At 65.7% G+C, this 101,319-nt stretch carries 111 protein-coding genes and 3 pseudogenes; 65 read left to right on the top strand and 49 right to left on the bottom strand.

Features of this window, described 5'->3' with window-relative positions; all coding sequences use genetic code 11:
- Positions 1-573: 573 nt before the first annotated feature.
- A complete protein-coding gene (locus AB0H00_RS23990; RefSeq protein ID WP_357270040.1) occupies positions 574-975 on the bottom strand; it encodes a hypothetical protein in 402 nt (133 codons plus the stop codon).
- Between the two features lie 220 nt (positions 976-1,195).
- Between AB0H00_RS23990 and AB0H00_RS23985 the strand changes: the two genes are divergently transcribed.
- A complete protein-coding gene (locus AB0H00_RS23985; RefSeq protein ID WP_357270037.1) occupies positions 1,196-1,996 on the top strand; it encodes an alpha/beta fold hydrolase in 801 nt (266 codons plus the stop codon).
- Positions 1,997-2,393: 397 nt separating this feature from the next.
- Here the strand turns inward: AB0H00_RS23985 and AB0H00_RS23980 are convergent, their stop codons facing one another.
- Positions 2,394-2,861, bottom strand: coding sequence for a hypothetical protein (locus AB0H00_RS23980; protein ID WP_357270034.1), 468 nt, complete (start codon positions 2,859-2,861; stop codon positions 2,394-2,396).
- Between the two features lie 181 nt (positions 2,862-3,042).
- On the opposite strand from AB0H00_RS23980, the pseudogene AB0H00_RS23975 reads away from it, so the two are divergent.
- The 4 genes and pseudogenes from AB0H00_RS23975 to AB0H00_RS23960 form a co-directional block, all read left to right on the top strand.
- A pseudogene (locus AB0H00_RS23975) lies at positions 3,043-4,494 on the top strand (DDE-type integrase/transposase/recombinase); the annotation flags it as partial.
- A gap of 153 nt (positions 4,495-4,647) precedes the next feature.
- Positions 4,648-4,992 (top strand): annotated as a pseudogene (locus AB0H00_RS23970) (TniB family NTP-binding protein); the annotation flags it as partial.
- Positions 4,993-5,359: 367 nt separating this feature from the next.
- Positions 5,360-5,530, top strand: a complete 171-nt coding sequence (locus AB0H00_RS23965; protein ID WP_357270032.1) for a hypothetical protein — start codon at positions 5,360-5,362, stop codon at positions 5,528-5,530.
- A gap of 400 nt (positions 5,531-5,930) precedes the next feature.
- Positions 5,931-6,092, top strand: coding sequence for a hypothetical protein (locus tag AB0H00_RS23960; RefSeq protein WP_357270029.1), 162 nt, complete (start codon positions 5,931-5,933; stop codon positions 6,090-6,092).
- A 17-nt stretch (positions 6,093-6,109) separates the two neighbouring features.
- Here AB0H00_RS23960 and AB0H00_RS23955 read toward each other — a convergent pair whose 3' ends face one another.
- The 6 genes from AB0H00_RS23955 to AB0H00_RS23930 all read right to left on the bottom strand — a co-directional run bounded on the left by AB0H00_RS23955 (position 6,110) and on the right by AB0H00_RS23930 (position 10,539).
- A complete protein-coding gene (locus AB0H00_RS23955; RefSeq protein WP_357270026.1) occupies positions 6,110-6,904 on the bottom strand; it encodes a hypothetical protein in 795 nt (264 codons plus the stop codon).
- A 676-nt stretch (positions 6,905-7,580) separates the two neighbouring features.
- Complete coding sequence (locus AB0H00_RS23950) at positions 7,581-7,916, bottom strand: calmodulin (protein WP_357270023.1); 336 nt, start codon at positions 7,914-7,916, stop codon at positions 7,581-7,583.
- Positions 7,917-8,070: 154 nt separating this feature from the next.
- The gene (locus AB0H00_RS23945) at positions 8,071-9,132 is read right to left on the bottom strand and encodes a MauE/DoxX family redox-associated membrane protein (RefSeq protein ID WP_357270020.1); all 1,062 of its coding nucleotides are present in this window, start codon (positions 9,130-9,132) and stop codon (positions 8,071-8,073) included.
- 147 nt (positions 9,133-9,279) lie between these two features.
- Positions 9,280-9,471: a DUF6011 domain-containing protein gene (locus AB0H00_RS23940; protein WP_357270017.1), complete on the bottom strand. Its 192-nt coding sequence runs from the start codon at positions 9,469-9,471 to the stop codon at positions 9,280-9,282.
- A 601-nt stretch (positions 9,472-10,072) separates the two neighbouring features.
- Positions 10,073-10,300 (bottom strand): hypothetical protein, encoded by a 228-nt coding sequence (locus AB0H00_RS23935; protein ID WP_357270014.1) that lies wholly within the window; start codon positions 10,298-10,300, stop codon positions 10,073-10,075.
- A 68-nt stretch (positions 10,301-10,368) separates the two neighbouring features.
- The gene (locus AB0H00_RS23930; RefSeq protein ID WP_357270011.1) at positions 10,369-10,539 is read right to left on the bottom strand and encodes a hypothetical protein; all 171 of its coding nucleotides are present in this window, start codon (positions 10,537-10,539) and stop codon (positions 10,369-10,371) included.
- Positions 10,540-10,867: 328 nt separating this feature from the next.
- On the opposite strand from AB0H00_RS23930, the pseudogene AB0H00_RS23925 reads away from it, so the two are divergent.
- From AB0H00_RS23925 to AB0H00_RS23875, 11 genes and pseudogenes are all read left to right on the top strand, one after another.
- Positions 10,868-11,115: pseudogene (locus AB0H00_RS23925) on the top strand (AMP-binding protein); the annotation flags it as partial.
- A 313-nt stretch (positions 11,116-11,428) separates the two neighbouring features.
- Complete coding sequence (locus tag AB0H00_RS23920; protein WP_357270008.1) at positions 11,429-13,768, top strand: Tex family protein; 2,340 nt, start codon at positions 11,429-11,431, stop codon at positions 13,766-13,768.
- Between the two features lie 27 nt (positions 13,769-13,795).
- Positions 13,796-14,719: a hypothetical protein gene (locus AB0H00_RS23915; RefSeq protein ID WP_357270005.1), complete on the top strand. Its 924-nt coding sequence runs from the start codon at positions 13,796-13,798 to the stop codon at positions 14,717-14,719.
- A gap of 237 nt (positions 14,720-14,956) precedes the next feature.
- Complete coding sequence (rplS, locus tag AB0H00_RS23910; protein WP_011210681.1) at positions 14,957-15,298, top strand: 50S ribosomal protein L19; 342 nt, start codon at positions 14,957-14,959, stop codon at positions 15,296-15,298.
- A 104-nt stretch (positions 15,299-15,402) separates the two neighbouring features.
- On the top strand, positions 15,403-16,152 hold the full coding sequence (gene lepB / locus AB0H00_RS23905; RefSeq protein WP_357270051.1) for a signal peptidase I: 750 nt from the start codon (positions 15,403-15,405) through the stop codon (positions 16,150-16,152).
- A gap of 50 nt (positions 16,153-16,202) precedes the next feature.
- Positions 16,203-16,988, top strand: coding sequence for a ribonuclease HII (locus AB0H00_RS23900; protein ID WP_357270049.1), 786 nt, complete (start codon positions 16,203-16,205; stop codon positions 16,986-16,988).
- Positions 16,989-17,034: 46 nt separating this feature from the next.
- A complete protein-coding gene (locus AB0H00_RS23895; RefSeq protein ID WP_067514125.1) occupies positions 17,035-17,340 on the top strand; it encodes a DUF2469 domain-containing protein in 306 nt (101 codons plus the stop codon).
- A 99-nt stretch (positions 17,341-17,439) separates the two neighbouring features.
- Entirely contained in the window at positions 17,440-17,796 is a 357-nt protein-coding gene (locus AB0H00_RS23890; protein ID WP_357270002.1) for a YraN family protein, read from the top strand.
- On the top strand, positions 17,797-19,305 hold the full coding sequence (locus tag AB0H00_RS23885) for a YifB family Mg chelatase-like AAA ATPase (RefSeq protein ID WP_357269999.1): 1,509 nt from the start codon (positions 17,797-17,799) through the stop codon (positions 19,303-19,305).
- 119 nt (positions 19,306-19,424) lie between these two features.
- Positions 19,425-20,534: a DNA-processing protein DprA gene (gene dprA / locus AB0H00_RS23880; protein ID WP_357269996.1), complete on the top strand. Its 1,110-nt coding sequence runs from the start codon at positions 19,425-19,427 to the stop codon at positions 20,532-20,534.
- 53 nt (positions 20,535-20,587) lie between these two features.
- Entirely contained in the window at positions 20,588-21,511 is a 924-nt protein-coding gene (locus tag AB0H00_RS23875) for a tyrosine recombinase XerC (RefSeq protein ID WP_357269993.1), read from the top strand.
- Positions 21,512-21,602: 91 nt separating this feature from the next.
- Here the strand turns inward: AB0H00_RS23875 and AB0H00_RS23870 are convergent, their stop codons facing one another.
- Positions 21,603-21,956, bottom strand: a complete 354-nt coding sequence (locus AB0H00_RS23870) for a hypothetical protein (RefSeq protein ID WP_357269990.1) — start codon at positions 21,954-21,956, stop codon at positions 21,603-21,605.
- Between the two features lie 378 nt (positions 21,957-22,334).
- On the opposite strand from AB0H00_RS23870, the gene AB0H00_RS23865 reads away from it, so the two are divergent.
- Positions 22,335-22,976: an FHA domain-containing protein gene (locus AB0H00_RS23865; RefSeq protein ID WP_357269988.1), complete on the top strand. Its 642-nt coding sequence runs from the start codon at positions 22,335-22,337 to the stop codon at positions 22,974-22,976.
- On the opposite strand, the gene AB0H00_RS23860 is transcribed toward AB0H00_RS23865, so the two are convergent.
- Entirely contained in the window at positions 22,964-23,134 is a 171-nt protein-coding gene (locus tag AB0H00_RS23860; RefSeq protein ID WP_357269985.1) for a hypothetical protein, read from the bottom strand. The genes AB0H00_RS23865 and AB0H00_RS23860 overlap by 13 nt on opposite strands.
- A 493-nt stretch (positions 23,135-23,627) precedes the next feature.
- Here AB0H00_RS23860 and rox point away from each other — a divergent pair, with 493 nt between their 5' ends.
- A complete protein-coding gene (rox, locus tag AB0H00_RS23855) occupies positions 23,628-25,058 on the top strand; it encodes a rifampin monooxygenase (RefSeq protein WP_357269983.1) in 1,431 nt (476 codons plus the stop codon).
- A gap of 181 nt (positions 25,059-25,239) precedes the next feature.
- On the opposite strand, the gene AB0H00_RS23850 is transcribed toward rox, so the two are convergent.
- Positions 25,240-25,902 (bottom strand): serine protease, encoded by a 663-nt coding sequence (locus AB0H00_RS23850; RefSeq protein ID WP_357269980.1) that lies wholly within the window; start codon positions 25,900-25,902, stop codon positions 25,240-25,242.
- A gap of 264 nt (positions 25,903-26,166) precedes the next feature.
- Positions 26,167-27,630, bottom strand: coding sequence for an MFS transporter (locus AB0H00_RS23845; protein WP_357269977.1), 1,464 nt, complete (start codon positions 27,628-27,630; stop codon positions 26,167-26,169).
- Between the two features lie 54 nt (positions 27,631-27,684).
- On the opposite strand from AB0H00_RS23845, the gene AB0H00_RS23840 reads away from it, so the two are divergent.
- From AB0H00_RS23840 to AB0H00_RS23820, 5 genes are all read left to right on the top strand, one after another.
- Positions 27,685-28,398, top strand: coding sequence for a TetR/AcrR family transcriptional regulator (locus tag AB0H00_RS23840; RefSeq protein WP_357269974.1), 714 nt, complete (start codon positions 27,685-27,687; stop codon positions 28,396-28,398).
- 221 nt (positions 28,399-28,619) lie between these two features.
- The gene (locus AB0H00_RS23835) at positions 28,620-29,351 is read left to right on the top strand and encodes an acetoacetate decarboxylase family protein (protein ID WP_357269971.1); all 732 of its coding nucleotides are present in this window, start codon (positions 28,620-28,622) and stop codon (positions 29,349-29,351) included.
- A gap of 297 nt (positions 29,352-29,648) precedes the next feature.
- On the top strand, positions 29,649-30,014 hold the full coding sequence (locus tag AB0H00_RS23830; protein ID WP_357269968.1) for a DUF202 domain-containing protein: 366 nt from the start codon (positions 29,649-29,651) through the stop codon (positions 30,012-30,014).
- Positions 30,011-30,319 (top strand): DUF202 domain-containing protein, encoded by a 309-nt coding sequence (locus AB0H00_RS23825; RefSeq protein ID WP_357269965.1) that lies wholly within the window; start codon positions 30,011-30,013, stop codon positions 30,317-30,319. The genes AB0H00_RS23830 and AB0H00_RS23825 overlap by 4 nt, the downstream gene beginning before the upstream one ends.
- 40 nt (positions 30,320-30,359) lie before the next feature.
- Entirely contained in the window at positions 30,360-32,261 is a 1,902-nt protein-coding gene (locus AB0H00_RS23820; protein WP_357269962.1) for an alkyl sulfatase dimerization domain-containing protein, read from the top strand.
- 416 nt (positions 32,262-32,677) lie between these two features.
- Here AB0H00_RS23820 and AB0H00_RS23815 read toward each other — a convergent pair whose 3' ends face one another.
- The 3 genes from AB0H00_RS23815 to AB0H00_RS23805 form a co-directional block, all read right to left on the bottom strand.
- Complete coding sequence (locus tag AB0H00_RS23815) at positions 32,678-33,196, bottom strand: DUF1990 domain-containing protein (RefSeq protein ID WP_357269959.1); 519 nt, start codon at positions 33,194-33,196, stop codon at positions 32,678-32,680.
- 309 nt (positions 33,197-33,505) lie between these two features.
- A complete protein-coding gene (locus AB0H00_RS23810; RefSeq protein ID WP_357269956.1) occupies positions 33,506-34,042 on the bottom strand; it encodes a M23 family metallopeptidase in 537 nt (178 codons plus the stop codon).
- The gene (locus tag AB0H00_RS23805; protein ID WP_357269954.1) at positions 34,039-34,353 is read right to left on the bottom strand and encodes a hypothetical protein; all 315 of its coding nucleotides are present in this window, start codon (positions 34,351-34,353) and stop codon (positions 34,039-34,041) included. The genes AB0H00_RS23810 and AB0H00_RS23805 overlap by 4 nt, the downstream gene beginning before the upstream one ends.
- Positions 34,354-34,728: 375 nt before the next feature.
- Between AB0H00_RS23805 and rpsB the strand changes: the two genes are divergently transcribed.
- The 5 genes from rpsB to AB0H00_RS23780 all read left to right on the top strand — a co-directional run bounded on the left by rpsB (position 34,729) and on the right by AB0H00_RS23780 (position 39,258).
- On the top strand, positions 34,729-35,595 hold the full coding sequence (gene rpsB / locus AB0H00_RS23800) for a 30S ribosomal protein S2 (protein WP_357269951.1): 867 nt from the start codon (positions 34,729-34,731) through the stop codon (positions 35,593-35,595).
- Between the two features lie 97 nt (positions 35,596-35,692).
- Complete coding sequence (gene tsf, locus AB0H00_RS23795; protein WP_357269948.1) at positions 35,693-36,517, top strand: translation elongation factor Ts; 825 nt, start codon at positions 35,693-35,695, stop codon at positions 36,515-36,517.
- 191 nt (positions 36,518-36,708) lie between these two features.
- Positions 36,709-37,437, top strand: a complete 729-nt coding sequence (gene pyrH / locus AB0H00_RS23790) for a UMP kinase (RefSeq protein WP_327119906.1) — start codon at positions 36,709-36,711, stop codon at positions 37,435-37,437.
- Between the two features lie 41 nt (positions 37,438-37,478).
- Positions 37,479-38,036 carry a ribosome recycling factor gene (gene frr, locus AB0H00_RS23785; RefSeq protein WP_357269944.1) on the top strand — a complete coding sequence of 186 codons (558 nt, stop codon included), beginning with the start codon at positions 37,479-37,481 and terminating at the stop codon, positions 38,034-38,036.
- A 394-nt stretch (positions 38,037-38,430) separates the two neighbouring features.
- The gene (locus tag AB0H00_RS23780) at positions 38,431-39,258 is read left to right on the top strand and encodes a phosphatidate cytidylyltransferase (protein WP_357270046.1); all 828 of its coding nucleotides are present in this window, start codon (positions 38,431-38,433) and stop codon (positions 39,256-39,258) included.
- 6 nt (positions 39,259-39,264) lie between these two features.
- Here AB0H00_RS23780 and AB0H00_RS23775 read toward each other — a convergent pair whose 3' ends face one another.
- Positions 39,265-39,615 (bottom strand): lipopolysaccharide assembly protein LapA domain-containing protein, encoded by a 351-nt coding sequence (locus AB0H00_RS23775; protein ID WP_357269942.1) that lies wholly within the window; start codon positions 39,613-39,615, stop codon positions 39,265-39,267.
- A gap of 124 nt (positions 39,616-39,739) precedes the next feature.
- Here AB0H00_RS23775 and rlmN point away from each other — a divergent pair, with 124 nt between their 5' ends.
- Positions 39,740-40,849, top strand: coding sequence for a 23S rRNA (adenine(2503)-C(2))-methyltransferase RlmN (gene rlmN, locus AB0H00_RS23770; RefSeq protein WP_357269940.1), 1,110 nt, complete (start codon positions 39,740-39,742; stop codon positions 40,847-40,849).
- 185 nt (positions 40,850-41,034) lie between these two features.
- Here the strand turns inward: rlmN and AB0H00_RS23765 are convergent, their stop codons facing one another.
- Positions 41,035-41,448, bottom strand: coding sequence for a DUF5997 family protein (locus AB0H00_RS23765; RefSeq protein ID WP_357269937.1), 414 nt, complete (start codon positions 41,446-41,448; stop codon positions 41,035-41,037).
- A 131-nt stretch (positions 41,449-41,579) separates the two neighbouring features.
- Here AB0H00_RS23765 and AB0H00_RS23760 point away from each other — a divergent pair, with 131 nt between their 5' ends.
- Positions 41,580-42,500 (top strand): LysR substrate-binding domain-containing protein, encoded by a 921-nt coding sequence (locus tag AB0H00_RS23760; protein ID WP_357269934.1) that lies wholly within the window; start codon positions 41,580-41,582, stop codon positions 42,498-42,500.
- Between the two features lie 294 nt (positions 42,501-42,794).
- Here the strand turns inward: AB0H00_RS23760 and AB0H00_RS23755 are convergent, their stop codons facing one another.
- The gene (locus tag AB0H00_RS23755) at positions 42,795-43,109 is read right to left on the bottom strand and encodes a hypothetical protein (protein ID WP_357269932.1); all 315 of its coding nucleotides are present in this window, start codon (positions 43,107-43,109) and stop codon (positions 42,795-42,797) included.
- Positions 43,110-43,246: 137 nt separating this feature from the next.
- On the bottom strand, positions 43,247-43,516 hold the full coding sequence (locus AB0H00_RS23750) for a DUF2631 domain-containing protein (protein ID WP_357269930.1): 270 nt from the start codon (positions 43,514-43,516) through the stop codon (positions 43,247-43,249).
- A 145-nt stretch (positions 43,517-43,661) separates the two neighbouring features.
- Between AB0H00_RS23750 and dxr the strand changes: the two genes are divergently transcribed.
- The 5 genes from dxr (at position 43,662) to AB0H00_RS23725 (ending at position 50,285) form a co-directional block, all read left to right on the top strand.
- A complete protein-coding gene (gene dxr / locus AB0H00_RS23745) occupies positions 43,662-44,801 on the top strand; it encodes a 1-deoxy-D-xylulose-5-phosphate reductoisomerase (protein ID WP_357269929.1) in 1,140 nt (379 codons plus the stop codon).
- Positions 44,802-44,989: 188 nt separating this feature from the next.
- A complete protein-coding gene (locus tag AB0H00_RS23740; RefSeq protein WP_357269927.1) occupies positions 44,990-46,192 on the top strand; it encodes a M50 family metallopeptidase in 1,203 nt (400 codons plus the stop codon).
- A gap of 140 nt (positions 46,193-46,332) precedes the next feature.
- A complete protein-coding gene (gene ispG / locus AB0H00_RS23735) occupies positions 46,333-47,490 on the top strand; it encodes a flavodoxin-dependent (E)-4-hydroxy-3-methylbut-2-enyl-diphosphate synthase (RefSeq protein ID WP_357269924.1) in 1,158 nt (385 codons plus the stop codon).
- A 66-nt stretch (positions 47,491-47,556) separates the two neighbouring features.
- Positions 47,557-48,420, top strand: a complete 864-nt coding sequence (locus AB0H00_RS23730; RefSeq protein ID WP_357269921.1) for a GNAT family N-acetyltransferase — start codon at positions 47,557-47,559, stop codon at positions 48,418-48,420.
- A 77-nt stretch (positions 48,421-48,497) separates the two neighbouring features.
- Entirely contained in the window at positions 48,498-50,285 is a 1,788-nt protein-coding gene (locus AB0H00_RS23725; protein ID WP_357269918.1) for a penicillin-binding transpeptidase domain-containing protein, read from the top strand.
- 148 nt (positions 50,286-50,433) lie between these two features.
- On the opposite strand, the gene AB0H00_RS23720 is transcribed toward AB0H00_RS23725, so the two are convergent.
- Positions 50,434-51,225, bottom strand: a complete 792-nt coding sequence (locus AB0H00_RS23720) for an alpha/beta hydrolase (RefSeq protein ID WP_357269915.1) — start codon at positions 51,223-51,225, stop codon at positions 50,434-50,436.
- A 125-nt stretch (positions 51,226-51,350) separates the two neighbouring features.
- A complete protein-coding gene (locus AB0H00_RS23715; protein WP_357269912.1) occupies positions 51,351-51,689 on the bottom strand; it encodes an MmcQ/YjbR family DNA-binding protein in 339 nt (112 codons plus the stop codon).
- Positions 51,690-51,942: 253 nt separating this feature from the next.
- Here AB0H00_RS23715 and AB0H00_RS23710 point away from each other — a divergent pair, with 253 nt between their 5' ends.
- Positions 51,943-52,371 (top strand): hypothetical protein, encoded by a 429-nt coding sequence (locus AB0H00_RS23710; protein WP_357269909.1) that lies wholly within the window; start codon positions 51,943-51,945, stop codon positions 52,369-52,371.
- A 93-nt stretch (positions 52,372-52,464) separates the two neighbouring features.
- Here the strand turns inward: AB0H00_RS23710 and AB0H00_RS23705 are convergent, their stop codons facing one another.
- Positions 52,465-53,859, bottom strand: a complete 1,395-nt coding sequence (locus AB0H00_RS23705) for a glycosyltransferase 87 family protein (protein WP_357269906.1) — start codon at positions 53,857-53,859, stop codon at positions 52,465-52,467.
- A 227-nt stretch (positions 53,860-54,086) separates the two neighbouring features.
- On the opposite strand from AB0H00_RS23705, the gene msrB reads away from it, so the two are divergent.
- The 3 genes from msrB to AB0H00_RS23690 all read left to right on the top strand — a co-directional run bounded on the left by msrB (position 54,087) and on the right by AB0H00_RS23690 (position 55,573).
- Positions 54,087-54,542, top strand: coding sequence for a peptide-methionine (R)-S-oxide reductase MsrB (gene msrB, locus AB0H00_RS23700; protein ID WP_357269903.1), 456 nt, complete (start codon positions 54,087-54,089; stop codon positions 54,540-54,542).
- Positions 54,539-55,054 (top strand): peptide-methionine (S)-S-oxide reductase MsrA, encoded by a 516-nt coding sequence (msrA, locus tag AB0H00_RS23695; RefSeq protein WP_357269900.1) that lies wholly within the window; start codon positions 54,539-54,541, stop codon positions 55,052-55,054. The genes msrB and msrA overlap by 4 nt, the downstream gene beginning before the upstream one ends.
- A gap of 243 nt (positions 55,055-55,297) precedes the next feature.
- The gene (locus AB0H00_RS23690; RefSeq protein WP_357269897.1) at positions 55,298-55,573 is read left to right on the top strand and encodes a YggT family protein; all 276 of its coding nucleotides are present in this window, start codon (positions 55,298-55,300) and stop codon (positions 55,571-55,573) included.
- Positions 55,574-55,687: 114 nt separating this feature from the next.
- Here AB0H00_RS23690 and AB0H00_RS23685 read toward each other — a convergent pair whose 3' ends face one another.
- From AB0H00_RS23685 to AB0H00_RS23665, 5 genes are all read right to left on the bottom strand, one after another.
- Complete coding sequence (locus AB0H00_RS23685) at positions 55,688-56,869, bottom strand: hypothetical protein (RefSeq protein WP_357269894.1); 1,182 nt, start codon at positions 56,867-56,869, stop codon at positions 55,688-55,690.
- A 31-nt stretch (positions 56,870-56,900) separates the two neighbouring features.
- Entirely contained in the window at positions 56,901-57,593 is a 693-nt protein-coding gene (locus AB0H00_RS23680) for an alpha/beta hydrolase (RefSeq protein ID WP_357269891.1), read from the bottom strand.
- Positions 57,478-58,443, bottom strand: coding sequence for an alpha/beta hydrolase (locus AB0H00_RS23675; protein ID WP_357269888.1), 966 nt, complete (start codon positions 58,441-58,443; stop codon positions 57,478-57,480). The genes AB0H00_RS23680 and AB0H00_RS23675 overlap by 116 nt, the downstream gene beginning before the upstream one ends.
- Positions 58,444-58,497: 54 nt before the next feature.
- Positions 58,498-58,668 (bottom strand): hypothetical protein, encoded by a 171-nt coding sequence (locus AB0H00_RS23670; protein WP_357269885.1) that lies wholly within the window; start codon positions 58,666-58,668, stop codon positions 58,498-58,500.
- 109 nt (positions 58,669-58,777) lie between these two features.
- Positions 58,778-58,996 carry a helix-turn-helix domain-containing protein gene (locus AB0H00_RS23665; RefSeq protein ID WP_357270043.1) on the bottom strand — a complete coding sequence of 73 codons (219 nt, stop codon included), beginning with the start codon at positions 58,994-58,996 and terminating at the stop codon, positions 58,778-58,780.
- A gap of 50 nt (positions 58,997-59,046) precedes the next feature.
- Here AB0H00_RS23665 and AB0H00_RS23660 point away from each other — a divergent pair, with 50 nt between their 5' ends.
- Together AB0H00_RS23660 and AB0H00_RS23655 are read left to right on the top strand one after the other, a co-directional pair.
- Positions 59,047-59,439: a hypothetical protein gene (locus AB0H00_RS23660; protein WP_357269882.1), complete on the top strand. Its 393-nt coding sequence runs from the start codon at positions 59,047-59,049 to the stop codon at positions 59,437-59,439.
- Positions 59,440-59,702: 263 nt separating this feature from the next.
- Positions 59,703-60,245, top strand: a complete 543-nt coding sequence (locus AB0H00_RS23655) for a dihydrofolate reductase family protein (RefSeq protein ID WP_357269879.1) — start codon at positions 59,703-59,705, stop codon at positions 60,243-60,245.
- 142 nt (positions 60,246-60,387) lie between these two features.
- On the opposite strand, the gene AB0H00_RS23650 is transcribed toward AB0H00_RS23655, so the two are convergent.
- Both AB0H00_RS23650 and AB0H00_RS23645 read right to left on the bottom strand, forming a co-directional pair.
- Entirely contained in the window at positions 60,388-61,908 is a 1,521-nt protein-coding gene (locus AB0H00_RS23650) for an amino acid permease (protein WP_357269876.1), read from the bottom strand.
- A gap of 280 nt (positions 61,909-62,188) precedes the next feature.
- Positions 62,189-63,208, bottom strand: a complete 1,020-nt coding sequence (locus tag AB0H00_RS23645; RefSeq protein ID WP_357269873.1) for a hypothetical protein — start codon at positions 63,206-63,208, stop codon at positions 62,189-62,191.
- A 130-nt stretch (positions 63,209-63,338) separates the two neighbouring features.
- Between AB0H00_RS23645 and AB0H00_RS23640 the strand changes: the two genes are divergently transcribed.
- The gene (locus tag AB0H00_RS23640; protein ID WP_357269870.1) at positions 63,339-63,941 is read left to right on the top strand and encodes a TetR/AcrR family transcriptional regulator; all 603 of its coding nucleotides are present in this window, start codon (positions 63,339-63,341) and stop codon (positions 63,939-63,941) included.
- A 175-nt stretch (positions 63,942-64,116) separates the two neighbouring features.
- On the opposite strand, the gene AB0H00_RS23635 is transcribed toward AB0H00_RS23640, so the two are convergent.
- The 6 genes from AB0H00_RS23635 to AB0H00_RS23610 form a co-directional block, all read right to left on the bottom strand.
- On the bottom strand, positions 64,117-64,983 hold the full coding sequence (locus AB0H00_RS23635) for a TauD/TfdA family dioxygenase (protein ID WP_357269867.1): 867 nt from the start codon (positions 64,981-64,983) through the stop codon (positions 64,117-64,119).
- Positions 64,980-65,801 (bottom strand): ABC transporter ATP-binding protein, encoded by an 822-nt coding sequence (locus AB0H00_RS23630; protein ID WP_357269864.1) that lies wholly within the window; start codon positions 65,799-65,801, stop codon positions 64,980-64,982. Before AB0H00_RS23630 ends, AB0H00_RS23635 begins: the two co-directional genes overlap by 4 nt.
- Positions 65,788-66,822: an ABC transporter substrate-binding protein gene (locus AB0H00_RS23625; protein ID WP_357269861.1), complete on the bottom strand. Its 1,035-nt coding sequence runs from the start codon at positions 66,820-66,822 to the stop codon at positions 65,788-65,790. The genes AB0H00_RS23630 and AB0H00_RS23625 overlap by 14 nt, the downstream gene beginning before the upstream one ends.
- A complete protein-coding gene (locus AB0H00_RS23620) occupies positions 66,819-67,679 on the bottom strand; it encodes an ABC transporter permease (RefSeq protein WP_357269858.1) in 861 nt (286 codons plus the stop codon). Before AB0H00_RS23620 ends, AB0H00_RS23625 begins: the two co-directional genes overlap by 4 nt.
- Positions 67,680-67,825: 146 nt before the next feature.
- Positions 67,826-68,779 (bottom strand): alpha/beta hydrolase, encoded by a 954-nt coding sequence (locus tag AB0H00_RS23615; RefSeq protein ID WP_357269855.1) that lies wholly within the window; start codon positions 68,777-68,779, stop codon positions 67,826-67,828.
- Positions 68,780-68,860: 81 nt separating this feature from the next.
- On the bottom strand, positions 68,861-69,034 hold the full coding sequence (locus AB0H00_RS23610) for a hypothetical protein (RefSeq protein WP_357269852.1): 174 nt from the start codon (positions 69,032-69,034) through the stop codon (positions 68,861-68,863).
- A gap of 225 nt (positions 69,035-69,259) precedes the next feature.
- Between AB0H00_RS23610 and AB0H00_RS23605 the strand changes: the two genes are divergently transcribed.
- Positions 69,260-69,658 carry a hypothetical protein gene (locus tag AB0H00_RS23605; protein WP_357269849.1) on the top strand — a complete coding sequence of 133 codons (399 nt, stop codon included), beginning with the start codon at positions 69,260-69,262 and terminating at the stop codon, positions 69,656-69,658.
- Between the two features lie 136 nt (positions 69,659-69,794).
- Here the strand turns inward: AB0H00_RS23605 and AB0H00_RS23600 are convergent, their stop codons facing one another.
- Entirely contained in the window at positions 69,795-70,280 is a 486-nt protein-coding gene (locus tag AB0H00_RS23600) for a carboxymuconolactone decarboxylase family protein (RefSeq protein WP_357269846.1), read from the bottom strand.
- A gap of 237 nt (positions 70,281-70,517) precedes the next feature.
- Here AB0H00_RS23600 and AB0H00_RS23595 point away from each other — a divergent pair, with 237 nt between their 5' ends.
- From AB0H00_RS23595 to AB0H00_RS23585, 3 genes are all read left to right on the top strand, one after another.
- Positions 70,518-71,453, top strand: coding sequence for an RNA polymerase sigma-70 factor (locus tag AB0H00_RS23595; protein WP_357269843.1), 936 nt, complete (start codon positions 70,518-70,520; stop codon positions 71,451-71,453).
- A gap of 91 nt (positions 71,454-71,544) precedes the next feature.
- Positions 71,545-71,847: a hypothetical protein gene (locus AB0H00_RS23590; RefSeq protein WP_357269840.1), complete on the top strand. Its 303-nt coding sequence runs from the start codon at positions 71,545-71,547 to the stop codon at positions 71,845-71,847.
- Between the two features lie 35 nt (positions 71,848-71,882).
- Positions 71,883-72,503, top strand: coding sequence for a LysE family translocator (locus AB0H00_RS23585; protein WP_357269837.1), 621 nt, complete (start codon positions 71,883-71,885; stop codon positions 72,501-72,503).
- A 67-nt stretch (positions 72,504-72,570) separates the two neighbouring features.
- Here AB0H00_RS23585 and AB0H00_RS23580 read toward each other — a convergent pair whose 3' ends face one another.
- Positions 72,571-72,885, bottom strand: coding sequence for a DUF1330 domain-containing protein (locus AB0H00_RS23580; RefSeq protein ID WP_357269834.1), 315 nt, complete (start codon positions 72,883-72,885; stop codon positions 72,571-72,573).
- Positions 72,886-72,959: 74 nt separating this feature from the next.
- On the opposite strand from AB0H00_RS23580, the gene AB0H00_RS23575 reads away from it, so the two are divergent.
- The 3 genes from AB0H00_RS23575 to AB0H00_RS23565 all read left to right on the top strand — a co-directional run bounded on the left by AB0H00_RS23575 (position 72,960) and on the right by AB0H00_RS23565 (position 75,565).
- Positions 72,960-73,682, top strand: coding sequence for a TetR/AcrR family transcriptional regulator (locus tag AB0H00_RS23575; protein ID WP_357269831.1), 723 nt, complete (start codon positions 72,960-72,962; stop codon positions 73,680-73,682).
- A 164-nt stretch (positions 73,683-73,846) separates the two neighbouring features.
- Positions 73,847-75,109, top strand: a complete 1,263-nt coding sequence (locus tag AB0H00_RS23570) for a hypothetical protein (protein ID WP_357269828.1) — start codon at positions 73,847-73,849, stop codon at positions 75,107-75,109.
- A gap of 72 nt (positions 75,110-75,181) precedes the next feature.
- Positions 75,182-75,565, top strand: coding sequence for a hypothetical protein (locus tag AB0H00_RS23565; protein WP_357269825.1), 384 nt, complete (start codon positions 75,182-75,184; stop codon positions 75,563-75,565).
- Between the two features lie 373 nt (positions 75,566-75,938).
- Here AB0H00_RS23565 and AB0H00_RS23560 read toward each other — a convergent pair whose 3' ends face one another.
- From AB0H00_RS23560 to AB0H00_RS23545, 4 genes are all read right to left on the bottom strand, one after another.
- Complete coding sequence (locus tag AB0H00_RS23560; RefSeq protein ID WP_357269821.1) at positions 75,939-76,475, bottom strand: hypothetical protein; 537 nt, start codon at positions 76,473-76,475, stop codon at positions 75,939-75,941.
- Positions 76,476-76,598: 123 nt separating this feature from the next.
- Positions 76,599-77,867 (bottom strand): GNAT family N-acetyltransferase, encoded by a 1,269-nt coding sequence (locus AB0H00_RS23555; RefSeq protein ID WP_357269818.1) that lies wholly within the window; start codon positions 77,865-77,867, stop codon positions 76,599-76,601.
- A 514-nt stretch (positions 77,868-78,381) separates the two neighbouring features.
- Positions 78,382-78,603, bottom strand: a complete 222-nt coding sequence (locus tag AB0H00_RS23550) for a hypothetical protein (RefSeq protein ID WP_357269815.1) — start codon at positions 78,601-78,603, stop codon at positions 78,382-78,384.
- A 151-nt stretch (positions 78,604-78,754) separates the two neighbouring features.
- Positions 78,755-79,660 (bottom strand): phosphatidylinositol mannoside acyltransferase, encoded by a 906-nt coding sequence (locus tag AB0H00_RS23545; RefSeq protein WP_357269812.1) that lies wholly within the window; start codon positions 79,658-79,660, stop codon positions 78,755-78,757.
- Between the two features lie 362 nt (positions 79,661-80,022).
- On the opposite strand from AB0H00_RS23545, the gene AB0H00_RS23540 reads away from it, so the two are divergent.
- Together AB0H00_RS23540 and AB0H00_RS23535 are read left to right on the top strand one after the other, a co-directional pair.
- Positions 80,023-80,625, top strand: coding sequence for a DUF5994 family protein (locus tag AB0H00_RS23540; protein ID WP_357269809.1), 603 nt, complete (start codon positions 80,023-80,025; stop codon positions 80,623-80,625).
- Positions 80,622-81,101 carry a DUF5994 family protein gene (locus AB0H00_RS23535; protein WP_357269806.1) on the top strand — a complete coding sequence of 160 codons (480 nt, stop codon included), beginning with the start codon at positions 80,622-80,624 and terminating at the stop codon, positions 81,099-81,101. The genes AB0H00_RS23540 and AB0H00_RS23535 overlap by 4 nt, the downstream gene beginning before the upstream one ends.
- A 185-nt stretch (positions 81,102-81,286) precedes the next feature.
- Here the strand turns inward: AB0H00_RS23535 and AB0H00_RS23530 are convergent, their stop codons facing one another.
- Together AB0H00_RS23530 and AB0H00_RS23525 are read right to left on the bottom strand one after the other, a co-directional pair.
- On the bottom strand, positions 81,287-82,909 hold the full coding sequence (locus AB0H00_RS23530; RefSeq protein ID WP_357269802.1) for an ice-binding family protein: 1,623 nt from the start codon (positions 82,907-82,909) through the stop codon (positions 81,287-81,289).
- 808 nt (positions 82,910-83,717) lie between these two features.
- Positions 83,718-84,059, bottom strand: coding sequence for a recombinase family protein (locus tag AB0H00_RS23525; protein ID WP_357269798.1), 342 nt, complete (start codon positions 84,057-84,059; stop codon positions 83,718-83,720).
- Positions 84,060-84,253: 194 nt separating this feature from the next.
- Between AB0H00_RS23525 and AB0H00_RS23520 the strand changes: the two genes are divergently transcribed.
- Positions 84,254-84,481: a hypothetical protein gene (locus tag AB0H00_RS23520; protein ID WP_357269795.1), complete on the top strand. Its 228-nt coding sequence runs from the start codon at positions 84,254-84,256 to the stop codon at positions 84,479-84,481.
- Positions 84,482-84,839: 358 nt separating this feature from the next.
- On the opposite strand, the gene AB0H00_RS23515 is transcribed toward AB0H00_RS23520, so the two are convergent.
- Positions 84,840-85,145: a hypothetical protein gene (locus AB0H00_RS23515; RefSeq protein ID WP_357269792.1), complete on the bottom strand. Its 306-nt coding sequence runs from the start codon at positions 85,143-85,145 to the stop codon at positions 84,840-84,842.
- Between the two features lie 550 nt (positions 85,146-85,695).
- The gene (locus AB0H00_RS23510) at positions 85,696-86,061 is read right to left on the bottom strand and encodes an HPF/RaiA family ribosome-associated protein (protein WP_357269789.1); all 366 of its coding nucleotides are present in this window, start codon (positions 86,059-86,061) and stop codon (positions 85,696-85,698) included.
- 215 nt (positions 86,062-86,276) lie between these two features.
- On the opposite strand from AB0H00_RS23510, the gene AB0H00_RS23505 reads away from it, so the two are divergent.
- The 3 genes from AB0H00_RS23505 (at position 86,277) to AB0H00_RS23495 (ending at position 87,421) form a co-directional block, all read left to right on the top strand.
- A complete protein-coding gene (locus AB0H00_RS23505; protein WP_357269786.1) occupies positions 86,277-86,564 on the top strand; it encodes a helix-turn-helix domain-containing protein in 288 nt (95 codons plus the stop codon).
- A 210-nt stretch (positions 86,565-86,774) separates the two neighbouring features.
- The gene (locus AB0H00_RS23500) at positions 86,775-86,993 is read left to right on the top strand and encodes a ribbon-helix-helix protein, CopG family (RefSeq protein WP_357269783.1); all 219 of its coding nucleotides are present in this window, start codon (positions 86,775-86,777) and stop codon (positions 86,991-86,993) included.
- Positions 86,984-87,421, top strand: coding sequence for a PIN domain nuclease (locus AB0H00_RS23495; RefSeq protein WP_357269780.1), 438 nt, complete (start codon positions 86,984-86,986; stop codon positions 87,419-87,421). The genes AB0H00_RS23500 and AB0H00_RS23495 overlap by 10 nt, the downstream gene beginning before the upstream one ends.
- 26 nt (positions 87,422-87,447) lie before the next feature.
- Here the strand turns inward: AB0H00_RS23495 and AB0H00_RS23490 are convergent, their stop codons facing one another.
- Entirely contained in the window at positions 87,448-89,235 is a 1,788-nt protein-coding gene (locus tag AB0H00_RS23490) for a hypothetical protein (RefSeq protein WP_357269777.1), read from the bottom strand.
- A gap of 228 nt (positions 89,236-89,463) precedes the next feature.
- Between AB0H00_RS23490 and AB0H00_RS23485 the strand changes: the two genes are divergently transcribed.
- The 7 genes from AB0H00_RS23485 to AB0H00_RS23455 all read left to right on the top strand — a co-directional run bounded on the left by AB0H00_RS23485 (position 89,464) and on the right by AB0H00_RS23455 (position 95,227).
- Entirely contained in the window at positions 89,464-89,940 is a 477-nt protein-coding gene (locus tag AB0H00_RS23485) for a helix-turn-helix domain-containing protein (protein WP_357269774.1), read from the top strand.
- Between the two features lie 244 nt (positions 89,941-90,184).
- Positions 90,185-91,495, top strand: coding sequence for a preprotein translocase subunit SecY (gene secY / locus AB0H00_RS23480; protein ID WP_357269771.1), 1,311 nt, complete (start codon positions 90,185-90,187; stop codon positions 91,493-91,495).
- Between the two features lie 76 nt (positions 91,496-91,571).
- The gene (locus tag AB0H00_RS23475) at positions 91,572-92,420 is read left to right on the top strand and encodes a response regulator transcription factor (RefSeq protein WP_357269768.1); all 849 of its coding nucleotides are present in this window, start codon (positions 91,572-91,574) and stop codon (positions 92,418-92,420) included.
- A gap of 177 nt (positions 92,421-92,597) precedes the next feature.
- A complete protein-coding gene (locus tag AB0H00_RS23470) occupies positions 92,598-92,915 on the top strand; it encodes a hypothetical protein (RefSeq protein ID WP_357269765.1) in 318 nt (105 codons plus the stop codon).
- Complete coding sequence (locus tag AB0H00_RS23465) at positions 92,872-93,693, top strand: HEAT repeat domain-containing protein (protein WP_357269762.1); 822 nt, start codon at positions 92,872-92,874, stop codon at positions 93,691-93,693. Before AB0H00_RS23470 ends, AB0H00_RS23465 begins: the two co-directional genes overlap by 44 nt.
- Complete coding sequence (locus AB0H00_RS23460) at positions 93,665-94,138, top strand: hypothetical protein (protein WP_357269759.1); 474 nt, start codon at positions 93,665-93,667, stop codon at positions 94,136-94,138. The genes AB0H00_RS23465 and AB0H00_RS23460 overlap by 29 nt, the downstream gene beginning before the upstream one ends.
- Positions 94,139-94,351: 213 nt before the next feature.
- Entirely contained in the window at positions 94,352-95,227 is an 876-nt protein-coding gene (locus AB0H00_RS23455) for a TIGR03621 family F420-dependent LLM class oxidoreductase (protein ID WP_357269756.1), read from the top strand.
- A 115-nt stretch (positions 95,228-95,342) separates the two neighbouring features.
- Here the strand turns inward: AB0H00_RS23455 and AB0H00_RS23450 are convergent, their stop codons facing one another.
- On the bottom strand, positions 95,343-95,726 hold the full coding sequence (locus tag AB0H00_RS23450; protein ID WP_357269753.1) for a hypothetical protein: 384 nt from the start codon (positions 95,724-95,726) through the stop codon (positions 95,343-95,345).
- Between the two features lie 637 nt (positions 95,727-96,363).
- Between AB0H00_RS23450 and AB0H00_RS23445 the strand changes: the two genes are divergently transcribed.
- The 3 genes from AB0H00_RS23445 to AB0H00_RS23435 all read left to right on the top strand — a co-directional run bounded on the left by AB0H00_RS23445 (position 96,364) and on the right by AB0H00_RS23435 (position 98,362).
- Complete coding sequence (locus AB0H00_RS23445; RefSeq protein ID WP_357269750.1) at positions 96,364-96,498, top strand: hypothetical protein; 135 nt, start codon at positions 96,364-96,366, stop codon at positions 96,496-96,498.
- Entirely contained in the window at positions 96,447-96,788 is a 342-nt protein-coding gene (locus AB0H00_RS23440; protein ID WP_357269747.1) for a Tn3 family transposase, read from the top strand. Before AB0H00_RS23445 ends, AB0H00_RS23440 begins: the two co-directional genes overlap by 52 nt.
- A 104-nt stretch (positions 96,789-96,892) precedes the next feature.
- The gene (locus AB0H00_RS23435; RefSeq protein WP_357269744.1) at positions 96,893-98,362 is read left to right on the top strand and encodes a hypothetical protein; all 1,470 of its coding nucleotides are present in this window, start codon (positions 96,893-96,895) and stop codon (positions 98,360-98,362) included.
- 371 nt (positions 98,363-98,733) lie between these two features.
- On the opposite strand, the gene AB0H00_RS23430 is transcribed toward AB0H00_RS23435, so the two are convergent.
- Together AB0H00_RS23430 and AB0H00_RS23425 are read right to left on the bottom strand one after the other, a co-directional pair.
- A complete protein-coding gene (locus AB0H00_RS23430) occupies positions 98,734-99,510 on the bottom strand; it encodes an ESX secretion-associated protein EspG (protein ID WP_357269741.1) in 777 nt (258 codons plus the stop codon).
- 115 nt (positions 99,511-99,625) lie between these two features.
- Positions 99,626-100,252, bottom strand: coding sequence for a hypothetical protein (locus AB0H00_RS23425; protein ID WP_357269738.1), 627 nt, complete (start codon positions 100,250-100,252; stop codon positions 99,626-99,628).
- Between the last annotated feature and the right edge of the window lie 1,067 nt (positions 100,253-101,319).

Below are 101,319 nucleotides of genomic sequence, written 5' to 3'. Positions count from 1 at the left end.
CCGACGAACTCAACGGGCGCCCTCGACAAACTCTCGGATTCCGCACACCATCAGAAGCACTCGAAGAGGTGTTGCGTTGACCGCCTGAGCCCGCACCGCTGGGCGGGCGTTCGCCGCAGCCCGCCAGGCGATGTCGTTGTTCGTGAATACTGCCTTCTGCCGACTGACGGTGCCGTCGAGATTCGTGAACAACTGCCGTCAGAGATGGCGGACAAAACCACCGGCCGCTCCGCCTTGCGCCTCTCCAGCCTTCGTCACGATGCCGGTTGCGCCGGAACCGGACGAGGTTTCACAGCTGGAAGGCCGAAATACCTTGGGTTCCCCGTGAACAACCTTCAGCCACAGTGAACCAACTGCCTTTACGGGGCAAGTTATGGACTTAGCACGACTAAGTGAGGGACACCCCCAATCGGTGCGTCCGGACCGGAGGCAAGCTCTCCCCCGCTGACGGAGAGCGCGGCAGCACCTCGAGACTCGACCGCCACCCCACGCGCAGGCCTCATTTTCGTGCGCGAAACCGGACTCTGCCCTTCTCAGGTCATGCGGTACTTCGCTGTAGCGAGCACCCGGTGGTCACGAGCTTGCCTGACGGCGCTGGCTGAAGAACGGTCGAGCGTCCGGCTTGTCGGCGACGAGCAGGAACAAGTGCAAGTAGAAACTAGTGCCGAGCAGGCTGAACACCGCCCACATGACCAGCAGGGCGATCAGCAGCACGTTCTGGGCGACTGAGCCCTCATCGATCCCCGGCACGGCAGGAATCATCATCACGGCACCCAAGCCGGAGAAAGGGAAGGCGAAGAGGAACACCGCAGCCGACCGTCGTGACCGCCCCACCGTCGAGAATCGGGCGCCCACCAGGAATGCGGCGAAGCTGGAGAACCAGAGCACCATCCCGAGCACGAACAGCGTCATCATGTGCCGAGTATCGAGCACACCACCGACATCGGCGTTCGAATCGGAGTTCTTGTCGCCCAAGCGTTTTCGATCCGACCAACTTCGTGGGCGACCGACAACCCGGGAACCCGTCTCATTACCAAGGTTTCGAGACGCTGCCCGGCATGCCCGCCGCTGTATGCGCCGTGGCCCAGTTCGGGTCCACCGGGTATAGGTCGCTGCGAGCGCGTCACACCCTGTGTCAGGTGGTGTGTCAGGTCGGTGTCAGACCGATATCAGCCGTGCCGGCGAAGGTATTCCCATGAGCAACGCAGCAACTACCACCACCTCGACCACCTCGGCTTGGAGCGGCATGGTGCCGGTCGAGGACACCGCACTGGCAGTGAGCGACACCGGCGGCTCCGGCCGGCCGGTGGTCTACCTCAACGGCGCCTACGCCGACCGGTCGCACTGGAAGAAAGTGATCGCCGACCTCGGCCCCGGCTACCGGCACATCACCTTCGACGAGCGGGCCCGCGGCAAATCCCAGCAATCGGCGGACTACTCCTTCGAAGCATGCCTGCGAGACATCGACGCCGTGCTCGCCGCCAGAGGAGTGGAGGGGCCGATTGTCCTGGTGGGCTGGTCCTACGGCGGGGTGCTGAGCTGGCACTGGGCCGACCGGAATCCGGACCGCGTCCTGGGGGTGGTGACCGTGGATGCCTTCCCGTACGGCCTGACCGGCGAGGAAGGCGCCGAGCGGATCCGCAAGCTGTTCCACAAGATGCGGTTCCTGCTGCCGCTGGCGCGCCCCTTCGGTATGGCCGCGCGGATGAGCGCCGCCCAGCATGCCGAGTCCAATATCGAACTCAACGAGATCGCCGCAGCCAGCGTCCCGGTCCTCGAGCGTGCGACCCGCCCGGTGCGGTTCGTTCTGGCCACCGGAGAAAGCCTCGGCAGTGAGAAGGACGAGATGGAAAAGTGCCGGGCCGTGCTCGACCCGATCATCGCGCACAACCCGAACGTCACGATCAGCGCCAAGGTCGCCAGTAACCACTCCAAGATCCTGCGCAAGGATTCCCCCGCGGTCGCCGACGCTGTCCGCGAGACCGCAGCGATCTGACCACGATCCACCGCCGCCTCGGCACACCCGCCGGACTCGCCCCACAGAATTCTCTCGAGCTTCTGTGGGGTGGCCTGACCTCTGCCCAACAAACGATGCGTTTTTGAACAGAAGAGCCAATAATCATTGCTGGTCAACGATGGTTACCGCGAAGCGTTGTTTGCAAAACACCTTTTTGTGAACATCTGTGCCGGGGTCGTGCGGTGGCCGGGCGTGGCAGTCCGGTCGGGTTGCGGCGACGCCGAGGGTGACGCTGATGAATGCGCAGTGGCGCTCGGCAGACCGGTGTCTCGCCGTCCTTCCGCGGCGCTGCGAGATCTGAGGACCGATCTGTTTCACAGCAGGCCGCTGACAGAATGTGTCGTGTGAGCCGGTTCCGATCTTTGAGCTGAGCCGGTCAGTCCTGCTCGAACAAGTGGTCGTAGCCGATTGCGAAGGCGTAGTCGGAGGGATCGACTACCACCTGGAGCCGGTCACCGATCCGCGGAAGCGGGAGAACGGCCGGTACCTCGCAGTCCGCCTTGAACGCATCGAAACCCGGCCCACTGATACGGACCCGAAGTTCGGCAACGTCCGGATTCTCGCCCCCCTTACGTATTCGGACCGCGACGATCTCCGCCGTCGAAATAACCCCGGCGGCCCGGAACCGCTTCGCGTCCCATCTCTGCCCGTAGGTGGTCACCGCAATGGCGACGCCGATCGGGAAAGTGATGATCGCCGGGCACAACCCATTCCACAGTGAATCACTGGTCAACGCGAGAACAGGCCCCGACAACATCAGACCGGCCGCGATCGAGTAGGTGAACACCTGGGCAACAGGTCCGATGAGTTCGACTTGCCTCGGCTCTCTGTCGCTACCGGACACTTCAACATCATAGTGACGGAAACGCGCCCGGATGGAAGGAGTCCGCCCCGCACCGCACCGTCGTCCCACCAGCGCCTGTACCGCCGGCGGCTATCGCGATCGCGATCGCTTTACTGGTGTTCGTCAATTGATCGTTTCTTGAACACTCCGCCCGAAACGGGCTCCGGCGCGGGAACTGTGAATGTTCGAACTCCTCTGCACTGTTGTCATGGGGATTCGGCTCTGTGTGCAGCTGACTTCGAACATCGGCGTGTCGCGGACTCGGCTGCACTACCGTGCTTTTCGTTCGAACTCGTGTGCACAAGAGGGCTGCGGTATGTCCGAGAATAGGGCCACGGCTGTGGACCGCGGTGTGGTCACCGCGGATGAGTCGCACTGGCAGTCGGCGGTGCGGCGGGCGGAGGTGATCGGTCGCCTCGCGCGCCAGGATCGTGTGAGTGCCGCGGCTGCCGATGAGGCCGGTGCGGAGCTGGGGTTGAAGCGTCGGCAGGTGTTTGCGCTGGTGAAGCGGTGGCGGGCTGGGGATGGTCTGGTCTCGGATCTGCTGCCGGGCATGTCGAGTGGCGGTCGTGGTCGTGAGCGGCCGGCCGATGAGGTGGAAGCGGTCGTGCGGAAGGTGCTGCGGGCGAGGTATCTGACGCGGCAGCGTCGGTCGGTGGCGGTGATCTGTCGCGAGATCACCCACGAGTGCCGGGCCAAGGGCCTGCGCCCGCCGTCACGGTCGGCGGTGGTGCGGCGGATCGGCCGGCTGGACCAGGTGAAGGCGGTCACCGCGCGGGAAGGCTCCGACGCGGCCCGCTCACGGCGGGCGGCGGGTGGTTCCACCCCGCGGGTGGAAGGGCTGCTGGAACGGGTGCAGATAGATCACACCCCGGCGGATGTGATCGTGGTCGATGAGCTGCACCGGATGCCGATCGGCCGGCCGTATGTGACCGCGGCGATCGATGAGGCATCGAAATGTGTTCCGGGACTAGTGATCACCCTGGAGGCGCCGTCGGCGACCTCGGTCGGTTTGTGCCTGGCGCAGATGGCGATCGACAAGCGGGCCTGGCTCGAACGCCTGGGCTTGGATGCGGTGTGGCCGATGAGCGGCAAACCGGTCCAGTTGTATGTCGACAATGCCACCGAGTTCAAGAGTGAGGCCCTGCGCCGCGGCTGCGATCAGCACGGCATCGGCATCGACTACCGGCCGCCGGGCGCCCCGCACTACGGCGGCATCATCGAACGCCTGGTCGGCACCATGATGCGGCTGACCCATGAGCTGCCGGGCACCACGTTCTCCAACCCGCGTGAGCGCCGCGACTACGACAGCGACGCGAAAGCTGCTCTCACGATGACCGAACTACAGCAGTGGATGGCCCTGGCGGTGGCCTGCTATCACGGCGAACCGCACGACGGCCTTGGTGGGCGCACCCCGGCGGGGGTGTGGGCGGACAAGGCCGCCGAGCAGGGAACCCCACCGACGGTGACCAACGAGACCGCGTTCCTGGTCGATTTCCTGCCCGTCATCCGGCGGTCGCTGACCCGCAGTGGATTTCGGCTCGACCACGTCCAATACTATTGCGACGCGCTGAAGCCGCTGATCGCGCGCCGGGAACCTCTCGACAAGTTCGTGTTACGCCGCGACCCGCGCGATATCTCCCGCGCGGCGGGGCGCGGATCCGGTTGTGCCGCCGCCACCCGACGATTCGGTGGCCGGTCCGGTGGCCCCGTTCGAGGTGATCGAGCAGTGGTGAGCGGTGATCCGGCTCTGTCGCATCTGCATCCGTCAGCGCGGGAGATCGCGATGCTGCCGGGCCTGGACCGGTTGCGGTACGTGCCCGGAGACCGGTGGATCGGCTACACCCGTGCCACCGACGCCCTAACCAGGCTGGAAACGCTGCTGGACACGCCCCGCAAGCAGCGGATGCCGAACCTGCTGATCGTCGGCCCGACGAACAACGGCAAGTCGATGATCATCGAGAAGTTCTGCCGCACTCATCCGCCGGTGTCACATCCGGATCGCGAACAGATCCCGGTGCTGACGGTGCAGATGCCTTCCGAGCCGTCGGTGACCTGGTTCTACACCGCGCTACTGGCCACCCTGGGCGCGCCGATGCGAACCCGCGCGCCACGGCTGGCCGATCTCGAGTCTGACGTTTATGACGACGTATTGGAACAGCATGCCGCGGTGTGCTGGATGCGGGCAGTTGGACGACGATGCGAGCAGTGGCCGGCGCTGGTTACGGCAACGGGTTCGGCTGTGCGGTCGCTGCGCCGACCAACAACAGCGGTATCCGAACGACTCATCGGCGTTGCCGATTACCGCCTTCCTCGCCGACATCGCCGCGCTCGATGATGACGACGATTGGGTGCCCGGCTACTCCAGATCCGCACTGGAGAAGGTGTAGTCCGGTGCGACCACCCTCCCGCACCGCAGCCTCACCGAGCTGGCCCGGTTTGTCGCCGGCTTCCATGGCTGGCGTCTGCACGGAGACGAGTTGTGCACGGCGGACGGCTTGATCATCGCCGACCAGCTCGAAATCGCCGCCGACGCCATGGAGGCCATGGACTGGTTCACGCCGGACCGTTCCGGCATCTTCTGGCGCGTGTTCACCGGCGGCCGTCCGTCCGAGACGTGCACCTATCCCAACGCCTTCGCCCTCCGCCGCCAGATCGCGAAGAACTGAGCTGCGGTGCCCGGCGGACGGGTTGGGCGGTTGTCGGCGCCGGCGTTGGTAACAACCGCTCCACGAACACCGCTAGAGTGTCCAGTTTCCTGAACGGCCCGTGGGGTCCAAGTCCGCCGGATTCGGCGCTAGCGTGATCAGCAACGTCCTGAACAGCAGGTTTCCCGGTGGCCAGCCCATTTCTGCGAAAACCGGCGCTAAGCGGTTACCGCGCATAGGTTCCGACTATGTGCGGTTGCTCTTATGCCGACCTGAGGAAACGACCCTTCCCGGGGTGTGACGACTCCGGAAACTATGTGCGGTAGGGCTTACCGCCAGATCTGACGGACTTGGACCCCACGGGCCGGAAAGTCCGCGGCGCGTGCGATAGTCGCCGCCATGGGCGAGGAGATCGCGGTGGGTGACCGCATCGAGTGGTGCAGCGACATCGACGGCCGCCCCGTCGATCCCGAGGCACGGGACGTACACCGGCACCGTCGACAGCGTGCAACGGCATCCGGACGACGCTACCCGGGTGGTGGCGTACACCATCTGCTCGTCCTGGGAGTCCAGTGGATTGTAGAAAGGGTCTTGAACCGACTACTGGTTCCAGGCGGGGCATTGGTTGGGGGAGTACGAGGCGCTGGCCGTCCCGCCCTCCCACTCAGTCATGTCCACGGGATCCCACTGGAGCAGCACGCTGGCGTTGCGAATGCAATTGTCGAAGTCGAGCACGCCGTAGCAACGGCAGATGGAGAGGTCCTGCTGCAGTTGCTCGTACCCTTTGCCTGCCTTGTACATCATCGTCACCTCAGTCCGGACGACGCCGAGGTAGAGATTGCCGCGATAGCGCGACAGGAGCCCGACCTGCTGGTGGCTTTGTTTCTCTGCCTCCCCTTGGTTCTCGAGCGCCAGCTGGCCTATTTTCTTGATGGTCTCCATGACGGCGTTGAAGTTCTCCGGAGTCATGAAGCTCTGGGCCAGGTCCTCCACCGCGTCGACGCCCTTCTCCAGGGACAGCGGGGAGATGAACGTAGAGCGGGTGTCATTTCGGTAGCCTGAGAAAGCCGGCATCGTGGAAAACTTATTGATGTAGTTGTTCCAAGCGACCGGGTCGAAGGCCGTGCTCTCCGGGTTGAAGCCGCTGATGCTCGCGGCCTTGCGCATGAGGGTGGCGGCGACGGACTCCCACGTGCTGAATTTCCTCAGAGGCCCCAGGTCGGGCAGCGAGCTGCCGTCTTCCACCGCTATGTGGCCCACCGCCAGTTCGTCTCTCTCAGAGTCGAACTGCGAAAGCTCGGACATCGTGGCGGCGTCCGGCTTGTGGGAAGGCGTCTGCCACAGCGTGATCTCCACGGCCTCTCGGCGCAGCTGGGATTGACTGATCTCGGTCATGACTCTGCTCCTTGTCTACGGGTGAGGTGCTACACAGCGAGATGAGACGACGTTTGAAGGACTCAGCTGGTCCAGGCAAGGTGGCGAAACGATGTAGCTGTCCGTGGTGGCGACCCGGGCATTCGCGCCCTGGGGACCCTACGCGAGCATCGTGCTGGCGTAGGGAAACAGTTGTTGAGGTCGAGCGCGCCGTAGCCACGGCAGATGGAGAGGTCCTGCTGCAATGCAGCCTAGCCAAGTGTAATCATGCTGGCCGGGACTATCTCTAATTCGGTCGGCTTTACTCTACTTGGAGTCAGTAAGTTCGGGTTCTGATTTCAGCCTGATTCCACCGATTTGGTTTCTGGATGGTCCGCGCGCTTGTGGTGCGGTGATTTCCGACGTCGGTCCGGGATGATCGGGCGCATTCGTGAACGGTGAAAATGGCGTCAGTGGATCGAGGCTTTGCTCGTGGCTGGACCGGCCAGTGGCTGCTGCGGTATCCGGCCAGGGTGTCGATGGAGGTTACGAATGCCCCCGGTCACCACACCTCGATTCCGGTCACCCGACGGTTGGAACCGTCGACAACCCGCGATAGTTGAATGCGCGAGCTCACAACTAGGCGGGTAGCCGGTTGACGGATTCGGCCGGCACCGCGCGGGCCGGCCGAATCTCAAATCGTCGCTCGCTGGTGCCGCTAGGTGACCTCGCGAGTGAGCCGCGACGACCACGGACACCAGAAGCAACCGGGCAGGAAGGCACCACATGCCTCGTCGAGATGATCCTCGACGTAGGAGATGCTGGCGTCGCAGACCTCGATCGCCATGGTGAAGAAGGTGATCGTGTCGGAGTCGAGGTGGAAACTCCAGCCTGGGTTGTAATCGGCCTGCTGTTTCCGGAGACGGCCCATGACGTGGACCGACATCTGCTCCTCGCCGGACAGGATCCGACGAGCTTCCGCAATTCGCTGCTCGTTCGTGAGCCGGATGACGAATTCCTTGCCGGAGTAATCGGTGAATGCGAAGTCCGCCACGGTACTCCCCTCTCGGTAGATTCCGGATGTGGGTGGCTCGCTCCTCTATGGTATGCCTCGCAATTTGCGTCTGTGTCGAAATTCTTTGTGCAACAAAGGAATTTGAGTCATCACCCTGGTTTTCTGACGAGAAAAAGACTCACAGCGAGAGCGACTAGCGACGGTCCAGGACCGGTGACCCGTTTCGGCGCCCGTTTCGATGCCGACCAGCGGTTTTAGCGACCATCAGCAGATCACGGACAGCCATCGCGCCCCGTGCGACGGGCGCCGCCACCTTCCCCTCCGCATCGATCAACACCGCCGACGGGGTACCTCGCACCCGGTACCGCAACGCCGCCTCATTGCCCTGCTGTACCAGGACCGGAATATCAACCAACCCCTGTTCCCGACCCCACGCGGCATGTTCGACGACATCCCCGTTCCCGACCATCACAATGCTCAGTACCTCGGCGGTACGGGCATGCCAACGCGGCAGTTCCCGCGCCAGCGCGGCACAGAGTTCACAGCCGGGGTGTACGAACACCATCAGGAGCTGGCGACCGGAGTCCAGCAGCGCCTCCAGACTCGTCCGGCCGCCCGCTATGTCCGGAAGCTCGAACTCTGGCGCCACCGCGCCCACCGGAAGCCCCTCAGCGCCGAGTGTCGACAATGCCTGCTCGTCCAACCGCCGACGCAGTACCCCCAGCTGTCCGGCCAGCCACCCCAGCGCCGCGGACAACACCATCACGACCGACAGCGCGACCGCATGATCCGCGGGCAGGTCAGCGGGCACCTGCGGATGGGCGAGGCCACCCCATCCGACGAATACCGCGATCAGCGCAATCACTCCATTGCGCACAATCGACCGCACCCCGATCGGTGCCGAGTTCGACGCGCCGAAACAAGAGCAGGCGGGCCGTTTCCCTTGACGGAGCAGCCGGATCATCGCCAGTGTGAAAACCACCAGCAATGCCAGCGCCAGCACGGCGGCGGCAACCGCGGTCCACGGCGGCAACACCGCCACGGCCACAACCATCTCCACCGCCGGTAGACCCCACGCCATCACCGGCACCCACCAGATCGGAAGACCGAACTCACCCAGCGCCGTCCGCGTCCCGGACCGATCCGTCAACTTCCCCCACGCCGACAGCCCGAAGACAACCGCAACTACCAGCCTCGACAACCACACCCCATAATCGATCAGCATGCCCGCACCATCCCACACCGGCGCCGACATGGCTGACCAAACTACGGCCGTGTCCAGAAGCTCACCCGCCAGCGAACCCCACGGCCCCGGAATCTCCCTGGCGAGTTCCGGGTCCGTCGACTATCCCAGATCAGTCCTCACCGGATGCCGGGCCACTGCTGCGGATTCGCGGTCGTTTCATGCTGCGATGTCGAACAAGGTCAGCTCTCGGGGCTGTTGTGAAGCGGTGGCTCGCAGTTCGGCGCGCTCGCGGATCGCGCAGGTAGGTCCGATGCCTTGGGTGACCGATGTAGGTGATACCAGCCAGCCGCGACAGCGGCGGCAATGCACGACAAGTCTCACCACGGGCTGGTCGTCGGTCTCGGCCATGTCCTTCTCCTCCGGCCGGGGCAGGTATGTCAGAAGCGTGACACGACCTACCGACAACGAATCGAGGCCCAGGAGCCGTTCAGCGAGTCCGCGGCTTCAGCAGCCGCCGCCACCGGGGAACCGACCGAACCGCAGTCGCGACCGGATCGCTGACTGTCTCGGCGCGGGTTTCGGTGACCGGCCGTTGGGCCCAGGGCCCGGTCTTGGTGGCGCGGATGGACCCTTCGCCTAGGACACGAGTCGCGATCGTCCAGACCGCCGGCGGATCCTCCAGTGCGGTCTCGTCGACGAGACCTGATCAACCTTCGCAACGAAGCACTCACGAAAGTCCGCAACGCTCTCCACCGCGCGAAGGTCGACCGCGACGTCACCGAACACGCCGCCGCGCGGCAACGTTGGGAAGACGAGCGCAACGACCGACTGCAGGACATAGACCGGGAGCTGCAAGCTGCCGAACATGAGCGAGAAGCCCGAAACCAGCAACCATCCCGGCCCATACCTGGTCACGCCTTCGAGGGGCTGACCAGGTCACAGCGCGAGCGAAACCGGGATATCGGCTACGAGCGATGGCCGCTACTGCGCGGCTGTCTCGGGTGGGCGGTCATGGGTTCTTGCCTTCGCTGACTGGTTGACCGTCTTTGTCGAACCAGTGGCCCGTTTTCGGGTCTCGGGTCCAGCCCTCGAATTCGGTGCCCTCCAGGTCGTCGGAGAACCGGCCACCGAAACCAGGCGATGTCCCTTCGGGTGCTGGTCCGGCCTTGCGGATGGTTTCGTCGAATTGATCGAGGCGCGCGGCCCGCCGTGCGATCTCCTCCGGGGAGATCGTCAACCCAGCTGTTCGGCTTCTTCGGCGGTGTAGAAGAGCTTGCCTCCGACTTTTTCTGGCATGAGTTCCTCCTAGATCTCGAACATCCGGATGATGATTCGGCCCGTCGCCGGATCGGGGGTTTTGCTGTGGACATAGAAGTTCGTCCCCGACGAAAACAGGACCTCGTCCGGAGTCCCATATTGGCTGTAGTCACGGCCGGTCTTGCTGTCGATCCGGAACTCGACCTTCGAGTTGTCCACAATGAAGTCGTTCGCGCCTCGCGGGTTGGTGCTCGCGGAGGTGAACCCGAGTTCTGTGGTGGGCTTTCCCTCGACATAGCGGCCAGCTGTTCGTCGGTGAGGTTGGTGTGCCGGACCAGCGGCCCTTCGTGGGCGGGTAGCTTGCTCAGCGCCTGGTTGAGGGCGTCTATCTGGCGTGCTGCTCGGGGGTCACAGTGCCTTCCCGTAAGACGGCGGTCAGAGACTCGGAGCGGGAAGTGCTCGGGCCTTACCTCAGTATTGCCGCGTCCTCAGCGCTCAGCGATGGTCGCGGTGGGTCCGCTTTCGGTTTGAGTCGCCCGCCGACACCATAGGCGGCGATCTCGATCGCGCGGTCGCTGCGTTCCGGAGCGAGAAGCGCTGGTGGACAGTCCGGCTGGGCGCCGATGGGCCCATGGTGAACTCGGCGCCGCGATCGACGCCCTGGCCTTGCGGCCTGGTCGCGAAGGGCATCGGCAAGGCGGATCGGGTCGGCATCTGGGCGCCGAACTGCGCGGAATGTTCCTCGTGCAGTACGCGACGGCGAAGATCGGCGCGATCCTGGTCAACATCAACCCGGTCAGCGATCCTCGCGTCATCGGACAAGCACACGTCGCATTCGGCAAGCGACAACGGATTTCCCGCACAACATCGGTAACTCATCGGGTGCGCCCCAGAAGTCAGCCGGTCACGGCACCGCCGGACCGCAGCGGAATGTTTGCTGTACCCACGACTGGCAAGAGAGGCGGAGAGGCGGAGGAGCGGTAGTGTCTCGGGCGTGACGACAGCGCCCGAGACCGCCAGTGCAGTGTCGAACCCCGCCCTGCTCCCTCCCTCGTCCGACTCACCTCCTCCCGCGACGCTCCGCGTCGAAACCGCGAGCACAGCCAGCGTGAACCATCGCATCGCCGACGAGCTGGCGGTACGCGAGACCCAGGTGCGTGCCGCCGTCGAGCTGCTCGACGGCGGCTCGACCGTGCCGTTCATCGCGCGGTACCGGAAAGAGGTCACCGGCGGTCTCGACGACGCGCAGCTGCGCCTGCTCGATGAGCGCCTGCATTATCTTCGTGAACTCGACGAGCGCAGGGCCGCCATCCTCGAATCGATCCGCGGCCAAGGCAAACTCGATGACGCGCTGCACCAGCAGATCATGCTGGCCGAGACCAAGGCCCGGCTCGAGGACATCTATCTGCCGTACAAGCCGAAGCGTCGCACCAAGGCTCAGATCGCGCGCGAGGCGGGGCACGAGCCGGTGGCCGACGCTCTGATCAACGACCCGGCCACCGATCCGGCGCAGTACACCACCGAGCAGCTGGACGGCGCGCGCGCGATCCTGGTCGAGCGTTTCGCCGAGGACGCCGACCTGGTCGGCGAGCTGCGTGAGCTGATGTGGAACCGCGGCCAGGTCACCTCGACCGTGCGCCCGGGCAAGGAGGAGGTGGGTGCGAAGTTCGCCGACTACTTCGAGTTCAGCGAGCCGTTCACCAAGCTGCCCTCGCACCGCATCCTCGCACTGCTGCGCGGTGAGAAAGAGGAGGTGCTCACCCTGCACCTCGAGCCGGAGACCGAGGAGCCCGAGCCGGGTGAACGTACCGTCTATGAAGGCCGCATCGCGGTTCGCTTCGGCATCGCCGACAGGAGCCGCCCTGCCGACTCCTGGCTGCTGGACACTGTGCGCTGGGCCTGGCGTACGAAACTCCAAGTGAGTCTTGGCATCGACACCAGGATGCGGTTGCGGCAAGCGGCGGAGAAGGATGCGGTCGACGTGTTCGCCGCGAACCTGCGCGACTTGCTGCTCGCCGCACCCGCGGGCACCCGCACGACCATGGGCCTCGATCCCGGCTACCGCACGGGCGTGAAGGTCGCGGTGGTCGACGCCACCGGCAAGGTGGTTGCCACCGAGGTGATCTATCCGCACAAGCCGCAGGGCCAGACCGAGAAGTCGCTCGCGGTGCTCGGCGCGCTGGTCGCCAGGTTCGGTGTCGAGCTCATCGCCATCGGAAATGGCACCGCCTCGCGTGAAACGGATGCCCTTGCCATCGAACTGATCTCCCGTATTCCGGAGAACAAGCCGACCAAGATCGTGGTGTCCGAGGCGGGCGCCTCGGTGTACTCCGCCTCGGCCTACGCCTCACAGGAGCTGCCCGACCTGGACGTGTCGCTGCGCGGTGCGGTGTCGATCGCACGGCGCCTGCAGGACCCGCTGGCCGAGCTGGTGAAGATCGACCCGAAGTCCATCGGTGTCGGCCAGTACCAGCACGACGTGTCCGAGACCCTGCTGGCCCGCTCGCTGGGTGCGGTGGTCGAGGACGCGGTGAACGCGGTCGGCGTCGACGTGAACACAGCCTCGGTGCCGCTGCTGTCCCGGGTGTCCGGCATCGGCGGTTCGGTGGCGGAGAGCATTGTGGCGCACCGGGATCAGAACGGACCCTTCCACAGCCGGACCGCGCTGCTGGACGTGCCCCGCCTCGGTCCCAAGGCGTTCGAGCAGTGCGCGGGCTTCCTGCGCATCCGCGGCGGTGACGACCCGCTGGACACCTCCGCGGTGCACCCCGAGGCGTATCCGGTGGTGCGGCGCATCCTCGAGTCGACCGGCCGCGGTGTCGCGGAGGTCATCGGCAACACCACCGTGCTGCGCTCGTTGCGCGCCGGCGACTTCACCGACGAACGCTTCGGTGTCCCCACCGTCACCGATATCATCGCCGAGCTGGAGAAGCCGGGCCGCGACCCGCGTCCGGAATTCAAGACCGCGGAGTTCGCCGCCGGAGTGGAGAAGGTTGCCGACCTGAAGCCGGGCATGGTGCTCGAGGGTGTGGTCACGAACGTGGCCGCGTTCGGCGCGTTCGTCGACGTCGGCGTGCACCAGGACGGGCTCGTGCACGTCTCCGCGATGTCGCACAACTTCGTGAAGGACCCGCGCGAGGTGGTCAAGTCCGGCGACGTGGTCAAGGTGAAGGTGCTCGAGGTCGATGTCGCGCGGCAGCGAATCGGCCTGACGCTGCGCTTGGACGACGAGCCCGGCGCGCCCGCGAAGGGTGGCGACAACCGTCAGCGCGGCCAGGGCGGCCGACCCGCCGGCGGCGAGCCGCGGCAGCGGCAGAATGGTCAGAACAAGCAGCAAGGCCAAGATCGCAATCAGGGGCAGGGACGCGGCGGCAATCAGCGTCGTAGCGCTCCCGCGCCCAGCGGTGCGATGGCGGACGCGTTGCGTAGGGCAGGTTTCGGCCAGTAGTCGGTGATCGGGAGGAAGTAGGCGGCCATGCGACGGTGGCTCGATGAGGATGTGATCGACCAAGGCCGGTTGCCCCTGCTGTGCTTGCTCCTCGGGTTCATCGTCGGCTTCCTGGTCATCCGCCTCAGCGTGCGGCTGATCCGCGCGCGGGTGCGCTGGTGGCCGGGGAACCTCCGGGCGGGTGACACCCACATCCACCACATGGTGTTCGGGGTGATCCTGGTGCTGGCGTCCGGCATCGGCATGGTCACCGTGTACCAGAGTGCGAACACGGCGACGGCCGGGTTGCTGGCCGCCGCCTTCGGCGTCGGTGCCGCGCTGGTCCTCGACGAGTTCGCGCTGATCTTCTACCTGCGCGACGTGTACTGGGAGAAACAGGGGCGCACCTCAGTGGACGCGGTGTTCGTCGCGCTCGCGGTGACAGGGTTGCTCTTGCTGGGTTTTCACCCGCTCTGGCTGCTGGATATCAACGACTTCCGGCACGATGCCGGCATCGAGGCTCGGACCTTCGTCGTCGTGTTCGCGGTGGTGAACTTGGCGCTGGCCGCCATCGTCATCGTCAAGGGCAAGATCTGGACCGGCCTGTTCGGCATGTTCTTCCTGCCGCTGCTGTTCGTCGGCGCGCTGCGACTGAGCCGCCCTGGCGCACCGTGGGCGCGCTGGCGCTACACCGACCGCAGACGCCTGATGTACCGGTCCATCGTCCGGGAACGCCGCTACCGCCGTCCGGTGATCCGCGCCAAGATCTTCGTGCAGGACATGATCGCGGGGAAACCGGACGTAGAGCACGTCCGCACGGCCGCGGAGGCGGAACTCGCCCGGACGGTGGTGTCCGCGCCACCGGCTCCACATCATCACCACCACTCGCTCTGGCACGCCGACCACGGCACGCTCGACTCGTCGTCCGCACCGCACACGCAGGACGCGGTGTCCGGTGAACCGAACCGCTGACCGGGCCTGGTGCGACCGAGCGCGAACGACTCGCCGCACGCGAAGCGCTGGGCGTAGCCTGACGTAGGTGAGCCCGACCTCGGTGGGCCGATTTTTCCGTGCCCGTGCCGATCTGGCACAATGAGCAGGCTGCCCTGGGTTTTTCGTCCCGGCGCACCCCTTAATCGGAGCATGAACCGGCCGAGCACACCCAGTGCCGCCAGGTTCCTCTGTTCGCGCGAAACCAGAAGGATGGAAATGAACACCCTTGACTTCGTCGACGAGAAGTCGCTGCGCAGCGACGTCCCCGACTTCCGACCGGGCGACACGCTGAATGTGCACGTGAAGGTCATCGAAGGCTCGAAGGAGCGCATCCAGGTCTTCAAGGGCGTCGTGATCCGCCGCCAGGGTGGTGGCATCCGCGAGACCTTCACGGTCCGTAAGGTGTCGTTCGGTGTCGGCGTGGAGCGCACCTTCCCGGTGCACAGCCCGAACATCGACCACATCGATGTCGTGACCCGCGGTGACGTCCGCCGTGCCAAGCTGTACTACCTGCGCGACCTTCGTGGTAAGGCCGCCAAGATCAAAGAAAAGCGCTGAGCTAGCTTTTCGGCACGACAGATCTTCTTTAGCCCGGCACCGGACCTCTGTCAGGATGCCGGGCTAATCTGTTCGGCGTGGCAGACGAAAGTGGGTCGGTATCGGTGTCCGAATCGGGCGAAGCGGGGGGACGCCGCACCAAGCGGCGAGTGAAGAAGAAGCAGCGGCCGTTCTGGCAGGAGTTGCCGATCCTCGTCGTGATCGCCGCGGTGATCGCCGCGCTGATGGTCACCTTCGTCGGCAGGCCGTACGTGATTCCGTCGGAGTCGATGGAAACCACCCTGCACGGGTGCGCCGGATGCACCGGTGACCGCATCTACGTGCAGAAACTGAGCTACTACTGGGGCGACCCGAAGCCCGGTGACGTGGTCGTGTTCGTCGGCCCGTCCTCGTGGAACAACCTTTACAAGTCGATCCGCTCGGACAACCCGGCCATCCGCGGCGTGCAGAACTTCTTCTCCTTCTTCGGCCTGGTGCCGCCGGACGAGAACGATCTGGTCAAGCGTGTGATCGCGGTCGGAGGCCAGACCGTGCAGTGCTGTGACGCACAGGGGCGGGTCATGGTCGACGGCAAACCGCTGGACGAGCCGTACGCCCGCTACATCTACCCGTACGTGCCGGGCCAGCCCTACAGCTCCGGCGGCGGGCGCGAGTTCAAGACCGTGAAGGTCCCCGAGGGGCATCTGTGGGTGATGGGCGACAACCGCAACCAGTCCGCCGACTCCCGCGCCCACATCACCGACGAACTGCAGGGCACCGTCCCCGTCGACAACGTCCGGGGCAAGGCTGTGTTCAAGATCTGGCCGCCCGGCCGGATCGGACCGGTGCGCTCGCAGGATCCCCAGACGAATTGATCCGCCTGCGTGCGCAGCATAATTGGACGGTGGGGCAAGTTCGAGTGCCGATAGGGAACGGGTGGCCGCCGCGCGTGGTGATGCGCAGGGCAGGTGGCTTGCGCACGCTGGAGGCCGCATTGATTCGCAGCGGTCTGGGGCCCGTCGCAGGGGTGGACGAGGCGGGCCGTGGACCCTGCGCGGGACCGCTGGTGGTGGCCGCGTGCCTGCTCGCCCCGAAGGCTTATGACAAGCTGGCCGGGCTCGACGACTCCAAGAAACTCACCGAGGCCACCCGCGAGGAGTTGTACCCGGTGATCACGCGGCTGGCGCTGGCCTACGAGGTCGTTGTCGTCCCAGCCTGGGAGATCGACTCGATCGGCATCCACGTCGCCAATATCGAGGGCATGCGCCGCGCCGTCGCCGGGCTCGGCAGGCCCCCAGGCTACGTGCTCACCGACGGGTTCCGGGTGCCCGGCCTCCCAGTGCCCTCGCTGCCGGTGATCGGCGGCGACGCGACAGCGGCCTGTATCGCAGCGGCCAGCATCCTGGCGAAGGTCACCAGGGACCGCATGATGGTCGATCTCGACGAGCGGATGCCCGGCTACGGGTTCGCGGTGCACAAGGGGTACAACACGCCCGAGCATATCGCCGCGCTGAACCGCCTCGGACCGTGCAGCGAGCACCGCCGGTCCTGGCGCAACGTACGCGAGGCAGCGGGGTTGCGGCCGGTCGCGGCGGCCGCCGTCGACGCCGATGCGGTGCTCGGGGGTGGCCTCGACGAGGCGCTGTCCGAAGAGTTCCAGAACGGGCGTACGGGTAGCCGAGTGGCTACCGACGCCGCCCATGCGAGATGATGTCAACACACGACGCAGTGCGGCGAGAAGGAGGACGTCCCACCCGATGAGTGCCGAGGACCTCGAGAAGTACGAAACCGAGATGGAACTCTCGCTGTATCGCGAGTACAAAGACATCGTCGGTCAGTTTTCGTACGTGGTGGAGACCGAGCGCCGCTTCTACCTGGCCAATACCGTCGAGCTGCGGCCACAGAACGCGGACGGCGAGGTGTATTTCGAGGTGCGGATGAGCGACGCGTGGGTGTGGGACATGTATCGGCCGGCCCGCTTCGTCAAGCACGTCCGGGTGATCACCTTCAAGGACGTCAACATCGAGGAGCTGGAGAAGCCGGACCTGCGGCTGCCGGAGTGACGATCGATAGTTCCGCACAGGCGGGCAGTTATCAACAGGTTTTGTGTTTACACAGGTCGGCGCCCCTGACCTGATTTCTTCCCGGAGCAGTCTGGCGGGGTGACAGACAAACAGATGCTCGGCGCGCATGGGGAAGAGTTGGCGGCAGAGTTTCTCCGCGCCGCGGGGATGGAGATCGTCGCCAGGAACTGGCGGTGCCGGTACGGCGAGCTGGATCTGATCGTACGCGACCGGGACGTGACCGCGTTCGTGGAAGTAAAGACCCGTTCCGGCCTCGGCTTCGGTACCCCGGCCGAGTCGGTCACCTTCACCAAGCGGCAGCGCATTCGACGGCTCGCCTTGCTGTGGCTGGCGGAGCAGGGCGGTCCCTGGCGGCGTATCCGGTTCGACGTGGTATCCGTGCTGGTGACGCGCGGGCACCAGCCGGTGATCGACCACCTGGAGGCGGTGTTCTGAATGGCACTCGGTCGAGCGCATTCCGTCGCGGTCGCCGGCGTCGACGGCCTGCTGGTCGAGATCGAGGCTGATATCGGGCAGGGTCTGCCATCCGTACACCTGGTTGGTCTGCCGGATACCGCATTGCAAGAATCCCGCGACCGAGTGCGGTCCGCGGTGGCGAACTCGGGAGAGAAGTGGCCGGACGGCAGGGTGATCCTCGCCCTCTCACCGGCCACCTTGCCGAAGATCGGCAGCGTGTACGACTTGGCGCTGGCGGTCGCGGTGCTCGACGCGTCCGGCGCCGTCCCCGCCGAGCGGCTCGCGAAGACGGTGCTACTCGGCGAACTCGCGCTGGACGGTCGGGTGCGGCGAGTGCGTGGCATTCTCCCTGCCGTGATCGCTGCGCGGCGGGCGGGTTGGTCGGCCGTCGTGGTCCCGGAACCGGCCATGGCCGAGGCCGGGCTGGTCGCCGGCATCGAGGTCTTCGGGGCGAGCAGCCTGCGCGCGGTGGTGGCCTGGCTGCGCGGTGAAGCGATGCTCGCCGAACCGAACGGCGCCCCGCCCGACACCGTTCGTCATGGCGGCGACCTCAGCGAGGTGGTGGGGCAAGACGAGGCGCGCTGGGCGCTGGAGGTGGCCGCGGCGGGCGGGCACCACCTGTTGCTGACCGGCCCGCCCGGAATCGGAAAAACCATGTTGGCACAACGCCTTCCCGGCCTGTTGCCGCCGCTCACGGAGACCGAGGCGCTGGAGGTGACCGCGATCCATTCGATGGCGGGCATGCTCTCCGGCGAGCATCCGCTGGTCACGGCGCCACCGTTCGTCGCTCCGCACCACTCGACGTCGGTGACCGCGATGATCGGCGGTGGTTCGGGGACCGCCCGTCCCGGCGCGGTGAGCCGAGCCCACCGAGGTGTGCTGTTCCTCGACGAATGCGCCGAGATCGGCACAAAGGTGCTCGAGGCCATGCGAACACCGTTGGAGGAAGGGGAAGTACGGATCGCTCGGCGCGACGGCGTGGCGCGGTACCCGGCCCGATTCCAGCTCGTCCTCGCCGCGAATCCGTGCCCGTGCGCCCCTGCCCGCGAGGTCGACTGCATCTGCGCGCCGCTCGCTCGCCGCCGCTACCTCGGCAAGCTGTCCGGCCCGCTGATGGACCGGATCGACATCTGGGTGCAGATGCACGGGCAGTCCGGAGCCGCGTTCAGCACCGAGGAGGCCGAGAGCAGCGAGGTGGTCCGCGGCAGGGTAGCGGTCGCCCGCCGCGCCGCCGCCGAGCGCTGGCGCGATTACGGATGGCTCACGAACGCCGAAGTCCCGGGCCATATCCTGCGTCAACGATTCCGCCTGCCGCGGGAATCGCTCGTTCCGGTCGAGGGTGCCTTGCGTCTCGGTCGGATGTCGGCTCGTGGCGCCGACCGCGCGATCCGTGTCGCGTGGACCATCTGCGACCTGCGTGGCGGTGAGCGTCCGTCGGCGCAGGATGTGCTGGCTGCATTGAACTTCCGACAGCGGGGTGCGCAATGAGTGCGGCACCGTTGGATGGGAAGGGCACTGCGGTTGACGCGACGGCCGGAGGGATTCGAATATCGGGAGGCTGTTCTCGCCCGGCCTCTGGCGAAGCGGATGCGCGGAGGTTGGCGTGGGTGTATCTGTCGCGGGTGGTGCAAGGGCCGTCTGCGCCGCTGTCGGCGTTGATCGAGTCGGCCGGGGTGGTCGAGGCGGCACGCGCCGTGCGGGAGTGTGCGTTGCCCGAGTCGTTGCGCGGGCCGACGGCGCAGCGGCGTGAGATCGATGTCGCCGCGCGGGATCTGGAGTCGATCGAGCGTATCGGTGGACGAGTGGTCACGCCGGACGACCCGGAGTGGCCGGCGTGGCGCATGCTCGGTCTCGGGCAGCTCGAACCGGGCCGGGATCGTGACGGGGCCGTGCCGCTCGTGCTGTGGGCGCGGGGCCCACGCTCGCTGTTGGAGTCGAGCGAACACGCTCTGGCGGTGGTGGGCGCGCGGTGCAGCACCGGCTACGGCAACCGGGTCACTGGGGAAATCGCCGGCGATCTCGCCGCGCAAGGCTGGACCATCGTGTCGGGGGCGGCCTTCGGAATCGACAGCATGGCACATCGGGCGGCGCTCGCGGTCGAGGGCTCGACGATTGCGGTGCTGGCGTGCGGCATCGACCGTCCCTACCCGGCCCAGCACGAGCGGCTTCTGGCCGATATCGCGGAGTCCGGCCTGGTGGTCAGCGAGTATCCGCCCGGGGTCACCGCGCACAAGCATCAATTCCTGGCTCGCAACCGCCTGATCGCAGCCCTCGCCGACGGCGTGCTGGTCGTCGAGGCGGGCCTGCGCAGCGGCGCCCGCAACACCGTCAAATGGGCACGCCGACTGAGCCGCCCGGCTTTGGCGGTGCCCGGCCCGGTCACTTCCGTCGCCTCCGTGGGCTGTCACCGCATGATTCGCGATGGTGAAGCCCTCCTGGTCACCTGCGCCGAGGAGGTCGTCGACGAGGCGGGTCCGCTCCGACTACCTCTCCCCGGTGCTGCGGGGCCGACCGACAACCCGGAGGACGGTCTCACCGGGGATGAGGCCCTGGTCTTCGCCGCACTTCCCGGGGTGGGCTCTCGGGTGCCGCTCGAGCTGGCCCAGCAGTGCGGGTTGCCTCTTCCCGCGGTCCGTGCAGCCCTGCCCGCCCTCGAACTGGCGGGCCTGGTCACCGTCGACGAAAGCGGTTGGCGCCGAGCGGGGCACCGGAGATGACTTTTCGGCGTGGTGGCTTGCCAAATCGGGGTGGTCGTCGGGACGGTGGAGAGATGGAGCAACTGCCCGACGATTTGGAAGCCCTCGTGGTGGAGTACGGCAGACATCTGCGGCTCGGGCAGAATCGCTCGGAGCATACGGCGCGGGCGTATCTGGGGGATGCGCGGTCGCTGCTGGGCCACTTGTATCTGCGGTCGGCGGATTCAGCGATTCGCGAACTCGATTTGCAGCTGCTGCGCTCGTGGTTGGCGCAGCAGGCTGCGGCGGGTGCGGCGCGGACGACGATGGCGCGGCGGGCCTCCTCGGCGCGCACCTTTACCGCCTGGCTCACCCGGACCGGGCGATTGTCCGTCGATCCAGGCCTGCGACTGGGTTCGCCGAAAGCCCATCGCGTTCTTCCCGCCGTACTCGGTCGCCAGCAGGCCATCGGCGCCATGAACGCCGCGGAATCCGGTGCCGCCCAGCATGATCCGATGGCACTGCGGGACCGCTTGATCGTCGAGCTGCTGTACGCGACTGGTATCCGGGTCAGCGAGTTGTGCGGGCTGGATATCGATGACGTCGACCGCGAGCGACACGTGGTCCGAGTACTCGGCAAAGGCAACAAGGAGCGATCGGCGCCGTTCGGCCTACCTGCCGACGAGGCTGTCGGAACCTGGCTTCAGCACGGGCGTCCCGTCTTCGTCACCGCCGAGTCCGGCCGCGCGCTCTTACTCGGCCGTCGCGGCAGGCGCCTTGATCAGCGTCAGGCAAGAACCGTTGTGCACGAGGTGCTCTCGGCCATCCCGGGCGCTCCCGACATGGGCCCGCACGGCCTGCGCCACACCGCCGCGACCCACCTGCTCGAAGGGGGCGCCGACCTCCGCGTAGTCCAAGAACTCCTCGGCCACGCCAGCATGGCCACCACCCAGCTGTACACCCACGTCTCCATCGAGCGCCTCAAGAAGGTGCACGACCAAGCCCACCCCCGCGCCTGACGCGGCAGTACCACTCGCATGGGGTTTTACCGAGGCAGCGAAACGGCCCCGGTGAATCGGTGCTCGTCATTCTGCTATCGAACTGGAACATTCACGGGCTGACGTAGTAGTGCACCCACGCTTCTCGTCCACCGGCGGTGCGCCACCCGCTCGGCCCACTGTGCACGCGCCGCCACCCGTGTCGTTCGTCCAAAGCGATCGCCGCCGCACCCTCGGATTCCACCGTGAGCGCAGCCCGTTGCCCGCGCATTTCGGCCATCCGCACGCCCGCCGAGAGCAGGCGTGATCCACTCCCTCGCGGCGAGGCGATTTCCGCTGTGCCCGCCATGTCCAGCACGGCTGGCGGCATTTCCCCGCTACCGCCGATTCCGATGTGCCCGACCACCGCCCCGCTCTGCTCGGCGACGCGGGCCGCGATGAGCTTCGACGGGGCCAACCAGGCCATGGGGTCGCGGGCCACTGTGCCGGGTACCCGTCGACTTCGTGTACCTTCCGCAAAACCATGGCACATCCGTCGAGGTCGGCGGTGATTCGTGGTCGGATGGTGACCCTCATCCGTTCATCGTGGCCCGTTTGTCGGCTCATTTAACCATTCACGATCGCGCTGTGTTCCGGTTGTTCTGACGGGTCCGCAGCGGCGTCCCGGCGACGAGCAGACCCGCTCGCGCACCGAAGTAGTCGATTTCTCGTGTGATCATCGCCGGGAAGGCGCACCCTGAGAGATAAGAATCAGTTCCCGCAGTTCACGACGTACTCCGATGTGGAGAGAAAAGCGATGGCTACGTCAATCGGATCACAGACCCTGCATCGCGGACTGTACTCCTTGGCAGGCCAGCCCGCGTGGCAGCAGTCAGCCGCTGGTTCCACGCTGGCCCAGCAGATCGGCCATGGAACGTGGCGCGAGATTCCACTGGATCGCGACGTGCCCAGTGTGACGATCGGGCGGTCGGGTGCAGCCGACATCATCGTGACCGCCGACGCGACGGCTTCGCGTGTGCACGCCATCGTCGAGCGGGTGTGCGACTGCTGGGTCATTGTCGACGACGGGCTGTCGAAGAATGGGACCTTCGTCAACGGCGAACGCGTCGGCGGGCGGCGTAAACTCCGCTCCGGCGATACGATTCGGGTCGGGCAATCGGTGTTCATTTTCCGGGACGACCACCCGGCCGAGGATGAAATAACGATCGGCCAGGCCCCCCTCCCTACCCGGAATTCGCTGACCGACGCGCAGTATTCGATTCTCGAGGCACTTTGTCGGCCGTACGACGCTCGGACGCCATACTCCTACCCCGCGTCGAACTGCCAGATTGCCCATGATCTGTGCCTGAGCGTCTCCACCGTCAAGACGCATATGCGAGCACTATTCCAAATATTCCAGGTGGAAGCTTTGCCACCGAACCAAAAGCGCGTGTTTCTGGTCGAACGCGCCCTCCAAAGCGGCGTCATTGCCGATCACGAGCGGTAGGACTCCGTTCGGCCCGTCACAGCGGCGTCAGGAAAACTCTCCTCGGCCTGCGTGGTGACCACCTCGGCCGTGTTGATCAAGCTGGTGCGTAGCCAGATCAGCGTGGTGGCAAGGCAGATCGCGGCGTGGTAGTGGCGGGCGAATTTGTCGGTGCGCATGGCGATCCCGCGCCAGTGCTACTTCCACACCATCCCCTCGACCGCGGTCCGGTGCTCAGTCCACGGCCGCCCAGCCGTCTTCACCTCAGGCAGCAGTGGCTCCAGCACAGCCCACACCTCGTCAGAGACCTCGCGACGCGTCACCCATCAAGCTCGCCGACAACCACCCCGAGCCCCTTCATCAACACGACCTCGAACGACAGCATGCAACCGGTGCGCACGGTGTGTGCTCGGCGTGGCAGCGAGACTCCGCCTATCGATCGGCCGCGGCCGGCGCACCGAGGGAAAGCTTGAGTTGGGCCATACATGCGAAAGGCAAGGAGAATCGCACCTCCTTGCCAGCTTCAGGATATAGCTCACCCGGGGGCTTGCCGCAAGACCCGTGATGGGCGGCAGACTGGTCAGCTGCGGCCCGATCCCGCCGGAATTCGGCACTATTGTGCGCGATCTGGGGTCGTCCGCCGGAATGCATGTTTCTGGAATCGGAGGTTTCATGTTCGATGTGATCATCAGCGGGGGCGGTCCGACCGGGATGATGCTGGCGAGCGAGCTGCGGCTCCACGACGTGGACGTGCTGGTGCTGGAGAAGGATGCGGAGCCCAGCCAGCTGGTCCGCTCGCTGGGCTTGCATCCGCGCAGCATCGAGATCATGGATCAGCGCGGTCTGCTGGACCGGTTTCTCGCGCACGGGCAGCAGTATGCTGGCGCCCGCCGCTTCGCCGGGATCGACAAGCCGTCGTCGGCGACCCTGGACACCGCGCACGATTACATACTCGGCATTCCGCAGCCGGTTACCGACCGCCTGTTGGCCGAGCGTGCCGTCGAGCTCGGCGCTCAGACCCGCCGCGGCCACGAGGTGATAGGCGCCGAGCAGGACGACGACGGAGTCACGGTCGAACTGGCCGACGGCGCACGGCTGCGCTCGCGCTGGCTGGTCGGCTGCGACGGCGGCCGTAGCCTGGTTCGCAGGCTGCTGGGCGTCAGATTTCCCGGCGAGCCCGCCCAGACGGAATGGCTTCTCGGAGAGATGGAGGTGACGACGCCGCCCGACGAGTTGGCCGCGGTGGTGGACAAGGTTCGCAAGACTCACAAGGGTTTCGGTATCGGCCCCGCCGGGAACGGATTGCACCGTGCCGTCGTGCCCGCCGCGACCGTCGCCGAGGACCGCACCACGCCGCCGACTCTGGAGGAGTTCCAGACGCAGCTGCGGGCCTACGCGGGCACGGACTTCGGCGTCCACTCACCGCGCCGGCTGTCCCGTTTCACCGACGCGACCCGGCTGGCCGAGCGATACCGCACTGGCCGGGTGTTCCTCGCCGGCGACGCGGCGCACGTCCACCCGCCCTTGGGGGGACAAGGACTCAACCTCGGCATCCAGGACGCGTCCAACCTCGGCTGGAAGCTCGCCGCCGAGGTGAACGGCTGGGCACCGGAAGGGTTGCTGGACAGCTACCACACCGAGCGTCACCCGGTCGCCGACGACGTGCTGAACACCACCCGCGCCCAGTCGGAACTGATCTCCCCCGAACCCGGCCCCCAGGCGATACGCCGGCTGCTGACCGAGCTGATGGACTTCGAGGACGTGAGCCGGTTCCTGATCGAGAAGGTCACCGGGATCGGGGTCTGCTACGACTTCGGTGAAGGTCACGAGCTGATCGGCAAGCGGCTTCGCGACATCCGCCTGTCGCGGGGTCGTCTCTACGAGCTGACACGCGAAGGCCGCGGGCTGCTGCTCGACCAGACGGGTGAGTTCTCCGTGGCGGGATGGGCGAACCGGGTCGACCACGTCATCGACGTCAGTGACGAGCTGGACGTGCCCGCCGTGCTGCTGCGACCGGACGGCTACGTGGCCTGGGCAGGCGAAGACCAACGCGATCTGCAAAGCAATCTGCCGCGATGGTTCGGTGTCGCCACCGCGCCGTGATCCGAGTGCAGGACCGCGGGCGCAACGTCGTGGAGCTGTGCTTCAACCAGCTCGAGCCAACGGCACGTGGGACACGAAGACCTCCGATTGGTGAATGCGTTCCTAGACAGCTCGCACTTCACCCGGAGGTCTTCGCCATGTCAACCCGACACGCCGTCACCAACGTCTGTGGTCAGTACACCTAGATCGGGTGGAAATCCGCTCCGACACCACCACGCGCGGTGGCGTCGTTGACGATGGTCATTATGTTCGCGCCGACCTGCGGTCCCAGGCACGGCACGGTCAGGTATGCATTGACCATGCCGACGAGCGTTGTTCCCACCACGACCGGCCCGCCGGAATCCCCTGGAAGGACACACGCCTGCGTCCAGGTCCAGGTGTCGGACGGGAACAATTCGCCGTAGGCCAGCCCGCAGGTCCGGCCTGTGGTCCGACCTTCTTTGCAGGCGATGTCCGGGAACCGCGCAGGCGCGCCCAGCCCGGTAATGATGGTGTCGCCTACACGGTTCACGGGCATGACTTTGTCCGGATCGAACACGATCATGGCGTAGTCCATGTCCTTGTTGGTGTAGGCCAAGGTGCCGACGACGCCGGTGTCACGATTGGCATCGGCAACGACCGTGGCCCCCGCTTCACCGCAATGAGCTGCGGTGAGCCCGACGAGCCGACCTCCGGCGTCGTGCCCGATCGTGGTGAGCGTGCATATGCCCTGGTCGTTGACAATGATGCCGGAGCCGCCGCCCAATACGGAGGGACCAGACGCGTGCGCGGCACCTACTTGAGCCCCCAATAGCGCTGCGGCTGCTGTCAGTGTGGCGGCCGCCTCCGCGATTTTCCTGAACATGTCCGATCCAATCGGTTGAATTCCAACTGGTCTGTGCGGCACGGAAAGGTTTGCGCGTTCCCGACCCGGCTCGTCGGTGAGGACGGCGATACAGGGCCAGGCGACTAGTGGCGTGGAGCCCGGTTGCGGTTGTTTCGGTACCGACGACACTGCCACAGTCACGACGCGATCTGAAGTGTGACGCGTGGTGTCTTCAGAGGCAGCGGCGGATCGTGGTCGGATTGTCACGCGCATCCGTTCACCGTGACCCGCCGCCGCCTCGATTCACCCGTTCGCGATCGCGGTCGTTACTGGTTGCTCGGTCGACGAAGGCCGACGGGTGCGCAGCAGTACCGCACCGAGCAGCGCCGCGGCGATGCTGAAGCCCGCGCTGATCCACGCGCCGGTGGACATGGCGGCGGTGAAGGCATCCTTGGCGGGTTCGACATAGCCGAGCTGGAAGGCGGCGCCGATGGATTCGCGCGCCGCGTCGGGGGCGTCCCCGGGCATGTTGGAGGTGAATACGCCGGCGAGCACACTGCCGAGGATCGCGATGCTGATCGCCATGCCGACTTGCTGCAGCGTGTCGTTCATCGCGGAGCCGACGCCCGCGTGTTCGAGTGGGATGGCGCTCATGATCGCGGCGTACGCGGCCGGACCCGCCAGGCCGCCGCCCACACCCATGACCAGCATGCTGATCAGCACCCACAGGTACCCGCTGCCCATGGCGAGGATGGCGAAGGCCGCGCCCATGACGAGCAGCCCCGAGACGATGAGTGTCTTGTTGCTGAGCGCCTTGCCGAGTGTTGCGCCGAGCCCGTTGCAGACGGCTGCGGCCACGGCGTACGGCAGCAGCGCCAAACCCGCCTTCATCGGACCGTAGCCGAGCACGAACTGCAGGTACTGAGTGAGCATCAGCATGATCGCGCCCATGCCGAACACCATCAGCAGCAGAGTGAAGCAGGTTCCGGTGAAGTCGCGGCTGCGGAACACCGCCAGCGGCAGCATCGGATGCTCCGACCGGCGCTCCCATCCGAGGAACGCGATCGCCGTCGCGGCCGCCAGCACGATCATGCCGATGTTCCATTCACGCTCGATGATCACGTAGACCGTCGAACCGAGCGCCACGATGGACAGTCCGACTCCGACGGGGTCTACTGGCCGCTGTTCACCGGTGGTCTCCGGCATCAGCACCGAGGCCGCGATGATGGCGAGCACCGCGACCGGGATGTTGAGCAGGAACACCGAACCCCACCAATAGTGCTGTAGCAGAAAGCCACCCAGCGTGGGCCCGGCGACGATGCCGACCATCGAGACGGTGGACCACGCGGCCATCGCCGTCCGCCGCTCGTCCTCGGCGAAGGTGGTCATCAGGATCGACAGGGTCGAGGGCATCAGCAGCGACCCGCCGACACCCATCGCGGCGCGGGCGGCGACGATCTGCCACGGTTCGGTCGCCAGCACGGCTGCCAGGGAAGCCACGCCGAACACGGCTAGGCCGGTGATCAGCATCCGTCGCCGGCCGAAGCGGTCGGACAGGCTGCCCGCGGTGAGCAGGAGTCCGGCGAAGACCAGTACGTTGGCGTCCAGGATCCACTGGATGTCCGACGGAGTGGCGTCCAGTTCCCGAATCAGCGAGGGGATCGCGAGATTGAGCACGGTGCTGTCGATCATCAGCACCAGCAAGGACAGACAGAGGACCCCCAGAATCCACCAGCGGCGAGGGTCTCGTACAACGTTCGATTCCACTCGCACAGCGTACGAGAAACTCGAACGATGTGCGAGTGAATATAAGATCGACATGTGACCAAGCAGTTCGCCTCGGTATGGACCAGGGAACCTCGCCAGCCCAAAGCCTCCGGGCTGCGTCGCGAGCAGATCATCGCCGCGGCGGTCGAGATTCTCGACGCCGAAGGTCTGGAGTCGCTGAGCATGCGCAAACTCGGCGCGAAGCTCGGCGCGGGCGCGACCAGCCTGTACTGGTACGTCGCGAACAAGGAGGAGTTGCTGGAGCTGGTGCTCGACGAGTTCTGGGGCATGGTGCAGACGCCGGAGCCGGAGCAGGCGTCCTGGCGGGAGCTGCTGACCACCTTCGCCTACAGCCTCCGTGCGACGATCAGGGCGCACCCGTGGATGGCGTCGCTGGTCGGGCAGTTGCCTAGCATGGGGCCGAACTCGTTGCGGCTCAGCGACCGGCTGCGTCGCGCGTTCGTCCGGGCGGGTTTTCAGGGCGTGGATATCTACCTTGCGAGTGGAACAGTGATGTCGTTCGTACTCGGTCAGGTGATTCCCGAGACCGCATGGGAGAAGGCGTACAGCGGCTCCGACATCGACCTCGATAGCATGAGGCGGGCTATGGAGGGACTCGCGGTCGACTATCCCGAGATGCTCGAAGACTATCGGGCGACGGCGCCGATCGACCCCGAAGTCGGCCGAGCCATGGCCTTCGACTTCGGTCTGCTCTGCGTCATGGACGGTCTCGAGGCGCGTCTGCGCCACGCGCAGGGATTCGGATAGGCGGTCGCCCACCGTTCGCGCCCAGCGGCGATAGTGCGAAGGGGCTGCCGAGCAGTCTGAGCACGCGGTCCTGAATTGTAACGAGTTCTCCTTGGGTAATCAGTCAGCGGAGAAGGGTATTGCCACCAATTTACTGATACGTGTTCTATATTGATTCGGCGGACTCGGCTCCGCATGTCAACTCGGCGTCCAGTAGCGCCGGTTCGCGGAAAGGCGTCCACGTGAGCATGCACACCGTCCTCGGCCGGGAAGTGCGGATGCCCGTGCGCATCCGGCTCGCCCACGCATTCATGGCCACCTATACGGTGCCTGCCGCGGCGGCGCAGCAGCTCGTCGACTACTCCGGTCTGCGCCTCCTGCGGCTGCCGGGCGGGCGGGCGATGTGCACGCTGGTGTTCGTCGACTATGTCGACGGCGACCTCGGCCCTTACAACGAGTTCGGTGTCTCGTTCATGGTCCGCCACCACACGGCGGGAGGCGGTACCGGACTCGGTGACCTCGCGGCACTGGCGAACGGGAAGGCGGGCGTGCTCATCCATCGGCTCCCGGTCGACGGCGACTTCACTCTCGCCGCAGGCCGTGGCATTTGGGGATTCCCCAAGGAACTCGCCGACTTCGTTGTCGACCACGGCGAAGGAACCCGCAGCGGAACACTGCACCAGAACGGGCAGCTCATCGCGGACCTGACCGTCCGGCCCGGACTTCCGACCCCGAGCAGGCGCAACACCGCGTCCTCGTTCGACGCCTACTCGCACATCGATGGCGTCACCCGATGCACCCGATGGCAGATGCGGCCCTCCGGCTTGCGAACTCGCTTCGGCGGTGCGGACCTCACTCTCGGCGATCACGTCATCGCGGAGGAATTGCGCGCGATCGGCTTGCCGCGCCGCGCGGTGATGGCGTCGGCCGTCTCGCGGCTGGCGATGACATTCGAGGACGCGACCGTGGTCTGAACGTCGCGCTCGACCTCGCATCACCACCAGGTCACGGTTGCGCGAGAGCCGTGGACGACCCCCGTTGCTCTGGTTAAGCTGGCGTAGCTGATCGTTTGCCATGTAGCGGAACAAGCTCGGCGATGGAGAGGTGCCCGTGATCTTCGACGACCTGCTCCGCGCCGTGTACCAGTGTTGTGGCCTAGGCCGACACGCGATTCGCTGCTTCACCCGGTATGAATCGACGAATCCCGTGGCCAGGCGTCGTCGCCGAGTCCGTGCGAACACTCGGCATCTCGTGATCGGCGCCGGGGCGGCGTGACGCTCCCGAATCCCGATGCCGAATCGGAAGAGGGCGAAGAGGAACTCGACTATCGCTTCACCCTCGCGAACGAGCGCACCTTCCTGGCCTGGATGCGCACCTCGCTGGGTCTGCTCGCCGGCGGCGTCGCGGTGCACACGCTGGTGCAGCCCTTCCGGATGGCCGGAATCCGGCGTGCGATCGCGTTGAGCAGTCTGGTGCTCGCGGTGGTCGTCGCGATAGGCGCGTACGTGCATTGGCGCCGGGTCGGTGTGGCCATGCGGCGTGGCGGTCCGTTGCCGGATACGGTTCTGGTGCCGATCCTGTCTGCGGGCATCGCGATCGTGTCGTTGTTGGCGTGTATGGCGGTGCTGCTGCGATGAACAGCCCTGGTCTGTCCGCCGAACGCACCGCGCTGGCGTGGCGGCGGACCGCGGTGGCGGTGACGGTCGTCGGCGCACTGTTCCTCAACGCTGCCGTCAGCAGCGGATGGCGGCCGGCCGCGATCGCGCCCGTCGGCGCGGCGATCGCGAGTGCGGTGCTGGCCGGAGTGTCCTACCTACGCAACCGCGGTTTGCGCGCGGGCCGCTACAGCTGCAGTAGCCGGATCGTTGCCGTGACAGCTGTGGCGGTGGTCGCCATCGCGGTCGTGGCGGCCGCGATCGGTTTCACGGATCCCCTGCCCTGACGGGCACAGCGCCGTTGGTCGACACGACAGGAGGACGACAATGAGCACAGCAAGCGAGCCGAGTGAGTTCATAGTCACGGCGCAGCAGCGTGCGGCCGCCGCGCTGCCTTTCACCGACGACGCCGATCTGGCCGATGCCGAACGTGGGTTCATCGCCGCGCTGCAGCCCGGCGTGGTCACATCAGAGGACGGAACCGTCGTATGGGACAACGACTCCTATGCCTTCCTGTCCGAGCCCTGCCCGGCGTCGGTCCATCCGAGCCTCTGGCGGCAGTCCGGGTTGGTCATACGGCAGGGACTGTTTCAAGTCGCCGAGGGGATCTACCAGATCCGTGGCCTGGACTTGTCCAACATGACCTTGATCGAGGGGAAAACCGGTGTCGTCGTCATCGACCCGCTGATTTCCGCCGAAACCGCGGCGGCGGGTCTGGCGCTCTACCGTGCGCACCGGGGAGACCGTCCGGTGACCGGCCTCATCTACACCCATTCACATGTCGACCATTTCGGTGGCGCGATAGGGGTGACCACAACCGACGATGTCAGAGCAGGCCGATGCCCGGTTCTGGCGCCCGCCGGGTTCCTGGAGCACGCGGTAGCCGAGAACATCTACGCGGGCACCGCGATGTCGCGACGGGCGGGCTACATGTACGGCGCGGTGCTGCCGCGCGGCCCGCTCGGCGCGGTGGGCGCCGGACTGGGTCCGACGACGTCGGTCGGGACGATCACGCTGATCGCCCCGACCGTCGACATCACCACGACCGGCCAGGAAGAGACAATCGACGGTATACGGATGGTCTTTCAGCTCACCCCTGGTACCGAAGCACCTGCGGAGATGAACTTATACTTCCCTGACCGCCGCGCGCTGTGCATGGCGGAAAACGCGACCCATACCCTGCACAACCTGATTACGCTGCGCGGCGCGCTGGTACGCGACCCGCATGTGTGGGCGAAGTACTTGACCGAGGCGATCAACCTGTTCGCTCGTGACTCCGACGTGGTGTTCGCCTCCCATCACTGGCCTACCTGGGATACCGCGCGCCTGGTGGAATTCCTTGCGCTGCAAAGGGACCTATATGGGTACCTGAACGATCAGACGCTGCGGCTGTTGAACCAGGGCTACGTCGGCGCCGAGATCGCCGAGATGCTCACGCTCCCACCGGCCATCGCGGACACTTGGCACGCGCGCGGGTACTACGGCTCGGTCAGTCATAACGTCAAGGCGGTCTATCAGCGCTACATGGGCTGGTTCGACGGAAACCCGGCGCACCTGTGGGAGCATCCGCCGGTCGAATCCGCCCTACGGCACGTGGAATTCATGGGCGGTGCGGCCGAGGTGCTACGCAAGGCACGGACCTCCTATGACGCAGGTGACTACCGGTGGGTCGCGCAGGTGCTCAACTACCTGATTTTCGCCGAGCCCGGCAACGATGCCGCGAAAGCACTGCAGGCCAGCACTTTCGAGCAGCTCGGCTACGGCGCGGAGAACGCGACCTGGCGCAACTTCTATCTCAGCGGCGCCTACGAGCTGCGCTACGGCTCGTTCGGCACGCCGACGAGAGGCGACTCGCCGACCATGCTCGCAGCGCTGACAGTCGAGCAGATCTTCGACGCCATGGCGTTGCGCGTCGATGGCCCCAAGGCGTGGGACCAGCGGGTGGTGGCGGACTGGATCCTCACCGACGAGGACCGCACACACCGGCTCGAGCTGCGCAACGGACGCCTGACCCACTTCGATGTCGCCGAGAACATGAGGCTTCCGAAACCCGATGCCGTGTTCACGCTCACCAAGGGCACGTTGATCCGAGTCCTTGTGGCCGGGGAAGATTTCGGCGTCGCGGCCGCGTCGGGCGAGATCACCATCGACGGGGATGTCACCAAGCTGGTCGAACTGGTCGGCATCTTCGACGCCCCGGACCCCGATTTCGCCATCGTCACGCCGTGACGGCCAGGCCGGTCCTCGGTGGGGCCGGATCTCGCCCGGCTCGACTTCGGTGCCTCACCTTGCGGGGCCGGTCATCGCCAGTCAGGCCATTGCATGCCTGGCCCTCGCGATCGGTGCCGGCCCGAACATCCGTGGGCCGGACCGGCCGACCATCTGGGGAGTGCCACCGCGGAAATCCGCTCGACCTGTCACGCGCCGTTGCCCACGGCATACTCGTGCCCACCGAGGCGTCGATCGACGGGCCTGCATTGCGCGAGCGGATGCGCGCCGCGTTGTCCACCGCAACGAAATCCCGTAACCGCCCGGGCCGTTATGGCGCTGTGCTCGGTACTCGGCGCCGTCGACAATGCTGAACTTCATTCGTCGCGTCGGGCCGGAATCATTGTGATCCCAGCGAGATCGCTCGGCTTCCGTGGTCAGACAGACGTCGCCAATGCCGCGAGGTATCGGCCCGCGACGAAACGTTGGAGGAGCTCGACCACAGGTCCGCCTAGACGTGCGTACCAGGTCGCGCCGCGTGAAAACGCGATGACCAGTCCGTACACCGTGTCGTCGGCGGGGTCGTATTCGACGGCGAACAGTTCCTCGCCGGACTCCGGATGCCCGGGCAAGGTTCCGTACGCGAACCCGCGCCGGTTCGGTTCGTCGAGCAGGTACACCACCCGGCAAGGGGCGGTGATCCCGAGCGGCCCGACACCCAGCCGCACGGTGACGTTGGTGCCGGGTTCGGCGGTCGGGGTGTCGGCGTGTTGAAAGATCCTGGTGCCCTTTTGCATTCGGTAGGCAAGGATCTCCGCGCCCGCGCGCTCGAACAGGCCGCGACCGCGGCCGATCGGGCGGCGCAGCCGGAACCGGTGATACCCCTCCGGCAGCGCACCCCTTGTCGCGCCGACTTCCGGGTAGGTGAACGGCGGCTTGCGGGCTACATGCTCCATATGCCGATCTTCGCCGCGACGGCCGCGCATGGGAAGAGCGACCGCCGCCCCTGCGAACCGGATAACCCTGCCGTACGCCAGCAGCGTCGCTCGATCCCCATGATCTGTTCCTCGAAGTGGACATTCCCGCCAAGTCTCCGATTGACCCGGCGAAATCGTTCGCCGACGCCTCGCGAAGATCGGCGCCCCGATTCGGGCTCGGGCGGGCAGGCCGGCTGGACTCTCCGACGGTCGCCCCTACCTGAAGGCACCTCAACGACCTCGAACTGCGCATGGGCGGTTCGGAAACGCGGCCGTTGTGGACAACGCTTACGGCCGAACCGGCTTGAGCCGCAGAGGGGTGAGGTGCAATAGGCCCAGCGGATCCAGATATTCATGCCTGCGGCGCCCGTCGCCCTCGGCGCGTGCACCCCAGTGCAGGCACGTCGTTGCGCATCCCGGATGTCCGGCCTCCAGCGATCCGATTCGGGTGCCGCGCGCGACCCGCCTGCCCACCGGCACTTCGGCCCGTACCGGCTCGTAAGTTGTGCGCAGCCCGCCGGCGTGATCGATGGAAACGACCGGCTTGTCGGCCACCGTTCCCGCGAACACGACAATCCCGTCACCGGCGGCGAGCACCGCCTGTCCCTCGGCTCCTGTGAGATCGACCCCGCGATGCCCTGGCAGCCAGTCCTGCGCAGGTTTGTCGAAACGTCGCACTACCGTTGGGCGCGGTTGCAGTGGCCAGCCGAATCGTCCCTCGGGGGCTGCCGCCGCGATCGGTTCCGTAGCAATAGCCGCGATGAGGCCCAGCCCCAGAATCGAGGAAAGGAGTCCGCGTGTCCGTACCCCGGTAGCGGGAGTCATTCGAGCCTGGGCGGGATATATGCCGTCGAGGAGATGGCTGTGAACGGTCCGGGATCCGTGGAATTCAGCGTGCGTAGTTCCGAGCAGCCGACATCACCGATGCTCTGGTCGGACGGACGCGTCGGCATCGGCGCACGGTGCAGCAGCTCGGCGAGCGGCGGCACGCACACGGAACCCGTGCACACCCCGAGCACGGGTTCTGACTGCGAGACAAGCGGGTCGGCGGCGGTCGGCGGCGCGGAGGCGACGCCGAGTACGAACAACAGTGGGATGAGCAGTGTCATCGCGGCGGAGAGGGACTTGGAGGTCATGCCTCCACCTTCGTTCGGCGACCCCGTCTCCGACACCCCGATGCACTGAATGTGGATAACCTTCTCGCATGTGGAAATCTGCCGTTCCAGCTGGTCAAAGGCTTCCTACCGGTCTGATTTAGGTCTGGGTGCCGAGAAGCCGTAGACTGGGTGAGCGGTTTGTGCCTGCACAGACCGACTTCGCGCGCCACCGTGCTTGTCACGGCGCTGTTCGAAACGAACTCGACATTTCTCGAATTCGCGGCAGCGTCTTCAAAACAGGGAATCGCCGGCTGGTCCTCACCCTCACGGTGGGGTCCGACGATTCGGTGGCGCCAGGGCAGCGGATCGCCGATTCGCTGCGTCAACCGGCAAGGAAAGAGAGATACGGGAGCTATGGCTGTCGTAACTATGAAGCAGCTGCTCGATAGCGGCGCGCACTTCGGACACCAGACGCGGCGTTGGAACCCGAAGATGAAGCGGTTCATCTTCACCGACCGCAATGGCATCTACATCATCGACCTGCAGCAGACGCTGACCTACATCGACAAGGCCTACGAGTTCGTCAAGGAGACCGTCGCCCACGGTGGCACCGTTCTCTTCGTCGGCACCAAGAAGCAGGCCCAGGAGTCGATCGCGGCCGAGGCGACTCGCGTCGGGATGCCCTACGTGAACCAGCGCTGGCTGGGTGGCATGCTCACCAACTTCTCCACCGTGCACAAGCGCCTGCAGCGCCTCAAGGAGCTCGAGGCCATGGAGCAGACCGGTGGCTTCGAGGGTCGCACCAAGAAGGAAATCCTCATGCTGACGCGTGAGATGAACAAGCTGGACCGCACCCTCGGCGGTATCCGCGACATGCAGAAGGTGCCCTCGGCCATCTGGGTCGTCGACACGAACAAGGAGCACATCGCCGTCGGCGAGGCCCGCAAGTTGAACATCCCGGTCATCGCGATCCTGGACACCAACTGCGACCCCGACCTGGTCGACTACCCGATCCCGGGCAACGACGACGCCATTCGTTCCGCGGCCCTGCTGACCAAGGTCGTCGCCTCCGCGGTGGCCGAGGGCGTGCAGGCGCGTGCGGGTCTGTCGTCGGGCGACGCCAAGCCGGAAGCGGGTGCGGGCGAGCCGCTGGCCGAATGGGAGCAGGAGCTGCTCGCGCAGGCCGCCCCGGCCCCCGATGCTGTCCCCGCCGAGACCCCGGCAGAGGCGCCCACCGAGACCCCGGCCGAGACTCCCGCGGAGACCCCGGCCGAGGCCTGAGACTCGTAACCAGCTGTTTCAGCGGTGATCACGAGCGAGTGCCATCGTGATCACCGCTGCCCAGTACTCACACTTCTCCAAAGGAGGCTCGCCTAGAATGGCGAACTACACCGCTGCCGATGTGAAGCGGCTCCGGGAGCTGACCGGCTCCGGCATGATGGACTGCAAGAACGCGCTGGCCGAGACCGACGGTGACTTCGACAAGGCCGTCGAGCTGCTGCGTATCAAGGGCGCGAAGGATGTCGGCAAGCGTGCCGAGCGCACCACTGCCGAAGGCCTCGTCGTCGCCAAGGACGGCGTCATGGTCGAGATCAACTCCGAGACCGACTTCGTCGCGAAGAACGCGGAGTTCCAGCAGCTGGCCGAGCAGGTCGTGGCGGTGGCCGCGTCCGCAAAGCCCGCCGACCTGGAGTCGCTGAAGGCGCTGGACCTGGATGGCAAGACCGTTGACGAGGCTGTGCAAGCTCTCGCCGCGAAGATCGGCGAGAAGCTCGAGCTGCGCCGCGTGATCTCGCTGGACGGCCCGGTCGCCACCTACCTGCACAAGCGTGCTTCGGATCTGCCGCCCGCCGTCGGCGTGCTGGTCGAGTACACCGGTGAGGGCGATGCCGCGGCCGATGCCGCTCGCGCCGCCGCCATGCAGGTCGCCGCGCTCAAGGCCAAGTACGTGACCCGCGACGAGGTTCCGGCCGACATCGTGGAGAACGAGCGCCGCATTGCCGAGCAGACCGCTCGCGAGGAAGGTAAACCAGAGGCCGCCCTGGCGAAGATCACCGAGGGGCGCGTCAACGGTTTCTTCAAGGACGTCGTGTTGCTGGAGCAGCCGTCGGTCACCGATTCGAAGAAGACGGTCAAGGCGCTGCTGGATGAGGCCGGTGTCACCGTGACCCGCTTCGCCCGCTTCGAGGTCGGCGCGAACTAACTCCGCCACACCTACAACGGGCAGGCCCCCCGTCGACCGAACGAACACCGGTTGACGGGGGGCCTTCTGCTGCCGCCCGAACTGGATAAGGCAGGATGGGTGCCGCTCTGCGTTGCCTAGGCCACGAACGCCTGCCATGAGCACAACTCGCCGGAAGAACGACAATCCACCGCCGAAGGAGACTCTGACCGATGACGGACCCGGGGACCGATCGCCCAGGATATCGCCGGGTGCTCCTCAAACTGGGTGGGGAGATGTTCGGCGGCGGCAAGGTCGGGCTCGACCCGGACGTCGTGCAGACGGTCGCCGAACAGATCGCCGAGGTGGTCGCCACCGGTGTCCAGGTGGCCGTGGTGATCGGCGGCGGGAACTTCTTCCGCGGCGCTGAGCTCGAGGAGCGCGGCATGGAGCGCGCTCGCTCGGACTACATGGGAATGCTCGGGACCGTGATGAACAGCCTTGCGCTGCAAGACTTTCTGCAGAAGCAGGGCATCGACACCCGAGTACAGACCGCGATCACCATGGGGCAGGTCGCCGAGCCCTATCTCCCGCTGCGCGCCAAGCGGCACCTGGAGAAGGGGCGTGTGGTCATCTTCGGCGCGGGCATGGGGATGCCGTACTTCTCTACCGACACCACCGCCGCGCAGCGCGCCTTGGAGATCGGCGCGGATGTGGTCCTGATGGCCAAGGCGGTCGATGGCGTGTTCACCGCGGATCCGCGGGTCGACGAGACCGCGACGATGTATTCCGAGATCACCCATAAGGAGGTCATCGAGCGCGACCTCAAAGTCGCGGACGCCACTGCCTTCAGCTTGTGTATGGACAACCAGATGCCGATTCTGGTGTTCAATTTGTTGACCAAGGGCAATATCGCCCGCGCGGTCGCCGGTGCGAAGATCGGCACGTTGGTTCGGTCCTGACACCGCTGACCGCGGATGACGACGCTGTGGAGGAAACGGTCGTGATTGAAGAAGCGCTCTTCGACGCCGAGGAGAAGATGGAGAAGGCCGTCTCGGTCGCGAAGGATGATCTCGGAATTATTCGCACCGGTCGGGCGAATCCGGGCATGTTCTCCCGGGTCGTCATCGACTACTACGGGTCGCCTACCCCGATCACCCAGATGTCCAGCATCACGGTGCCGGAGCCGCGCATGGTCGTGATCAAGCCGTACGAGCAGGCACAGCTAGGCGCCATCGAGACCGCGATCCGCAATTCGGATCTGGGTGTCAATCCCACCAACAACGGTGACATCATTCGGATCTCGGTGCCGCAGCTGACCGAGGAGCGCCGCCGCGAGCTGGCCAAGCAGGCCAGGGGCAAGGGGGAGGACGCCAAGGTCGCCATCCGCAATGTCCGCCGCAAGACGATGGATGAACTGTCGCGCATCCAGAAAGATGGCGAAGCGGGCGAGGACGAGGTCGGACGTGCCGAAAAGGAACTCGACAAGACCACCGCGAAGTATGTCGGCCAGATCGATGAACTGGTCAAGCACAAGGAAGCCGAACTACTCGAGGTCTGACGCTAGCGGCGGCGTGAGCGCAGGGCCCGGAGGCGGTAGCTTGCGTAACCACGAAGGGCACCGGGAATGCCGCCAATTGAACACGGCGGCGTGAGCGCAGGGCCTGGAGGCGGTAGCTTGCGTAACCACGAAGGGCACCGGGAATGCCGCCAGTTGAAAACAGCCGAGGGCCCGCCCAGGCGGGGATGAACGGAACGACGAGTTGAGCGACGGGACAATCGTGGCCGAGAACGCCGCCGCGACCGGTGCGGCTGAGGAGCCGACGTCGGTGAACGGTACAGCCGATGCCAGACAGGAGCATGCGAGCAATGCCGGCGCGTCCGAATCGCTGGTCAACGCCGCGGTGCCCGATACCGGCGTCCCGGCCTCCGCTCCCCAGTCCTCCGCCCAGCCGGTGCCGAGCGGTTCACGCGCGGGCCGTAATCTGCCCGCCGCGCTGGCCGTCGGTTTCGGCCTCGGGCTCTCGCTGATCGTGATCCTGCTGTTTGTGCCGAAGGTATTCATCGGCGTTGCTGCGGTCAGTGTCGGCGTGGCGACCTGGGAGGTAGCCAAGCGGCTGCGTGAGGCCGACGTGCTGGTCCCGCGGATTCCGCTCATCCTCGGCGGCCAGGCGGTGTTCTGGCTCGGCTGGCCGTACGGTGCGAGCGGTGTCGCGGGCGCCTTCGCCGCCACCACGCTGATCTGCATGGTGTGGCGTCTGTTCGACCACGGCCTGCACACCGCGCCGCGAAACTTCTTGCGCGACACTGCTATTACCGTCTTCACGCTGGCCTGGATTCCGCTGCTCGCCTCGTTCGCCACGCTGCTGCTGCTCGAGCCGAACGGTAACCTGCGGGTGCTGACCTTCATGATTCTGGTGGTTTGCTCCGACGTCGGCGGCTACGTGGCCGGTGTGCTGTTCGGCAGGCACCCGATGGTGCCCTCGATCAGCCCGAAGAAGTCGTGGGAGGGTTTCTGCGGCTCGCTGGTGTTCAGCGTGATCGGCGGCCTACTTACGGTGACGCTGCTGCTGGAAGCCAATTCCATGATCGGCGTTGTCCTTGGTGTCGGCCTGGTCATCGTGGCCACCTGCGGCGATCTCATCGAATCGCAGATCAAGCGCGAACTCGGCATCAAGGACATGGGCACCTTGCTGCCAGGCCACGGCGGCATCATGGACCGCCTCGATTCCATGCTGCCCTCGGCGTTCGTCTCCTGGCTGGTGCTTTCCACCCTGCTCTGAGTCTCGTCAGGCTTTCTTGGCGACGCGCCGCAACTGCAGGATGCGCGCGCCGCCGACCAGCGCCATCACCAGCGCTCCACCGATCACCGACAGCAGCACCGCGACGCCGAGCGGGAGCGAGAAGTGCCAGAAGAACAGGCTCACCTCGACCGTCTCGAGGTTCTGCAGGATGAAGATCAGCAGAATTACCAGGATCAGCGCGCCCGCGATCAGACCGGTCCAGGTGTGGCCGGTGCGGGAGGACAGCGACTTCGTCGTGGCCCGGGGAGCGGATTCAGCAGCGACCGGCGGCACGACGGGGCGGTTGTGCGAGAAGTCCGGGTCCGGGTCCGGTGTGTGTTCGGCATGGGTGGACATATGTCGATCATTGCTGACCGCTATCATGCTCGCACGCATTTTCCCAACGAATCGGGCACGTGGGGCAAGGGCGAGTGCGGGGGAGTGCGCGGCCAGTTCGCACGGATGGGAGAATGGACCGATTATGACCGTCTCCTTGCCCCTTGTGTTCGATGCTCCGCGCCGTGGCATGCCGCCGAGGCACCTCGCCGACCTCGATGCAGAGGGCAGGCGCGCGGCCGTCGAGGAGCTGGGCCTGCCGAAGTTCCGTGCCGATCAGATCGCCCGCCAGTACTTCGCGCGGTTGCAGGCCGATCCGGACCAGATGACCGATCTTCCCGCCGCTGTGCGGGACAAGGTCGGCGCGGCGCTGTTCCCTCCGCTGCTGAGCGTGGTCAAGCACGTGGCGTGTGATGGCGGCGAGACTCGGAAGACGCTGTGGCGTGCGGGTGATGGCACGCTGCTGGAGAGCGTGCTCATGCGCTATCCCGACCGCGCGACGCTGTGCATCTCCAGCCAAGCGGGTTGCGGCATGGCCTGCCCGTTCTGCGCTACCGGACAGGGCGGGCTGAACCGGAACCTGTCCACCGCCGAGATCGTCGACCAGGTGCGGGCCGCGGCGGCTGCCCTGCGGGACGGGGAAGTGTCGGGCGGCCCCGGCCGACTCTCCAACATCGTCTTCATGGGTATGGGGGAACCGCTGGCCAACTACAAGCGTGTGGTCGCCGCGGTGCGCCGGATTACCTCCCCCGCTCCCGACGGTCTCGGCATCTCCCAACGCAACGTGGTGGTCTCCACCGTCGGGTTGGCTCCGGCCATCCGCAAGCTGGCCGATGAGGGGCTGTCGGTCACTCTGGCGGTCTCCCTGCACACCCCCGACGACGAACTGCGCGACACTCTCGTCCCGGTGAACAATCGCTGGCCGGTCGGCGAGGTTCTGGACGCGGCCCGCTACTACGCCGACAAGACCGGGCGCCGCATCTCGGTCGAGTACGCGCTTATCCGCGACATCAACGATCATCCGTGGCGCGCGGACATGCTCGGCGAGAAGCTGCACAAGGCGCTTGGTTCCAGGGTGCACGTCAACGTCATTCCGCTGAATCCGACCCCGGGCAGCAAGTGGGACGCCAGCCCCAAGCCGGTCGAGCAGGAGTTCGTCCGCCGTGTGAACGCCAAGGGCGTTCCGTGCACGGTTCGCGATACTCGCGGCCAGGAGATCGCGGCCGCCTGCGGGCAATTGGCCGCCGAAGGGTAACCGCACCACGCCCAGCAATTGCTCACACTGTGTCCGCAGTGCCTTCCTCGCCCCTCGCTGAACGGCTTGCCGCTTGCGCTCAGCGCGAGTCACCTCGCCGATCGTCCGCGGCGGTCCTGCCTTGACGGACATCGCACGGCATCCGGCGCGGGAAGCCCACGCGTCGCTCGCCGCGAGCAGATGCGCTATCCGCGGTTCTTCGCCGGGCGATTGGTGGCGGCGCGGCGTTCGGCTTCTTTCGCCTTGACGCGCTCGTTCTCGGCGCGGACGGCAGCGTAGTTCTCGCGTTCGCGGATCAACCACTCCGGCGGGTCGGCGAGGAGGGCACCGATCTCGTCGGCGGTCAGCGCGTCGGAGACCTGGGCGCGGGAAAGGCCTGCGTGAGAGACGCCGAGCTTGCGGGCTACGACATCGCGGGGGAACGGGCCGGTGCGGCGCAGTTCGGTGAGCCACTCAGGCGGGTCGTTGCGCAGTTCGTCGAGCCGGGCGCGGGAAATCGACGCGTTGCGGAACTCCTCGGGCGCGGCCGGAAGGTAGATGCCGAGCTTGTTCGCCGCCGTGAGCGGCTTCATCGTCTGCGGTTTCTTGTCCGGGCTCACTGGGACAGCTTAAAGGGCGCCGCCGGGCGAAGTCCGACCGCAGCCCTGCGCTGGGTCGAGCGAAGGTTTGAGGCAGCCGCGGATCCGGCGCACGAACGGTTCCGACCACGTAGTGGCATACGCTTCCATGAATGAGCTGGTTCGAGTCGATCGATGTCGTGCGCCTGCGCTGGTTCGTCGCTGTCGCGGAGGAACTGCACTTCGCGCGGGCGGCGAAGGCGCTGAACATCTCGCGCCAGAAGCTGAGTCACACGGTGATCGACTTGGAAAACGAGTTCGGGACAAAGCTTTTCGTGCCCGGCGTGCAGCCGACCCAGCTGACCGACGACGGACGGGAGTTGCTGGAGCGAGCGCGGGAGATCATCGCGCGGGCCGAGTCGGCGGGCGACGACACGCCTCAGGTCAAGGCTGCCCTGCGGGTGGGCTTCGTCCCCGGGGTCACCGTGTCCAAGTGGAGCCGGATCTGGGGTGAGCGGTTTCCGGATGTTCCGCTCGAGATTGTCGCGCTTCCGCAGGCCGACCAGGAGGCCGCAGTGCGCGATGGCCGCGTCGACATATGCTTCGTCCGTCTGCCGATCGATCGCTCAGGTATGAGCGCCATTCCGCTCTACCGGGAGGTGCCGGTTGTCGTGGTGCGGAAGGACCATCCGCTCTCGGTGTTCGACGAGGTGAGCATGGCCGACCTCGCGGATGAACGCCTCCAGGACACCGCGGACGTCGACGTGGTGGGCGGCGCGCTGGAACTCGTCGCCGCGGCGGGCGGGGCAGCCATCGTGCCGCATTCGCTTGCCCGCCTGCACCATCGCCGCGATCTCGTCTACCGGACGATGACCGGTGTCCCGGACACGGAGATCGCGCTGGTCTGGCCCGCCGACCGCACGACCGACCTGGTCGAGGAATTCGTCGGTGTCGTCCGCGGCCGATCCGAGCGCAGCTCGCGCGCTCCGGCTCGTGCGAAGAACACCGAACCGCTGAAGAAGTCCCCGGCGAAGCGGACCGGCGGCCGGCAAAGCCCCGCCCAAAAGAAGCCCGCCCGGCGACGCGGGCGTTAGTCGGTCAGTCGCTCGGCCCGGCCGGTGGTCGACGCCGGAACCGTTGAGGGAGTTCCGCACCGCGTCGCGCTCATTTCTGCACGCGCCCCTGGCCGGACGCGATTGCGCGTCGCCGCGCGGTTTGCGCCACTACCTTTGGCCGACAGGACCGGATGTGTCAAACGCCTCGACCGAGCCGGGCCTACGGAGCGTCGGTCGCCGGATTCGGTTCAGAACGTGTGAATCCCCTTCGCGTGCGGCAGGGCTGGACCGCGAGGGCGCGAACCCGGCCGACGGGTTCGCGCCGACCGGCGATCAGCTCCCGCAGGTCCGGTTGAACTCGGCGGTCGCCGCGTCCATGTCGGTGACGTTTTCGTCGGTGAGCGCGTGAGCGTAAGCGTCGATGGCGTCCTTGTCCGCGCCTGTGGCGTCGATGGCCGCGAGCTTGGCGGTCAGGGACTGCTGCACGGCCGGGTCCAGGTTCCCCCCGGACTCGGCGATAGCCGCGTTGATAACGTCAGTGGCCGCGCTGCACGCTGCGGACTGGGCATGCGCGGGGCCTGCGGGCAGGAGCAGCAGGGAGCCGATTGCGCTTGCGGCGAGCAGGGTGGCGGAGAAGGTCTTGGTCATTGCGTCCTCGGTGTCGTGGGAACAGAAACCGAGGTCCGTGCCCAGGCTGGGCGCGGACCTCGGACGACACGGTACCCGACGTAGCCGTCGGCACAGGACGAATGGAATTGTGCGAGAAGAATTTTCGTATCGCCGAACTAGCGCGGCTTACGCCGCAGCAGCGAGTCGCGAATCAGGATTCCCGCGATCAGGACGGCGAAGCCGACGAGGAACACATCCTCGATCCTGCCCTTGTGGTTGCCGACCAGCATGGCGAGCAGGATCAGCGCGACGATCCAGCCCGCGACGCGGAAGGTGCGACGCGACTCGCCGCTCCAGCCCCAGGCGGCGGAGGGTACTTCGGCGGTGTCCACGTGAGTGACGATGCCGCGCTCGGTGTCGGCGTGTTCGAGTTCCGTGGCGGCCACGATCGCTCCTTAGCTGGTTCGGGTACCGCTGTTCCGGTACACACTCGATGAGCTACTGCCGCATATCGTGGCATACGACGGTGTGTCGTTGTCGGCCGGCCCGCGCCTGCGGAACGTGTTCCGGGCGGTAGGACAGAATGAAGGCGTGTCCGACATCGTGAGAGTTCTGGTCCTGGGCAGTACCGGCTCCATCGGTACCCAAGCGCTCGAAGTGATCGCCGCCAATCCTGACCGTTTCGAGGTGGTCGGCCTGGCCGCGCGTGGCGGCAACACCGGGCTGCTCGCCGCCCAGATCGCCGCTACCGGGACCCGCAATGTCGCCGTCGCCGATCCGACCGCCGCCCAGCGTCTGGACCTGCCTCTGGGCGGGCCTGGCGCGGTGACCGAGCTGGTGCGTCGTACCGAGGCCGACGTCGTGCTCAACGCCCTGGTCGGCTCGCTTGGTCTGGAGCCGACCCTGGCCACCCTGCAGTCGGGCACCCGACTCGCGCTGGCCAACAAGGAATCGCTGGTCGCGGGCGGTTCCCTGGTCACTCGCGCCGCGGCCCCCGGCCAGATCGTTCCGGTCGACTCGGAGCATTCCGCGCTGGCGCAGTGCCTGCGCGGCGGTCGCGCCGAAGAGGTCGACCGGCTGGTGCTCACGGCCTCCGGCGGCCCTTTCCGCGGCTGGACCACGCAGATGCTGGAATCGGTCGATCCCGCTGCGGCCAAAGCGCATCCGACCTGGTCGATGGGATTGATGAACACGCTGAACTCCGCCTCGCTGGTGAACAAAGGACTCGAGCTGATCGAGACGCACCTGCTGTTCGGCATCGCCTATGACCGCATCGACGTCACCGTGCACCCGCAGTCGATCGTGCACTCGATGGTCACCTTCACCGACGGCTCCACGCTGGCCCAAGCCAGCCCGCCGGACATGAAACTGCCCATCGCGCTGGCCCTCGCCTGGCCGGACCGGGTGCCCGGCGCCGCGGCGGCGTGCGACTTCGGCACCGCCGCCACTTGGACCTTCGAGCCGGTCGACAACGAGGTCTTCCCAGCTGTGGAGCTGGCCCGCCGGGCCGGGCAGGCGGGCGGCAGCGTGACCGCGGTGTACAACGCCGCGAACGAGGTCGCAGTGCAGGCGTTCCTCGATGGAGCGATCCGCTTCCCCGACATCGTGCGAACCGTGGCGGCCGCGGTCGAGGCGGCCGAGCAGTGGCGTCCCGAGCCGAACTCGCTCGACGAGGTCATCGCCGCCGACACGTGGGCGCGCGAATTCGCCGCCGCCCGCGTACGGGCCTGAAGCACTCGGAGTCGGCGCGGGTGGGGTAGTGGAGACGAATCGGACTCGCGCGGCGACCGCGTCCTGGCACACTGGACACGCAGGGTCGGCCGCTGTCCGGTTAGGGTGTTGAGGGTGCTCGCGGCCAGGAGCGGACGCGTGCGTGCGGGATATTCGAGCTGCGCAAACGCAGGAGGGCTGTAGAGCAAATGGTGTTCGCGTTGGGATTCGTGCTGTTCGCGCTCGGCATCACGCTATCGATCGCACTGCACGAATGTGGGCACATGTGGACCGCCCAGGCGACGGGCATGAAGGTGCGGAGGTACTTCATCGGCTTCGGGCCGAAGGTGTTCTCGTTCCGGCGCGGAGAGACCGAGTACGGACTCAAGGCGCTTCCGCTCGGCGGCTTCTGCGACATCGTCGGCATGACAGCCCTCGACGAACTGCGCCCCGAAGAACTCGACCGCGCCATGTACCGCCAAGCCACGTGGAAGCGGCTCGTGGTCATGTCCGGCGGCATCGCGATGAATTTCGTGCTCGGCTTCCTCCTGGTGGTCGTGCTCGCGGTCGGCTGGGGGCTGCCGAGCTTGCAACAGCCGCCCGCCACTGCACTGGGCACCATGAGCTGCGTACCGCAGCAGAATCCGGATGGTTCGACCCAGACGTGTACCGGCACCGGTCCGGCGCAGCGCGCCGGATTGCAGCGTGGCGACGTCGTCAAGGAAGTCAACGGCGTCAAGGTGGACACCTGGAAGGAGTTCCAGGCCGAAACCCAGAAGCAGAACGGTCCCTTCACCTACCTTGTCGAACGCGACGGCCGGACGCTCACCATTCCGGTCACCCCGGAGCGGGTCATGCGCTACCCGGAGGGCGGCGGCGCGGGCCGCGAGGTCGGCGCGGTCGGCGTCGGCTCGGAGTACTACGAGCCGGTCAAGTACAACCTCTTCGCCGCGATTCCGGCGGCGAGCGGGTTCACCGGCGAGATGTTCGTCCGCACGTTCCAGTCGCTGGCCCAGATGCCGGAGAAGGTGTCGGCGCTGTGGACGGCGGTGACCGGAGGCGAGCGCGACCCCGAGACCCCGGTCAGCGTGTACGGCGCCAGCAAAATAGGCGGCGAGACCGCGGAGCGTGGGCTGTGGGGCGTGTTCATTCTGGTGCTGGCCAGCTTGAACTTTTTTCTCGGTGCGTTCAACATTCTCCCGCTGCTTCCACTCGACGGCGGGCACATCGCCGTGGTGCTCTACGAGAAGATTCGCAACATCATCCGCGGCTGGAAGGGACTCGCGCCCGGCGCACCGGTGGACTACCTGAAGTTACTGCCGGTGACTTACGTCGCCGTGGTGATCGGCGGCGCCTACATGGTTCTCACCTTGGTGGCCGACATCGTCAATCCCATTCGCTTGTTCCCCTGAGTTGGCCCACAGGAGGTAGCCTGTCGCGGGCGTCGGGGACAGCACGTTGTCACAGGCGTCACAAGGTGGCCGTCGGTCGCACGACTAAGCTCGATAGACGGACGGCCCGGAATAGAACGTACGAAAGTAGGCAGCCGAAGGTGACCAGCACAATCGGATTGGGTATGCCGACCGCACCCGCGGCCGTTCTCGCTCCCCGGCGTAGGACTCGCCAGCTGATGGTAGGCAATGTCGGAGTGGGCAGCGATCACCCGATCTCAGTGCAGTCGATGACCACGACCAAGACGCATGATGTGAATGCGACTCTGCAGCAGATCGCGGAGTTGACCGCGTCGGGGTGCGACATCGTGCGAGTGGCCTGCCCGCGTCAGGAGGACGCGGACGCGCTGGCGACGATCGCGCGGAAGTCCCAGATTCCGGTAATCGCCGACATTCATTTCCAGCCGCGCTACATCTTCTCGGCGATCGACGCCGGGTGTGCCGCGGTGCGCGTGAACCCCGGCAACATCAAGGAGTTCGACGGCCGGGTCAAAGAGGTCGCCAAGGCGGCGGGCGCGGCGGGGATTCCTATTCGCATCGGTGTGAACGCCGGTTCGCTGGACAAGCGGATGCTGGAGAAGTACGGCAAGGCGACGCCGGAGGCGCTGGTGGAGTCGGCGCTGTGGGAGGCGAGCCTGTTCGAAGAGCACGGGTTCGGCGACATCAAGATCTCGGTCAAGCACAACGACCCGGTGATCATGGTCGAGGCCTACCGGCAGCTGGCCGCCAAGTCCGACTACCCGCTGCACTTGGGCGTCACCGAAGCGGGTCCGGCGTTCCAAGGAACGATCAAGTCGGCGGTAGCGTTCGGCGCCCTGCTGTCGGAGGGGATCGGCGACACGATCCGAGTGTCGTTGTCGGCGCCGCCTGCCGAGGAGGTCAAGGTCGGCGGGCAGATCCTGCAGTCGCTGAATCTACGTCCGCGCAAGCTGGAGATTGTGTCGTGTCCGTCCTGTGGGCGTGCGCAGGTCGACGTGTACACGCTGGCCAACGAGGTGACCGCCGGCTTGGAGGGCATGGAGGTGCCGCTGCGGGTGGCCGTCATGGGCTGCGTCGTGAACGGACCGGGTGAGGCGCGTGAGGCCGACCTCGGCGTGGCGTCCGGCAACGGCAAGGGCCAGATCTTCGTCAAGGGGCAGGTCATCAAGACCGTCCCGGAGGCGAAGATCGTCGAGACCCTCATCGAAGAAGCGATGCGTATCGCCGAGGAGTTGGGCGAGGACGGGGCCACTGGCGAACCGGTCGTCACCGTCAGCTGAACCCCGCCTACCTGGGCCTACGACATAGTCATACCGCATCACGGCGGATCGTGGCAGGCTGTCATCGTGCGGAGTCTGCTGGAGCCGACGCGTAGGGCCAAATACGCCCCTGCGCGCCAGCTCGCGAAACGAGACCTGGCACAGGTCTTGCGTGTGCTGGATGCCGATCCGGTGGCTTCCTGCATGGTCGCCGCCCGGCTACAGGAGTTCGGCCTGGACACCCGTTGTGGCCAAGGCGAACTGTGGAGCCGTGGAGGTCCCTCGGAATCGCTGTGCTTCTCGGGTGCGAACCTGGTGCCGCTGCTCGGCGACCGTGACGCGCTGCGTGCGTTCGCCGACCGGGCGATCCGCTGGCCCCGGATATGTTCCTCGGTGGTAGGACGCAGGGAGCTGGCACTGCCGCTGTGGGAGATGCTGGCCGACCGCTGGGGTCCGGAACGCGAGCTGCGCGGGGAACAGCCGCTGCTCGCCCTCGCTCAGCCTCCGCTGGTCACGCCCGATTCGGAGGTCCGCCGGGTGCGTCCCGACGAACTCGACCGCTACCTCTCGGCCGCGATCGCGATGTTCATCGAGGAGGTCGGTGTCGATCCCAGAGCGGGCGACGGCGGCCGCGGCTACCGGCGGCGGATTCAGAGCCTGATCGAATCCGGCCGAGCGTGGGCGCGCTTCGAGGACGGCGAAGTCGTCTTCAAGGCCGAAGTCGGCTCGCTGTCCCGGCGCACCGGCCAGATCCAAGGGGTCTGGGTGCATCCGGAGCATCGCGGGAAGGGCTGTGGCACCACGGGCACCGCGTCGATCGCGAACGCGGTGGTCGCCTCCGGCCGCACCGCGAGTCTGTACGTGAACGACTACAACGAGATCGCTCGCCGCGCCTACAGCCGGGTCGGTTTCCGGCAGATCGCGACCTTCGCCACCATCCTGGTCGACTGAGCCCGGTGACGTTCGCCCGTCCGAATTCCAGAGCGCCGCAGACATGTGCCCGCCCATGGCGATTACCATCGGTGCCGATGTCGACTCGGATGTTCGTCTCGCTCACCGTCGTCGCGCTTGCGGTCGCCGCGGTCGGTTGCGCGAGCGAATCGCAAGGGCCCGTCCCCGCTGCCGACGCATTCGTCGCGGCCTTCGCCGGGCGTGATGTGGACGCCGCGGCCGAGTTCACCAATCTTCCGGAAAAGGCAAGCGGCGCACTGCGTTCCGCGTGGGAGAAGCTTCAGGCCGAACAGCTGACCGCGCACACCGGTCCGGCGCGCGTGAGCGGTGACACGGCCACCGTCGACTACACCTACGAGTGGCGGCTGCCCAAGAACCGGACCTGGAAATACTCCGGGCAGTTGCAGATGGGCCGCAGCGACGGACGCTGGATGGTCCGCTGGACCTCCGCCGATATCCATCCCAAACTCGGCGCCACCCAAACCTTGGCGTTGCGGTCCACTCCGGCGCCCCGTGCCAGGGTCAACGAGCAGTCCGGCAGCGACGTACTGGTTCCCGGCAAAGTGTCCCGGGTGGCCTTCACCATGGCGGAGACCACCGACGCCGCCGCGGTGGCCACTTCCTTGGCTGCCGCGCTGAACCGCTTCGACAAGTCGCTGACGCCCGGGTCGATCCTCGCCGCGGCGAAGGCCGGCACCGGCGCCTATACCGTCGCTCTGCTCAATGAGAACGAATCCGACCAGGTGGGCAAGGATCTCATCGGGCTGCCCGGTGTCACGCTGACCCAGCAGTGGGACCTGGTCGCCATCGACCGTGATTTCGCACCCGACCTGCTCGCCCAGGTGCGGAAAACGGTAATCGCGGAGGTGGACGGCAAGGCAGGGTGGAGCGTGGTCACCATGAACGCCAACGGCGTCGACACCGACGTGCTCACCGAGGTGCCCGCTCAACCCGCGCCGTCATTCTCGCTGAGCATCGACCGTAACGTGCAGAATGCCGCGCAGCGGGCCGTGGAACCGCACACCGAGCAGACCATGATGGTGGTGCTGCGCCCGTCCACCGGCGCGATTCTGGCGGTCGCGCAGAACAAGGCCGCCGACCGGGAAGGCCCGATCGCGACGATCGGCCAATACCCGCCCGGTTCGGTGTTCAAGACGGTGACCGCGGCCGCCGCGATATCGAACGGCCTCGCCACCCCGGCCACGGTGCTGCCGTGCCCGAGCCGGATCATCATCGGCGAGCGGACCATCCCCAACTACAACCTGTTCACCGACGGTGACGTCCCGATGGCCAGAGCCTACGAACGCTCCTGCAACACCTCGTTCGCCAAGCTCGCCAGCGAGCTCCCTGGCTCTGCGCTGCACGATACCGCCGCGAAACTCGGTGTGGGGCCTCGCTATTCGGTCGTCGGACTGCCTACGGTATCCGGCTCGGTCCCAGTTGCCGACGGCCTGATCCAGCGGACCGAGGACGGCATCGGCCAAGGCCGGGTGGTGGTCAGCCCATTCGGCATGGCGCTGATGGCGGCGACCGTCGCACACGGCTCCGCGCCGGTGCCCTACCTGATCGCGGGGCGTCCCACCGAGATCGACGGTGACCGCCCTGCTCTCGCACCTGAGGCGGTCGACGGGCTGCGCGCGATGATGCGCCTGGTGGTCACCGGTGGCACGGCCGAGCGAATCGCGGATCAGGGCGAGGTGTACGGCAAGACCGGTGAGGCCGAGGTCGAGGGTGGGTCGCATTCGTGGTTCGTCGGCTACCGCGGTGACATCGCGTTCGCGACGCTGTTGGTCAAAGGGGGCAGTTCCGACAATGCCGTCGCGGTCACACGGGACATGATCGCGGCGCTGCCCGGCGGGTACTGACCCGGCCGGCTCGCGGGCCGATTCTCCCGCCGCTCGCGGCGTCAGCGGGTCCGTTCACACCGACCGCCACTCGTGTCGGTTTCGCCCCGCCGCTGGGGCGGGGCGGTGTACACGGATAGCGAGGATGGATTTCGGCTAGTGCACGACGCTATGCGAGCCCCGACCTGCCGAGAAATGCCCGCAGGTGTGGGTTGACGGCGCCGGCGTCGGTGAGGCTCAGGAAGTGCGCGCCGCCGTCGACGATCACCGGCGACTCGGCGTTCGGCAGCGCCTCGGCCAGCTCGCGGGCCCGGTCGACCGGGTAGGCGGCGTCGGTCGAGCCGTGCAGGACCAGGGCAGGGCAGCGGATCTCCGGCGCGCGGTCGAGCACGCCGTCCCGCTCGACCAGTGGGGTGAGTACGCGGTCGAAGTGTTCTCCGGACAGCCTCCGCCACTTGGCCTGCCACTCGGTCGAATCGTACTGGCCCAGGCAGATCGTAGCGTTGAGGTCGAGCAGTTCCTGGGTCGGACCATGCTCCCGCCAGGCGGCGGCCAGCTGCCGGTAGCCGGCGGCCACCTCCGGATTCTCCGCGGTGGCCGAGGTGCCGAGCAGCGCGAGCGCGGCCACGCGGTCGGGCGCCAGTAGCGCCATCCGCATGGCGATGAACCCGCCCTGGCTCGTGCCCACCACGGCGCACCGGGGCACCTCGAGCGCGTCGAGCAGGCCGAGCGCGTCGCGGGCCACATCCCAGTAGGTGAACGGGCGGTCGGCCGGAGTGCCGCCGTGGCCGCGCTCGTCCATCGCGATCAGCCGGAACGTGTCGCCGAGCGACTCCACCTGTGGGGCGAACATGTCGGCGTCCATCAGGAAGCTGTGCAGGAGCAGCACCGCGGGCCCGGTGCCGCCGTAGTCGATATAGCTCACTAGTTGGCCGTCATTGACCTTCGCCGTTGTTCGCATGGGTAACAGTGTTTCAGACCAGCGTTACTTTCCATGGCCTGACATCGTTTCCGATATGCGCACATGCCCAGATGCGTGCCGCGGCGTGGATGTGAAGCCGAGCCCGCTACCAACCGGCAGCCTTGTCACCCGGCGTCGTCGAGTAGCTGGCGGGGTGCGGCCTGCCGCCATGAGTCCAGAACGATGGCTTCCAGCTCGTTTCGGTCGTCGAGAGCAGCGAGGCGCACTCGGACCCACGCGTTGCCGGCTTCATGGGCGGCGACCCAGAACTTGCTCGGCTCGGCGACGACCAGTTCGTCGCGGTCGACGATAGGACAACGGACCGCCATCGAGGTTTCGGCTTCCGGGAGCGTGAGAAACAGCCTGCGCGCGACACGGAAAGTCGGCATTCCCCATGTGAACTCCTCAGATGTCTCCGGCAACGACAAGGCATAGGCGCGGACATCATCCCCAGTGACACTCATGCACCGAATCCTTCCAGGCGCCCGTCTCGGATCGCGGAACGTCTGCCTGTCGTCGGCAGGCGACCGGGTGCACGTCGGATCCCGCCGCGAACTCGCTTCTTCCTCGACAGCCGTCTCTCGGCGTACCGGGCTCTGCGACGAGAGCCCACGGTATGGATGCCTGCCTCGACAACTAATAAGCAAATGTATACTATCTACTTATGCTTACGATATTTTCATTCGGCCGAATTCCTTCGAACAGACGAGTGAAGGCATGACGAGCGCCCAGCCGTTTTCGGAGGGCACTGTGCTCACGCCGTGGAAAGCCGGTCCCCGCCAAGGCCTCTCCGGATCGGTGTTCGTCAGCGTGACGGACTTCCTGGCCACCTCCGAGGAGGACGTTCAGCTCATCTACAAGATCGGGATGGAGCTGGGCCGGACCTGGCCGGTGATGCACGGCGCCGTCGGCCTGTGGCTGTGGGGTCGACCCTCCGAGTCACGCGGCGGCTCGATCTCGGTGTGGGAAACCGAGCAGGATATGCGGCGTTTCGTGCGATGGCCGGTGCACACCGACATCATTCGGACGTGGCGCGGGCGTGTCGGTGTCGCCGCCGACTCATGGCAGGCCCCCCAGTTCGAGGAGGAGGAGGTATGGGCACGGGCTCGGAACACGATCGAGCGGCCCCATCCCCACGCTGGATGACATCTCGTCGCTCAGTGCGCCTGCTTCGACCCCCGGCGCTACGGAATTGTGGATCCAGGCCGACAATTTGCTCTGGCAGAACCGGTTCGGACCTCAGCGTGGATTCTTCGTCGACAGCGGCGAGGTTCCGTTGAGAGAACGTTGGTTCGAGCGCTGGGCCCAGCGTCCGGCAATGGCCGCTGAGAGCCTACGCACGCTTATGTCGATGCTCGGGAGCGCGGGGACGCCGCGTGTCCGTTCCGGGGAGCGCCGCAGGTGCACGGCGGCGGCCCCGAACAGCGCGAGCGTCAGCCAGATATAGGCGTTGCGGTAGAACACCTCGAGGTTGCTGTGCGAGTCGTAGTCGAGGACGGTGCCCACCGTGGAGCCGAAGAAGATCAGCACGCCACCCGATGTGACGACGACCGACGCCGCCAGTCCGATCGCGGGGACGAAACCGCGGCGGCGCAATGCCAGGTCGGTCAGGTAGATCAGTAGTGGCGCGAGCCAGACCCAATGATGCACCCAACTGTACGGTGACACCGCGGTGGTGGTGAGTCCGCACAGCACCACCGCGGGTAGTTCGTGTCCGGTCAGTGAAAGACGTCGCGCCAGGAACAGGCAAGCCGTAGCGACGGCGACCGCGCCTGCCAGCCAGAGCAATTGGTGACTGCCGTCTACCCCGACGGTCCGCGCGAACATGCCACGCAGTGACTCGTTCGACGGGTTCTCCGGAACGCCGACGCGAGTAGGGTCCACGAACGCGCCGCTCCAGAATGTCAGTGAATCCTTGGGAGCGGCCGCGAAGCCGATAAGTATGGTCGCGGCGAACGCACCGATCGCCGTGGCGGCGGCCCGGTACCGACCGGTGACGAGAAGGTAGATGACGAAGAAGGCGGGGGTCAGTTTGATTCCGGCGGCGATCCCGGTCAGCACGCCCTTCCACCGGGAAGAGTCGGGCAGCGTCATGTCTGCCAGTACGAGTAGCAGCAGGAAGATATTGATCTGCCCGAAAGCCATGGTTTGCCGCACCGGCTCGCACCACAGCAGCAGACCGGCGATCGGCAGGCCCGCCAGTGCCAGCCGCGTATCCCGCCGGTAGCCGAGGATCGTCAAGGCCGCCCAGCCCGAGGCGGTCAGCATCGCGAAGTTGCCGAATGCGCCGACAAAGGTGTACAGGTCGCCTTGGAGTTCACTCAGTGGCAGGAACAGCAGCGCGGCGAACGGCGTGTACACGAATTCCCAGACACCGCGAGTGTTGCCCAGCAGCGGGGTGTCATAGATGGAAATGCCGTCGGCCATACGATTCCCGGCGATCTGATACACGCTGAGATCCTTGAGGTGCATCATCACCTGCGGCAGGTCGAGGACCTGCTTGACGTAGTACCCACCGGCGGCCGTGCCCAGCACGAGGATCGTCCAGAATGCGACGGGTGGAATAGTGCGCGGCACTGGCGCAGTCCGTGCCGAGGACGGCACTATCACTTTCGTGATCGTCGACAACGACACGCTCACTCCCAGCGATCGGCTCCAGATTCGCGTCCTCACGCTAGTGGCACCGGCGGCAAAATTTCCAACGAGGACAGCGCGCGCCGATTCGCGGCGTCGAATATCCGCTTATGCCGCTATAACGCGGCCGGTCCGAGTGATCGGTGACCGAAGTATGACGCCTGGCTGAGTAGGGACTTTTCGAGCCGGAGCGCGGGTTGTACGGGGGGCCTGTATGAGGAGGTCATGTGGCACAGGAATACAACCGGAATCCCGCGGCGTGCGCTGCACTGTCGCCTGAGCAGTACCACGTCACCCAGGAGAACGGGACCGAGCGGCCGTTCACGGGCGAGTACTGGGACAATCACGAGCAGGGTATCTATGTGGATGTGGTGTCCGGTGAGCCGTTGTTCGCCTCGGTCGACAAATTCGACAGTGGCACAGGGTGGCCGAGTTTCACCAGGCCGATCGATGCTGGAAATGTGGTCGAGAAGCGGGACCTCGGTCATCTGATGGTCCGCACCGAGGTGCGTTCGGCGCACGGTGACAGTCATCTCGGGCATGTGTTCACCGACGGGCCCCGTGCGGCGGGCGGCCTGCGGTACTGCATCAATTCGGCGGCGCTGCGGTTCATCGGCCTCGATGACCTCGAGGCGGAAGGTTATGGGCAGTACAGGACTCTCTTCACGAAGGAGGAGGCGTGACCGACACGCAGAGGGCGATTCTGGCCGGCGGATGCTTCTGGGGCATGCAGGACTTGATTCGTAAGCAGCCGGGGGTGCTGTCGACGCGGGTCGGCTACACCGGCGGGCGCAACGACCACCCCACGTATCGCAATCACCTTGGCCATGCGGAGGCCGTGGAGATCGTCTATGACCCAGCGGGGACGGACTACCGGGCGCTGCTGGAACTCTTCTTCCAGATCCACGATCCGACAACGAAGGACCGTCAGGGCAACGACATCGGTACCAGCTATCGTTCGGCGATCTTCTATCTCGATGACGATCAGAAGCGTGTCGCGCTGGCCACCATCGTCGACGTCGAGGACTCCGGCCTGTGGCCTGGCAAGGTGGTCACCGAGGTGACCCCGGCGAGCGAGTTCTGGGAGGCCGAGCCGGAGCACCAGGACTACCTGCAGCGCTACCCCGACGGCTACACCTGCCACTTTCCGCGGCCGGGTTGGAAGCTGCCGAAACGGCAGATCGCCGCGCAATAGGCCCGGTCGGCTCGTCGGGTCGTGCCGCCCCCTGGAGGGTATCTGCCGAGGCCGCTCCAACGGAACAGGGGTGCGGCACGCACGCTCAGCTGAGCTTCTGTGCGATTCCGGGCATGCCCTCGGTCCCGGGACCGGCCCGACCTGATAGTCGGCTGAGAACCCCGCGAAGGCGACACTTTCGGTCTGGTCGTTCGCGTTGATACTGGTAAGACGTCCAGCGCGACCATCACGAAGGAGCTCGTCGTGAGCCTCATCGGAACCCTACTCGGGTACCTCTTGACCGCGTTCGTATTGCTGCTGATCGCGCGGCTGGTGCTGGATTGGGTGGAGGTGCTGGCGACACCTCCCCAGTGGGTGAACCGGGCCCGTCCGTTCATTCATGCCTGCACAGAGCCGGTGATCGCGCCGGTTCGGCGGGTGCTGCGACCGGTGCGAGCAGGCGGTCTGTCGATCGATCTCGCGTTCACCGTGGTCTTCGTCGTTGCGCTGATCCTGCGCTCGATCGCTTTCAGCCTGTAGTTCGCAGCAGCCAGGCCGGCGGCGCCGGCTTGGACCTCCGTAGATGCCGCTGATCGTGAATGCACGGAATGTCGCACTCGTCGCCCCGAACTCGGCCAGTGCCCAGTCGATTGATCACCGAGGTGGGAGACCGAACTCGGTTCGTATCGCTGCCAGGAGAACATCGACCTCCGGGCCGAAGACCAGCGCCGTCGCATACAGGGTCGTCATCGCGGCGTCCCTGGCCTCGGGTTCGGCGGCGTCGACGATCGTGGGCAGAGCGAATGATGCCCGGTGAATCGGACCCAGGTCGAAGGGATTCGGCGCCGACTCGCGAGGATGGGCTCGGACGAGGGATGCGACAAGCTCGGTTCCGCCCTCGTCCACCGGCCCGAAGTCCTCGTCGTGCAGTCGGGCGGAGGCGGCCTCCATGTCGTCGAAGGGTGGTGGTAGCGGTCGGCCTTCCTGCAGGGCGGTCAAAGCCGCTTGTACCCACGGTCTTTCGGCAATCGAGGCCTTCTCGCATGCCTGGGTCGCGGACCAGCGCGCCAGACGCCGCAGATCCTGCTCGCCCATCGCGGCGATCGCCTCGGCGAGGGCACGGTCGTACCCGGACAGCTCCTCGGCGCCGGAACAATCCCGCAGTTCAGGTATCGGATCTCCGCCCCAGCGCTGTCGCTCGGCCGCAGCGGCCTGCTCCCGGAACTCGGAAATGTGCAGGTGACGAGGACCGTCCTCGTCGATGACCGTGACCCATTCGCACTCTTCGGTTTCCGCCGAAACGGAGCGTTCGGCAATCGGAACATCCTCCGGCACACCGTATCCGGGCATGCTCCACTGCACGGCCTGCAGTGGTTCACTGCCGTCATCCGGCCAGAGTCGGATCCGCCACACATCGCCGGGCTTGGTCGATCCGGGCCAGCCGTAGTTGATGAATCCGCGGCCACTGACCTCGATCAGGTATTCGCCCTCCGGAACGGGACAGTCCGCCGCACCGTCGGTGGGTGAGGACAGATACAGGGTCTCCTCGGGGCCAACGCGCAGCCGCGCCTCGCACACCTGCTGCCACTCGTTCCGATCCCACGGCGGCCGGGCACCCCACACCTGCACCGTTATCAGCATCCGGAAGTTGTTCTGGTGCGGGCTGAGCACCACCATGGCCAAACCGTCCGATGCAAAGGGATGCGCCGCCAGCGCACGGTCGAGGAGATCGATTTCCTCATCGGGATTTCCCAAACCGCCATCGATGCAGAACTGTCCATAATCCATGAACAGCTTCACTGTTTCCTCGCTGATCGGACCTGCCGCGGTGCTCATCACGCCATCCTGACACGAAAGGAGGGGTTGTCTATTCCTTCGCCGCTGATGTGATGAGGTCAGCGACAGCGTTCGGAGTGGAGACCGCGACTGCGTGTGAGGCCGCGATTTCGATGGTGTGGGCGTCCGCGCGGTCTGCCATGAACCGTTGTGCCTGGATCGGGATGTTCTTGTCCTCGGTGGTGAGTAGGGCGAACGCGGGGATGGTCCGCCACGCTGCCGCGGTCGCCGGTTCCTGTAGTGCGGCGAGGGCGACCGGCCGTTGGGTCGCGGCCATCAGCTCGGCGGTCTCGGCGGGGACATCGGCGGCGAATTGTGCGGGGAATTCTTCTTGCCGGATATAGAGTTCGGTGCCCGTACCAGGATCGGGTAGCGGGTACTGCACCGGACGGATGGTCGGCCCGAGCGTGGACCCGGGGTACTTCTCGGTCAGTTGCCACGCACTTTCGCCCTCGGCGGGGATGAACGCGGCGATGTAGACGAGCGCGGTCACGTTCTCTTTCGCCGCTGCGGCGACGGTGATGACGCTGCCGCCGTAGGAGTGCCCGACGAGGACACAAGGGCCCTCGATGCTGTCGAGGACCGACCCGACATAGGCAGCGCTCGGGTCATGCCATGTGCAAGGCGGTCCGCAGCACCGCGACAGCTTGGGCGACAGCGGCTTTGGCGGCGTGGGTATCGTGCATCGAGTTGACCATGACGAAGTCGTGGATGATGCCCCCATAGCGCGCCTGGATCACGGGGACGCCCGCGGCACGTAGCTTGCTCGCGAAGGCTTCACCCTCGTCACGCAGCACATCGGCTTCGGCGGTGATGACCAGCGCCGGCGGAAGTCCCGCGAGTTGTTCGGTGGTGGCGCGCAGCGGCGACACGGTGATCTGCGCGCGGTCTTCCTCGCTGGTGGTGTACTGATCCCAGAACCATTGCATGCCCTCGCGGGTCAGGAAGTACCCTTCGGCGAACTGCTGGTACGAGCCGGTGTCGAAGTTGGCGTCGGTGACCGGGTAGAACAGCACCTGCTGCGCGAAGGCGATGTCGCCGCGCTCCTTGGCCATGAGGGTCAGCGCGATGGCCATGTTACCGCCGACCGAGTCGCCCGCGATCGCGATCCGGGACGGGTCGAGTGCCTTCTTGGCGCCATGGGTGGTGATCCATTGGGCGACACGGTAGGACTGCTCGTTCGCGACGGGGTATCGCACGTCCGGCGAGCGGTCGTATTCGGGGAACACGACGGCCGCGTGCACGCCGACGGCGAGGTCACGCACCAGGCGGTCGTGGGTGTGCGCGTCGCCGAACACCCAACCGGCGCCATGCGTGTAGACGATCACGGGCAGGGGTTCGGTGACGCCCTGCGGCCTGACGATCCGGGCCCGTACCGACCCGGTCGGTCCGCCGTCGACGGTGATCCACTCTTCATCGATTTCGGGCTTGTAGATCGGCGAGTCCTGCACCGAGTCCACCGCTTTGCGGCCCTCGTCCGGAGGCAACTGGTAGAGGAAAGGGGGCTGCGAGGTCGCGTCGACGAACTCCTGTGCTGCCTGCTCGAGCGAGATGTTCAACGGATTTCCTGTCATTGTCGTTCCTTCGTATAGGGAGAGAATGTGTTGGAGCGTTGCGGATTCGAAGACTCAGGCCAGTTCGTCGATGGCCTCGCTGACGACGGTGGCGACCTCGTCGGGATGGGTTTGCATGACCAGGTGCGGCGCGTCGATCTCGACGACCGTCCGCAGCGCTGCCTGCCAGCTGGAGGCATCGGCGAAGGCGCCGTGTACGAGAACAATGGTTGCCGCGGGGGGCATCGAGTTCCTTTCTCGATCTCTCGGATCGATCTGGATGGCGCTGGGCGCATCCAGTTTCCATCGAGCAACCCTCGCCGCGCCCCTCGCCACAGGCCGCGTAAACCCCCGATCAGGACACGGCTGCCTCGATCGACGGTTCGAATACGGCAGCCGATCCGGTGGACCGGAAACGCTGCTGGTACTTGCGCGGGGAGATGCCGAGCCGGGCTACGAACGCGCGGCGCAACGCCTCGCCGCTGCCGTAACCGGCCGCCATCGCGGCCTCGGTGACGCTGTGCCCGGCATGCAGCATATCCCTGGCGACCCCGAAGCGGTTTGTTCCTGGCAGCGTTCGAACGTTACTGCGTGCGCCGCGTCCAGTTCGTTCGCGATGCCATCATGTCCGTGCCCGGCTCGGCGCGCGCCGCCGTGCGCGCACTTTTTCAAGCGACCATCGATGACTGTGCCGCGCAGCCGGATCGGCGCGGATGCCTGATGATCAACAGCATCGCCCAACTCGGCACCCGGATCCCCGAAGTCGTCACCATCAGCACACGAACCACCACGGCAATGGAGCAGAGCGTCGCCGAACTACTACACCAGGCTGCCCGTCTCGACAACGGCAACGTCGACGAGGCCTCCCTCTCGGCGCACAGCGCCAACATCGTGGTCGTAGCACAAGGGCTGATCCAACTGAGCCGCTTGGGAATTCCACAGCAACGGTTACGAGAAATCGCCGATGTCTCGAGTCAGGCGCTGCCGGCGGCTTGGGCCGATCACGTCGTCCGCTGACCGGGTGTGGACCAGACACCGACCACGAGCACTTGGCTGGGACGCGTTGGCATTGTGTCTGATCAGTGGCGCGGGTGGCAGCGGCACCGGGTTATCGCCTGCTGCTGCGGGAGGACAATGCGCCGATACAGCCTCCTGAAGCCTGTTGCCGGCCGGCACGATCTTTCCCGCCTCGGCCGTCCAGGTCGCGTGCAAGGGTGCGACACAAATCGGCCGGACTAACATGACAGTAGATGTCATGTTAGTCCGGCACGATTGCGTCCATGGCAACTCAGTACTACACCGCGACCAGTCTCGATGGCTTTCTGGCGGATCAGGACAATTCGCTGGGCTGGTTATTCGAGGTGGATGACGAAGGGCGCTCCGAGGAAATCACCTCCGCGTTCCTGACGGGCGTGGGCGCCATGTGTATGGGCGCGACCACCTATGAGTGGATTCTCGCGAACGATGAACCGAACTCTTGGGCGAAGTGGTACGGCGACATGCCGTGCTGGGTGTTTAGTCACCGCGAGCTGCCCGCGATTTCCGGTGCGAACCTGTGTTTCGTATCCGGTGATGTCGAGCCGGTGCACAAAGTGATGGCCGAAGCCGCCGGGGACAAGAATATCTGGCTGGTCGGTGGTGGCGAGCTCGTCGGACTATTCGACGATGCCGGATTGCTCGACGAAATCATCGCGAGCATCGCCCCGGTGACCTTGGGTGCCGGGGCTCCGCTGCTGCCGCGCCGAATCCTGTCCTCGCGCATGCGACTTGCCGAAGTAGAGCGATTCGGTCAGTTCGCGATGCTCACCTATCGGCTGACGTAGTTCAGGGTCGGCGCGGACGACACCCTCAGCGCTGGCGGCGATGCCACCAGCGAGCGCGGCACGACCGGCGAGGCCACTGGGCCGGGACGGAGGAGACGTCACCGTATGACCGCGGACGGTCGGTGCAGGCGAATTCCGCCTCCTACTCGTCGATAATCACGACCGCCTCGCCGCCTTCTCGTGTACCCGCGGGGCGCTCGGCCAGGACCGGGAATTGACCGGTGATTCCCTCGCGCTCCCGCACAATGGCCACCACCCGCTTGCGTGCCAGGAACCAGCCGCCGACCAGCAACGGAACCATGACCACCACCGTGGCGATCACCGAAACGCGCTGTACTTCGTCGTCACTGAAGGCCATCAGGGCGACTACCGCCGCCAGGAACAGCAGCGTCGCTACGCTCGTGTAGGGGGCACCGATCAACCGGAACTTCGGACGTTCCATCCTGCCGCTGCGCGACCAGCGCCACAACTGCAGCTGGCAGACCACGATCGCCGACCAAGTCGAGATGGTGCCCAGAGCCGACATGTTCAGCACGATCTCGAATACCTTTTCCGGCACGACCACGTTGAGCCCGACGCCGATCAGCGCGATCGCGCCGGTCGCGAGTATGCCGACATAGGGCACACCACCCTTGGACATGCGCGACGTCACCGTCGGCGCACTGCCGTTCATCGACATCGAGCGCAGGATCCGGCCGGTCGAATACAGGCCCGCGTTCAAGCTGGAGAAGGCCGCTGTCAACACCACCAGGTTCATGATCGAACCGGCGCCTTCTACACCGAGTTTCGAGAAGAAGGTGACGAAGGGGCTCTCACCCGCCTTGAAAGCCGTGTAGGGCAACAGCAGTCCGAGTAGCACCAGTGAACCGACGTAGAACAGCGCAATGCGGGCGATGACCGAATTGATGGCCCGCGGCATGATCTTTTCCGGATTTTCCGCCTCACCAGCGGCTGTGCCGACCAATTCCACTGCGGCATAGGCGAAGACGACGCCCGTCGTGACGGTAACCAGTGGCAACAAGCCGGTCGGCAACAACCCGCCGTGGTCTGCGATCACACTCACACCGGTGTGCTCGCCTTTGATGGTGGACCGGCCGGCCAGGAAGATCGTGCCGACGATCAGGAAGGTGGCCAGTGTGACGACCTTGATCAGCGCCGCCCAGAACTCCACTTCGCCGAACCAGCGCACCGAAATCAGGTTGACGGTGACCACCAGGGTCAGCGCCACGAGCGCGATCAGCCACTGCGGAACCGCTTCGAAGGCTCCCCAGAAATGGACATAGGTGGCGATCGCGGTGATGTCCACGATCCCGGTCATGCTCCACTGGAAGAAGGACATCCACCCGACCGCGAAAGCCAGCTTCTCGCCATAGAACTCGCGGGCATAAGAGACGAACGACCCGGAGGAGGGGCGATGCAGCACCAGCTCGCCCAGCGCCCGCAAGATGAAGAACACGAACACGCCGCAGACGGCGTACACCAGGAATAAGCCTGGGCCTGCACTGACCAGTCGACCGCCCGAGCCGAGGAACAGTCCGGTGCCGATGGCGCCGCCGATCGCAATCATCTGCAGCTGACGTGGGCGCAGCGATTTGTGGTAGCCCGCATCCTCGGCATGCGGTACGTCCACTGGCGCCTCGGAGGGAGGTCGAACTGTTGTCATAGCGAAGACCTACTCACGTGATGGCGACCATATCAATGTGCAATGTACCGTCATCCAACGGCTCGTTCAATAGCGGTGGAGCGGCGCTTGTGGTCGATGTCGGGGCGAAACAGCTTGCCGCACGGCGAGTTCAACCGATTCCGACGCGCCGGTTGCGGCTGGGTCGGGAGTTGTCGCGTGCTCGACCGGTTCTTCACCCGACCGTTCGACCGCCGGGACCGGGGCTGCGACTTCCTCCGTACCCACGCCGCAGACCGGATCGACGCCGATCCCAGGTGGCTCAGTGCCTTCGGTAGAACTCGGCGACCGCGGTGAACGCCGACTTGGGTTCCCACGGCATGTCGGGGTAGGTGTCTCCCTGCCGGTTCTCGAGCACCTTGACAATGCCGTAGCTGGCTAGATCCAGGTCGTTGCGGGGATCGCCGTCGGGGCGGTACGGCATGTCGTAGAGCGCGAAGATGAACACGAAGGCGCTGTCGATGCCCCCGGCGTCGAAGACCTCCAGCAGCTCCCGCACATATGCGGCCTGCCCGGCCTCGTCGCGAACGTACTCGCCGTTCAGGCGAACCGGCCCGGTGGCGTCGTACTCGACGATCTCCAGACCACGGGCGCCCACGTCGCCCGCGCCGCGGTACCCGGCGGCGCCGAACTCGGTGATCGCGACCGGCTTTCCCTGCGCGACGAGGCCGCGGACGCCTTCGGCGAACTGATCGGCGATCTCGGCCGATCGGTAGAGATCCAGGGACACGATGTCGAAGGGCGACCAGTCGACGCGCTCGAGCGGTACGGCAGCGTAGGTGATCTTGCCACCGAAGTGCTCGCGGACGAGTGGCACGACCTTGCCGAGGAAATCATTGACACGCGTGCCGACCTCAGCGACCCGCTCTGGCAGAACCTCCGGTTGGGTCAGGAACTCGACCCGCTCATCAAGGGTGTCACCGGGCAGGAACCCGATGTTCATCAGGCTCAGCTCGGCGCCGGTCACGAATACGACCTCGGCTCCCCGCTGCCGGAGCCGCTCCGCGCGCTGGGCGCAGTCGGCGAACAGCGACAGCATCTCGTCGGCGGTCAGCTCGAGGGGGTACGGCGAGAACCACACCTCGAGGCCCAGGTCGGCGGCGTAGGTCGCGGCGAACTCCAGCCGGTCAGGATCACCTCCGGTGACGCGGACCGCAGTGCAGTGCAGGTCGTCGCGGATGATGCGTAGCTCATGTTCGACCACTTCCGGGTCGAACTGGTGACGGGAGTCCATTCCTTTGCGGAGGAACCCGGTGTCGTAGCTGATGCCCTTGGCGCGCATGCGTCAGGCCTTTCTCGGGGAAAAGTAAGGTACGTCGAGTACCGTAATAGAGATATGAACTTGATACAAGACAGTCGAAGGAGGGTACGATTCGTTCCTGTTGCGGGACGAGGCCCTTGTGGAGGATGTGATGAAACCTGGCGCTGCGCCGACGCGTCGACGTGGCGCGGTTCTGGAGGAGGCGATCCTGCGTGCCGCGGCCGACGAACTCACTGACGTCGGATACGCCGGACTGACCATGGACAAGGTCGCCCAACGCGCCGGAACCAACAAGAACGCCATCTACCGCCGCTGGCCGAACCGCCTCGCGCTCGGCACCGCCGCCTACCGGCAATTGACCACGACAGTCCGGGCCCCCGACACCGGCAACTTGCGCGACGACGTCCTCGAGCTGCTACGGGGTGCCAACCGGCACTGGAGCTCGCCCCTCGGCACAATTCTGCGGGAACTCCTCGCGGCAGCCGGTGGTGCCGCCGAACTCCTGGCCCAGCTGCCGGAACAAACACCCGACGCCACAGCCGCCACCTGGCTGACCATCCTGGGTCGCGCCGTCGCCCGCGGTGAAGCCGCGCCAGAAGCGCTCCACCCCCGAGTCGCCACCGTGGCTATAGTCCTGTTGCGCAACGAATTCGTCATGCGTGGCGTACCGACCGCCCCTGACGACGTCCTTGTCGAGATAGTCGACGAGGTGTACCTTCCCCTGGTTCGGCAACGCGGCGCCACGCCGCACTGATCTTCGGCGGGACGCCGAGTCCCACCGGTCAGCGTCACCGCACCCTGCGCGCGACCGGACACCCTGCCCACGGCCTTGTGCGGGATACACGGAGCGACTCCGATCCCACAGCTCGGCCCCCTCGACTGACTGTGATGATGATTTGGTGACGCCGGGCGAGGACCGCGCCGGGCGGTCAGCGGGTGGACGGCCCCACCGGGATGTCGCCGCGCAGGGTTACGCGGTGCATGACGCGGTGGTGCGTGCCGTAGTCCCGGTTGGCGTAGTGCAGGGTGCTGCGGTTGTCCCACAGCACCAGATCACCCAACCGCCACCGGTGCCGCACGACGTGTTCGGGCTTGGTCAGATGGGCATACAGCAGGTCGAGAATGCCGCGGCTCTCGGCGTCGGATACTCCCACGATGTGCGAGGTGAAACCCGGATTCACGAATAGGCCCCTGCGGCCGGATTCCGGGTGTACCCGCACCACCGGGTGTTCGACCGGTCGCAGAGTTGTTACGGGTTTGCCGTCCCAGATGTTGCCTCTTCCACCGCGCCGCTGGGCCAGGTAGTAGCCGAATTCGCGGGTGCCGTCGTGTACCGCGGTCAGCTCGTCGACCAGCCGGCGTACCGGCTCGGACAGTGATTGGTACGCCAATTGTGTATCGGCCCAACTGGTGTCGCCGCCGCTGAGCGGTAGCACCACCGGGCGCAGGATAGAGCCCATCGGCGGGCGCGGCATGAAGGTGACGTCGGTGTGCCACACATCGGCGAATCCGTTGTCCTGGCTGTCGAGGGCGTAGACCTCTGGTGGTACGGCACCGCTGTCGTGCACCGGGTGCCCCGCGGTCAATTCGCCGAGTCGTCGACCGAACTCGATATGCGCGGCGTCATCGAGACGTTGATTGCGCAGAATCAGCACCTTGTGCTCTGTCAGTGCTGCGCGCAGTGTCGCTACCTGCTCGTCGTCTGCCTCGCTGACTTCGACACCGGTCACCTCCGCACCGAAATCCGGTCCCAGCGGCGTGAATTCGAGATTGCCGTGCAATCGGGTCGCCGTCATGCCGCTGCTGCTTTCACCGCGCTCGCGACCTCGCGGCGTAGCTGTGCGAACCGTGCCGAGGCCCGCAGTTCATCGGGGTCGACGCCGCCGCGCGGGAGGTCCACCGTCAGGTCCAGCGCGATCCGCCCCGGTCGCCTCGTCAACACCACGATCCGCGAACCGAGGAATACTGCCTCGTCGGCGCTGTGCGTCACGAACACGTTCGTCCTTCCCGATTCCGCGCTGACCCGGCGTAGGTCGTCTTGCAGCCGATCCCGTGTCAGCGCGTCCAGCGCGGCGAACGGTTCATCCAGCAACAGCAGCGAGGTGTTCGCGGCCAAGGCGCGGGCGATGGCGACACGCTGCTGCTGGCCCCCAGAGATCTCCCATACCCGCCGCGCGGCGGTATCGTCGAGTCCGACCCGTGCCAGCAGTTCATCACGGCGTGCGGCCCGCCGCTCGCGCGGCACACCGGCATACTTCAGTGCGAGTTCGACATTGCCGCCCACGGTCTGCCAAGGGAACAGACGTGGCTGCTGGAAGACCACACCGGAGCCGACGCCGGGCACGGGTGCGGCTCGTCCCACCTCTACCTGCCCGTCGCGGACCGGCTCGAACCCGGCCAGAATGCGCAGCAGGGTGCTCTTGCCGCATCCCGACGCCCCCACGAGCACCAGGAATTCGCCGGCCGCGACTTCGAGATCGATCGGCCCCAGCGCGGTGACGGTTGCCGGACCGCGACCGTAGCGATGCGTCAGATTCCGGATCCGGATGCCGCCGGTCTGTTCCACCGTGGCGGAATCTGCCGCGGATGTGGTGGTCGCCTCAACCGAGGACATTCGGCAGTCCCTTCACATACAGCGCATCTCGATACAACGACAACGGCGGCACCGATGAGATCTGCTGCTGGGTGGCCAGGAATTCGGCGGCACTATGCAGGTTGGCGGCCACGTTACCCGGCACGGTTTCGGTGCCGAGCCACTCCGGGGTGGTCAGCTGCTCGGTGGTCAAGAACATCCCTTGGCGCAGCTGCGCGGCCGCCTCGACGGGACTCGTGCCGATCTGCGCGGCCACCGCTTCGGCGGCCTGCTCGGGCGAATCCTTGATGGTCCGCAGTGCGCGAGCCTGCACCTGGCGCCAGGTGTCGACGACGTCCGGGTGCCGCTGTGCGAACTGTTTCGACACCACGCCGAGATCGAGGGTCGGCTTGCCGGCGGCAGCCAGTTCCTTGCTGGTGATCAGCGTCTTACCGGAGGCGCGCAACTGGTCGAGGGTAGGCAGCCAGGTGTACACCGCATCGATATCGCCGCGCTGCCAGGCAGCCAGCGACGCCTGCGGCTGCAAATCGATCAGTTGCACGTCCGATGCGGACAGTCCCGCGCGTCCGAGCGCCGCCAGCAGACTGTAGTGGGAGGTGGACGCGAATGCGGTCGCGACCCGCTTGCCGCGCAGGTCCGCGAGCGATTCGACACCGGTGCCGGTGCGCGCCACCAAGGCCTCGTTCTCGCCGGCCACATCAAGCACGAACGCCACCTGATATGGGATGTTCAACGGTGCGGCCAAGCCGCGGGCAACCGGGCTGGACCCGATCGCACCGAAGTCGATCTGCCTGGCGAGGAATGCGGTATTGACATCGGCGCCGGAGTCGAACTTGGTCCACTTGATGTTGTAGCCGGGCAGCGCATCCTCGAGCCACCGGTTGTTCTTCACGATCAGGTCGCCGCTCGGAAACGACTGGTACGCGAGGCGGATGGTAGGTTTGCCGGCGTCCTGCCCGGAGTGATCGATCGCGCAACCCGACAGTCCTAGCGCGGCCACCCCGACCAGCGCCGCAATCGACTGCAGCAGTGTGTGTTTCACAGTTTCCCTCTCCACGGGGCAACGCGGTGTTCGATCAGACTCAGTAGTGCGTCGATGAGCAGGCCGGACGCGCCGATGGCGAAGATCCCGACCAGCACCACCGAGGTGTTGTTGTAGTTGCTGGCGTCCTTGACCAGGCCGCCGATGCCGGGCATGCCGTTGAACAGTTCGGCGGCGACCACCGAGGAGTACGCGATACCGACCGCGATTCGAATGCCGGTGAACGTCTCCGGGACGGCGGCGGGCACGATCACATCGCGGATGACCTGACCTCGGGTGGCACCGAGGGCTCGGGCCGCCTCGATCAGCCCGACCGGCGCGGCCAGCACCGCCGATGTGGTCGCGACGGCGGTCGGCGGCAGCGCGGCCAACGCGAGCAGGGCGATCTTCGGTGCCTCATCGATGCCGAGCCAGATCACCAGCAGGAAGAAGTACGCCAGCGGCGGCAACGCACGCAAGAATGTCAGCCACGGCTCCAGCACCCGCCGCAGCCAGCCGACGGTGCCCATCGCCAAACCCGCCGCCGCCCCGACGACGACACCGACTCCCACGCCGGCCAGCACCCGCCGCAGTGTCATGTACAGGTGTTCCCACAACAGGTAACCCTGATATCCACGGACGCCGTCGTGCGTGGTGGAGGTCTCGACGAACGCGCGCCACACCGTGGACGGAAACGGCACGAACGTCTCGTTCCATATGTGGCAGGCAGCCACCAGCTGCCACACCACGATGAACACCGCGACCGAGGCCAGTGGCAGCGACACACGTACTACGCCGCGCAGCCTGGGTCCTGCCGGACCACTCCGCTCGACCGCGGCAGCGGTATCGACAGTGCTGCGGTCGACAGAGCTGGACATGGAACCACGACTTTCCGGAGGATGAGGTGATGACAATGCGCGCCGCGAGACGACGCCGTGCAACCGGTAGTGTTCCCTGCGGCCGCATCCGAGGAAAGCGTTCGAATCGTCGTAATTCGAATCCTGTGCGGGACTGTTCGAGCGGACTACGCGACGAGTGTGACGGGAGCGTCCTCGGCCCTGCGGCCGCCTGCTCGGGTCATCAGGCGAGCGATGGCCTCGGCAACCCGGCTCGGCTGCTCGAGTATCACCGAGTGACCGGCGCCCTCGACCATGACGAAATCCGAGGACTCGACGGCCGCGGCCATCTCGACGGACTGCGACGGCGGCGTCATCAGGTCGGCGGAGCCGCACAGCACCAACGTCGGGATTTTCGAGAGAACAGCGAGCGCGTCGGTTTGGTCATAGACCATGAAGGCGCTCAAGAAGCTCGCCATCGTCACGATCGGCGTCTCGTTGCGCATCGCGTTGGCAAGGGTGAGCGCGCGAGCGCTGACCTTGCGATCGCCGAATTCGGCGGTACGAATGATCGGGGCGAAGACCTTGCAGCCCATGAGCTTTGCGTGGTGCATCACGTTCGGAGCATGCCGGACGGCGGCCTGTAATACCGAAACGACCGGGTTGCGCAGGAGGCGGCCGAAGCCGGCGTCGGCAAGCCCGCTCGCGGCGGTCGCGATAAGTGCGACACCGACGATGCGGGTGCCGATCTCGTGCGGGTTCTGACTGGCGTAGGTCAGCGCGGTCATGCCGCCCATCGAGTGGCCGACGAGGACCACCGGTCCGGTGGGGGCGACAGCGTCGAGAACATCCCGCAGGTCGCGGCCGAGCTGCGCGAGGTTGTAGGTTTGTCGGGCTGCCGTGGCGGAGTCGCCGTGGCCGCGGTGGTCGTAGCAGACGACCCGGGCGCCGGCGTATCGGCGCAGCAGCGCGTCGCGCGCATAGGTCCAGGACTCGCTGCGCAGGCAATGTCCGTGCAAGAGCACGACTGTGAGGTCCGCATTTCGTGGGCCGTATTCGCGAACCGCGAGTGCCACACCGTCTTCGGTCGACACCGTGGCGCGACGTTCTGCCGAGGTGGCGATTGTGCTGGAGATCGACATCGGAGGCTCCGGTTCGCTGGTGGTGACTTCTCCCACTGTGCGCCGTATTCGTCGCCGGTATCAGGTCCCCGAGTGCTGAGGTCAGTCGACCAAGGGTGGGCAGATCACCACCAAGGGTGCGTCCTGTTCGCCGATGGGCCTGGGCTCCGCGCCCGCCACGCCGTACGCCGCCGAGGCCCCGGCCACCGACCTGTCCGGCCTGCCACCCGTCGACATCGCCTGCGCGGAGTTCTGTCCGAACCGCGACGAAGGCATCTACTATTCGCTGCGGCTGCTGCGGGCGGCGTGCCGCATCAGTGGCCGGGCACATTCCACGGATCGCAGGCGATCCGGTCCGCCGACGTGTCTCAGCGGCAGAACGCCGAACTCGCCGCGCCCTGGCCGAATGAGGCACGCGGACGGCGTAGCTGCCGGGCGTCGAGATTTGGTTCCAGTTAGCCTCTACCTCAAACGTTTTCACGGCTACGGAGGCCCACAACCATGCAGGCATCGCAGGATCCTGATTCCTTGACCGCGGGGCTCGCTGGGCCCGGAGGCGTAGACGCCTCCGCGGAACTGTCGGAGCGGATGATGGAGCTGATCGGCAAAAAGGCCCGCGCGACAACAGTTTTCGGCGAACCGATCACGGCCGACGGCATCACCATCGTCCCCGTCGCACGCGCGGGCTTCGGATTCGGCGGTGGGGGAGGCGGCGCGGGAGGAGGCATCGACGTGCGCCCGCTGGGCTACATCGAAATCCGTCACGGCGTCGCGCGCTACCACCCGATTCGTGATCTACGGGGTCATGTCATCGTGCCGCTGGCCGCGATCGCTGCCGGGCTCGCCGCGCCATGGATAATCCGCTCGGTGATGAAATTCCGCCGCACTCGTCATCGATGACATCATCAAACCGGAGCTTTCCAGCCAGGCCGCCAGTTCCCACCACGCGTTCGGTGCGGCGTAGCCACCTGGGCATGTCCGGCCCGGCCCGGATCGGACGATCCTGGGCCGAGCCGGGATTCGTCTGCCGGTCAGCTCAGCTCGATATGCTGGCGAATATGCCGGGCTCGTAGGAACCTCCCTGTTGGCGCAGGATCACGCCGAGCCGGTTGGCCGCGTTGATCAGGGCGACCAGGGAGACCAGCGCGGCGATCTGGTCGTCGTCGTAGTGTCCGCGCACTCGAGCCCAGGTCTCGTCGGACACGCCGTGGTGGGCGTCGGCGAGGCGGGTGCCCTCCTCGGCGAGCGCCAGCGCGGCCCGCTCGGCGTCGGTGAACACGGTGGACTCACGCCAGGCGGCGACCAGGTTGAGCCGGACCGGGGTTTCGCCGGCAGCCGCGGCCTCCTTTGTGTGCATGTCGATGCACCACCCGCAGCCGTTGATCTGGCTGGCTCGCAGGCTCACCAGTTCCTGCGTGGACTTCGGCAGTGTCGACTGGGCGATCACCTGGCTGAAGTTGGCGAACCGCTTGCTGATCTTGGTGCCGAGCTCGTTGGTCAACAGGTTGAAACGGGGTTCCATGACTTCGTCCTCACTCGTGGTGTTGCGGTGAACGAACATGAGATGCCAACGAACCGATCCGTGTGACAGGCGCGGTTACGTGACGTGCACCACACGCGAGGACTGGATCGGCCTGACGGACCGCTGCTCACGACGCTGCCTCGACCAGAGAGGATGTCAACGTCTCGGTGTCACAAAACCGCGGGGCGCGGTGTCTGGTGGGTAACACAGCCGAGAGCGAAGAGACAGGAGGCCACCATGGCCGGCACGTCCAAGACCAGGCCCGAAGATCGCGGCGGGAGCCAGGGGGACCACCCGGACCCCGCCACCGCCGCGTTCGTCGCCCACCGCAACCTGCTGTTCACCGTCGCCTACGAGATGCTCGGCTCGGCCGCCGACGCCGAAGACGTCCTTCAGGAGACCTGGTTGCGGTGGACGGCCGTCGATCTCGAGATCGTGCGGGATCAGCGTGCCTACCTGGTCCGGATCACCACCCGCCAGGCGCTCCTGCGGCTGCGCACCCTCAGTCGGCGCAAGGAGTCCTACGTCGGGTCCTGGCTTCCCGAGCCGCTGCTGACCTCGCCCGACGTTGCCGAGGACGTCGAGATGGCCGACAACGTGTCGATGGCGATGCTGCTGGTGCTCGAGACGCTCGCGCCGACCGAGCGGGCGGTGTTCGTGCTGCGCGAGGTGTTCGACCTGCCCTACGACGAGATCGCCGAAGCCGTCGACAAGAGCCCGGCCGCGGTCCGCCAGATCATCCACCGGGCACGGGCACACGTCGCCGCGCGCCGACCGCGCGGGGTCGTTTCCCCGGCCGAGACCCGAGACGCGCTCGACGCCTTACACCGGGCGATCGAAACGGGCGACCTGCAAAACCTGCTCGACATCCTCGCGCCGGATGTCGTTCTCTTGGGCGACGGGGGCGGAATCAAGCAGGCCGTACCGCGGCCCGTCATGGGGGCCGACAAGGTGGCTCGTTTGCTGGCCGTCGGTCTGGACAGGGTTCGCGCCGAGGTTTCGGTCGAGTCGGTTCAGGTCAATGGCTCCCCGGCGCTGCTCCTCCGACTCAACGGGGAGGTCGACAGCGTCGTGGCGGTGCGGATCGACGACGGCCTCGTCACCGGGCTCTACGCCGTGCGAAATCCCGAGAAGCTGTCATACATGCAGTGCGAGACCGCTCTGCGCCGCTGAGTTCCGAGCCCCTAGGAAACGAACAATACGACCGGCATCTCCACCCTGCACACCGCTGCCGGCGGCGCCGTGGGCGTGCCATGCTGACGGGATGCAGTCGGCCGCGGCGGAGATCCTCGACATCGTCGATCAGGTGTTGGCGATCGTGCAACACCTGCCGCAGGATCTGACCTGGCAGTCTCGGTACTCGAATGGGCGAGAGCTCGTGGATGATCTGACCGATCATGCCGGGCGAATCCGGCGGGGAGATTCGAGCCGGTTGCCCGATCTTCGATTCCTGTTCATGCCGACCGGGCCGCTGTGTGAGATCGCTGCCAGCAGCGGATGGCTGGATACCTACGCGGTGCTGGGGAACCGGTTCGACGAGTCACACGAGCGCCTGCGACAACCGTGACGCCGGGTGATCGGAGTGGATGGGAAACTTCTCTCGTGCTGCTTCAGTTTCTCGCCGCCTCTGGTGTGCTCGCCGTGTTGACTGTGGTGCCTGGTCCGGACATGGCCGTGGTGACGAAACGGGCCGTCGAATCCAGCTGGCAAGACGGCTTGCGGACGGTCGGCGGTATCACTATCGGGCTGCTGCTATGGGGCCTGCTCACGGTGATAGGACTGGCCGCAATCGTGGCAGCTTCCGCAACGGTCTACACCGTCGTCAAACTGGCAGGTGCTGCCTATCTAATATTCCTTGGCGCCCAAGCGCTGCTGCACAGTCGCCGTGCCCGCCCGGTTGCCGTGGTGGCAGCCGTTCGGTCTCCAGCGGGCAACCCGTGGCGGACCGGGTTGGTCAGCAACCTGTTCAACCCGAAGATCGCTGTCTTCTATACCGGCCTGCTGCCGACTCTTGCGCCGTCGGGCCTGTCTGCGCACCTCGGGATGATGCTGCTGGTTCTCGTGCACGCGGTGCTCACCCTAGGGTGGCTGGGCGGCTACGTGATGCTGCTGGCCAAGGCCCGTGCGTTCTTCGAAAAGCTCGTCGTACGCCGGGCCATGGATCGGGTGACCGGGGTCGTCCTGATCGGGTTCGGTGTGAAAGTCGCAGCCTCCCAGCCCTGACACGCCTACGATGCCGCTGACTGCGGCACGGAAGCATCTGAACGTCTGCGCATCGGCCCGTGTGTGGTTAGGCCGGGAGGGAAAAGCCTTCCGGCGGCGCCCCCTCGGCGAACAGCATCTGAACGCGCACTTTGCCTTCCCGTATCCGGCGGGCTTGCAGGTACTCGGGGGAGTCATACCACTGCCGAATCCGATCCATGTCTGGGAACTCGATGACCAGGATCCGGGGTGAGTCCCAGGTGCCTTCCACCGGCTCCGGTGTGGGGCCTGCGACCAGATAGCGACCGCCGTGGCTGAGGATGGACTTCTGGGCTACGGGAGCGTAAGCCCATCCGGCCTCCTCGTCGAGCACCTCGGCGTTGACGATGACGTAAGCAGGCATGTGGTTTCCCATCTTTGGACACGGTGTGTAGTAATGGCACACATAAGAGTATTGAACCCCCGTATCCTGTCAACGTGAGCAAGGGCGACAACGAATCCGGTGCGAGTGTGCTGAGCCGCCGAGAGCGACTGCGAGCGGAGGCCAGCCGGGAGATCCAGGCCATCGCGCTACGGCAGATGGCCGACGCAGGGCCCGGAGCAATCTCGCTGCGTGGCATCGCCCGCGAGATGGGGATGACCCCACGCGCGATATACAGCTACTTTCCCACGCGAGACGACTTGATCACGGCACTGATCAGCGGAATCGCCACATCGCTCGCGGACGCGTTGGAGACCGCCACGAACGCGGTGCCCGAGACCGACCCCGGCGGCAGGCTGGTGGCATGGGGCCAGGCTCTGAGGGAATGGGCACTGGCTCATCCAGAGCGCTTCCGGCTCTTCTATGGGCACCCCATTCCCGGCTATCAGCCCCCCGAGGACGGGCCGGTGGACCGAACTGCACGCCGTGTGTGCCGCGAGCTCACCCGTCTGGTGGCTGCCGCGTGGCTCGACGCCCGACACCGTCAGCCCCAGGAAACCTCCTGGTCGGACCTTCACCCCGACTATGTCGCGAAGATTCGGAAAGACCTCCCGGACGTGCCGCCCGCAGCGGCGGCGCTCGCGCTGCGCGTCTGGGGCCGGATGCACGGCCTTGTGGCGCTGGAGATCGACGGCCACATCCATCCGGTTGCCCGCAACCCCGCCGCGTTGCACCACGCCGAGATGCTCGACCTGGTCAGATCACTGGGTTTGGCGTAGATCCGGTCCAGGACGACCATGTGATCGTTCAGCTGCCGGCTCTGTGGATTTCTTATGCTGTGTACCGGGCCTGTATGTCGGCCGACCAAGGTCCTCATCGGCGCACGACAGCTAGTGAATTCGTCGGTGATGTGGTCGCTCCCAGTGTCGTTCACACTGGGAGCGTGAGAACACCCCGTGGCGGAGTCCCGCGGCGTCCGATGCGACTGTCGCCTGGTGAAGTGCTCGTATCGATCACTTGCGCAATGGATCTCGCCGATCTGATCGGTGATGACAACCGCGCCCCTTTGGCGCCGCACCGGGACCGCCCACCAGATCTGAACAGGTGGCGCGTTCATCAACCACCCGGTAGCTGGCGGATCGAATCCGAGGTGATCGAAGAGCGAAACGCAGAAATCCGAAGGCTACGAGGAAAGGTGATCTGGGGCCGCGAGTTCCAGCTGGGGCAGGCAGGACTGTTGAAGGAGGACGGCGCAGAGGCTGTGCGGTTGGCGACGGACGGCACGATCTCGTGTACCTACGAGTCACGCCTCGATGAGCATCGCTCCGCTGGTGAGTTGATCGAAACGTTGGTATCTCACCGTGAATCGGCGAGAAGTCGTTTCCGGGAAACCGTGCTCGATCTGTTTCCTGACACACGGGCAGTGGCAGCCCTTCTCGACGGTCTGAGCGCAGCGCCCGTGCAAGCCAACGTGATCGAACCGGAATTCCTGGATTCATCGGTGTTCGACTACACACTGATCGCGGTGCGTCACTTCAAGGACCCAAGAGGGCGAAAGGTATCTCTCGACATCGTCTTGACGTCGTCGGAACTCGCCGGGATCTTCAATGAGACACCGTGGTTCACGAGCTACGGTGACCGTCATCGCGAATCGGTCGAATCCCAGGCCATGGGCTACCGCAAGGACGAGTTGTTCCTCGTCGGCCGGAAGTCGGCGGTGATCGTGTGTGAGCGGATCTGGTCCGCCGACGACAGCCTGCACATGTACTTCGACGACCTGGTTCTGCTTGTCCAGCACTACTTGTCCTGTCGCGCTCACCTTCGACAGCTACTGATGACAACCCGTGCTCGGCTGTCCGTTGATCAACTCGGCAGCAGGTCGCCTGAGCGCATCGCGCATGACGTGCTGGTCTTGCGCCTCTATCTGATGACGGCCCAATTGGCGCTGGACCAGCACACCCTGATCAATCAGGGCTTCACCCGTACACTTGCCGAGCGGTTGCGGTGGGAATTGGGCATCGATACATCCGTGCGTATGGTGGAGGACTGGCTCGCTACCAGTGAAGCCATCGCATTGCGGGAGTCGATCAATGCGGCCCAGCGGTCCAGTGCGCTCGCCGCCCGGAACAACATCCTTCAGACCACAGCCGTCGTACTCGCGATCGCGGCGCTCGTCGCTACGGTGGTAATTGCGTTCGTCAGTTGACACAACAGCTCTGAACTCGGACATCCACAACTGCTTGCTGTTCGCGCCGGTCACTGTGGGACGCTGCACGTTATGGCTGAGCGTGTAAGCAAGTCGCCGAATCTGACGGGTACGGGGCGGCCGGCTTCGGTCTTGCGGTTCACCACCGAGCTGGTGGCCTGGGTTGCGACGCCGTGGGCGCTGGTTGGCTATTCAGTTCCGCTCGCCGTGGTCGCCGTTGTGCTTCTAGTCGGGTTGCCAACCGTTTTCGCGACGCCGGGCGACAAACATCAGGTGCTGGTTCCTGTTCCGGGAATGGTCACGATCGGGTTGGTAGTGCTCCAGCTGATCGCGGCCGTTGTCAGCGCATGGTTCGCGTGGCCTGTCTGGATCGCCGTGGCGGTGTCACTGTTGGCGGTAGTCACCGTGTTCGCGGAACTGCCGCGCTGGCGTTGGTTGCTGCGAGCTCGCTCCTAGCGTTGAACGCGTTCCTGGCAACGCGTCCGGCGACACCGGCGCCGGCAGCCCCGGTGGTCACGGGTGCAGGGCGAGACGTTCTGCGATTCGGTGTGGGTCGCAGTAGCCGCGAGGGTCGCCTGGAGTTCTGACGCCCGGCAGCCGGGCCACGAGGTCCGCGGCCTGACTTGCACGACCGCCAGCTCAACCTCTGTCACCCCGTAATCGAAGCAGAGGACACCGACACCTCGGACACTTCCTTCCATCCCCGCCTATGACCCACTCCAGCGCCTGCACCACTTGCGCGACGGCGGTATCGGCGACCGGCGCGGAGCCGGACGCCGATACCTGTCACGTCAGGCCGGTGCCGTGCCGACCCGCCGACCTTCAGACTTCAGCGCCGGAAAGTGACCACGTAGACCGAGACGCCCGCCTGCGGTCCGTCATCGCAGTTCGGTACCGCGCCGCTACCGACGACGGTCACGGTGTCGTTCGCGAAGCGCGTGCTGTCGGCGGACACCTGTCCGGTGGCTGCGAACGCCTTGTTTGCGATGTCCGTGTGTCCGTTGGTCTTGGTGGTGGTACTGGTCCCGTCGTTCCAGCGAGTGGTGACCGTGTCCGCACATTGCGAACCGGCGGCCGTGCTCGCAATCTCTGATGTTCCCGAGATCAGAGGCTTTCCCTCACTGTCGGTGCACGAAACTGTGTCCCGCCCCGTGAAGATCCCGGTTTCCGCAAGAATGGGAAGCGCGGCCATCTGTGCGACACAAATAGCGTCGACATCGTCGCTTGGTAAGGGGGCGGCGGAGGCCGGGGTGAAGGTCCCCGCACAGCCGAGGAACGCGATTGCCAGGCAGACGCTGACACGAGCACCGACATCGGACACGTTCATACGGCGCCTGCTCTCATTATCGAAGATCGTGGAGATCACAGATCGTTCCTTTCCGTTGTTCGGGACTGCCCCGAGTTCCGTTGACTCGTTGAGCTGCCCCGGATTTGATTACCGCATGGTATTTCTCGCCGGGCCCGGTCGGTGAGAAGCGTCCCCCGCCGTCTAGAGCAAGTAGGACACGAAGGGCGCACGCTCTGGAGTGGCCATGACATCCCAGAGCCGCACATGGCGAGGGTCTCGGGCGTGCAGGCGTCCACCCCGATGGACGCCGGAAGCCGAGGTCCCACCCAGCACGATCGCGCCCAGGGTCGACACGTCCATCTCGAGGTCGTGCTCTGCTGTCGTCCGTCGGCACACACCCACTCCGCTGTCGACTTCCAGACGGTAGGTCCCCGCCGCATAGCCCCTGGCGTCGTGCACCCGAATCGTGAGTACGCCGTCGGCCGACCAAGCACGGGCCTCGAGCGTCCTTGGTACGTCGAGCAGGCGCAGCCAAAGCCCGTCCCGGCGCAGATTCCGCATCCACCGTGCGTCAGTGACCCACCAGCGCAGCGGATCATCCATCGGCAGCCGTCGTACGTGGATCTCGCCGATCATGTCGATCGAGAACAGATACCGCCACAGCGCACCTGCGGTTTCGCTGTCGGCCGCCAGGAAGTCGATAACCTTCAGCACACCATTGGGTGCCTGCTCCGCTGTCCAACCCGGGGTGATCCGGTACGAGACGAAGCCGCGGTTTTCGATCGCGGCACAGTGCCGTGGTCCGCCGCCGGGACCGCTGAGCGACAGCGTCGTCTCCAATGCGGGCGAGGACGGCTCGGTGGAAAGCCGATCCCAGAAGGCGGCGGGGGGAATGACTTCGCCAGGGGTCGCTGCGGCGTGCAGCGCGTACACCCCCTGGGCCGTTTCCTGGGCCTCTTTCCCGGTGACTCGCCGCGGCCGGATGCCTGCTCCCGGCACATCGTCGCGCAAACCCGCTCGGCGCACATCGATCTCCGCGTACTCGTACCAGACAGCAGGGCCGTGCCCGAATCTCTGGTAGATGGGCCACTCTGAGGGCGAATCCGCGCACAGAGCCTTCTCCTCCTCCGCGGCCCGTCGGTACACCCGATCCAGCATGATCGTCATCAGTCCCCGTCGAGTAAGTGTCGGATGGCAGGAGCCGCCGGTGCACAAGGCCGCCGGCACAGTCGCGCCACCTGGCAGAACCAGATCGCAGTCCAGCGAAGTGTTCGTCGCGCCGTACCCGTGTTTGTCCTGGATCGCGATAGCTCGCTCGGGCGGATAGACCTGGCGGTGGAAGTCCACAATGGCCGGATCCGGGTCGGTCGGGGTGGCGAGCGTGGTCAACCAGCAGCCCAGCCATTCGGGATAACGGTCCTCGGGAATTCCCTCTACGAGACTGAATCCATCAGGCAGGGTGTGGCTCACGGGCACGCGTCCTCTACAGGTGTATGGACTGGATCACACGAAGTCTGTCCGGGCAGAGTGTACTGGCGAATTTGTGGAAATCCGCAGAACCCCACCGCCGCAAGGGTTATCCAGTACGCGCCCGTGGATCGGATCATCAGCCCATCCTCGGCTTCGAGGTCCACCTGGTTGTCATCCGCAACACCGCAACGATGGCGCGCCAACTGCTCCAGGCCCCAGTCGAATCCGGTCTGAAGACGTGTCTCTAGTCGAAGGAACGATCACGTGTACCCATAGTTCTCAGACCCAGATCGCCCGACCGGACGTAATATCGACGCCGCTCGGTCGCTTGCTTCTCAGGCCGGATCGGGTGCGCCGAGTGCGAGATATGCGGCATGAGCGATTATTTGTCCGAGGTAGAACCAGGCGCGGGCGGCCTACGAGTTCGGTAATAGGACGGTGCTGAATGCGGAATACATTGGGCGGCAAGGCGTTTCAGCATTTCGGTAGGGGCGAGAGCTGTTGCGGCGAGCGCTCAGGTCGGCTGGGGTGCGGTCTGTAGGCCCGAGAAAACGGCAGCGATAAGGCGTCTGCCCTGGGCCGCTCCGTCGTCGTTGTTCGCGACGCGCCACAAAAAGCTCATCAGCATGATGATGTCGGCGGGGTCGTGCCCGGCGGCGATGGTGCCTTCGGCCACGCAGGTATCGACCAGCTTGGCCACCGCGGCGGTGGTCGGCGCCCAAGAGGCTCTGATCATGTCCTGGGCTGCGGCGCTATGTAACGCGTCACCGAGGCCGTGCTTGATGCGGATGTGCCCCAGATCTGGCCATCCCGGTGCAGGCAACGACAGCGGGAACGGGCCAGGCCGTCTGTTCCGGGGTGCGCGCTGATGGACGGTCGGGCCCGGATCAGTGGTGCGGATTACTACGCGCCTGCTCGCGGATGAGCTGGTCGGCGGTCCACAGCGGTTGCAGCATGTGCCAGTCGGCGGGGTGCGCAGCGATACCGGCGGCGAACCGGTCGGCCAGGGCCTGAGTCGTGGGCTGCACGCCGCCGGCGGTGTCGATCGCAGCGCCCACGTGGAATCCCCAGCCGTCGGGGGTGAACCAGCAGTGCACCGGCAGCAGCGGCGCACCGGTGTCGATCGCCAGCCGGGCCGGGCCTGCCGGCATGCGGGCCGGTTCGCCGAAAAAAGTAACCGGCACACCTGCGGTGGTCAGGTCGCGGTCACCGAGCAACCCGACGATCCGCCCCTGCCGCAGCCGCGCGGTCAGTTGCTCGAACGGCGGTGCGGCGCCGCCGGTGAGCGGGACGATCTCGAATCCCAGGCGCTCACGGAACCGAACGAAGCGCCGGAACAACGATTCCGGTCGCAGCCGCTCAGCGACGACGGTCGGTGTGCCGACCCGCTGTACCAGCCACACTCCGGCCAGGTCCCAGTTGCCGCTGTGCGGTAGCGCCAGCACGGCCCCGCGCCCGTGCTCGACCGCCTCGTGGATGTGTTCGAGCCCGGTGGCCGCGGTTTCGATGGTCGCGGCCAGCCGCACTGGATCCATCGACGGCAGCCGGAACGCTTCGCACCAGTACCGGGCGTAGGAGCGCAGGCTCGCGCGCACCAGTTCGTCGGGCACATGCGCCGGGGTGGTGGACAGCACCCGGGCCAGATTCCGTCGTAGCTGAACCGATCCACCTCCTCGGGCAGCGCGATCGGCCGCGACCTCGAACGATCGCATCGCCCACCGCTGCGGCAGGGCCCGCACCAGCCGCCAGCCGGCCGCGTACCCGAGATCCCACACGCGGGCCTTCAGAGTCACTGACCAGCACCGGCCCGTGCTGAACACCGGCGGATCGTGGCGGTATCCGGCTGTGCACATGTGTCGGTGGGTTCGGCGAGGTGACCGAACAGGCGCGGCGGCCGACGATTCTTGCCTTCCATCTCTCGAGTGTCCTCCCCACCTACCGTGAACGGGCAGCACCGACGACCACAACACCGCCGACACCGACAATGACGACTCGGTAAGAGCACAGGTCACTGTGCATGCGTGCACGTCAGGTCAGTGTGTATCCGGTGGGTAGGATGAAGGTGTCGGGGGCTTTTCGTACGAGACCACCCGTGGTCTGGTCGTCGCCCGGCGAATATGCGGGCCGCCACGCGGCCCCGGTCAGGAGCGTCGTGATGGCGCTACAACACGAGCCGATCCTGCTGGACCGCTCTTCACGCTTTGCCCTCCGCAGCGGCCCGCCGCCGTCGTCACGGCGGTTAGCGACACCGCGAGCACCCCGCCCGGGGGCGGTGGATGGGGCCTGGTGGCCCCGCACGACCGACTTGGTCGCCGAACTGCCCGATCTGGAGGCGCTGCTGGGTCGGTGGGCAGGCAGCATCGACCGAATCATGTACAACATGGACGCCTGGCAGCCGGCCCCGAGGCGCACGATGATCGGCGGGTGTTCGGTTCGCCTGGACGGATACCGGCACCTGCCCGCCCACACACTCTGTGTTCTGGGACCCGACCGCACCCGTCTGGTCCTGCTGGTGATCCCCGCAAACATCCAGAACGCCACCGCCCAGGCCTTGCTGGCGGCCGCATCCCGGCCGGGCAATGAATTCACCGCCGACGAACTCGTGGCCACCGACACCCGCCACAGCCGCGATCACACCCAGAACGAGGCCGCGTTGCGCCGCTGGGACGACGAAGGCGGTCACGGCGCGCCGATGGACCCAGCAGACCAACGCGCATCCTGCGCAGGATCCCCGGCCCTTGCGAGAGGCCTGATATGACACAAAACCCGCCGCAGGACAGAGGCGGTGCCGCCGGCGACCGTGGCCTGGGCCGATCCCAGGCCAGCGCCGACGGTGGGCAACCATTCGGCACGCCGACGCGCACACCGCGGCTGCTGCTGCGCGAGGGCGACGAGGAATCCGGCGGTGTCGACGGCGCTTGGTGGCCCAGAACCGACAACCTCACCAGCGAACTGCACGACCTGGTCACCGCCCTCACCCCGCGACTGGGCGCGACCGTCCGGATCAGCTTCGACTGGAATTCTCTGAGCCTGTCCCAACGCCGCATCGACGCCCCCGACGGGATCGAGGTCACCGGACCGCTTCCGGACCAGCCACCCCAGGTGATGTATGTCTTCGGCCCACACGATCGGCGCCTTCGATTGCTGGTGATCAACCCCGCCACCACCGCAGACCGCGCCCACGCGCAGATGCGCAAGGCCTTAAACGCCAGCGCTGACCAGCCGCAATCATGAACGACCCCGGGCAGCGACATGGCCGGCCACCGCGCCTTTGCCGCTGCCCGTTGCTATCCGATGGTGGCCGCGGATGAACGCCGACAACCGAGCGGCCTCTTCCTCACGCACCGCAGACCCCAAACACCCCTGTCCGCGCGCCGAAGGCGCGCGGACAGGGTCGAAATCCTTTCGGTATATCAGGGCTAGGGTGCCGTGATGGTGTTGGTGTCCAGGGTGACCGCGCCATTGAGGGCCAAGACGCTCCCGTTCACGGTGGTGCCGGTTGTCACCGTGTCCGAGGTGAAGGTCAGGATGTTTCCGGCGAAGTTGGTGTTGGCGCCCAGTGTGGCTGAGCTACCGACTTGCCAGAACACGTTGTCTGCGGTGGCACCGTTGATGAGGTTCACGGTGCTGTTCGCGCCGGTGATCAGTGTCGTCCCGGCCTGGAAGATGAACACCGCGTTCGGATTGCCTTGCCCGTCGAGGGTGACGGTGCCGTTGAGGCCGATCCCGGCAACTGCCTTGTACACCCCGGAGGTCAGGGTTTGGCCCGCCAGATCAGCGACCACGAACGCGGTGGGCGTCCGACCCGCCGCGTCGATGTAGGCAGCCTGCAAATCGGTGCGTGCCTGGGCCGCGACCGCGTCCCCGGCATGGATCGCTCCGTTGATCACCGTACCCGGGGGGAATCCGGTCACTGCGGTGCCCGGGCTGACACCCAGGTTACCGGAGATGACCGTGGCTCCGGTGTTGGTGACCGTCGTGGCGCCCAGCACCGCGAACGACGAGGCTGTCCCCAGATTGACCGGCGCCAGACCCGACACGTAGGTGTAGGCGACACCGTTGCTGGTTCCGCCGGGGGTGGTGACGGTGACCAGTACCGTCCCAGCTGAATGGGCTGGGGTGAGGGCAGTGATCTGGGTGTCGGAGTTGACGGCGAACAGAGCCGAAGGTGTCCCACCGAAACTCACTGCGGTGGCGCCGGTCAAGCCTGTCCCGGTGAGCACAACCACTGTCCCACCGCTCGGCGGGCCCACGTTCGGCACCACTGTGAGGAGGACGGGCACCGCGATGTAGGTGAACGCGACACCGTTGCTGGTTCCGCCGGGGGTGGTGACGGTGACCAGTACCGTCCCAGCTGAATGGGCTGGGGTGAGGGCAGTGATCTGGGTGTCGGAGTTGACGGTAAACAGGGTCGAAGGTGTCCCACCGAAACTCACTGCGGTGGCTCCGGTCAAGCCTGTCCCGGTGAGCACAACCACTGTCCCACCGGTTGGCGGCCCTGCGCTCGGAGTGATGCTGGTGAGGGTGGGCACCGCGATGTAGGTGAACGCGACACCGTTGCTGGTGCCACCGGCGGTGGTGACGGTGACCAACACCGTCCCGGCTGAATGGGCTGGGGTCACCGCCGTGATCTGCGTCGAGGAGTTGACCGTGAACGAGGTTGCCGGTGTCCCACCGAAACTCACTGCGGTGGCCCCGGTCAAGTTCGTCCCGGTGAGCACAACCACTGTCCCGCCGGCCGCTGACCCCGAAGCCGGACTGATGCTGGTCAAGGTCGGAGCCGGGAGCCCCCCATAGGTGTAGGGCAGCGGGTTGCTCGTGCCGTCCAGCAGTGCCTGTACGGTGACGTTCACTGTGCCGGTCCCCGGCGGAACGATGGCCGTGATCTGGGTATTGGAGTCGATGGTGAATGTCGTTGCCGTCGTGCCGAACCGGACAGCCAAGGGACCGACATTGGCGAACCCGGAGCCGGTGATGACTACAGAGTTCAAACCTGCTGGAGGGCCGAAAGAGGGTGTCAGCGAGGTGATTACAGGTGCCATTTTTTTTGCCTTCTAATGAGTGATCGGTGGAAAAAAATTCTCCCGAAGCAGCGCAGGCCTGGCCATTTTGTTACGCCGCATATACCCAGTAATCCTCCAGTGGCGGCACTTTGGCAATGCATCCCCGGTCCGTTTCCGTCCAGTCTTTGTCATTTTTCCGGTTCGGCCGGTAGCTATCGGAAAACTGGACACCAGGCGTGACCTTGTCGCCCGGCTTCGATAGGCGCCGCCGTCCAGTTCGGGCGCCTGAGCTTTGTTCGCGAATTCTGACGCCGGTTGTTCGCGAATTCAGGCGTCGGTTGGGCTGGGTGATTCCCGATCCCGGTCGCGAGAATTGACATCACCTGGGCGAGGACCTGCCATCACAACGGTGTTGAAATTCGCAATCACAAAAATCCCGAAGCGCTGTCGAGATTCGCGACCAACTGCTGCCCAGATTCGCGATCAGAAACGTGCCGGTAAGAACCGCGTCATCTGGTACATGAAGCGCAAACTGCCTGGTAGCCGGTGGTGGTGGGTGTAGTTTGCCGCGTGATGAGGGGGCTTGACAAGAATCAGCTGATCGACCGGTGGACGCTTGCCGTTGAGGAGTCGGGGCCGGTCGCTTCCAAGCGTGGTGCGGCGAAGCTCGGGTTGTTATCTTCAGCTGAATCGGGGCCGTCTTCACCGTGTTCGACGTGCGCGGGCGGCCCTCGGCGTGGCGCCGTGGACGGGATTACCGTCCGTTATCCATCACGGAACGGGAGGTGGGATGCGCGTGCAGCGCGTGCTGCACAAATCGACGAGGACACCTCGGTCGCCTCGATTCCTACTTTGCGGCTTGGGCCACTTCAGAATTCCGGGGTCGAACATGGCGTGGCCCTCTGCGGTATCGGTGTCGATGCCCTGCTCGACGACCCGCAGCCCGATGCCGCGCGCGGAGGTCCGCGCCGAGAGCGATCAGGTGAAGCACCGAACGGCCGAGTCGATCCAGGCGGGTGATGACGATGGTGTCGCCGGTACGGGCCAGGGCAAGCACCAGATCCAGTTTCGGGCGTGAGGATTTCGCGCCGGAGGCGGTGTCGATGTGGATGTTGCTTTCCTCAACCCCCGCCCGGCCCAACGCGTCGATCTGGTGGGCGGTCGAGACCCGCCCGTAGCCGATCAACATGATGTCGGAAATAGCCTGATCTCAGGGTTTTTCGACGTTAATTTCCGGCACGGTTTCGAGACACCGGTGCTCGCCCCCTAATCCCCTGGCTACGTCCACCAATCTGGACGGCGCCTGTCCAGGAATTTGGACGGCACCACGAAATCGGACAAGGGTAGTGTCCACGAATTCGGACAGCCATATGAAGGACACGAATGAGCGGCCTCGACGATATCCGCGACCTCCTGGGAGTCCAGCCGTACCGCAGCACACCGACCGACTGGGAAGCTGCCAGCCAAGCCCTGGGAGCGAGCATCCCCGGCGATTTCCATGCGGGTACGGCGACGAGCTTCCTGCTGCGCCTGCTCCGCGGCCAGGAGCCCAGCAAGTACCTGGGCTACCTACAGAACGCCGAACAGCATTCCTTCACCCCAGCCAGGTGAGAGCAGTCACGACCGTACAGGGCCGAGGTGGGCCTTCCGCACCCCTGATCAGCGAACCATCCAGCATGTCACGCGGAATTCACGGACACTCGATCTTGAAACAAGCCGCCACTGCCGTCGAAATCAACGGACAAGCGCGGTTCGCATTCATGGACGCAGCCAAATCCCCGCACGATCGGGAAACTACTACCGACACAGCACAGCCCCGCGTGCGCGCCCGGGGCTGTGCTGTGTGTGGTGACCTCGTACCTGTAACTACGTCATATGCCCGAAATTCGGCGAATGCTACATGGACCCCTCGTAGTCATGGACGCTGCGGTAGTGCCGAGCGATCCAGGATCAGTGTGGGTCCCGCTGGTCAGACCTTGTAGCCCAATTGCCGCAGAGCCGCCAGGAGGCCACCATCCCGGTCGTTGGCATGGCCCCAGCAGAGGCCGACGAGTTTCCACATGGTGCCCTTGCGGACCATGTCCATCAGGGCCGCTTGGACCTCCGGGTGGCCTTTCACTGCGGGGTTGTTGGGAAACGGACCGTCGTAGCCACCGTCTGCCCCCTCCGGCACCGGCGGTGAGAACAGGGACGACGGAATGTTCGTGAGGATCGCTTTCGCTTCATTCTGTGCTGCGCGCTCGACTTCGGTGATCTCGCTGCTCTGCTGAGTCATTCGCATCTCCTATCGGTGTGCTGCTGATTCCTTCCGGAGAGGCAGCTGCCCCACAGTTCTTCCGCTCACAGCGAAATGCATGGTGTCGCATTGGTTTTGGCGCCCGATGCCTGACGCGGTCCAGTCCTCAGTGTCATCGCGGTGTCCAGCCCGCCGCAAGGCGAGAGGCTGCCGCCGCAGTGACCAGCCGCCACTAAGGGTCTCTTAAAACGATGACAAGGCATCGACACCTCCACCCCCGGCGGGCGGCTGATCTTCCACTTCCTCGCGGCCCCGGCCGAGTACGACCGCGAACTCATCGTCGACGGCCAACTACGCCGCTATCCGAGCCCGCCGAGCACCCTCACATCCGTGATTGCCGGGGGGAATACGAGCAGGTCAGATATGGGATGGCACCAACAGCAGTGCGAGAGCCGAACAGGCGCCGAGGCTCCCCACCGCGCGATCCGCTCGCGAAACTATATGCGGTAGCACCCGGCCACGGTCACTGAGAGCGCGGCTTCCTGCACGGATGGCCGCTACCGGTACCGAACGACCCGATGCTGCTGACTCAGTTCGTGTGCGGGTGGTCCTTATGCGGGTGCCGGATGGAGTCGCCACCCTTTGTCTCGTGCAGCCGGCCGAACCGGCTGGCGAGCAGATGTGCCATGCTCTCGGCGGCACCCCGACAGGCATCGTCGATTGTCGCGGCGTTGTGGGTCACCGCGACCGGCTGCTGACCGGTTGGACGAGCCTGCAACACGCATCGCTTGTCGCCTGGTCCACCTTTGCCCGCGTTCTGATCACTGAGGTGGGCTTCGACGCTGACGACCTGGTCGCTGAAGCGCTCGAGCGTCGAAGCGATCTCCTCCTCGACGTGCCGGATCAGCTTGTCACCGCTGTCGATGTTGCTATCGGTGTTGATCTGAATCTGCATGTGCGATCCATTCCGGTAGGTGGCAACTGTTACCCGGACAGAGGCGGATGGTGTTCATTGTCGACTCCGCCGCCTGCTCCGCCTGTACCTCGATACTCACTGTAATCCCCGATGACTATCGGACCGAGAGATCACTACCTGCGGTAACTCCTACTTATGTCGTAACGGTTAGTTAGGAACCTCGACAGGCAGACCCGGGCCCTGAAGGCCGACGGATGCACACCACCACGCCGGGCGGGCGGTTGGTGTTCCACGTCTTCGCCGCGCTGGCGGAGTTCATCCGCGAACTCATCGTCGACGGCACCCACGATGGCCTCGCCGCGGCCTGGGCCCGTGGGCCGCGGCTCGGTCGGCCACCGGCGATGACCGATGAGCAGGTTCGTCAGGATCGGGCGCTGTTGGCTCGTCCTGATGAGTCGGTGTCCTTGACCGCGCGACTGCTGGGGGTTTCGCGGACCACGCTTTACAAGTACCTGCCCGAACTCGCCGACGGGACTCGGTGATCGCTACCGGCGGCCCCGTGAACCGGTCGGGCCTGGGTAGGTCTGGGCCTGCTCGGCTAAAACCCGCCGGGGCGTTGCGCCCGTTCACCGAACGGTTGACAAGGCGGGACCTACGCAACTGCAATCCGATTGACGAGTGCCGGCCACGTCGGAGGCTTTGCCGCCAGCCCGGCAACCTCCTGATATCATGGATATCAGGAGGTGAGTGGGATGTCAGACATCTTGATCAGGGATGTTCCCGATCCAGCGATCGAGGAGATCGACCGGCGCGCCCGGGACATGGGCGTGTCCCGGAATGAATTTCTCCGACGCTGGCTCAGCCGAGACTTCCGCCCCGCGGTCTCTGTGACGACCCGCGACCTTGATCGCCTCGGCGAGCTTACGCGCGACCTCGACGACCCCGACGTTATGGGTAAAGCATGGTCGTGAGCCATCGCCCCTGGCTGATCGACAAGTCGGCTTTGGTTCGGCTGGGTCGATCTCCCGATGCGGATGAATGGGCGGCGCGGATCGAGCGCGGCCTCGTGCACATCACCACGGTCACCTTGTTGGAGGCGGGCTACTCGGCAAGGTCAGCGCCGGACCTCGGTGAACTGCTCGACCTCCCGCCACTCGCGCGCATGCCTGTGCAGTACATGACACCCGCATCAGAGAACCGAGCGATCGAAGTTCTCCGCGCTCTCGCCGAGCACGGACATCATCGCGCACCCTCGATTCCGGACCTACTGATCGCCGCTACTGCCGAACAAGCGAAACTCGTCGTCCTCCATGCCGACAAAGATTTCGAACTCATTGCAGACGTGACAGGCCAGGCCGTCGAACGGATCAGCTTCGGAGACAAAGGTCCCCATTCCTGATCTTCCGGACGAAGGGCGCTTGCTGGTCAGGTGCCGTTGGCGGGTTGGGTGTAGGTGTGGCCGTCAAGGACGGTGGTCATGGTGCCGGTGGCTCGGAAGTTGTTCTGGATCGTCTCGGGGCCGAGGGTGAATCCGTCGGGTTCACTGGTGCGTTTGGTTCCGGTGTATGTGCCTGAAATCTGTAGGTCGGTGTGCCAGGTAATGGGGGCGAACCCGGTCTCCGCGCGCCGTTGGACGCGCTCGGTGCCGTTGATGACGGCGCCGGCGCCGGCGCCGGCGCCGGCGCCGAAGTCGGTGTAGGTCACCACGATCTGCATGATCATGGTCTTGGTCGCGTTCTCGGTGATCACGACTTGCGCGCTGCCGTGCTCTGTGCCGCGGAGGGTGTAGATGCCCTCGGGCAGATGGGGAACTTGCGGCAAGGGGTCGCCCGGACGATATGGCAGGCCCCACGCGGGCACGTGTGCAGGCGCCATCGGCTGCGGCGGGGTCGGTTCGATGTTGTCGAAGCGAGCGATCATCACGCGACTGCGACGCCCGCCGGGTTCGCCCGACGGCGGGCAGGGCAGTGGGTTGGCGCCATCGCAGGCGGGGGCGGTTACCAGGTTTTCCGCCCACACCACCCCGGTGCTGTCGGACAGCCAGGCCGGGTCTGCCGCCGCGTTCCAATTCGGGTCGCCGCCGACGTTGATCTGCTGACTCTTTCCGGTATCGAGGTCGACCAGGTACGGCAGGAAGAACCTGCGTCGACCGTTGTTGCGAATTCCGGCGATGTGGGCGGTGGTGGGCATTTGGTCGGTAATCGGCGGGATTTCGGGCATCGCTGCGAGGAAGTCGACCCGGCCCGACCCCAGCACTTGCTCGGCGAGCAGGTACCTGCCGTCGGGCGAGGCGGCCATCGGATCGGTGTAACCGGCGTTGTGGGTCAACGGCCACGAGCGGCCGGTGACGTTGTCGGTGGCCCAGGCATCGATGCTGCCGGACGAGTGGTGCTGGATGCCGAGTGCTGCGGTGCCGTCGTGGTTCCAGCCGCGGAATTCTCCGATCATCCCGGCCGGGTTGAATGTCAGTTCGTTGCCCGCTCCCACGGTGTAGGGCTGAAACTGCTGGGCCGGGTTGAACAGGGTGCGCACGTCTTCGACGGTGTAGCGGTTGTTGGCAGGGTCGAACACGAGTCGGCCCATGAACGGCACCTGTTGGAAGCTGTCGTTGTCGGCAACCATGTAACTGAAGCCGATGTGGATGTCGTCCGGGTGCAAGCGCGGTTCGCGCAACGCCCCCAGCCGGCCGATACCGGCATCCCACTGCAGCGGGTAGATCCGCATCCGATCGGGAGTGCAGCGGTCGTCGGCGAACTGGATACCGCCGCATTCGATGATGCTGTTGCCCGCCAGCGCCCGAGTGCCGTCATGGAAACCGTTGATCGGGTATTTGACATCAGACACGCCGTACTCGAACGACGCCGTACCCAGCGGCGGCACCGGAACACCACAGGTCAGGCACTTCCAGCCGTCGCCGTTGGGGAACGTGCTGCCGTCGGTCCGCACCAGCAGCACTTGCGGGCCGGAATGGGCGGCGGCCGCACCGGTTGCCGGAGCTCCGGCGAACGTGGCGCCGACCAGCACATACTCGCTGTCGGGCCAGTAGGTACCGACGGAACCCAACGCCCCCCACCCGGGGTCCACGCAGCCGGTACCTCGTGGGTTGATCGCACCGGTACACGATTCAGCCTCGGCGGAGGGCGCCGTCGGCGGCATCGGAAGCTGGGCCAACGACACCTTTTCCTCGAGTTCCGCCGACGGATCTACTGTCAATACCCCCTCAGCGGAGGTGATCTGCCGCTGAGGGGGTTCCGGCGCATCAGCCGAGCAACTCGCCACCATCGCCGCCGCCACGGCAACAAGCCACCCGCTAGCACGACGGCGATCGGCCTGTGGCGCCGCCGCGCGGGTCCTCCGGACCGGCTTCCTCAATAGCATCTGCACAGATACATCATTACAGATGTTTCTCTGCAGATGTATCAGTTGGTACAGTGACTCTTCGTGAACGGCAGGCAACTGCACCGCTTGGCTCGTCGGCTCAGCGAGCTGTCCCGGCAGGCCAGCGTCTACCCCGGCGACCCGATCCCGCCGCCCGGAGAGTCCGCCGTGCTGAGCGAAGTGGCCGAGCATCCCGGCTGCTCGATCAACCAGCTCTCCGCATCCACCGGTTTCGTTCAGAGCCACATCTCCACCCTGGTGGCCGGGCTGGTCGAACGCGGCCTGCTCACCACCGACACCGACCCCGCCGACCGCCGCCGTACCCGCGTGCACCCTGCCGAAGGGCTGACCCGTGGCATCAACCGCCGGCAACGCCCCATCGACAACACCCTCGCCGTCACACTCGGCGATCCCGCCGCCGCCCGGCGCGCCGCCGAACTCCTCGACGAACTCGCCACCCTCCTACTGCCCGACAACCGGCTCACCACCAACTCCGGCGCGGAGGCGGGTTCTCGCGACTCTATGGCTCCGGAAGGCTGATGCCGGAGATGTGGGCGCCGTAGCCGCTGACGGTGCCTTCGTAGGCATCTCGCACGTGGGCCGAGTAGCTCTTCGAGGCGTACGGAACCGATGATTCCCGCTGTCGGGGGAGATCGAAATCCGACCCGCGGCCGACGTGGCTGGGGCATGGATTTCCGTACTGTCCAAGTCGCACGGCAGGTTCGGCTCCTCCTATCACAGCGTGAGCGCCTGTCCTTCACTCGCGCCTTTGTCAGGAGGATCTGTGCTTCCCGCCTTCGTATCTGCTTTCCGGACACCGGACTTACGGCGGAAGCTTCTTTTCACGCTGGGTCTGCTCGCGCTGTATCGCCTCGGTGCGACGCTTCCGTCACCCGGTGTCGACTACAAGTCGATTCGCACCTGTATCGATATCGTCTCCGGCGGCGACTCCGCTGGGATTTATCAGCTCATCGATCTGTTCTCGGGCGGCTCGATGCTGCAGCTGTCGGTGTTCGCGATCGGCATCGTGCCCTACATCACCGCCGGCATCATCACTCAGCTGCTGACCGTCGTGATCCCGCGGTTCGAGGAACTGCGTAAGGAAGGCCAGTCCGGTCAAGCGAAGATCACGCAGTACACCCGTTATCTGGCAATGATATTGGCGGTTCTGCAGGCGTCGGCATTGGTGGCGCTGGCCGCGCGTGGGCAGCTACTGCGCGGCTGCCCCGCTGATATCGTGGCGGACAAATCGTTGTTCGGCATGGTGGTCACTGTGCTGGTGATGACGGCGGGCGCGGCAGTGGTGATGTGGATCGGCGAACTGGTGACCGAACGCGGTGTCGGCAACGGTATGTCGCTGCTGATCTTCGTCGGTATCGTGGCTCGAATCCCGAGTCAAGGTAAGTCGATCCTGGACAGCAAAGGCGTGCTGATCTTCGCCGCGGTGTGCGTCGCGATGTTGCTGACGCTCGTGGGGGTGATCTTCGTCGAGCAGGGCCAGCGACGAATTCCGGTGCAGTATGCCAAGCGCGTGGTCGGTCGCAAGATGTACGGTAATTCGTCGACGTATCTGCCGCTGAAGGTCAACCAGGCCGGCGTCATTCCTGTCATCTTCGCTTCCTCGCTACTGTATATACCGACCCTGCTCGCGCGATTGGATCCGCAGAGTTCGGGCAAGTGGCAGGAATTGATCGAGAAGTATCTGGTCACCCCGGGCAATCCGGTTTATGTGACGGTCTACTTCGCGCTGATCCTGTTCTTCACATACTTCTATGTCGCGATCACCTTCGACCCGGCGGAGCGCGCGGACGAGATGAAGAAGTTCGGCGGTTTTATCCCGGGCTACCGGCCCGGCAGACCGACCGAGAACTACCTCGGGTATGTCCTCAGCCGGATCACTCTGCCCGGCTCCGTCTATCTCGGCGCTGTCGCGGTATTGCCGAATCTGCTGGTGCATTTCGGTGCCGTCGGCTCGGCACAGAGCCTCGCGTTCGGCGGTACCTCGGTACTGATTGTGGTGAGCGTCGGTCTGGACACGATCAAACAGATCCAGAGTCAGCTGATCAGCAAGCGGTACACCGGGTTCTTGCGCTGATCACTCCATCGGGGGAGCTCGGATACTCCCGATTGTGTATGTACGCCGAAGGCTCGGGCATCTACGGTCGTAGTTCATGGCCACGACCACGTCGACACACCCACTGCTCCGGGTGGTGTCGTCGCTCTTGCTCGCGATCACCGCCACGATGCTCTCGGTGAGTTACGCGCACGCCGACACCTCGATCGGCAGGCGTGGCGACGCAGTGGAATTCGACCCGCGCGGATCGGAAGGCTCACCGCCGGGCGACATCCTCGCCGATGCACAGCACTCGACGATTTCGGTGTTGCTGGCCAACGATCACGCAGTGTTTCGTTCGGGCCTGCGGGCCGCGATCGGTACCCAGCCGGATATCTACTGCATCGCGGAGGCCTCCGACGCACTCTCCGCCATGCGGGAAATGGAGCGGTTACAACCCGACGTCGCCATTCTCGATCTCGACATGCCCGGTCTGGACGACATGGCCGCCATCGAGACGGTCGCGGCACTCGCCAGCAGGACCCGGATCCTCACCCTCGCCACCTCTGACACCGATGAGAACCTCTACCGCGCACTACGTCTCGGCACCAGCGGGTTCCTCACCAAGGCGCTGCCCTCCCAGGAACTGATCTCTGCCATCCGGATTGCGGCACACGGCGATGCCCTGATCGATCCACGCCTGACGCGCCGCCTGATCGCGCGGCTGACCGACGGAATAGAACCATTCCCCGCCGCACCGGAAGTCGAGACACTCACCGCCCGTGAATACGAGGTCCTGCTTCTGATCGCCAAGGCACACACGAACCCCGAGATCGCCCGCACCCTCGGCGTGGGAGAGCAGACGGTCAAGACTCACGTCTCCAATATGCTTGCCAAACTCGGTGTTCGCGATCGCGTGCACGCCGTCGTCTACGCCCACACCCGTCGCCTGGTTCCCCGCTCCTGACACCCGCTGAGGCCTCATCCGCCGACTACCGCGCATCTGATCCGCACCCGCCGGGCCGAGAATGACGGCCCCTGGAGGCAGCCGAGCACTTGCCGCATTTGTCGGCTGGTTCTGGCATTGTAGACGGCACCGCGACTGTCAACCGGGCGCTGCGCGCGCGGAGGATACTTATCGCCGATGAATATCGATCACTACATCGCTCAGCTGGACAGTACCGACCAGAACGCCCGGTCCGCAGCGGCAGATGCGCTGGTCGGCGCAGGCAGCAAGGCGTTACCGGCCTTGCTGCGCGCACTGCGCGAAGCGGACTCGGCAAGCAGTGCCGATGCCTGCATGACAGTGCTGCGCAGGCTCGGCCCGCTCGCCTACCGGGCGCTGCTCGAGCTGCTGAGCGGCAGCCGAGCCGAGTTCGATCGAAGCGAAGAGCCGAACCGAATACCGCGCTTGCCAGGTGCTGGGGCTGCCGGCTCTCAACAAAGCGGCGTTCTACGCTGAGCAGATACGCAGTGCGAACGTTGCCGCGCGACGAGGGGTTGTCGAGGAGATCGGCAGGCACGGCGCGACCGATTATGCATTTGTGCTCACAGTGCTACTCGGCGATATCGACGAGCAGGTGCGCGGCACGGCAGCGAAGTCGTTCGGCGAGTTCGGCGCGCAGATGATTCCACTACTGCAGCAAGTCAGACGGTCGAACCTGCCCGAACGGCGCGGCGCCCTCGACGCGCTCGCCGAAATCGGCTGGCACACCATCGCACCAGCAGACCTGGCGCTGCTGCATCGGTTCATCATGAGCAAGCTCGCACATGAGAGGCCCCAGCCCATTCCGGCAGCGAAGGAGTGTTTGTGGTGGGCGCTACCCACCGATAACCAAGCCGCGGTACTCGACGCGTTCGGGCTGTCGGATCCGGTCCCGGCAACCGTCGCAATGGGCAGCGCCGTTGCCTTGGACGAGCGACGACGTCCAGTCGATGAGGAGTGTCAACGGGTCTACGTCAGTCCTGCCCTCGACGGCTGGACGCTCGTTTTCGGCGACCCGGCTTCCCATTACCCCCGCGACGAACAGCGGATCCGCGAGTTGCAGGAATCCGACTTCTGGAAAACGATCATGGAGAATGAGCCGGATGCCATCAAACAGGCCATGCTCTCGAAGATGTCACGCCCGTCCAGGGAGGAACGTTGTGCCGAGCTGAGCGGACGATTCGGCGCAGCACCCTGGTACAAGGAAGCGGGCGACTACGAATCGGGTGGCTGGTGCATCGCCGGAAAACGGTGACACGATACGCGAAGCCGACCTCGAGGATTGCGTCCACGAGCAGCTGACGTTGTACGGAGATCCCCACCCGTCTGAACATGGTCTCCGCGCCGAGCCGGTGTCGGAGTGGTTGCGCGACCACGGCTTCGCGCCCGACGCATGGGACGACATCGTCTCCGAGGTCTTCAACCGCCGCATCGGGAATCGGGCCGGCGGTGCCGATTTCACCGAAAGGATGGAAGCGCCGTGGACGAAGTTCCAGCACCGGACCGGAATTCCGGACGCGATGGCCCCCATGCGTATCGCTGAACGGGCGTCTGTGAATCCGCTTACCCTGGGTCAGCACACCCGGATGGAAGGACACGGGGTAATCGCGCTGACCGAGCGTGGGCGACAAGGCGGTAGGCACCGTGGCGCTCTACCCATCTCATTCGACGTGGATTTTCTGCGGCAACTGGCGCTGTGACCTATTCTGTGCGCCCGCCCCAGGGGCACACCATCCCGCTAGTGCCACCTTTCGAGCGTTGTCGGGGTCGCCGTTCGCCGGTGCAGGTGGCTGTCGGGGTTCGGTTGCCGAGGGCATCGCGTAATCGGACGAGGTAGTGACAGCGAGGTAGATGTGGGCGCTGAGAGCGCCTGATCGGCTAACGTGCGAGGTGTGGAAGAAGTTCGAAATAGCGTGACACCGAGTCCTTTTCGGTTTGCCGTCGGCTTCTCCGCCGCGGACTCGCGCGCCGAGTGGCGGGGCAAAGCACAGCAAGCGGAAGACCTGGGCTACGACGTGATCCAGGTTCCCGACCATCTGGGTATGACTTCACCGTTCCCCACGCTGGTCACTATGGCGGAGGCGACGAACCGTGTGCACGTCGGCACGATGGTATTGAATGCGGGCTTCTACCGGCCTGCTCTGCTTGCTCGTGACGTCGCCAGCGTGGATCAGCTCACCGATGGCCGGTTCGAGTTCGGACTCGGTGCCGGACCGGATTTCGCGAAGCCCGAGTTCGAGGCAGCGGGGCTGCCATTCCCGGGCGGGCGGAAGCGTATCGACTACCTTCGGGACACCATCGGCGAGATTCGGACACTGTTCGCGAACGGTCACCAACCACCGGTCCGCCGCCGGATTCCGCTGCTGGTGGCCGGGCTAGGGGACCGCCTGGTGCGAGTGGCCGCCGAACACGCCGACACAGTAGCGCTGGCCGGGGTGCCCGTCGGTGCCGATATCGATTCCGAGGACGTCGGCATGGTTGCGCTTGCGCGTCGGGTCGAGTTCGTCCGCGCTGCGGCCGGAGAACGTTTCTCCGATCTCGAGTTGGGTCTGATGGTGCAGGCGGTGGACGTGCAGGGCCACGGCGCCACCGATCTGTCGCTGCCCCGCAGGTTCAACCCGGACCTGTCGGACGCACAGTTGCGTTATCTGCCTGGTGTGCTGCACGGATCCGCACGCGGCATCGCCGATACCCTGCGCCACTACCGCGATGCGTACGCCGTCACCCATTACTCCGTCTCCGAGACTCACATGACCGCTCTTGCAAAAGTGATCGAAGAGCTTCGGTGAGTGAGCCTGCTGCGACCTCATCGAGCCAGCCGCACACCAGGGGCCCCATTCGCGGTTGTAGAGCCGGAGTGTGCGGTAGTCAAGGGGATAGTGCCGTCGGGTGAATTGCGAGGTGTCATAATCCCGGCGGCGAGCAGCCCCCCTGACCTCCAGGGCCGGACAGCAGGATGACAAGGCCGAACCCGCTCATCATGGCGAGGATCCCGAAGCTGCTCGAAATAAGCCGAAGTCGGCTGATCCGATGGCGATGAGCGCACAGACCAGCCAGCAGGAGAAGCCCGACAGTCAGCATGATGCCGGCGCCGGTGACCTGAAAGATTTGAGCAGCCCTGAACTCCGCGTCGCGTGAAGCAGGGGGGCCATGGACCGCGTCGCAGTAATCACCGACCCCGTGGGCGAACAACAACAGACCACCCAAAAAGATGGCCGGCCCGAGAATGAACGAGCCGACGACATAGATCAATGCGAGTACAACCGGACGTTCCAGAGGCTTCACCATATGCACCGTAGTTCACCACCAGCACTGGAGATCCCGGAGCAGGAAGAACGGCCGAACGGTAGTGGCGAGCCTCCTCAGATGGCTCACCGCGGGAAAGCCCCAACATCAGTGGCAACGGACACGAGTTCGGGCATTGGTTGGGCTGCTTGCAGCCGGTTCCTGGTCGCGAATTGCGACACCGCCCGACCGGTGCGTCGGTCGGGCTGTGTCATCGTGGGCCCTCGCCGATAGCCTGGACAGGGAGGTTTGTCAGCCGTCCCCGTTGACGGTCGGGCCAGTTTCGCTTCGGCTCTTTTCTTCATCCCCACGCCGTTGAGTTAATTCTGTAGGCAGATGCGTCGCTGAACGCGAAACAGCCACCACCGCAAGTAGTGAGGTGTGTGATGGTTCTATCTTCGGCAATTATTTGGGTGAGTACAAATATTCCGATCCCAGGGATCGTTTAATGCGAATTCAATCGTCGATAGGATGTCGACGACCATTTCGCGACAGATCGAAGGCATGCGGAACACCGCAACCCTATTGACGAGGCAGGCCCACGGAAAGCTCACGGATCATTCGGACCTCCTACATCAACAGCGACAAGCCCTCCGGGGAGAGGGCGTGGCGCTATAAGGCGTTCCGCGAGATCGGCCGGGTGGTGCTCACGGTTCAACTACTGAAGTTCTTGTCGGACGCGCAGTTACGGCGGCGGACCACGGCCGAGACGAACAAGGTGGAGTGTCCTACAACCGGTTCTCTTCCTGGTGCCGGTTCGGCAACCACGGGGTGATCGCCGCCAACGACCCCGACGAGCAGGAGAAGATCCTCAAGTTTTCCACTCTGCTGAACAACGCGGTCATCTTCCACACGACCCTGGACATGATGATGGTGATCCGCGAGCTGATCGCCGAGGACTGGACAATCACGTCGGAGGACCTGGCCGTGCTCTCGCCCTATCTGACTGCCCGCATCCAACGCTTCGGCGAATACGCCACCGACGAGATCACGCTGACGCCGGAGCCGTTTGACGCCCACCTCGAACTCGACCTCACCCCGGCAGCGGCCGGAGCGGCTACGTGAGTCGCTGTGGGCACTGTGGACGAAGGGCAGGACAACCGAGTATGCGAACTGCGCGGACGAATATTCGATGGGACCAGCTGGAGAAGCGTGCAATCCTGAACCGCATGACCATCGAGCGGGATCGGCGGCGGACGTTCCCGCTCCTCGAACAAGTTGCCGCCGCGCACACTCCGGATGCCGAGCGGGAAGCGGCGTTCGACGAGTTGGCGCAGCTCGAGGACTACCGATCCCTCGCGCCACTGACAGCGTTGGTGCTCGACAGGCGGTTACCCGACGCGGTACGCCGCCGCGCGTCGGAGGTGGTGTCAGGTTTCGATGACACCACCGACGAGGAGATCCGGCGCGCGTGGTGGGCCAGTGAAGAACCCGTGGTAGCGCGCCACGCGCTGGGTTTGATGCAACGGACCGAAGCCGACATTGTGGTGCCGGTCGCCGGCGACGACGAGCACCCGTGGCAGGCCGACGCCTTGGAGGCCATGGGATTCGGGTTCGGCGAGGCAGAGTTCGTCCCGGTACTGGTTCGCGCGTTGCGGCACCGGGACGCGACGATCCGCAAGACCGCCGCGGACGTGCTGCTGTGGGAGGAACCAGTGGCCGCCGAAGACGGACTGCTCGAAGTCGCACACGGTCTCTCGGTCGAGGCCGCCGAACAAGCGATGGACACCCTGCGCTACTACCCGACTCGTCGGGTGCTGCGGACCTTGGCCGAGCTGCGCGCCGCCGACGATGAGCGGGTGCGCGCGGCCGCGGCACACAGTTTCGACGAGGTGGCATCTGAGTTCGGGGGCGCCGCGAGTTCGGATGATCCCGGAGTTGCGCTACTTCGTGACTGGATGCAACCCGTCCACGATCTGGTGCGCTGGACAGACTCCGTCGCAGAGCGACCGCGACCGCCCTATGTCAAGGCACCGCCCGAGCGACTGACCGTGGACGCCCTGCTGGCGCTGCTCGACGCACCCGACGGCGGCGCCCTTGACCAGGCGCTGCGCTCCAACGATTGGGTCGCTTACGATCAGTCGGCCCGCACGCTGCTGACCCAGCGGTTGGTCGAGCACCCCGAACCCGGGGTCCGTGAGAACGCCTGCATCGCACTGACCGTGTGGGCGAAAACCGATGAACTGTTGGACCTTTCGCGCGACCGGCACAGTGTGGTCCGCAAGTCCGCCATGTACCACCTCGCCCAAGTGCCCGCCGATCCCACTATCGCCGAGTTCTCCTGGCAGTGCCTTGCCAACCTGACGGGCACCAGAGCCCTAGAAGCTTTGCGCACCTATGTCGTGCACGCCCCCAGCGGACAGCCCCTGCAGCGGCTCACCGAACTTGCCCGGTCCGACGCTCGCGAAGTGGTCCGCTACGAGGCCATCCACATCCTCACGAAGCTGCACGCGGACAAAGAGCTTCACAGCCTCACCCCGTTACTGCACGAGCCACCCGGCGTCACCTGGGCGGTGCACAATGTACTCTTGGACGCCTGCCGCAAACGCGTCCTCCCCACCCCATCGTTGCGCCACCTGGCTGTCGTCGACAACCTGCACATCCAGATGGGGCTCGCGGAGCTCGCCGCACGAGGCTGACGCGAAACCGATCTGCGCGCCGCAGACGTTGCAACTCCTCATGGGGGACCAAGTAAGCCCGATAAGAGTAAGCAGCCTGCGCGCCGTGTGAGACGTGACGGGCCACGACGCATGCAAACCAGCGGCACGCGACTCGGCGAGCCTCTTCTTGATCGTGGTGGGCGCGGCACTGCGTGGCCGTCGGCTGTGGTGAAGGTGCCGTTTGTGGTGTGTCCCAGTGTGAGTGCACCGTACGCTCTATGCCCGTCCATTGCGGCGGTGATGGGGGTTGGCTGTGGTGCATACGGATCTTTTGAGCGATGGTGCGCTCGGGGATCCGCTGCTCTCCTGGTTTCAGCGTCGATCAGGCTGCGCTTCGGGTTTCGGATCGGCTACCAGGTTTCGGGGTCGGAGTCTGCTAGGCGTTGGAGGGCTTGGTCGATCCAGGTGGTGAAGTGGGTGGTCAGGTCGGTGGGGGTGGTGGGGCGGATGGTGATGTGGTGGGTGCGGAGTTCGGTGTAGCGGCCGTCGTCGGAGATGTCGTGCCATTGCAGGACTTTGGCGGGTTTTGCATGGGTGGGTAGTGGGGCGGTGAGGAGGACGGCGGTGCCGCCGCCGTCGGCGGGGCGGTGGAGGAGGCGTTGGTATTGCTCGCGGGGGGTGTTGCGGGCGTTGTCTTGGAGGTAGGTGTCGCGGCGGGGGGCGAGGTCGTCGGGGTGGAAGGTGGCGGGTTTCTCGGCGCCGGGTGGGCAGGCGGGGATTGCGTTCACGAGGCGGGTGGGGAGTTGTTCGGTGCGGAACATGCGGACGCGGATGGGGCTGTGCTCGTGTTGGGTGCCGGATTGGCTGAGGACTACGGCGCGATAGGTGTTGCGGGCGCCGATGATTCGGTATTCGCGTAGGTCGTCGTGGCCGGTGCTGTTCTTGTGTTTGCAGGTGCCGCCGAGGATTTCGATGCGAATGTCGGAGGTGCTCAGGGTGTGCAGTGCGGCGTTGATCTCGTCGAGTTCGTCGGGGGAGTAGCGGTCGCGCACCGCTGTGCGGTGGGTGTCGAAGTCGTCGCGGAAGGCGAAGCGGCTGGTGTAGCGCAAGGGGCTGGGAAAGCGGTCGTGTGCTTCGCTGTACCAGAGCGCGGCGAAATCATCTGGTTCCCAAGTCCATTCAGCCATTCGAGGTCCAATCTGGTCGCGTGGGGGAGGCGACCGCTATCGTGCGCGCACCCGCCCGCATGGCTTGTTTGGATGCCATGCGGGTGGATGCTGAGTCGAAGAGTGTTCGGCTGGCTCAGTCCGGGCTGCCGCCGATGACGCCGCCGGGCACCGTCCTCGGGATCTCACCGAGTAGTTTGTCGGTGTTCTCCTGGTTGATCAGGTAGTCCGGTGTCTTGTGCTCGGACTCGTCGTCCTTGCCGCCGCCCCGGGCGCCGGGTGCGGCCATACCGGGCATACCGGCGGAACCGCGTGCGTTTGTTGTTGCCGCTGCGGCCGCCGCCGGGTTCGTCGATGTGTTCGGAGGCTGTGGCGCGCCGGGGATGCTGCGTCCTGGTTGCGGCTGGTTCGGCGTGCCCGGGACGCCGGGAGTGCCCGGGCTGCTCGGGGTTCCGGTGCTGGTCGGCACGGTCTTGGTGGGGTCCGTTGTGTTGGCCGGAGTCGTCGCTGTGGGGTCCAGGCCGGTGGGCGTAGTGGGTGTCGTCGCGGCGGGTAGTTGCTCTTGCGTCGACTGGTCGCCGGGTTGTTCTTCGGTGCTCGACTCGTCGGGCTTGCCGTTGCCCTCTTTGTCACCTGGGGCGCCGGAATCGGTGGTGTCGGGACCGTTGCTCGGAGTGGATGAGGTCGGCGCGCCGCCGTTGTCGTCGCCCTGGTAGCCGCCCGGCGGAGGCGGCGGAATGTCCACGGACGCCGTGGGACCCACCGGTGTAGGCAGCACGGGGACAGCAAGGTCAAGGTGGGGCGGACCAGGCGGCGGGAGGTGTCGGGTCCTTCGTCGGTGAGTGCGGTCAGCTCCGGTCTGCCCTCCAATTTCACGGGGCCGAGCACGTCACGGACGCGGTCCAAGTCCGCCTCCAGGTGCGGGAAGACAGCGGAATCGATTTCATGTGGCACGCGGGCACTCCTGACTGGTTACATCGGTCATCTACAACACCGATCAATGTCAATTTGGCACCACTCTGACGCGGAAGATGTTGGTATCGGCCACTTTTGATGCGGCACGTGGGGCCGGTGACAGTGTGGGCAACCACGGCGGACAGCGGGTCCAGGCCCCGGAAATCCTGAACCTGGCCCGAGCCGCAAACTTGCCGGAACCCGCAGGGTCAGGACGTGGTGGCGGCGGCCCGCAAGTACACGTAGACGGTTTCGCGGTTGACGCCGAACTCCGTCGCATCGTATGCGAGTGACGAGCGCAACCGCAGGTCACTGAGCGTCTACGGCATGTTGCACCCCATCGGCGGCCACGGTGCGGACTACCATCATGGTCGGCTGGTAAGATAAATGCCTTTGGCAGTCAGCGATATTGCCGGGATTCGCCACAGCGATTCGCGAACTGTAGCGAGTTCGCATCTGATGCAATTGACGGCGCTTGGAGCAAATCCGCCCAATCCGGCGCTAGCGAGTTACCGCACATAGCTGCGCACTATGCGCGATAAGGCCCGGCGGGACCAGAATCGAGAAAAGTCTCGTTATCCGGTTTCGCTATCACCGGACGGGACGTGGGCGGCGCACTACCGCAGATAATTCGCGGAGTGGGCACCTCCTGACCGCCGCATCCGCCCAGATCAACACCGGAGCGCAGATAATGAGGACTTATCTGCGGTAACTCGGGCACCGCGACTTTTCGCAGATCTGGACCCCACATGCCGTGACCGGCTCTCGGTCTTGGGAGGACCGGCAGGTCATCCGGGATGCGCTGGCCGAGGTTTGGTCGCAATCGTTGGTGGCCGCCAGCGGGTGATCAGCAGCTTCGTGCCCAGTTTGCCTGCC

The organism is Nocardia sp. NPDC023852, assembly GCF_040639505.1.
Lineage (GTDB): Bacteria > Actinomycetota > Actinomycetes > Mycobacteriales > Mycobacteriaceae > Nocardia.
Note: the sequence above shows the minus strand (reverse complement) of the source record. Positions and strands in the feature narration are given on the sequence as shown.

Coding starts and splice junctions, on each gene's coding strand:
- AB0H00_RS23985 (WP_357270037.1), top strand. CDS start 1,196: ATGAGCAACGCAGCAACTACCACCACCTCGACCACCTCGGCTTGGAGC.
- AB0H00_RS23955 (WP_357270026.1), bottom strand. CDS start 6,904: ATGACCGAGATCAGTCAATCCCAGCTGCGCCGAGAGGCCGTGGAGATC.
- AB0H00_RS23945 (WP_357270020.1), bottom strand. CDS start 9,132: ATGTCGGCGCCGGTGTGGGATGGTGCGGGCATGCTGATCGATTATGGG.
- AB0H00_RS23940 (WP_357270017.1), bottom strand. CDS start 9,471: ATGGCCGAGACCGACGACCAGCCCGTGGTGAGACTTGTCGTGCATTGC.
- AB0H00_RS23915 (WP_357270005.1), top strand. CDS start 13,796: ATGCGACGGTGGCTCGATGAGGATGTGATCGACCAAGGCCGGTTGCCC.
- rplS (WP_011210681.1), top strand. CDS start 14,957: ATGAACACCCTTGACTTCGTCGACGAGAAGTCGCTGCGCAGCGACGTC.
- AB0H00_RS23895 (WP_067514125.1), top strand. CDS start 17,035: ATGAGTGCCGAGGACCTCGAGAAGTACGAAACCGAGATGGAACTCTCG.
- AB0H00_RS23885 (WP_357269999.1), top strand. CDS start 17,797: ATGGCACTCGGTCGAGCGCATTCCGTCGCGGTCGCCGGCGTCGACGGC.
- AB0H00_RS23875 (WP_357269993.1), top strand. CDS start 20,588: ATGGAGCAACTGCCCGACGATTTGGAAGCCCTCGTGGTGGAGTACGGC.
- AB0H00_RS23870 (WP_357269990.1), bottom strand. CDS start 21,956: ATGGCCTGGTTGGCCCCGTCGAAGCTCATCGCGGCCCGCGTCGCCGAG.
- AB0H00_RS23860 (WP_357269985.1), bottom strand. CDS start 23,134: ATGCGCACCGACAAATTCGCCCGCCACTACCACGCCGCGATCTGCCTT.
- rox (WP_357269983.1), top strand. CDS start 23,628: ATGTTCGATGTGATCATCAGCGGGGGCGGTCCGACCGGGATGATGCTG.
- AB0H00_RS23850 (WP_357269980.1), bottom strand. CDS start 25,902: ATGTTCAGGAAAATCGCGGAGGCGGCCGCCACACTGACAGCAGCCGCA.
- AB0H00_RS23825 (WP_357269965.1), top strand. CDS start 30,011: ATGAACAGCCCTGGTCTGTCCGCCGAACGCACCGCGCTGGCGTGGCGG.
- AB0H00_RS23820 (WP_357269962.1), top strand. CDS start 30,360: ATGAGCACAGCAAGCGAGCCGAGTGAGTTCATAGTCACGGCGCAGCAG.
- AB0H00_RS23815 (WP_357269959.1), bottom strand. CDS start 33,196: ATGGAGCATGTAGCCCGCAAGCCGCCGTTCACCTACCCGGAAGTCGGC.
- AB0H00_RS23810 (WP_357269956.1), bottom strand. CDS start 34,042: ATGACTCCCGCTACCGGGGTACGGACACGCGGACTCCTTTCCTCGATT.
- AB0H00_RS23805 (WP_357269954.1), bottom strand. CDS start 34,353: ATGACCTCCAAGTCCCTCTCCGCCGCGATGACACTGCTCATCCCACTG.
- rpsB (WP_357269951.1), top strand. CDS start 34,729: ATGGCTGTCGTAACTATGAAGCAGCTGCTCGATAGCGGCGCGCACTTC.
- tsf (WP_357269948.1), top strand. CDS start 35,693: ATGGCGAACTACACCGCTGCCGATGTGAAGCGGCTCCGGGAGCTGACC.
- pyrH (WP_327119906.1), top strand. CDS start 36,709: ATGACGGACCCGGGGACCGATCGCCCAGGATATCGCCGGGTGCTCCTC.
- AB0H00_RS23775 (WP_357269942.1), bottom strand. CDS start 39,615: ATGTCCACCCATGCCGAACACACACCGGACCCGGACCCGGACTTCTCG.
- rlmN (WP_357269940.1), top strand. CDS start 39,740: ATGACCGTCTCCTTGCCCCTTGTGTTCGATGCTCCGCGCCGTGGCATG.
- AB0H00_RS23760 (WP_357269934.1), top strand. CDS start 41,580: ATGAGCTGGTTCGAGTCGATCGATGTCGTGCGCCTGCGCTGGTTCGTC.
- AB0H00_RS23755 (WP_357269932.1), bottom strand. CDS start 43,109: ATGACCAAGACCTTCTCCGCCACCCTGCTCGCCGCAAGCGCAATCGGC.
- AB0H00_RS23740 (WP_357269927.1), top strand. CDS start 44,990: ATGGTGTTCGCGTTGGGATTCGTGCTGTTCGCGCTCGGCATCACGCTA.
- AB0H00_RS23725 (WP_357269918.1), top strand. CDS start 48,498: ATGTCGACTCGGATGTTCGTCTCGCTCACCGTCGTCGCGCTTGCGGTC.
- AB0H00_RS23720 (WP_357269915.1), bottom strand. CDS start 51,225: ATGCGAACAACGGCGAAGGTCAATGACGGCCAACTAGTGAGCTATATC.
- AB0H00_RS23715 (WP_357269912.1), bottom strand. CDS start 51,689: ATGAGTGTCACTGGGGATGATGTCCGCGCCTATGCCTTGTCGTTGCCG.
- AB0H00_RS23710 (WP_357269909.1), top strand. CDS start 51,943: ATGACGAGCGCCCAGCCGTTTTCGGAGGGCACTGTGCTCACGCCGTGG.
- AB0H00_RS23685 (WP_357269894.1), bottom strand. CDS start 56,869: ATGAGCACCGCGGCAGGTCCGATCAGCGAGGAAACAGTGAAGCTGTTC.
- AB0H00_RS23680 (WP_357269891.1), bottom strand. CDS start 57,593: ATGGGGGCATCATCCACGACTTCGTCATGGTCAACTCGATGCACGATA.
- AB0H00_RS23675 (WP_357269888.1), bottom strand. CDS start 58,443: ATGACAGGAAATCCGTTGAACATCTCGCTCGAGCAGGCAGCACAGGAG.
- AB0H00_RS23670 (WP_357269885.1), bottom strand. CDS start 58,668: ATGCCCCCCGCGGCAACCATTGTTCTCGTACACGGCGCCTTCGCCGAT.
- AB0H00_RS23660 (WP_357269882.1), top strand. CDS start 59,047: ATGTCCGTGCCCGGCTCGGCGCGCGCCGCCGTGCGCGCACTTTTTCAA.
- AB0H00_RS23655 (WP_357269879.1), top strand. CDS start 59,703: ATGGCAACTCAGTACTACACCGCGACCAGTCTCGATGGCTTTCTGGCG.
- AB0H00_RS23650 (WP_357269876.1), bottom strand. CDS start 61,908: ATGACAACAGTTCGACCTCCCTCCGAGGCGCCAGTGGACGTACCGCAT.
- AB0H00_RS23645 (WP_357269873.1), bottom strand. CDS start 63,208: ATGCGCGCCAAGGGCATCAGCTACGACACCGGGTTCCTCCGCAAAGGA.
- AB0H00_RS23640 (WP_357269870.1), top strand. CDS start 63,339: ATGAAACCTGGCGCTGCGCCGACGCGTCGACGTGGCGCGGTTCTGGAG.
- AB0H00_RS23635 (WP_357269867.1), bottom strand. CDS start 64,983: ATGACGGCGACCCGATTGCACGGCAATCTCGAATTCACGCCGCTGGGA.
- AB0H00_RS23630 (WP_357269864.1), bottom strand. CDS start 65,801: ATGTCCTCGGTTGAGGCGACCACCACATCCGCGGCAGATTCCGCCACG.
- AB0H00_RS23620 (WP_357269858.1), bottom strand. CDS start 67,679: ATGTCCAGCTCTGTCGACCGCAGCACTGTCGATACCGCTGCCGCGGTC.
- AB0H00_RS23615 (WP_357269855.1), bottom strand. CDS start 68,779: ATGTCGATCTCCAGCACAATCGCCACCTCGGCAGAACGTCGCGCCACG.
- AB0H00_RS23610 (WP_357269852.1), bottom strand. CDS start 69,034: ATGCCTTCGTCGCGGTTCGGACAGAACTCCGCGCAGGCGATGTCGACG.
- AB0H00_RS23605 (WP_357269849.1), top strand. CDS start 69,260: ATGCAGGCATCGCAGGATCCTGATTCCTTGACCGCGGGGCTCGCTGGG.
- AB0H00_RS23600 (WP_357269846.1), bottom strand. CDS start 70,280: ATGGAACCCCGTTTCAACCTGTTGACCAACGAGCTCGGCACCAAGATC.
- AB0H00_RS23595 (WP_357269843.1), top strand. CDS start 70,518: ATGGCCGGCACGTCCAAGACCAGGCCCGAAGATCGCGGCGGGAGCCAG.
- AB0H00_RS23590 (WP_357269840.1), top strand. CDS start 71,545: ATGCAGTCGGCCGCGGCGGAGATCCTCGACATCGTCGATCAGGTGTTG.
- AB0H00_RS23580 (WP_357269834.1), bottom strand. CDS start 72,885: ATGCCTGCTTACGTCATCGTCAACGCCGAGGTGCTCGACGAGGAGGCC.
- AB0H00_RS23565 (WP_357269825.1), top strand. CDS start 75,182: ATGGCTGAGCGTGTAAGCAAGTCGCCGAATCTGACGGGTACGGGGCGG.
- AB0H00_RS23550 (WP_357269815.1), bottom strand. CDS start 78,603: ATGATCAGAGCCTCTTGGGCGCCGACCACCGCCGCGGTGGCCAAGCTG.
- AB0H00_RS23540 (WP_357269809.1), top strand. CDS start 80,023: ATGGCGCTACAACACGAGCCGATCCTGCTGGACCGCTCTTCACGCTTT.
- AB0H00_RS23535 (WP_357269806.1), top strand. CDS start 80,622: ATGACACAAAACCCGCCGCAGGACAGAGGCGGTGCCGCCGGCGACCGT.
- AB0H00_RS23530 (WP_357269802.1), bottom strand. CDS start 82,909: ATGGCACCTGTAATCACCTCGCTGACACCCTCTTTCGGCCCTCCAGCA.
- AB0H00_RS23525 (WP_357269798.1), bottom strand. CDS start 84,059: ATGTTGATCGGCTACGGGCGGGTCTCGACCGCCCACCAGATCGACGCG.
- AB0H00_RS23520 (WP_357269795.1), top strand. CDS start 84,254: ATGAGCGGCCTCGACGATATCCGCGACCTCCTGGGAGTCCAGCCGTAC.
- AB0H00_RS23515 (WP_357269792.1), bottom strand. CDS start 85,145: ATGACTCAGCAGAGCAGCGAGATCACCGAAGTCGAGCGCGCAGCACAG.
- AB0H00_RS23510 (WP_357269789.1), bottom strand. CDS start 86,061: ATGCAGATTCAGATCAACACCGATAGCAACATCGACAGCGGTGACAAG.
- AB0H00_RS23505 (WP_357269786.1), top strand. CDS start 86,277: ATGCACACCACCACGCCGGGCGGGCGGTTGGTGTTCCACGTCTTCGCC.
- AB0H00_RS23500 (WP_357269783.1), top strand. CDS start 86,775: ATGTCAGACATCTTGATCAGGGATGTTCCCGATCCAGCGATCGAGGAG.
- AB0H00_RS23495 (WP_357269780.1), top strand. CDS start 86,984: ATGGTCGTGAGCCATCGCCCCTGGCTGATCGACAAGTCGGCTTTGGTT.
- AB0H00_RS23475 (WP_357269768.1), top strand. CDS start 91,572: ATGGCCACGACCACGTCGACACACCCACTGCTCCGGGTGGTGTCGTCG.
- AB0H00_RS23470 (WP_357269765.1), top strand. CDS start 92,598: ATGAATATCGATCACTACATCGCTCAGCTGGACAGTACCGACCAGAAC.
- AB0H00_RS23450 (WP_357269753.1), bottom strand. CDS start 95,726: ATGGTGAAGCCTCTGGAACGTCCGGTTGTACTCGCATTGATCTATGTC.
- AB0H00_RS23435 (WP_357269744.1), top strand. CDS start 96,893: ATGACCATCGAGCGGGATCGGCGGCGGACGTTCCCGCTCCTCGAACAA.
- AB0H00_RS23430 (WP_357269741.1), bottom strand. CDS start 99,510: ATGGCTGAATGGACTTGGGAACCAGATGATTTCGCCGCGCTCTGGTAC.